General features: G+C 60.7%; 105 protein-coding genes and 1 tRNA gene (1 of these 106 running past the window's edge). 73 read left to right on the forward strand and 33 right to left on the reverse strand.

What is annotated here, in order from left to right:
- The first annotated feature begins 7 nt into the window (after positions 1-7).
- From HH303_RS14125 to HH303_RS14140, 4 genes are all read left to right on the forward strand, one after another.
- A complete protein-coding gene (locus tag HH303_RS14125) occupies positions 8-805 on the forward strand; it encodes a HalD/BesD family halogenase (RefSeq protein ID WP_169626017.1) in 798 nt (265 codons plus the stop codon).
- An 87-nt stretch (positions 806-892) separates the two neighbouring features.
- A complete protein-coding gene (locus HH303_RS14130) occupies positions 893-1,747 on the forward strand; it encodes an ABC transporter permease (protein ID WP_169626018.1) in 855 nt (284 codons plus the stop codon).
- Positions 1,748-1,754: 7 nt separating this feature from the next.
- Positions 1,755-2,525 carry an ABC transporter permease gene (locus tag HH303_RS14135; protein WP_169626019.1) on the forward strand — a complete coding sequence of 257 codons (771 nt, stop codon included), beginning with the start codon at positions 1,755-1,757 and terminating at the stop codon, positions 2,523-2,525.
- 30 nt (positions 2,526-2,555) lie between these two features.
- Entirely contained in the window at positions 2,556-3,638 is a 1,083-nt protein-coding gene (locus HH303_RS14140) for an ABC transporter ATP-binding protein (RefSeq protein WP_169626020.1), read from the forward strand.
- Between the two features lie 48 nt (positions 3,639-3,686).
- Here HH303_RS14140 and HH303_RS14145 read toward each other — a convergent pair whose 3' ends face one another.
- Positions 3,687-4,283 (reverse strand): helix-turn-helix domain-containing protein, encoded by a 597-nt coding sequence (locus HH303_RS14145; protein WP_169626021.1) that lies wholly within the window; start codon positions 4,281-4,283, stop codon positions 3,687-3,689.
- Positions 4,284-4,494: 211 nt separating this feature from the next.
- On the opposite strand from HH303_RS14145, the gene HH303_RS14150 reads away from it, so the two are divergent.
- A complete protein-coding gene (locus HH303_RS14150; RefSeq protein WP_169626022.1) occupies positions 4,495-6,945 on the forward strand; it encodes a GcvT family protein in 2,451 nt (816 codons plus the stop codon).
- Positions 6,946-6,955: 10 nt separating this feature from the next.
- On the opposite strand, the gene HH303_RS14155 is transcribed toward HH303_RS14150, so the two are convergent.
- Positions 6,956-7,858 (reverse strand): LysR family transcriptional regulator, encoded by a 903-nt coding sequence (locus HH303_RS14155; protein ID WP_169626023.1) that lies wholly within the window; start codon positions 7,856-7,858, stop codon positions 6,956-6,958.
- Positions 7,859-7,961: 103 nt separating this feature from the next.
- On the opposite strand from HH303_RS14155, the gene HH303_RS14160 reads away from it, so the two are divergent.
- Positions 7,962-8,978, forward strand: a complete 1,017-nt coding sequence (locus tag HH303_RS14160) for a YeiH family protein (RefSeq protein ID WP_169626024.1) — start codon at positions 7,962-7,964, stop codon at positions 8,976-8,978.
- 2 nt (positions 8,979-8,980) lie between these two features.
- Here HH303_RS14160 and HH303_RS14165 read toward each other — a convergent pair whose 3' ends face one another.
- Entirely contained in the window at positions 8,981-10,525 is a 1,545-nt protein-coding gene (locus tag HH303_RS14165; protein ID WP_169626025.1) for an indolepyruvate oxidoreductase subunit beta family protein, read from the reverse strand.
- A 24-nt stretch (positions 10,526-10,549) separates the two neighbouring features.
- The gene (locus tag HH303_RS14170) at positions 10,550-12,700 is read right to left on the reverse strand and encodes a thiamine pyrophosphate-dependent enzyme (RefSeq protein ID WP_169626026.1); all 2,151 of its coding nucleotides are present in this window, start codon (positions 12,698-12,700) and stop codon (positions 10,550-10,552) included.
- Between the two features lie 234 nt (positions 12,701-12,934).
- Here HH303_RS14170 and HH303_RS14175 point away from each other — a divergent pair, with 234 nt between their 5' ends.
- Positions 12,935-14,752 carry a potassium/proton antiporter gene (locus HH303_RS14175; RefSeq protein ID WP_169626027.1) on the forward strand — a complete coding sequence of 606 codons (1,818 nt, stop codon included), beginning with the start codon at positions 12,935-12,937 and terminating at the stop codon, positions 14,750-14,752.
- On the opposite strand, the gene HH303_RS14180 is transcribed toward HH303_RS14175, so the two are convergent.
- Positions 14,727-16,556, reverse strand: coding sequence for an ABC transporter transmembrane domain-containing protein (locus HH303_RS14180; RefSeq protein ID WP_319637419.1), 1,830 nt, complete (start codon positions 16,554-16,556; stop codon positions 14,727-14,729). The two genes, HH303_RS14175 and HH303_RS14180, sit on opposite strands and share 26 nt — an antisense overlap.
- Positions 16,557-16,667: 111 nt before the next feature.
- Here HH303_RS14180 and HH303_RS14185 point away from each other — a divergent pair, with 111 nt between their 5' ends.
- The 6 genes from HH303_RS14185 (at position 16,668) to HH303_RS14210 (ending at position 22,947) form a co-directional block, all read left to right on the forward strand.
- A complete protein-coding gene (locus HH303_RS14185) occupies positions 16,668-17,726 on the forward strand; it encodes a cupin (RefSeq protein ID WP_169626029.1) in 1,059 nt (352 codons plus the stop codon).
- A gap of 274 nt (positions 17,727-18,000) precedes the next feature.
- Positions 18,001-18,555, forward strand: a complete 555-nt coding sequence (locus HH303_RS14190; protein ID WP_169626030.1) for a F0F1 ATP synthase subunit delta — start codon at positions 18,001-18,003, stop codon at positions 18,553-18,555.
- A 3-nt stretch (positions 18,556-18,558) separates the two neighbouring features.
- On the forward strand, positions 18,559-20,088 hold the full coding sequence (atpA, locus tag HH303_RS14195) for a F0F1 ATP synthase subunit alpha (RefSeq protein ID WP_169626031.1): 1,530 nt from the start codon (positions 18,559-18,561) through the stop codon (positions 20,086-20,088).
- A gap of 55 nt (positions 20,089-20,143) precedes the next feature.
- The gene (locus tag HH303_RS14200) at positions 20,144-21,037 is read left to right on the forward strand and encodes a F0F1 ATP synthase subunit gamma (RefSeq protein WP_169626032.1); all 894 of its coding nucleotides are present in this window, start codon (positions 20,144-20,146) and stop codon (positions 21,035-21,037) included.
- Between the two features lie 31 nt (positions 21,038-21,068).
- Complete coding sequence (atpD, locus tag HH303_RS14205) at positions 21,069-22,487, forward strand: F0F1 ATP synthase subunit beta (RefSeq protein WP_169626033.1); 1,419 nt, start codon at positions 21,069-21,071, stop codon at positions 22,485-22,487.
- A gap of 43 nt (positions 22,488-22,530) precedes the next feature.
- A complete protein-coding gene (locus HH303_RS14210; protein ID WP_169626034.1) occupies positions 22,531-22,947 on the forward strand; it encodes a F0F1 ATP synthase subunit epsilon in 417 nt (138 codons plus the stop codon).
- 75 nt (positions 22,948-23,022) lie between these two features.
- Here the strand turns inward: HH303_RS14210 and HH303_RS14215 are convergent, their stop codons facing one another.
- The gene (locus HH303_RS14215; RefSeq protein ID WP_169626035.1) at positions 23,023-23,781 is read right to left on the reverse strand and encodes an SDR family NAD(P)-dependent oxidoreductase; all 759 of its coding nucleotides are present in this window, start codon (positions 23,779-23,781) and stop codon (positions 23,023-23,025) included.
- 173 nt (positions 23,782-23,954) lie between these two features.
- Here HH303_RS14215 and HH303_RS14220 point away from each other — a divergent pair, with 173 nt between their 5' ends.
- Positions 23,955-24,851 carry an AraC family transcriptional regulator gene (locus HH303_RS14220; RefSeq protein ID WP_169626036.1) on the forward strand — a complete coding sequence of 299 codons (897 nt, stop codon included), beginning with the start codon at positions 23,955-23,957 and terminating at the stop codon, positions 24,849-24,851.
- Positions 24,852-24,929: 78 nt separating this feature from the next.
- Here the strand turns inward: HH303_RS14220 and HH303_RS14225 are convergent, their stop codons facing one another.
- Entirely contained in the window at positions 24,930-25,529 is a 600-nt protein-coding gene (locus HH303_RS14225) for a short chain dehydrogenase (RefSeq protein ID WP_169626037.1), read from the reverse strand.
- Positions 25,530-25,635: 106 nt separating this feature from the next.
- Here HH303_RS14225 and HH303_RS14230 point away from each other — a divergent pair, with 106 nt between their 5' ends.
- The gene (locus HH303_RS14230; RefSeq protein WP_169626038.1) at positions 25,636-26,556 is read left to right on the forward strand and encodes a LysR family transcriptional regulator; all 921 of its coding nucleotides are present in this window, start codon (positions 25,636-25,638) and stop codon (positions 26,554-26,556) included.
- Here the strand turns inward: HH303_RS14230 and doeA are convergent.
- Entirely contained in the window at positions 26,553-27,737 is a 1,185-nt protein-coding gene (gene doeA, locus HH303_RS14235) for an ectoine hydrolase DoeA (RefSeq protein WP_169626039.1), read from the reverse strand. The genes HH303_RS14230 and doeA overlap by 4 nt on opposite strands.
- 88 nt (positions 27,738-27,825) lie before the next feature.
- Here doeA and HH303_RS14240 point away from each other — a divergent pair, with 88 nt between their 5' ends.
- The 12 genes from HH303_RS14240 (at position 27,826) to HH303_RS14295 (ending at position 39,964) form a co-directional block, all read left to right on the forward strand.
- Positions 27,826-28,311: an Lrp/AsnC family transcriptional regulator gene (locus tag HH303_RS14240; protein ID WP_169626040.1), complete on the forward strand. Its 486-nt coding sequence runs from the start codon at positions 27,826-27,828 to the stop codon at positions 28,309-28,311.
- Between the two features lie 124 nt (positions 28,312-28,435).
- Positions 28,436-29,929, forward strand: coding sequence for an NAD-dependent succinate-semialdehyde dehydrogenase (locus tag HH303_RS14245; protein ID WP_169626041.1), 1,494 nt, complete (start codon positions 28,436-28,438; stop codon positions 29,927-29,929).
- A 4-nt stretch (positions 29,930-29,933) separates the two neighbouring features.
- On the forward strand, positions 29,934-31,304 hold the full coding sequence (locus HH303_RS14250; protein ID WP_169626042.1) for an aspartate aminotransferase family protein: 1,371 nt from the start codon (positions 29,934-29,936) through the stop codon (positions 31,302-31,304).
- Positions 31,305-31,381: 77 nt separating this feature from the next.
- Entirely contained in the window at positions 31,382-32,371 is a 990-nt protein-coding gene (gene doeB, locus HH303_RS14255) for a N(2)-acetyl-L-2,4-diaminobutanoate deacetylase DoeB (RefSeq protein WP_169626043.1), read from the forward strand.
- A 23-nt stretch (positions 32,372-32,394) separates the two neighbouring features.
- Positions 32,395-32,823 carry a VOC family protein gene (locus HH303_RS14260; protein WP_169626044.1) on the forward strand — a complete coding sequence of 143 codons (429 nt, stop codon included), beginning with the start codon at positions 32,395-32,397 and terminating at the stop codon, positions 32,821-32,823.
- A 78-nt stretch (positions 32,824-32,901) separates the two neighbouring features.
- Positions 32,902-33,369 (forward strand): preQ(1) synthase, encoded by a 468-nt coding sequence (queF, locus tag HH303_RS14265; protein ID WP_169626045.1) that lies wholly within the window; start codon positions 32,902-32,904, stop codon positions 33,367-33,369.
- Between the two features lie 82 nt (positions 33,370-33,451).
- Positions 33,452-34,126: a CerR family C-terminal domain-containing protein gene (locus HH303_RS14270; RefSeq protein WP_169626046.1), complete on the forward strand. Its 675-nt coding sequence runs from the start codon at positions 33,452-33,454 to the stop codon at positions 34,124-34,126.
- A complete protein-coding gene (hlyD, locus tag HH303_RS14275) occupies positions 34,123-35,160 on the forward strand; it encodes a secretion protein HlyD (RefSeq protein WP_169626047.1) in 1,038 nt (345 codons plus the stop codon). Before HH303_RS14270 ends, hlyD begins: the two co-directional genes overlap by 4 nt.
- 3 nt (positions 35,161-35,163) lie before the next feature.
- Positions 35,164-36,924 (forward strand): ATP-binding cassette domain-containing protein, encoded by a 1,761-nt coding sequence (locus tag HH303_RS14280; RefSeq protein WP_169626048.1) that lies wholly within the window; start codon positions 35,164-35,166, stop codon positions 36,922-36,924.
- Positions 36,917-38,050 carry an ABC transporter permease gene (locus HH303_RS14285; RefSeq protein WP_169626049.1) on the forward strand — a complete coding sequence of 378 codons (1,134 nt, stop codon included), beginning with the start codon at positions 36,917-36,919 and terminating at the stop codon, positions 38,048-38,050. Before HH303_RS14280 ends, HH303_RS14285 begins: the two co-directional genes overlap by 8 nt.
- A 2-nt stretch (positions 38,051-38,052) precedes the next feature.
- Positions 38,053-39,165: an ABC transporter permease gene (locus HH303_RS14290; RefSeq protein ID WP_169626050.1), complete on the forward strand. Its 1,113-nt coding sequence runs from the start codon at positions 38,053-38,055 to the stop codon at positions 39,163-39,165.
- A 70-nt stretch (positions 39,166-39,235) separates the two neighbouring features.
- Entirely contained in the window at positions 39,236-39,964 is a 729-nt protein-coding gene (locus HH303_RS14295) for an MBL fold metallo-hydrolase (RefSeq protein ID WP_169626051.1), read from the forward strand.
- A gap of 3 nt (positions 39,965-39,967) precedes the next feature.
- Here the strand turns inward: HH303_RS14295 and HH303_RS14300 are convergent, their stop codons facing one another.
- The 4 genes from HH303_RS14300 to HH303_RS14315 are packed head-to-tail and all read right to left on the reverse strand — an operon-like array spanning position 39,968 to position 43,818.
- Positions 39,968-41,014 (reverse strand): ABC transporter ATP-binding protein, encoded by a 1,047-nt coding sequence (locus HH303_RS14300; RefSeq protein WP_169626052.1) that lies wholly within the window; start codon positions 41,012-41,014, stop codon positions 39,968-39,970.
- Entirely contained in the window at positions 41,011-41,814 is an 804-nt protein-coding gene (locus tag HH303_RS14305) for an ABC transporter permease (RefSeq protein WP_169626053.1), read from the reverse strand. Before HH303_RS14305 ends, HH303_RS14300 begins: the two co-directional genes overlap by 4 nt.
- A 3-nt stretch (positions 41,815-41,817) precedes the next feature.
- Entirely contained in the window at positions 41,818-42,669 is an 852-nt protein-coding gene (locus HH303_RS14310; protein WP_169626054.1) for an ABC transporter permease, read from the reverse strand.
- 57 nt (positions 42,670-42,726) lie between these two features.
- The gene (locus tag HH303_RS14315; RefSeq protein WP_169626055.1) at positions 42,727-43,818 is read right to left on the reverse strand and encodes an ABC transporter substrate-binding protein; all 1,092 of its coding nucleotides are present in this window, start codon (positions 43,816-43,818) and stop codon (positions 42,727-42,729) included.
- 147 nt (positions 43,819-43,965) lie between these two features.
- Between HH303_RS14315 and HH303_RS14320 the strand changes: the two genes are divergently transcribed.
- Together HH303_RS14320 and HH303_RS14325 are read left to right on the forward strand one after the other, a co-directional pair.
- A complete protein-coding gene (locus HH303_RS14320; RefSeq protein WP_169626056.1) occupies positions 43,966-44,577 on the forward strand; it encodes a TetR/AcrR family transcriptional regulator in 612 nt (203 codons plus the stop codon).
- Positions 44,578-44,706: 129 nt separating this feature from the next.
- Positions 44,707-45,363 (forward strand): peroxiredoxin, encoded by a 657-nt coding sequence (locus tag HH303_RS14325; protein ID WP_169626057.1) that lies wholly within the window; start codon positions 44,707-44,709, stop codon positions 45,361-45,363.
- A 60-nt stretch (positions 45,364-45,423) separates the two neighbouring features.
- Here HH303_RS14325 and phnF read toward each other — a convergent pair whose 3' ends face one another.
- Positions 45,424-46,158: a phosphonate metabolism transcriptional regulator PhnF gene (phnF, locus tag HH303_RS14330; protein ID WP_169626058.1), complete on the reverse strand. Its 735-nt coding sequence runs from the start codon at positions 46,156-46,158 to the stop codon at positions 45,424-45,426.
- A gap of 4 nt (positions 46,159-46,162) precedes the next feature.
- Positions 46,163-46,849, reverse strand: coding sequence for a class I SAM-dependent methyltransferase (locus HH303_RS14335; protein ID WP_169626059.1), 687 nt, complete (start codon positions 46,847-46,849; stop codon positions 46,163-46,165).
- Positions 46,850-47,075: 226 nt separating this feature from the next.
- Between HH303_RS14335 and HH303_RS14340 the strand changes: the two genes are divergently transcribed.
- Positions 47,076-47,612: a MarR family winged helix-turn-helix transcriptional regulator gene (locus HH303_RS14340; protein ID WP_169626060.1), complete on the forward strand. Its 537-nt coding sequence runs from the start codon at positions 47,076-47,078 to the stop codon at positions 47,610-47,612.
- Positions 47,613-47,614: 2 nt separating this feature from the next.
- Here HH303_RS14340 and HH303_RS14345 read toward each other — a convergent pair whose 3' ends face one another.
- Positions 47,615-48,889 carry a Rieske 2Fe-2S domain-containing protein gene (locus HH303_RS14345; RefSeq protein ID WP_169626061.1) on the reverse strand — a complete coding sequence of 425 codons (1,275 nt, stop codon included), beginning with the start codon at positions 48,887-48,889 and terminating at the stop codon, positions 47,615-47,617.
- A gap of 100 nt (positions 48,890-48,989) precedes the next feature.
- On the opposite strand from HH303_RS14345, the gene HH303_RS14350 reads away from it, so the two are divergent.
- From HH303_RS14350 to HH303_RS14390, 9 genes are all read left to right on the forward strand, one after another.
- The gene (locus HH303_RS14350) at positions 48,990-49,928 is read left to right on the forward strand and encodes a PDR/VanB family oxidoreductase (protein WP_169626062.1); all 939 of its coding nucleotides are present in this window, start codon (positions 48,990-48,992) and stop codon (positions 49,926-49,928) included.
- Positions 49,918-51,120, forward strand: coding sequence for a Gfo/Idh/MocA family protein (locus HH303_RS14355; RefSeq protein ID WP_227421832.1), 1,203 nt, complete (start codon positions 49,918-49,920; stop codon positions 51,118-51,120). Before HH303_RS14350 ends, HH303_RS14355 begins: the two co-directional genes overlap by 11 nt.
- Positions 51,121-51,128: 8 nt before the next feature.
- The gene (locus HH303_RS14360; protein WP_169626063.1) at positions 51,129-52,121 is read left to right on the forward strand and encodes an ABC transporter substrate-binding protein; all 993 of its coding nucleotides are present in this window, start codon (positions 51,129-51,131) and stop codon (positions 52,119-52,121) included.
- 177 nt (positions 52,122-52,298) lie between these two features.
- Positions 52,299-53,291 carry a TAXI family TRAP transporter solute-binding subunit gene (locus tag HH303_RS14365; protein WP_169626064.1) on the forward strand — a complete coding sequence of 331 codons (993 nt, stop codon included), beginning with the start codon at positions 52,299-52,301 and terminating at the stop codon, positions 53,289-53,291.
- Between the two features lie 87 nt (positions 53,292-53,378).
- Entirely contained in the window at positions 53,379-55,220 is a 1,842-nt protein-coding gene (locus tag HH303_RS14370) for a TRAP transporter permease (RefSeq protein ID WP_169626065.1), read from the forward strand.
- Positions 55,220-55,933, forward strand: coding sequence for a class II aldolase/adducin family protein (locus HH303_RS14375; RefSeq protein ID WP_169626066.1), 714 nt, complete (start codon positions 55,220-55,222; stop codon positions 55,931-55,933). Before HH303_RS14370 ends, HH303_RS14375 begins: the two co-directional genes overlap by 1 nt.
- Positions 55,934-56,085: 152 nt before the next feature.
- Complete coding sequence (locus tag HH303_RS14380) at positions 56,086-57,498, forward strand: sigma-54-dependent transcriptional regulator (RefSeq protein WP_169626067.1); 1,413 nt, start codon at positions 56,086-56,088, stop codon at positions 57,496-57,498.
- The gene (locus HH303_RS14385) at positions 57,477-59,537 is read left to right on the forward strand and encodes a sensor histidine kinase (RefSeq protein WP_169626068.1); all 2,061 of its coding nucleotides are present in this window, start codon (positions 57,477-57,479) and stop codon (positions 59,535-59,537) included. Before HH303_RS14380 ends, HH303_RS14385 begins: the two co-directional genes overlap by 22 nt.
- A gap of 340 nt (positions 59,538-59,877) precedes the next feature.
- A complete protein-coding gene (locus HH303_RS14390) occupies positions 59,878-61,560 on the forward strand; it encodes an OFA family MFS transporter (RefSeq protein WP_169626069.1) in 1,683 nt (560 codons plus the stop codon).
- Positions 61,561-61,658: 98 nt separating this feature from the next.
- Here HH303_RS14390 and gcvA read toward each other — a convergent pair whose 3' ends face one another.
- Positions 61,659-62,564, reverse strand: coding sequence for a transcriptional regulator GcvA (gene gcvA / locus HH303_RS14395; RefSeq protein ID WP_169626070.1), 906 nt, complete (start codon positions 62,562-62,564; stop codon positions 61,659-61,661).
- 244 nt (positions 62,565-62,808) lie between these two features.
- Between gcvA and HH303_RS14400 the strand changes: the two genes are divergently transcribed.
- On the forward strand, positions 62,809-64,500 hold the full coding sequence (locus HH303_RS14400; RefSeq protein ID WP_169626071.1) for a serine hydrolase domain-containing protein: 1,692 nt from the start codon (positions 62,809-62,811) through the stop codon (positions 64,498-64,500).
- A 115-nt stretch (positions 64,501-64,615) separates the two neighbouring features.
- Here the strand turns inward: HH303_RS14400 and HH303_RS14405 are convergent, their stop codons facing one another.
- Positions 64,616-65,281: a GntR family transcriptional regulator gene (locus HH303_RS14405; RefSeq protein ID WP_169626072.1), complete on the reverse strand. Its 666-nt coding sequence runs from the start codon at positions 65,279-65,281 to the stop codon at positions 64,616-64,618.
- Positions 65,282-65,445: 164 nt separating this feature from the next.
- On the opposite strand from HH303_RS14405, the gene dctP reads away from it, so the two are divergent.
- The 5 genes from dctP (at position 65,446) to HH303_RS14430 (ending at position 71,207) form a co-directional block, all read left to right on the forward strand.
- On the forward strand, positions 65,446-66,435 hold the full coding sequence (gene dctP, locus HH303_RS14410; RefSeq protein ID WP_169626073.1) for a TRAP transporter substrate-binding protein DctP: 990 nt from the start codon (positions 65,446-65,448) through the stop codon (positions 66,433-66,435).
- Between the two features lie 72 nt (positions 66,436-66,507).
- The gene (locus HH303_RS14415) at positions 66,508-67,056 is read left to right on the forward strand and encodes a TRAP transporter small permease subunit (RefSeq protein WP_169626074.1); all 549 of its coding nucleotides are present in this window, start codon (positions 66,508-66,510) and stop codon (positions 67,054-67,056) included.
- 3 nt (positions 67,057-67,059) lie between these two features.
- Complete coding sequence (locus HH303_RS14420) at positions 67,060-68,376, forward strand: TRAP transporter large permease (protein WP_169626075.1); 1,317 nt, start codon at positions 67,060-67,062, stop codon at positions 68,374-68,376.
- Entirely contained in the window at positions 68,373-69,665 is a 1,293-nt protein-coding gene (locus tag HH303_RS14425) for a malonyl-CoA decarboxylase (protein WP_227421833.1), read from the forward strand. The genes HH303_RS14420 and HH303_RS14425 overlap by 4 nt, the downstream gene beginning before the upstream one ends.
- A gap of 27 nt (positions 69,666-69,692) precedes the next feature.
- A complete protein-coding gene (locus HH303_RS14430; RefSeq protein ID WP_169626076.1) occupies positions 69,693-71,207 on the forward strand; it encodes a malonate--CoA ligase in 1,515 nt (504 codons plus the stop codon).
- Positions 71,208-71,256: 49 nt separating this feature from the next.
- On the opposite strand, the gene HH303_RS14435 is transcribed toward HH303_RS14430, so the two are convergent.
- Positions 71,257-72,006, reverse strand: coding sequence for an SDR family NAD(P)-dependent oxidoreductase (locus tag HH303_RS14435; protein ID WP_169626077.1), 750 nt, complete (start codon positions 72,004-72,006; stop codon positions 71,257-71,259).
- 104 nt (positions 72,007-72,110) lie between these two features.
- Here HH303_RS14435 and HH303_RS14440 point away from each other — a divergent pair, with 104 nt between their 5' ends.
- Positions 72,111-72,467 carry a winged helix-turn-helix transcriptional regulator gene (locus HH303_RS14440; RefSeq protein ID WP_169626078.1) on the forward strand — a complete coding sequence of 119 codons (357 nt, stop codon included), beginning with the start codon at positions 72,111-72,113 and terminating at the stop codon, positions 72,465-72,467.
- 9 nt (positions 72,468-72,476) lie between these two features.
- Here the strand turns inward: HH303_RS14440 and HH303_RS14445 are convergent, their stop codons facing one another.
- The 9 genes from HH303_RS14445 to HH303_RS14485 form a co-directional block, all read right to left on the reverse strand.
- Positions 72,477-73,319 carry a phytanoyl-CoA dioxygenase family protein gene (locus HH303_RS14445; RefSeq protein ID WP_227421834.1) on the reverse strand — a complete coding sequence of 281 codons (843 nt, stop codon included), beginning with the start codon at positions 73,317-73,319 and terminating at the stop codon, positions 72,477-72,479.
- A 163-nt stretch (positions 73,320-73,482) separates the two neighbouring features.
- On the reverse strand, positions 73,483-74,172 hold the full coding sequence (locus tag HH303_RS14450) for an HAD-IA family hydrolase (RefSeq protein WP_169626080.1): 690 nt from the start codon (positions 74,170-74,172) through the stop codon (positions 73,483-73,485).
- Positions 74,173-74,182: 10 nt separating this feature from the next.
- Complete coding sequence (locus HH303_RS14455; protein ID WP_169626081.1) at positions 74,183-75,058, reverse strand: class II fructose-bisphosphate aldolase; 876 nt, start codon at positions 75,056-75,058, stop codon at positions 74,183-74,185.
- Between the two features lie 26 nt (positions 75,059-75,084).
- A complete protein-coding gene (lpdA, locus tag HH303_RS14460; RefSeq protein ID WP_169626082.1) occupies positions 75,085-76,482 on the reverse strand; it encodes a dihydrolipoyl dehydrogenase in 1,398 nt (465 codons plus the stop codon).
- Positions 76,463-78,484, reverse strand: a complete 2,022-nt coding sequence (gene tkt, locus HH303_RS14465; protein ID WP_169626083.1) for a transketolase — start codon at positions 78,482-78,484, stop codon at positions 76,463-76,465. Before tkt ends, lpdA begins: the two co-directional genes overlap by 20 nt.
- On the reverse strand, positions 78,481-79,752 hold the full coding sequence (locus HH303_RS14470) for a dihydrolipoamide acetyltransferase family protein (RefSeq protein ID WP_169626084.1): 1,272 nt from the start codon (positions 79,750-79,752) through the stop codon (positions 78,481-78,483). The genes tkt and HH303_RS14470 overlap by 4 nt, the downstream gene beginning before the upstream one ends.
- 13 nt (positions 79,753-79,765) lie before the next feature.
- Positions 79,766-80,983 carry a transaldolase family protein gene (locus HH303_RS14475; protein ID WP_169626085.1) on the reverse strand — a complete coding sequence of 406 codons (1,218 nt, stop codon included), beginning with the start codon at positions 80,981-80,983 and terminating at the stop codon, positions 79,766-79,768.
- Positions 80,984-80,998: 15 nt separating this feature from the next.
- The gene (locus HH303_RS14480) at positions 80,999-81,994 is read right to left on the reverse strand and encodes an alpha-ketoacid dehydrogenase subunit beta (protein WP_169626086.1); all 996 of its coding nucleotides are present in this window, start codon (positions 81,992-81,994) and stop codon (positions 80,999-81,001) included.
- Between the two features lie 52 nt (positions 81,995-82,046).
- On the reverse strand, positions 82,047-83,042 hold the full coding sequence (locus HH303_RS14485; RefSeq protein ID WP_319637420.1) for a thiamine pyrophosphate-dependent dehydrogenase E1 component subunit alpha: 996 nt from the start codon (positions 83,040-83,042) through the stop codon (positions 82,047-82,049).
- A 631-nt stretch (positions 83,043-83,673) separates the two neighbouring features.
- Between HH303_RS14485 and HH303_RS14490 the strand changes: the two genes are divergently transcribed.
- The 10 genes from HH303_RS14490 to gph all read left to right on the forward strand — a co-directional run bounded on the left by HH303_RS14490 (position 83,674) and on the right by gph (position 94,961).
- The gene (locus tag HH303_RS14490; protein ID WP_227421861.1) at positions 83,674-84,531 is read left to right on the forward strand and encodes a MurR/RpiR family transcriptional regulator; all 858 of its coding nucleotides are present in this window, start codon (positions 83,674-83,676) and stop codon (positions 84,529-84,531) included.
- Between the two features lie 398 nt (positions 84,532-84,929).
- The gene (locus HH303_RS14495) at positions 84,930-86,456 is read left to right on the forward strand and encodes an extracellular solute-binding protein (protein ID WP_169626089.1); all 1,527 of its coding nucleotides are present in this window, start codon (positions 84,930-84,932) and stop codon (positions 86,454-86,456) included.
- Between the two features lie 88 nt (positions 86,457-86,544).
- Positions 86,545-87,525: a carbohydrate ABC transporter permease gene (locus HH303_RS14500; protein ID WP_169626090.1), complete on the forward strand. Its 981-nt coding sequence runs from the start codon at positions 86,545-86,547 to the stop codon at positions 87,523-87,525.
- Positions 87,526-87,539: 14 nt separating this feature from the next.
- Complete coding sequence (locus HH303_RS14505) at positions 87,540-88,418, forward strand: carbohydrate ABC transporter permease (RefSeq protein WP_169626091.1); 879 nt, start codon at positions 87,540-87,542, stop codon at positions 88,416-88,418.
- 52 nt (positions 88,419-88,470) lie between these two features.
- Complete coding sequence (locus tag HH303_RS14510) at positions 88,471-89,559, forward strand: ABC transporter ATP-binding protein (RefSeq protein ID WP_169626092.1); 1,089 nt, start codon at positions 88,471-88,473, stop codon at positions 89,557-89,559.
- Positions 89,560-89,608: 49 nt separating this feature from the next.
- A complete protein-coding gene (locus tag HH303_RS14515) occupies positions 89,609-90,184 on the forward strand; it encodes a hypothetical protein (protein WP_169626093.1) in 576 nt (191 codons plus the stop codon).
- Positions 90,185-90,263: 79 nt separating this feature from the next.
- A complete protein-coding gene (locus tag HH303_RS14520; RefSeq protein WP_169626094.1) occupies positions 90,264-91,814 on the forward strand; it encodes an FGGY-family carbohydrate kinase in 1,551 nt (516 codons plus the stop codon).
- A 32-nt stretch (positions 91,815-91,846) separates the two neighbouring features.
- Complete coding sequence (locus tag HH303_RS14525) at positions 91,847-92,401, forward strand: VOC family protein (RefSeq protein ID WP_227421835.1); 555 nt, start codon at positions 91,847-91,849, stop codon at positions 92,399-92,401.
- Positions 92,402-92,480: 79 nt separating this feature from the next.
- Positions 92,481-94,280 carry an NAD(P)/FAD-dependent oxidoreductase gene (locus HH303_RS14530; protein ID WP_169626095.1) on the forward strand — a complete coding sequence of 600 codons (1,800 nt, stop codon included), beginning with the start codon at positions 92,481-92,483 and terminating at the stop codon, positions 94,278-94,280.
- A gap of 33 nt (positions 94,281-94,313) precedes the next feature.
- Entirely contained in the window at positions 94,314-94,961 is a 648-nt protein-coding gene (gene gph, locus HH303_RS14535; protein ID WP_169626096.1) for a phosphoglycolate phosphatase, read from the forward strand.
- Between the two features lie 10 nt (positions 94,962-94,971).
- On the opposite strand, the gene HH303_RS14540 is transcribed toward gph, so the two are convergent.
- On the reverse strand, positions 94,972-96,345 hold the full coding sequence (locus HH303_RS14540) for an aminotransferase-like domain-containing protein (protein ID WP_169626097.1): 1,374 nt from the start codon (positions 96,343-96,345) through the stop codon (positions 94,972-94,974).
- Between the two features lie 311 nt (positions 96,346-96,656).
- Between HH303_RS14540 and HH303_RS14545 the strand changes: the two genes are divergently transcribed.
- The 6 genes from HH303_RS14545 to HH303_RS14570 are packed head-to-tail and all read left to right on the forward strand — an operon-like array spanning position 96,657 to position 104,797.
- Positions 96,657-97,976 carry a hydroxymethylglutaryl-CoA reductase, degradative gene (locus tag HH303_RS14545; RefSeq protein ID WP_319637421.1) on the forward strand — a complete coding sequence of 440 codons (1,320 nt, stop codon included), beginning with the start codon at positions 96,657-96,659 and terminating at the stop codon, positions 97,974-97,976.
- Positions 97,977-98,006: 30 nt separating this feature from the next.
- Complete coding sequence (locus HH303_RS14550; RefSeq protein ID WP_169626098.1) at positions 98,007-98,999, forward strand: ABC transporter permease; 993 nt, start codon at positions 98,007-98,009, stop codon at positions 98,997-98,999.
- 48 nt (positions 99,000-99,047) lie between these two features.
- Positions 99,048-100,061 (forward strand): sugar ABC transporter substrate-binding protein, encoded by a 1,014-nt coding sequence (locus tag HH303_RS14555; RefSeq protein WP_169626099.1) that lies wholly within the window; start codon positions 99,048-99,050, stop codon positions 100,059-100,061.
- 19 nt (positions 100,062-100,080) lie between these two features.
- Positions 100,081-102,198, forward strand: a complete 2,118-nt coding sequence (locus HH303_RS14560; protein ID WP_169626100.1) for an ABC transporter permease — start codon at positions 100,081-100,083, stop codon at positions 102,196-102,198.
- Entirely contained in the window at positions 102,195-103,301 is a 1,107-nt protein-coding gene (locus HH303_RS14565) for an SMP-30/gluconolactonase/LRE family protein (protein ID WP_169626101.1), read from the forward strand. Before HH303_RS14560 ends, HH303_RS14565 begins: the two co-directional genes overlap by 4 nt.
- Positions 103,298-104,797, forward strand: a complete 1,500-nt coding sequence (locus HH303_RS14570) for a sugar ABC transporter ATP-binding protein (RefSeq protein ID WP_169626102.1) — start codon at positions 103,298-103,300, stop codon at positions 104,795-104,797. Before HH303_RS14565 ends, HH303_RS14570 begins: the two co-directional genes overlap by 4 nt.
- Positions 104,798-104,957: 160 nt before the next feature.
- Here the strand turns inward: HH303_RS14570 and HH303_RS14575 are convergent.
- A tRNA-Ser gene (locus tag HH303_RS14575) sits at positions 104,958-105,047 on the reverse strand.
- A gap of 369 nt (positions 105,048-105,416) precedes the next feature.
- On the opposite strand from HH303_RS14575, the gene rplU reads away from it, so the two are divergent.
- From rplU to HH303_RS14620, 9 genes are all read left to right on the forward strand, one after another.
- Positions 105,417-105,911: a 50S ribosomal protein L21 gene (gene rplU / locus HH303_RS20315; RefSeq protein ID WP_169626103.1), complete on the forward strand. Its 495-nt coding sequence runs from the start codon at positions 105,417-105,419 to the stop codon at positions 105,909-105,911.
- Between the two features lie 29 nt (positions 105,912-105,940).
- On the forward strand, positions 105,941-106,207 hold the full coding sequence (rpmA, locus tag HH303_RS14585; protein ID WP_169626104.1) for a 50S ribosomal protein L27: 267 nt from the start codon (positions 105,941-105,943) through the stop codon (positions 106,205-106,207).
- A gap of 94 nt (positions 106,208-106,301) precedes the next feature.
- A complete protein-coding gene (gene obgE, locus HH303_RS14590; protein ID WP_169626105.1) occupies positions 106,302-107,381 on the forward strand; it encodes a GTPase ObgE in 1,080 nt (359 codons plus the stop codon).
- A 54-nt stretch (positions 107,382-107,435) separates the two neighbouring features.
- On the forward strand, positions 107,436-108,584 hold the full coding sequence (gene proB, locus HH303_RS14595) for a glutamate 5-kinase (RefSeq protein ID WP_169626106.1): 1,149 nt from the start codon (positions 107,436-107,438) through the stop codon (positions 108,582-108,584).
- 12 nt (positions 108,585-108,596) lie between these two features.
- Positions 108,597-109,877 carry a glutamate-5-semialdehyde dehydrogenase gene (locus tag HH303_RS14600; protein WP_169626107.1) on the forward strand — a complete coding sequence of 427 codons (1,281 nt, stop codon included), beginning with the start codon at positions 108,597-108,599 and terminating at the stop codon, positions 109,875-109,877.
- Between the two features lie 32 nt (positions 109,878-109,909).
- Positions 109,910-110,563 (forward strand): nicotinate-nucleotide adenylyltransferase, encoded by a 654-nt coding sequence (locus HH303_RS14605; protein WP_227421836.1) that lies wholly within the window; start codon positions 109,910-109,912, stop codon positions 110,561-110,563.
- Between the two features lie 89 nt (positions 110,564-110,652).
- Positions 110,653-111,009, forward strand: a complete 357-nt coding sequence (gene rsfS, locus HH303_RS14610) for a ribosome silencing factor (protein WP_169626109.1) — start codon at positions 110,653-110,655, stop codon at positions 111,007-111,009.
- Positions 111,010-111,039: 30 nt separating this feature from the next.
- On the forward strand, positions 111,040-111,498 hold the full coding sequence (locus HH303_RS14615) for a 23S rRNA (pseudouridine(1915)-N(3))-methyltransferase RlmH (RefSeq protein WP_169626110.1): 459 nt from the start codon (positions 111,040-111,042) through the stop codon (positions 111,496-111,498).
- Between the two features lie 5 nt (positions 111,499-111,503).
- On the forward strand, positions 111,504-111,815 hold the full coding sequence (locus HH303_RS14620) for a cupin (protein WP_169626111.1): 312 nt from the start codon (positions 111,504-111,506) through the stop codon (positions 111,813-111,815).
- A gap of 4 nt (positions 111,816-111,819) precedes the next feature.
- Here HH303_RS14620 and HH303_RS14625 read toward each other — a convergent pair whose 3' ends face one another.
- The 3 genes from HH303_RS14625 to HH303_RS14635 all read right to left on the reverse strand — a co-directional run bounded on the left by HH303_RS14625 (position 111,820) and on the right by HH303_RS14635 (position 113,292).
- A complete protein-coding gene (locus HH303_RS14625; RefSeq protein WP_169626112.1) occupies positions 111,820-112,215 on the reverse strand; it encodes a hypothetical protein in 396 nt (131 codons plus the stop codon).
- Complete coding sequence (locus HH303_RS14630) at positions 112,205-112,462, reverse strand: hypothetical protein (protein WP_169626113.1); 258 nt, start codon at positions 112,460-112,462, stop codon at positions 112,205-112,207. Before HH303_RS14630 ends, HH303_RS14625 begins: the two co-directional genes overlap by 11 nt.
- Before the next feature lie 128 nt (positions 112,463-112,590).
- The gene (locus tag HH303_RS14635) at positions 112,591-113,292 is read right to left on the reverse strand and encodes a putative metalloprotease CJM1_0395 family protein (RefSeq protein ID WP_169626114.1); all 702 of its coding nucleotides are present in this window, start codon (positions 113,290-113,292) and stop codon (positions 112,591-112,593) included.
- Positions 113,293-113,496: 204 nt separating this feature from the next.
- On the opposite strand from HH303_RS14635, the gene HH303_RS14640 reads away from it, so the two are divergent.
- Positions 113,497-114,210, forward strand: a complete 714-nt coding sequence (locus HH303_RS14640; RefSeq protein ID WP_169626115.1) for a phosphoadenylyl-sulfate reductase — start codon at positions 113,497-113,499, stop codon at positions 114,208-114,210.
- 30 nt (positions 114,211-114,240) lie between these two features.
- Here HH303_RS14640 and HH303_RS14645 read toward each other — a convergent pair whose 3' ends face one another.
- Positions 114,241-114,747 carry a hypothetical protein gene (locus HH303_RS14645; protein WP_169626116.1) on the reverse strand — a complete coding sequence of 169 codons (507 nt, stop codon included), beginning with the start codon at positions 114,745-114,747 and terminating at the stop codon, positions 114,241-114,243.
- 246 nt (positions 114,748-114,993) lie between these two features.
- Here HH303_RS14645 and gpmI point away from each other — a divergent pair, with 246 nt between their 5' ends.
- Positions 114,994-115,343, forward strand: the 5' end (the start) of a protein-coding gene (gpmI, locus tag HH303_RS14650; RefSeq protein WP_169626117.1) for a 2,3-bisphosphoglycerate-independent phosphoglycerate mutase. Its footprint extends 1,225 nt past the window's final position; the window shows 350 of its 1,575 coding nt (coding positions 1-350); the start codon lies at positions 114,994-114,996; the stop codon falls past the right edge of the window.

A 115,343-nucleotide genomic window follows, 5' to 3' on the forward strand; every position in this document is an offset into this window, starting at 1 on the left:
GACCATCATGCGGCCCGAAGAAGTCGTTAACCTGGACGCCTATCCGATCCTGGATCGGTCGTCGCCGAAGCGTGCGGAGCTGGTTGCCCGATTGAAGCGGGAACTCGATCAAAATCTATATGTCTCCTTGCCTGATTTCATTCGGCCGGCGGCGCGGGATCGGGCGGTCGCGGATGCGATGGCGGCCCATCCGAAGGCGTTCCACAACAAGTCCCGGCGCAATTGCTACCTGCAGCGCAAGGGGGATGAGACTCTGCCGGGCGATCACCCACGCAATATCCTGATGGATGCCAGCACGCGGATGATTGCCTATGACCTGATCCCCGGCGATTGCCCGGTGAAGACGCTCTATCATTGGCAGCCGGTTCGCGATTTCGTCGCAGCAATCGTCGGCAGCGAAACGCTTTACGATAACGAAGACCCGCTGCAACCGGTCAATCTGCTGTGTTATGAACCCGGCGACCGGTCGGCATGGCACTTCGATTCCGTCAATGCCTTCACCATGACATTGATGCTCCAGGCACCGGAAAAGGGCGGCGATTTCCAACTCGTGCCGAATACGCGCTCCGATTCCGATCAGAACTACGATTATGTCGGGGCGATCGTGCGCGGCGAACGCCCGCAGGATGCGGTGTCCGTCGCGCGGGAAGCCGGGGCCTTGTGCATTTTCCGTGGGTGCAATTCCTTGCATCGCGTATCCCCGGTCGAAGGCGACAGGATGCGGATCATGGGGGTGTTCGTGTATGAATCGGAACCCGGCGTGACCGGCGACCCGGAAGTGAATGCCACGGTCTACGGCCGATAAGGCGGCATGGGACGGCGGGCGGATTACCGTCCCGCCGTCCAGGTCCGCGACAGGCCCTGACGAGACAACGCGTGAGACGGAGACCGCATGATACGCCCGGCGAATATTCCCAGACTGCTGCTTACGCCCGCGATTTTGACGACGGTCGTCACCTTGGGCGTTTGTCTGGTCGTGCTGTTGGTTCTGTCCTTCGGGCGTCAGAACTACCTGGATATCGAATTGGGATTGTCGGCGCATAACTTCGAACTGGCGCTGACCAAACCGCTGATCCTGAAGCTGATGGGGAAATCGGCCCTGATCGCGACCGGCGTGACGGCGCTGTCCCTGATCCTCGCCTATCCGATCGCCTATCTGATCGCCTTCGATATTCACAAGAACAAGCTGCTGTGGCTGATCTTATTCACGCTGCCTTGCTGGATCAGCTATTTACTTCGGATTCTGTCTTGGAAGCTGATCTTGGGGTATCAGGGTGTCGTCAATTCGTCGCTGATGGGGTTGGGCCTCGTCGATCAGCCGATCGACGCGCTGCTCTATAATTCGAATTCGGTCGTCATCGCCCTGACCCATGCCTGGGCGCCCTTCGCGATCCTGCCCATCTATGTCAGCCTGGAGAAAATCGATAGGGCCTTGATGAAAGCGTCCGGCGATCTGGGCGATCCGCCGTACCGGACATTCCTGCGTGTCGTCCTGCCACTGTCCCTGCCGGGGGTCAGCGCGGCTTTCGTGCTGATCTTCATTCCGACATTCGGCGACTATGTGACGCCGCATTTGTTGGGCGGCCCCACGGGATTCATGGTCGGCAACTTCATCGCCATGCAATTCGGGGCTTCCAACAACTGGCCGCTGGGGGCGGCGGTCGCCCTGGTTTCCATGCTGACGGCGACCTTGCTGGTCTGCCTTTTTATCGCCGGTTCCAAACGGGCCGTGCGGGCGATCGGGTAGGGACACCATGCGCACCGTCAGAAAACTCTACGCCGCCGTATACTTCTTCGTCCTGTATCTGCCGATCCTGCTGCTGATCGTCTTTTCCTTCAACGATTCCGTCTACATCGCCTTTCCGCTGAAATCCTTCACGCTGAAATGGTACGAGGCGGCGATACAGAATGCGCAATTGCTGTCGGCGTTCTCCAACAGCCTGATTATCGCGACCGTGACGTCGGTGACCGCGACATCGGTCGGTCTTCTGGGTGCGATGGCGACCACGCGTTATCATTTTCGGGGCAAGACGCTGGCGTCCGGGGCGTTGTTCGCGCCCTTGGCCCTGCCGACCGTCGTGACCGGTGTGGCGCTGCTGTCCATTTTCATGATGACGGGGATCGGTTTGTCGATCGGCACGGTCATCCTGGGGCATGTCATGATCTGCACCCCCTTTGCCTATGGCGTAATGGTGTCCCGGTTCGACGGGTTGAGCCCGGATTACGAAAGGGCATCGATGGATTTGGGCGAGCCGCCGATCCGCACTTTCCTGCGGGTCACCCTGCCGCTGGCGATGCCCGGCGTCGTGTCCAGCCTGCTGCTGACCTTCACGATTTCCTTCGACGAATTCATTCTGGCGTTCTTCCTGTCCAGCAATTCGCCGACGCTGCCGGTCTTCATGTGGAGTCAAATGCGCTTTCCCGACCGCCTGCCGCTCGTCCTCGCTCTGGCGACCGTCGTGATCGTCGTGTCCAGCGTTCTGATTATCGTTTCACAACTGCTGCGCCGTCGGCGCGACAGATAGATGTAAGTAGACAGGTTCGAGAGGCCGCCGATGACTGACGATTTCATTTCCCTGCAATCGGTCCGTAAGACCTACGGTTCCGTCGTCGCCGTCGACAGTGTCGATCTGGATATCGCGAAGGGATCGTTCTTCTCGCTCCTTGGCCCGTCGGGGTGTGGCAAGACGACTCTCTTAAGCATGATGGGCGGTTTGGATTTTCCGACGTCGGGAAAGATCTTCATCGACGGCGCGGATGTGACGAAAACGCCGTCCTATCGCCGTCCGGCCAATATGGTGTTCCAAAGCTACGCGATCTTCCCGCATCTGAATGTCGCGGAAAATGTCGGCTACGGCTTGCAGCGCAGTGGCCTGTCGAAGGCGGACCTGAATCGGCAGGTGGAGGAGATGCTGGACCTCGTCCATCTGGGTGGCTACGGGAACCGCAAGACGGATCAGTTGTCCGGCGGTCAGATGCAGCGCGTTGCCCTGGCGCGCGCCCTTGTCGTCAAACCGAAGGTGCTGTTGCTGGACGAACCGCTTTCCGCCCTGGACAAGCGCCTGCGCCAGAATATGCAGATCGAGTTGCGCGCCATTCAGCGGGAGGTCGGCATCACCTTCGTTTTCGTTACGCACGATCAGGAAGAAGCGCTGACGCTATCCGACAAGATCGCCGTGATGGCACGCGGGCAGGTCTTGCAATGCAGCTCGCCCGCGACGCTTTATGACCGGCCGCTGTCCCGGGAGGTGGCGGAATTCGTGGGGGAGATGAACCTGATTCCCGGCACGGTGAGGGACGTAACGACGACGGGTGTCAGCGTCGATATGCCGTGTTTCGGGACGCGGCGTTTGCAGGCGGGAACGCGCCGCTTCCTGGTCGGCGATTCCGTCTGCGTCGCGGTGCGGCCGGAAAACTTCCATCTGTCCGAGGCGCCGGAAGCCGCATCGATGCGGGTGACGAACCGCGCCTATTTCGGGTCGCATATTCATCTCATTCTGACGACGGACGGGGTGGCGCCGATCTGTGCCGACGTGCCCGCCGCGACGGCGCGCCGACTCCGCGACATCGACGGCGAAGGCGTCGTTTCGGTGGATTTCGACGAGGATACGGCGGTGTTGCTTCCCGGCAAGGAATGACCGCCGCCCCTAATAACTGTTCCCAATAACTGGCCCTAATAACTGGCCCTAATAACTGGGAGGCGTGACGGCCCAGATGACGATGGTTTCCTCCTTCGACGGATTGTCGTAGCGGTGCGGTTTGTCGCTTTCGAAGGCGAAACTGTCCCCAGCCCGCAGCAATACTTCGTCTTCGTCGATCCAAAGGCGCAGCACGCCTGAAATTACGATCCCGGCCTCTTCCCCCTGATGGAAATAGCTATCGTCGCCGCTGGCGGATCCCGGCGGAAAGACGCATCGCAGCAGTTCTATCTGCCGCCTTAGATTTGGCGATAGCAACTCGTCGGTAATGCCGCTTTTGAAGGTCAGCGTCCGGCGGTTCCGTTTCCGAACTACGACGTCGCGCAGATGTTCCTCCTCCTCCGCCGCTGGAGAGAAAAACCAACTGATCGTGACGCCCAGGGAACGGCTGATGGCGTGGAGGGCCTTTACGGACGGGCTGGAAACGCCGCGTTCGATTTGGCTTAGGTAACCGACCGACAATCCGGTCGCGCCGCTGACATCGGTCAGCGTCATTCCCTTTGCTTTTCTGAGATCGCGGATTTCGAACCCCACCCGTTCGTCCGCCCCCAGAAGTTCCTCTACATCAACTGTCTGCCCCGTCATATCCGCTAACCCTTCCCGATTGGATTGACGCCTGAGTCGGGGAAGGTCTGTGGGTGACTTCATATGTAAAATCCTCCTTCGCGCGGATTTTACCAACCATCGGTATGATCGCGTTAATCAATTCAACAAATTGAAGGTATTTTTCTGTTGTGAAAAAATCGATTATAAATTTCATTTCCGGATAACAAGCTCTTAACCCAAGGAAAACCGCATGACCCTGCCGTCTGAAACCGATGTTGTGATTATTGGGGGTGGCGTGGCGGGCTGCTCCATCGCTTATCACCTCACCAAGCTGGGGATCACGGATGTCGTTCTGTGCGAACGCAAGCAGCTGACCTGCGGCACGACCTGGCATGCGGCGGGGTTGGTGACGCAGTTGCGCGCGACCCGGAACATGACGGAACTGGCCAAATATACCGGGGAACTGTTTACGGGGCTGGAGGCCGAGACGGGCCAAGCGACCGGATACAAGAAGAACGGGTCGCTCCGTATCGCGAAAACGCCGGCACGGCTGGAAGAACTGAAACGCGGCGCGTCCATGGCGCGGAATTTCGGTCTGGAAGCCCAGGTCGTGACGCCGGGGCAGGTCGCGGAACGCTGGCCGCTCGCTAAGGTCGACGATATCGAAGGGGCGATCTGGATGCCCAATGACGGGCAAGTGAATCCGGCGGACGTTACCCAGGCGATGGCGAAGGGCGCGCGCATGGGCGGCGCGAAAATCTTTGAACAGACGAAGGTGGAACGAATCCTGATCGAAAACGGACGCGCCTGCGGCGTGGTCACGGACAAGGGTGAGATTCGCGCGAAAAATGTCGTTATCTGCGGCGGCATGTGGTCGCGCGATTTCGCGGCGGCGCATGGCGTGTCCCTGCCGCTGCATGCGGCGGAACATTTCTATATCGTGACCGAACCCATGCCGACTCTACAGGCCAATTTACCTGTCATGTTCGTCGCTGACGAATGTTCCTACTATAAGGAAGACGCCGGGAAGTTGTTGTTGGGATGTTTCGAACCGAACGCGAAACCTTGGGGCCATCGCGGCATTCCGGATGATTTTTGCTTCGATTCCCTGCCGGAAGATTTCGATCACTTCGAACCGATTCTGGAAATGGCGGTGGAACGGGTTCCGGCCCTCGCGGAAACCGGCATTCAACTGTTCTTCAACGGGCCGGAAAGCTTCACGCCCGACGACCGCTATCTGTTGGGCGAAACGCCGGAGGTCGCGGGTCTGTTTTGCGCCTGCGGGTTCAATTCCGTGGGGATTCTGTCGTCCGGCGGCGTCGGGAAGGCCCTGGCCTCCTGGATTCGCGACGGGCACGCACCGATGGAACTGGCGGATGTCGATATACGCCGCATGCATCCGTTCCAGTCGAACAAGCGCTATCTGCATGATCGCACGACCGAAACGTTGGGCGCGCTGTTCGACATGCATTGGCCCTATATGCAGTTCGAAACGGCGCGCGGCGTGCGGCGCAGCCCGTTCCACGACCGCCTGATCGATGCCGGTGCCTGCATGACGGAAGCGGTCGGCTATGAACGGCCCGGTTTCTTCGCCCGCGGCGATATTCCGGCGAAGATCGAATATTCCTACGGGCCGCAAAACTGGTTCGACGCTTGTGCCGCCGAATGCCTGAACACCCATCAAAAGGTCAGTATCTTCGACCAAAGCTGCTTCACCAAGTTCCGGGTCGAAGGCCGCGACGCCTGCGCTGTTCTGAACCGGATTTGCGCCGGGAATGTCGATGTTGCGGTGGGACGTCTTGTCTATACCCAGATGCTGAATGCACGCGGCGGGATAGAGGCGGACGTAACGGTCACCCGCCTGTCGGAAACGGAATTCATGGTCGTGTCCACCCTGGGGTCCCAGACACGGGATCTGTCCTGGTTGCGGCGGAACCTCCCGGAAGACGCCCATGCTATCGTCACCGACATTACCGCGGGCATGCCGATGCTGGCGATTATGGGACCGGGTTCCCGCGCTTTGCTGGAAGCGGTCAGCGGAGAAGACTTCTCCAACGCCGCCTTCCCGTTTGGGACCAGCCGCGACATTCCCGTCGGTTATGCCCAGGCGCGGGCCAGTCGCGTCACCTATGTCGGTGAATTGGGGTGGGAGCTTTATTGCTCCGCCGATATGGCCCAGCATGTCTTCGATACGCTGCTCCAGGCCGGGGCGGACCGCGGATTGGCGCATGGGGGCTATTTCGCGATCAATTCCCTGCGTATGGAAAAAGGCTACCGTCACTGGGGCCATGATATCGGGGAGGAGGATACTCCGATCGAGGCCGGGCTGGGCTTCGCCGTCGCCTATGACAAGCCGGGCGGCTTCATCGGGCAGGATGTCCTGCTGCGCCAGCGGGAGGCGGGGACACCGACCAAACGCCTGGTTCAGGTGCGATTGGATACGGAGGGCGTCGGGCCGCTGCTCTACCATAACGAACCGATCTGGCTGGACGGGCAAATCGCCGGATCTGTGACTTCCGGAGCCTACGGCCATCGGATCAAGGCGTCCTTGGGAATGGGCTATCTGACCCATCCGGACGGTGTGGATAAAGCTTTGCTGGCGGGCGGGAAATTTGAAGTCGAAGTGGCCTGCGAACGGTATCCCGCGACGGTCCAACTGGCGCCCTTCTTCGATCCGAAGAGCGAGCGGGTGAAGGCCTGACGCCTGAATCTTACGCCCGGTCCGGGTCGGTTTCGCGCAGCAGGTCCATCAGGACCTGCACGGCGCGGGTTCGATGCCGGTCCGGGTGTGTCAGGACGGCGAAGGGGCGGATCGGGCGGTCGGCCCAGGTGACGCGCCTTGCCGTCAGCCCCTGTCCCTGCGCGGCGCTGGTCGTTCGATAGGACATCATGGTGACGCATCGGCTGGCGGCGACGGCGGCCAGCAAGGCCTCGTTCGACGGCAATTCCATTGCGATGTCGATATCGCCCGGCGACAGACCCATTCCGGCGAAATGCTGTTCGGCGGCGGACCGGGTACCCGACCCCGGTTCGCGCAAGAGCCATCGGAATCCGCGATAGTCCTTCTGGCTAAAGTTGACCATATCCGCCGCGGGATGATCGCGCGGCATGACCAGGACCAGTTCGTCATAGGCGACGACCCGGCGTTTCAGGTCGCTGGGCGGTAGGTCGCCTTCGATGAAACCCATATCCGCCGCGCCGTCGCTGACGGCCTTTGATGCCTCCGCCGTATTGCCGATGCGCAGGGACACGTCGATTCCGGGATAGCGTTCCTTCAGCGCGATGAGTTTTGGCGGCAACCAATAGCTCGCGACGGTCTGGCTGGCCTGAATGCGCAGATGCCCGCGCGGCGCCTTCGATAGGTCGTCCAGGATCAATACGGCGTTTTCCGCTCGTGCCAGAAGCGCCCGCGCTTCCTCCAGGAAGATCGCCCCTTCGTCCGTCAGGTCGATCCCGCGGCCAACCCGGTCGAAAAGCCTTACATCGTGTTGCGTTTCCAGGGCGGCAATCGCGGCGGATACGGCGGACTGGCTCAGGTTCAGCGCGTCCGCTGCCCTTGTCACATGCCGACGTTCCGCCACGGCAACGAAGATGCGCAATTGATCGAGTGTCATGCCATATAATCAGAAAAATCGATTGGTTATACAATAATATTCAATTGGATCGAATGAATGTTAGCAGGCAGGGTCCCCGCATACATTAGCGATGGGTGATGTCATGTCCAATACCGATGCCGTCGGAAGCCGTGCGGTTCCTCAGTTTACAATCCGAAACCTTTTGCCGGGATTGGCGGCGGCGGGACTGCTCGCAGGTGTAGGAATTGCGGTTCGGGATTGGTGCGGTTCGCCGATGGTCAGTCCGATGGTCGTTGCCATGGTCCTGGGCATTGCGGTTCGCAACAGTATCGGCGTGCCGACGGCGCTGAAGCCCGGTCTCGCAATTTCCCTGCGCCCGATCCTGCGATTGGGAATCGTCCTGCTCGGCTTTCGTCTGACCCTGGATCAGATCGGTGCTGTCGGACTGGCCGGGGGCGGTGTGATCGTGGCGACGCTTTGTGCGACCTTCCTGTTCACCAAGGCCTTAGGACGGGTGCTGGGCGTCGATGCGCGTCTGGCGGAACTGATCGCGGCAGGAACGTCGGTCTGCGGTGCATCGGCGGTTCTGGCGACCAACACGGTGACGCGCGGTAGCGACGAAGATGTCGCCTATGCCATCGCCTGCGTGACGGTTTTCGGGTCCGTGTCGATGTTGTTGTTTCCGTTTCTAGCGGGACCGTTGGGCCTGTCAGCCCATGACTTCGGCCTATGGGCCGGGGCCAGTATTCATGAGGTGGCGCAGGTCGTCGGTGCGGGATTTGCCCAGGGCGACACAGCGGGCGAATTCGCGACGATCGCGAAGTTAAGCCGTGTCGTCCTGCTCGCGCCGCTTGTCCTATCGCTCGGCTTCGTGGCCCGGCGGCGGGGTGGGAATGCTGGGACGGCGCCGCCGAAGCCGTGGTTTGTCTTCGGTTTCGTTCTGGTCGTTGCCCTGAATTCTGCGATGGCAATCCCGACGGAAGCCCTGTCCGTGCTGAACGGGGTGTCGGGCCTCATGCTGACCATGGCGTTGGGGGCGATGGGCTTGGAAACGGATATCGGTAAGCTTAGGCAGGAAGGGCTGCGCCCCCTTATCCTGGGGGCGGTCGCCTGGGTCTTCGTATCCGGGACCGCGCTGGTGATGATCCGGTCAATATAGAGTTACAGTGTCGCGATGGTCTTCAGCGCCCCGCCCAGGGCGTCGCCCTTTTCGTCCGACAGGGCAGCATCGCGTAACCGGCGCAGCCAATCCGCCGCGTCGCCCCGCCCGCGCAGGACGGGCAGGCCGGACAGGACACGCTGGAACTTGGAATGTCCCCGATCATAGGTATCGGAATAGCCCTTGATCAGACGGCGGCATTTCAGGATTTCGACACCCAAAGCGTAATCCTGCTTCGCCTCCGCCAGGGCAAGGGTGAACCAGTCATCCAGGTGGGCGGTTTCCACTTCATGCCGCCGCATGCCGCGTCGCCAGCGGCGCAATCCGGCGACGATCCAAAGCATGCAGAATCCGGTCAACCGGTCCGTGCGGATGCGGCGTCCCTTGTTCACGCGCCGATCGAACCAGCCGAAGACGGCGGGATGATTTTCCATCCAGCGGCCCAGTCGGGCCGGCAGCAGGCCGCAGATTTCTTCCATTCGGGGATGGAAATATTCCGTGACCTGGACGATGCCGGTATCCGGAACGCCCTGTTCCCTGCGCAGGCGGGTCTCGCGGGTGCTGCGGGTCTTCAGGTCCGCGACCCGGACGATATCGTCATAGACCATGGCATTCGCGATATACTTCGCCGCCTCTATGGAAAAGGCGAAACCGTGATCCGCCGAATCCATTGCGACAGCCTTGTCCAAACGATCCAGATAGGCCGCGCCATAGGCGATGTCCTGGAAGTCCACAACCTTGCGCAGGCCCAATTCAGCCATGGCCCGCACGGGGGGCGGCAGGGTGGCGATCCGATCTTCCAAGGTCCGCCATTGGATCATCAGTTTGGACGACCCCGAAACGTTGCCTTTGCTTTCCGTTTTCGCGTCGACAGCGGCCGGGATATCGCCTTGAACAGCACGATCGTAGGCGGCGGAAAAGGCGCGCAGGCTGGCTTCCACCCCACGACCGCTTGCCTTGACCGTGTCTTCGAAAGAGGTACGGTCGAAAGGCAGGGCACCGGATCCCGCGAGGGCGCCGAACAGGCTGGCGGAAATCACGCTGCCGTTTTCTATCGCCAGCTTTTCCATATCGAAACAGACCAGCTTATGCGATGCGTCTCGCGCCGCCTGCCAAACCCGATCCGTATCCGCACGGCCGTCGCCGGGCACGATTTTTTCCGATACCGCCAACACGCGATGGGACGATGCGATCAGGACCGTCCGGTCGGGTGTACAGAATCCCCGCTGGATCGATCGGCCCGCCTCCATCATCTCAGCCGCAATCATGATATCGACATCCCCGGCGGAGGGGCTAAGCGCGAAGACCGGTGCGCGGCCTGTATCCGGGGCCATCTCGACATAATAAATCGTGGCGCCGGTGCGTTGCGCGACCCCGGCGACGGAGGTCGACTGCGCACAATAGCCGTTGCGTTCGGCCACGGCGGTGATCCAGTCGGTCAGCACGCCGCCGCCTTGACCGCCGACCGCCAGAATCGCCAGTTTGATGATGGATGCGGTCGCGTCGTCGCTGCGTTCCGGCAGGCCGGGCAGGGTTTCAATCGTCATCTTATTATTCCCCGAAACACATTATTATTCCCCGAAACACAGGCGCGACGTTTCCCGACGCCGTTGCAGCCATCGCGTCACCGTTCGACGCAGGCGCTCCGCCCAGCGGTCCTTGGCGGTCGGGTTATGCACCACCTCTGCCTGATAGAAGGACGGACACAGGACGGCAGCGTCCGCGACTTCCCCACAATTGCCGCAACCGACGCAGCTTTGGTCGATGCTGGCGACCGGGTCGTCGCGCAAGGGATCGTCCAGGGTCTTCACCGACAAGGACGGACATCCCGACAGGCGCATGCAGGCATGATCGCCGGTACAGATATCCTCATCCACGCCGAAGCGGGGTTTCAGGACGCGGCGGCCTTCCTTGATCGCCTTGTTCATCGCCGGGCGTTCGCGCCGTTGGCGGTTCAACATGCATTCGGACGATGCGACGATGACCTTCGGTCCCTGCGCCGTCGTCGTCAGCGCTTCCTTCAGCGTGTCGCGCAGTTTTCCGACATCGTAGGTCCGGTCGATCTGGCGCACCCATTCGACACCGATTCCCTTCACGGCCTTCGCGATCGGGTGCTTGGTCGATTTCGATTTATTGTCTGCACGAGACGACAAGACGTCCTGTCCGCCTGTTGCGGCGGAGTAATAATTGTCGACGACGACGATGACATTGTCGTTCTTGTTGAACACCGCATTTCCGAAGGACGAGGTCAGCCCGTTGTGCCAAAACCCGCCGTCGCCGAGGAAGGAGATCGTGCGCCGTTTCGACTTCTTGTCGTTGAATGCGGCGGCGGAGGCAGGTCCGAGACCGAAGCCCATCGTCGTGCCGCCGATTTCGAACGGCTGATTGATGGAAAACAGGTGGCAGCCGATATCCGACGCGATGTGATGCGGACCCAGTTCCTGTTCGACCAGTTTCGTCGCGGCGAAGACCGGACGTTCCGGGCAGCCGGTACAGAATCCCGGCGGACGGATCGGCACGACCGTCGACAGGTCCTGGGCGATTTGCGATGGCGGCGGGGCGTTCGGCGCGCGCCCTTGGGACGGCAGCCATTCCGGCGCATGCGCCTCGAAAAACGCGCGGATACCGTCCATCATCACCGCGCCGGTATATTCCCCGGCCATGGGGAAAGGCCCCTTGCCGACCAGCTTCGTCTTGGCCCCGGCCTTGTGCAGCATCGCGCCGAAGGCCTGTTCGATATGATCGGGCTGGCCTTCCTCGACCACTAGAACGGCGTTCTTACCCTCACAGAATTCCAGAAACTCCGCATCGATCAGGGGATAGGTCACGTTCAGGACATAAAGCGGAACCTTGGTGTCGCCGTAGATATCGGCGAGGCCCAGGCGCTGTAGGCTGCGGACGACGGAATTATACATGCCGCCCTGCAGGACGATCCCGACCGTCGCATCGGTATCGCCGAAAAATTCGTTCAGCTTGTTCTTACGGATATAGTCGATCGCGGCGGGCAGGCGCTTGTCGATCTTTTCCTTCTCATGGACATAGGAATAGGGCGGCAAGACGATGCGTTCGGAATCGCGGCTGGGGTTTTCCATCGCGTCGCGCACGCTGAACGGCGGGCGGACATTGTCCTTGGCCGTGAAGCTGCCATAGACGTGACAGCCCCGGATGCGCAACATCATCATGACCGGGGTGTTGGAAGCTTCCGACAATTCGAAGCCTTGGCCGACCGCCGTGGTGATGGACGGCAGGTTCGGGCGCGGATCCAACACCCATAGCTGACTTTTCATCGCGAAGGCGTGGCTCCGTTCCTGCATGATGGAGGAACCTTCGCCGTAATCCTCCCCGACGATGACCAGCGCGCCGCCGGTGACCCCGCCGGATGACAGGTTGGCCAGCGCGTCCGACGCGACATTGACCCCGACCGGCCCCTTGAAGGTCACCGCACCCCGGATCGGATAATGAACGGAGGCCGCCAGCGTCGCCGCGGCGGCGGCTTCGGACGCGTTGGCTTCGAAATGGACGCCCAGTTCTTCAAGGATCTCCTGACCGTCGGCCAGCACATCCATCAGATGGCTGATCGGCGCGCCCTGATACCCGCCGACATAGCCGACACCGTTTTCCAGCAATGCTTTGGTAATGGCGAGGATGCCTTCGCCGCGAAACGTCTCCCCGGCGCCGAGTCGGAGTTTCTGCACTTCCTTGGCAAACGATCTTTCGGCCATGCGGGCAGCCCTCCTCTCCCAGGGGTTTTTAGAATTATATGCGTTTGCAAGTTATTTGTGATCCTGAACGCAGTCAAGCATGCTGCGCGTCAGTCGGGCTCGGGCATGCTTCCAGATTATCGCGAATTTTTGTTGAAATCCGCATATTTAACCTAATTTCCAGCGCGGCGCTGTTGTATGATCGCCGGGGTATCCGGATGTGCCTTTGCCTCTCGCCTGTTGGAAACACGATTCATGGACGTCACGAATTCCCTTATCCTTTTCGGCGCGTTGCTGGTTTTCGTCAGCATCCTGGCCGGAATGGCGTCCGCGCGGTTCGGCGCGCCGTTGCTGTTGGTCTTTCTGACCCTGGGCATGCTGGCAGGGCAGGACGGGCCGGGCGGGATCGAATTCAACGATTACGGTGCGACCTATCTGGTCGGTAGTGTTGCCCTGGCAATTATCCTGTTCGACGGCGGCTTGCGCACGCGTTGGCCGGATTTCAAATCGGTCGCCCTGCCGGCGGGATTGCTGGCGACGGTCGGTGTTCTGGTAACGGCAGGACTGACTGGCACGGCGGCCTTTTTCGTCTTCGATATCGGCCCCATCGAGGCCTTGCTGGTCGGGGCCATCGTCGCCTCGACGGATGCGGCGGCGGTGTTCCTGATCCTGTCGGGACGCGGCATGCGCCTGCGCGACCGGGTGCGCAGCCTGCTGGAGGCCGAAGCCGGGCTGAACGATCCGATGGCGGTGCTGCTGACGATCACATGCGTCACCCTGTTGGCGAATGGTGCCCCCGAAGATGTCGGAAACACAGCACTGGCGGTCTTTCGGCAGTTCTCCGTGCAGATGCTGGGCGGGTTTGTGGTCGGGGCGATCGGCGGTGCCTTGCTGCTGGTTGCGATCAACAGGCTGACCATTTCGTCGGGTCTTTATCCGGTCTTGGCGGCATCGGGTGCGGTCTTGTTGTTCGCCGCCGCGCAGCATGTCGGGGCCAGCGGCTTCCTGGCCGTCTATGTGGCGGGCATGATTCTGGGCAACAACCGGCACAAGGCGACCTTCCTTATCAGCCGCTTCCACGACGGGCTGGCCTGGCTGTGCCAAATCGTCATGTTTCTGGTTCTGGGGCTTCTGGTCACGCCCAGTACGTTGATCGACTTGCTTCTACCCGCCGGGGTTATCGCGCTGGTCCTGATCCTGATCGCACGACCGGTCGCGGTGGCGCTCTGTGCCCCGTTCAACGGTCTGTCGCGCAAGGAATCGGGCTTCGTCGCCTGGGTCGGTCTGCGCGGCGCGGTGCCGATTTTTCTGGCGACGATTCCGGTCCTGTCGGGCCTCGATCAGGGCGAACGTTATTTCGGTGTCGCCTATATCGTGGTGCTGGTCTCCCTGGTCGTTCAGGGCTGGAGCGCCGGACGCGTCGGCCGTTGGCTCGGCGTTTTGCTGCCGCCGCGTCCGGCCCTGCCCAGTCGGGTTGAAATCGACCTGCCGTCGGAAACCGGCCGGAACCTTGCCGCCTTTTCGGTGCAGTTAAAAAGCATGGCGACACGACGACCCTTTGCGCGGCTGCCCCTGCCAGGGGAGGCGATGGTGATATCCGTCATTCGCGACGGTAAAATCTACCCGCCGGGAACCCTGGAGACCCTGGCGGTGGGCGATGATGTCCTGGTGATGACGCACAGTGACTCGATCCCGACCCTGGATCGGATTTTCGGCGCGCGTCAGGGCGGTCGGGAAGACGTGCCGCTCGTCTTCCATTTTCCCGGATCGACCTATTTCGGGCCGGTGGCGGAAATGTACGATCTGCCCGTCCCGGCAGGGTGGGAGACACTGACGGTCGCCCAGGTTCTACGTGATACGATCCCCGGAAAGCTGAAAGTGGGACAGACAATCCGCTTCCCCAGCGCCGATCTGTCGGTAAAGGCGCTGGACGATACAGGTGTATCGGACGTCGCCTTGAATCTGGAACCGGATAATCCGGGGCCGATGCGCCGCTTTGCCTTGACGGGCTTGATCCTTCGCCGTGCCGTGTTGACGCGGTTGCGGTCTATTCGTTCACGGTCCGGGCGCTGACGGACGCCATTCCAGGTTGGGAAAATTGCAGTTCGGCCAGACGTGCGTAAAGCGGGCTCGAGTCGATCAGTTCCGCATGGGTGCCGGTCGCAACGATACGGCCCTGATCCATCACGGCAATCCGGTCCGCATTCACCACCGTGGCCAACCGGTGGGCAATGATCAGCGTTGTACGACCCGTCATCAGGCGTTCCAGGCCGATCTGCACCAGCCGTTCGTTTTCGGAATCCAGCGCGCTGGTCGCTTCGTCCAGCAGCAGGATCGACGGATCGCGCAGAACGGCCCGCGCAATGGACAGGCGCTGACGCTGGCCGCCGGACAGGCGCGTCCCCTTTTCCCCCAGGAAGGTTTCGTATCCCTGGGGCAGGGATTCCAGGAAATCGTGGGCGACGGCATCCTTGGCCGCGGCGACGACGGCGGCATCGTCGGCATCGGGACGGCCATAGCGGATGTTTTCCGACCCGCTGGCGCCAAAGATCACCGGGTCTTGCGGGACAAGGGCGAAACGACGGCGCAGGGCCTCCGGTTCCGCTTCCGCGATATCGACGCCATCGACCAGGATGCGGCCCGACTGCGGGTCGTAAAACCGTAGAAGCAACTGAAAAACTGTACTCTTCCCGGCGCCCGACGGGCCGACGAGAGCGACCGTTTCCCCCGGTTCGACCGAAAGGGTGAAGTCGTTCAAGGCGGGTAAGTCCGGGCGCGACGGATACCGGAAAGTGACCGATTCCATGGTCAACCGACCCTGTGCCGGTTCCGGCAAAGCCACGGGACGAACGGGCGGTTTGATCGCCGGTTCCGCCTCCAGCAATTCGATCAGGCGTTCGGTCGCCCCGGCGGCGCGCAACAGCTCGCCATAAACTTCAGATATAATACCGACGGAAAAGGCCACGGTCGTGGCATAAAAGACGAAGGCCGCCAATTGCCCGCCGGTAATCGTGCCGCTCAACACATCATTGCCGCCGACCCACAGGATCACGCCAATCGATGCAAAGACCAGCAGGATCACGATGGCAGACAAGGCGCCGCGCAGCCGGGTGCGTCGGATCGCCGTGTCGAAGGCGTTGCCGACCTCCCCTCCGAACCGGCGGCGGTCCTCCGCTTCATGGGTGAAGGCCTGGACGGTACGGATTGCATTCAGGTTCTCTTCGGCATAGGCGCCGATATCGGCAACCCGATCCTGGCTGTCCCGCGACAATGTCCGCACTCGGCGTCCGATCAGCAGGATCGGCACGACGACGACCGGTACGACCAGCAGAACAAGGCCGGTCAGCTTCAGATTGGTCACGGCCATCATCGCCAGCCCGCCGACCAGGATCAGCGCATTGCGCAATGCCATGGAGGCGCTGGACCCGATGACGGATTGCAGCAGCGTCGTATCCGTGGTCAGGCGAGACAGGATTTCGCCCGTCTTGGTGACCTCGAAAAAGCCGGGATCCATGCGCAGAACCCGGTCGAAAACGGCGTTGCGCAAGTCGGCGACGACGCGTTCGCCCAGCCAGGTGACCAGATAGAATCGGCAATAAGTCCCGATCGCCATGACGAGGGACAGGCCCAGCAGCAATTCCAAGGCCCGGTCCAGGGCCGCCGGATCGCCGGACCCGAAGCCCCCGTCGACCAAGCCGCGCAGACCTTGCCCCAGCCCCAGAACGGCACTGGCCGTGATCGTCAGGGCCAACAGGGCCAGCACGACCCGTCCGGTATAGGGACGCAGGAAGGCCATGGCCTTGCGCAGCGCCTTTATATCGCGACCTTTCGGTCGGTCCGCCCCGGGACGGACAAATCCACCTGAACCACGCGCCACGCCGCTTCCTTTCGATCTTTCCATTCAAGTATGGCGTAAGACGCGCAATTGAAAGGGGGCTTGCCGCTATTGCATAGTGTCGGCTCGTCTCGACACAACAAAGTTCCATCGATGCTCAATCCGCATACCGCCGAAATAGACCTGCCCTGTTCCGAGATTCCGGAAACGTTGGCCTTCTTTCAGGACGACCTCGGTTTCAGCCTGCACACAATCTATCCGGCGGACGACCCGGCGGTGGCGATACTATCGGGGCATGGTTTGCGCTTGCGTTTGGTGCGCGGTCTGGCGGGGCAGGCGGGACGGATACGTCTGCTGTCGCCCGATGCCGAACCGCGGGAGGTCCGTGCGCCGAATGGAACGGTGATCGAATTCGCTCCGTTAAACCCCTGGCCGGAGATTCCGGCGAATCGACCGAGCTTTGTTTATTGCGCGGCGCCAACCGAAAGGGAATGGGGAACGGGCCGTGCGGGCATGCAGTATCGCGATCTTATTCCCGACCGTTGGGGCGGGCGGTTCATCGCGTCCCATATCCGAATCCCGCAGGGTGGGCCGGTCCCGGATTATGTGCATTTCCACAAGGTCCGCTTCCAGATGATTTTCTGTTATCGGGGCTGGGTCCGGCTGGTTTACGAGGATCAGGGCGAGCCCTTTATATTACGGGCGGGCGATTGTGTGTTGCAGCCGCCGGAAATCCGCCATCGGGTATTGGAGGCTTCCGACAGGTTGGAAGTCGTGGAAATCGGCTGTCCCGCCGACCATCCCACCCATGTCGATCATATCCTGCCGCTTCCGACCTGCGCGATGCGGCCGGACCGCGATTTCCACGGTCAGCGCTTCGTGCGGCACGGTGCCGCAGACGCTCTCTGGGAAGACTGGGCATTACCCGCATTTCGTCAGCGCGACCTGGGTATCGCAGCGGCGACCGATGGCTTGGCGCATGTCCGGGTCGTGGAACGTCTGTCGGATCGCCCCTTGCCGGTAGGCCAAGTGGTCGTGGCGGCGGAAGAGTTTCATTTCCTGTTCTGCACCGGCGGTTCCGCGCGGCTTACGGCGGAACCGGGCGGTGCCGCGACATTGGAAGCGGGGGCGTCCGTGGCACTGCCTCCGGGGACGCTTTGGTCTTTCTCCGAAACCTCTCCCGACCTGTCCTTTCTGGAGGTTTGTCTATAGCGTGCAGCCCTCGGAAAACCGGGCTTCCAGACTTAATCGGGAGGGATTGCAACGGAAGGGGTCGAGTCTTGTTGCACCCCTCGAACCCTTATGCTAAACCCCGCGCGTCCTTGGGGGGCACGTTTACACAAGAATTCGTCGTTCAGGCGAAAACGAACGTGTCTTTAGGGACCCTCGTCGGGGGGCGGGCCGTGCGTGTCAGACGGCAATCACCAAATTCCGACGACGGTAGTCAGACGCGACGGCAACGATCAAATCGAGGGGTCTCCCAACCGTGGCAGCCAAAGGTGGCGTGAACGAAATCGCCGGTCGATACGCGAAAGCGCTGTTCGATCTGGCCGATGAAGGCAAGAAGCTGGATGACGTGGCTGCGGACCTCCGCACGCTCGGCACCATTCTAGATGAATCAGACGATCTTCAGCGCGTCGTGCGCAGTCCGGTGATCAGCCGTGCCGATCAAGGCAAGGCGATGGCCGCTGTGCTGGACAAGTTGGACGTGAGCGACCTGACGAAGCGTTTCGTCGGTTATGTCGCCGCGAACCGCCGCTTGTTCGCGCTGAAAGCGATCACCAAGGCGTATCTCGCCACCTTGGCCGCGCGCCGGGGCGAGGTTACCGCCGAGGTCGCCTCCGCCAAGGCACTGAGCGAAGCTCAGATCGCCGCGGTCGAAGAGGCCCTGAAGAAAGCCGTGGGCGGCAAGGTTGCCGTCTCGCACAAAGTGGACCCGTCGTTGATCGGCGGTCTTATCGTCAAAGTCGGCAGCCGGATGATCGATAGCTCGGTCTCCACCCAGCTGCAGCGCCTAAAGCTTGCGATGAAGGGAGCTTAAGAGATGGAACTCCGGGCCGCGGAAATTTCCGCTATTCTGAAGGATCAGATCGCGAATTTCGGTACCGAAGCCGATGTCGCGGAAGTCGGTCAGGTGATCTCCGTCGGTGACGGCGTCGCCCGCGTCTACGGTTTGGACAATGTCCAGGCCGGTGAAATGGTCGAATTCCCCGGCGGCATTAAAGGCATGGCGCTGAACCTGGAAACCGACAATGTCGGCGTCGTTATCTTTGGTGACGACCGGTCGATCAAAGAAGGCGATACGGTCAAGCGGACGGGCGACATCGTCGACGTGCCGGTCGGCATGGGGCTTCTGGGCCGCGTTGTCGACGGCCTCGGCAACCCGATCGACGGCAAGGGCCCGATCGAATCCACCGAACGCGCGCTGGCGGAAGTCAAGGCGCCGGGGATTATCCCGCGTAAATCCGTGCACGAACCGGTGCAGACCGGCCTGAAGGCGCTCGACGCGCTGGTGCCGATCGGTCGCGGTCAGCGCGAACTGGTCATCGGCGACCGTCAGACGGGTAAGACGGCGGTTATCGTCGATACCATCCTGAACCAGAAGCCGGTGAACGCGGGCAAGGACGACTCCAAGAAGCTGTTCTGCATCTACGTCGCCATCGGTCAGAAACGCTCCACCGTTGCGCAGGTCGTGAAGACCCTGACGGATATGGGCGCGATGGACTACACCATCGTCGTCGCCGCCACGGCGTCCGATCCGGCCCCGCTGCAGTTCCTGGCGCCCTATGTCGGCTGCGCCATGGGCGAATACTTCCGTGACAACGGCAAGCACGCGGTCATTTTCTATGACGATCTGTCGAAACAGGCGACCGCCTATCGTCAGATGTCGCTGCTGCTGCGCCGCCCGCCGGGCCGCGAAGCCTATCCGGGCGACGTGTTCTACATCCACTCGCGCCTGCTGGAACGCGCGGCGAAGATGGGCGACGATCACGGCAATGGCTCGCTGACGGCTCTGCCGGTCATCGAAACCCAGGCGAACGACGTGTCGGCCTATATTCCGACCAACGTGATTTCGATCACCGACGGTCAGATCTTCCTGGAAACCAGCCTGTTCTATAAGGGTATCCGCCCGGCCATTAACGTCGGCCTGTCGGTCAGCCGCGTCGGGTCCGCCGCGCAGACCAAGGCGATGAAGAAGGTCGCCGGCTCGATCAAGCTGGAACTGGCCCAGTATCGTGAGATGGAAGCCTTCGCGCAGTTCGCGTCGGACCTCGACGCCTCCACGCGTCAACTTCTGGCCCGCGGTGCCCGCCTGACGGAACTCCTGAAGCAGCCGCAGTATCAGCCGCTGAAGGTGTCCGAACAGGTTCTGTCGATCTTCGCCGGTAACAAAGGCTACCTGGACAAGATTCCGGTCAACGAAGTGAACCGCTACGAAGCGAAGCTCCTGGAGCATGCCCGCGCGGAACACAAGGCGGTTCTGGACAAGATCGACGATACCGGCGTGCTGGACGAAGAGAGCGAAAAGGCCCTCGTCGCCCTGCTGGACGGTTTCGCGAAGGTCTATGCCTGATCGGGACGGACGAACCACCGTATCGGAAACGTAAACGCTTCTATCGGGATAGGACATGGCGTCTCTTAAGGATCTAAAGACCCGCATTTCCAGCGTGCAGTCGACCCGCCGCATCACTTCAGCGATGAAGATGGTGGCCGCGGCGAAACTGAAGCGCGCGCAGGAAGCGGCGGAAGCCGCCCGGCCCTTTGCCGAGCGGATGGAACGGATGCTCGGCTCGCTGGCGGCCGGCGTGACCGGTGACGGTGCGCCCAAGCTGCTGGCCGGTACCGGCGACGACCAGACGCATCTGCTTGTCGTGGTGACGTCGGACCGCGGTCTGTGCGGTGGCTTCAACGGCTCCATCACCCGTGCGGTGAAGCGCCGGATCGAAGCGCTGACCAGCCAGGGCAAGACGGTGAAGGTGATCGCGATCGGCCGTAAGGGCGTCGCGGTGATGCGCCGCGAATACCGGGACAAGCTCGTCGCTTCCTATGAGGAACTGATGAAGCCGGCCCCGGCCTTCGAACAGGCCGATGAAGTCGTCGCGAAGATCGTTTCGATGTTCGAAGCGGGCGAATTCGACGTCTGCACGCTGTACTACAACAAGTTCATTTCCGCGCTGACGCAGGAAGTGACACCGTTGCAGCTCATCCCGTTCTCCAATGTCGGCAGCGACGACAAAGGGGACGAGGGCGAAGTCAGCGAAAGCGGCGCGGCCTATGAGTTCGAACCGAACGAAGAAGAAATCCTGGAAGCCCTGCTGCCGAAGAACCTGTCCGTTCAGGTGTTCCGCAGCATGCTGGAAAGCTTCGCGTCGGAACAGGGCGCGCGGATGACCGCGATGGACAATGCGACGCGGAATGCGGGCGATATGATCAACTCGCTCAGCATTACCTACAACCGCGCGCGTCAGGCCCAGATCACCAAAGAACTGATTGAAATCATCTCGGGCGCCGAGGCGCTCTAACAGACTTAAGTCCGAGACAGGAGCTATTGTCATGAGCAACACTACCGGCAAGATCACGCAGGTCCTCGGCGCCGTCGTCGACGTTTCCTTCGACGGCGAACTGCCCGCGATCCTGAACGCCCTGCACACGAAGATCGGCGAACGCACGCTGGTTCTGGAAGTGGCGCAGCACCTCGGCGAGAACATGGTCCGTACCATCGCCATGGATACGACCGAAGGTCTCGTCCGCGGTCAGGCCGTGTCCGACACGGGCGACGCGATCCAGGTTCCGGTCGGTCCGGAAACGCTGGGCCGCATCATGAACGTCATCGGCGAGCCGATCGACGAACGCGGCCCGATCGGCAGCAAGATCTCGTCACCGATCCACCGTCCGGCGCCGGCCTATGTCGATCAAGCGACGGAAGCGGAACAGCTCGTCACCGGCATTAAGGTTATCGACCTTCTGACCCCGTATCCGAAGGGCGGTAAGATCGGCCTGTTCGGCGGCGCGGGCGTCGGCAAGACGGTTACCATTCAGGAATTGATCAACAACATCGCGAAGGGCCACGGCGGTGTGTCCGTGTTCGCGGGCGTGGGGGAGCGTACCCGTGAAGGGAACGATCTGTACCATGAAATGATCGAATCCGGGGTTATCAACCTGGAAGGCGAATCCAAGGTCGCGCTGGTCTATGGCCAGATGAACGAACCGCCGGGTGCCCGTGCGCGTGTCGCCCTGACCGGTCTGTCGGTCGCGGAATACTTCCGTGACGAAGAAGGCCAGGACGTTCTGTTCTTCGTCGATAACATCTTCCGCTTCACGCAGGCTGGTTCGGAAGTGTCCGCCCTGCTGGGCCGTATCCCGTCCGCGGTGGGCTATCAGCCGACGCTGGGCACGGATATGGGCGCGATGCAGGAACGTATTACGTCGACCAAGAAGGGCTCGATCACTTCGGTGCAGGCCGTGTACGTGCCTGCGGATGACTTGACCGACCCGGCGCCGGCCACGACCTTCTCGCACCTCGATGCCACGACCGTTCTGTCGCGCTCCATCGCGGAACAGGCCATTTTCCCGGCCGTGGATCCGCTGGACTCGACCTCGCGCATTCTCGATGCCGCGATCGTGGGTGAGCAGCATTACCGTGTTGCGCGTCGTGTTCAGGAAACGCTGCAGCAATACAAGAACCTGCAGGAAATCATCGCGATCCTGGGCATGGACGAACTGTCCGAGGAAGACAAACTGGTCGTCGACCGCGCCCGTAAGATTCAACGCTTCCTGTCGCAGCCGTTCCATGTTGCCGAAGTCTTCACCGGTACGCCGGGTAAGTTCGTGCAGCTGGAAGACACGATCAAAGGCTTCGAAGCCATCGTGAACGGTGATTACGACGATCTGCCGGAAGCGGCCTTCTACATGGTCGGTACGATCGAGGAAGCCGTCGAAAAGGCGAAGAAACTGGCGGCGGCCGCGGCCTGATCGGGCCAAGGTTCATCCGGTTTCATCACGCAGGAGTTAGGACATGGCGGATAAGGTTGCCTTCGAACTCGTCTCCCCGGAGAAGCTTCTCTTCTCCGGCGAGGTCGACATGGTGGTCCTGCCGGCCAGCGAAGGGGATATGGGCGTCATGCCCGGTCACGCGCCGGTCATCGCGACCATTCGCCCGGGCACGATCTGCATCTTCAACGGCAACAGCGTCGAAAAGCGCCTGTTCGTCGCCGGTGGCTTCGTGGAAGTGACGGAAGAGCGCTGCACGGTGCTCGCCGACACCGCGACCCCGGTTGAAGATATCGATCTGGGCGCGGCGCAGACCTTGGTCAAGGATTTGGGCGAGGATGTAAGCCACGCCAAGACAGAAGAAGAAAAGGCAAAGGCCGAGGCGAATCTCGTCGTGGCCCAGGCGAAACTGCAGGCGGTCGAAACCCCGGCATATCGCTAAGCCCTTTCCGGTTACCGAATACGAGGACGGCCCGCCAAAAGGCGGGCCGTTTTCTTTAGGGACAGTGCGTGCCGCTCAGAGGTTCTGGCCGCCCGACACTTCAATCCGTTGCGCGGTCATCCATTGGCTCATGCCGGTGAGGATACCGGCGACCGCTTCCCCGATATCGTCGGGCAGTCCGGCCCGTCCCATCGCGATGGACGATGCGACGGCCTTGTTGATATCCGGGATATCCCGGACGACGCCGCCCCCGAAATCCGTTTCGATGGCGCCGGGTGCGATGACATTGACGGCGATTCCACGCGGGGCCAGTTCGGCGGCCATGTAGCGGGTAATGACCTCAATCGCGCCTTTCATCCCGCCATAGGCGGAATAACCGGCATAGGCGAACCGCGCGAGACCGGACGATACGTTCAGGATACGCCCGCCATCCGCGATCATCGGCAACAGCCGTTGCGTCAGCAGATACGGCCCCTTCACATGTTCCGAATACATCCGGTCGAGATCGCCTTCCGTTGTATCCGGAAAAGGTTTCAGAATGCCGCTGCCGGCATTGTTGACCAGAAAGTCGATATCGCTGCGTCCCCAGGTATCGTCCAAAACCGAGGCAAGGGTGCTGGCGAAACGACTGAAGGCGGACGTGTCCGTGGTGTCGAGCTGTAAGGCGACGGCCTTCCCGCCACGGGCCTCGATCTCCGCGACCGTCGCGTCCGCTGCGTCCTTTGCATTCCGATACGTCAGGACGATATCGACGCCTTTGTCGGCGAGGTGAAGGGCCGCATTCTGGCCAAGGCCCCGGCTTCCGCCGGTAATGAGTGCGATTTTCTTGGACATGATCGGTTCCTGTTTTGGTTCGGGATTGGAATTCCCGAACCGTAACCGCACCTTCTTGCCGGTGCCTGCCGGTTAATCCGAAAGAGTTGCCTATTCCTCCAATACGATGCGGCAATCTCTTATGTGTTGCCTCGTTTGTTGTACTATTCATCCGACAAAAGGTGAGGTGTTGAATGGTGGAGACGGATTTAAAGGACCGCATCTGGCGGCACGCAGACAGGGTTGAGGTTGGCGAAATCCCGTTCGGAACGGAAATCCCGGGCTTCACCTTGGTTCGGTGCCGGGAGGAAACGCGGATTGAACCGACGCTCTATAAGCCTTTGGCCTGTGTCGTGTTACAGGGGGCGAAGGAATCCTTCCTGGGCGAGGCGCCGGTGCGCTTTTCCGCCGGGCAGACACTGATCGTCAGTCTGGATATTCCGACAGTGTCGCGTATCGTGGGGGCCAGCCCGGATGCGCCTTATATCGCCATGGCGCTGGAACTGGATCTGTCCATGATGCGCAGCCTTGCGGCGGAACTGTCGGATACCGGGCCGGGCAGTGAACATCTGCTTCAGGAGCAATCGGTCGCCATTGCGGCGGGCGATACCGATCCTAATCTGCTCGACGCGATGGAAAGGCTGTTCAACCTGATCGGGCGACCGTCGGATCAACGGGTGCTGTTGCCGTTGATCCTGCGTGAGATTCATTTCCGGCTGCTGTCTGCCGGGCATGGCGCGATGTTGCGGCGGCTGATGCTGCGCGACAGCCATGTCAGCCGAATCGCGCGCGCGGTTTCGAAAATCCGCAGCGACATTGCCGCGCCGATCCGGATCGCGGAACTGTCGCAACTGGCGGGGATGAGCCCGTCCAGCTTTCACGAACATTTCAAATCGGTCACGGCGAAAACGCCGCTGCAATTCCAAAAGGATATCCGCTTGCAGGAAGCGCGCAGCCGCCTGATCGGCGGCGCCGGATCGGTGACGGAGATCGCCTTCACCGTCGGGTACGAAAGCCCGACCCAATTCAGCCGCGAATACGCCCGCAAGTTCGGTGTATCGCCACGCGCGGATCGACAGGGCGCATCGTGAGATGGAAACAAACGACCCGTCGATTGACGGGCCGCTGTTGCGCCGAATGGCCGACATTGTTGTGTTGGGTCCGCCGGATCAGAAGATTTCGAAAACCTGACCGGTTTGAAGGCCATCGACGCTTTTCGTGAAACCCAAGGCCGCCTTCGCGGCGGGAACGGGATCGTGGCCGGGAAAATACGGCCCGTAGTTAGGAACGGATTCAACCAACATTCCGGGACTGACGGCGTTGATGCGCTGCCCTCGGCCGATTTCGATGGCGGCTGCCTTCACGAAGGATTCCAGCGCGCCATTTACCATGGATGCCGAACTGCCGTAACGGATCGGGTCGTGTGTCAGGATGCCGGTGGTCAGCGTGAAGGACCCACCGTCCGGCACGAATTCACGCCCGATCAGGACGAGATTGACCTGTCCCATCAGCTTGTTGTCCAGGCCGACCCGGTAATCGGCGTCCTGCATCTCCGCGAAATCCGCGAATTTTACGGTGCCCGCCGTGCTGACGACGGCATCGACTTGCCCCAACCTTTCGAAGGCCTGGCGGATGCTGGTCGTGTCGGCGATGTCCAACGCGATATCCGCGCCCGATCGCGCGGCCCGGATAACGTCGTGACGTTGCCCCAATTCAGCGGTGACCGCCTTTCCCAAGGTACCGGTCGCGCCGACGATCAAGACTTTCATTGCCGTGTTCCTTTCCTACGCGTTGTTGCGTTGGACGGATATAGGCATGAGATATTTGTTTTGATAATTAGGTAAATAATGAACATAGCGTTTGGAAAATCGAACAATGAGCAAATTCCTAATGGAAGTGTGCAGCTTCGCCACGGTTGTAGACCATGGTGGCTTCTCGGCTGCGGCGCGGGCGACGGGACAATCGAAAGCGAGCCTGAGCCAACAGGTCAGTCGGTTGGAACAGCGCCTGGACACGCAGCTATTATACCGGTCCACACGCCGCGTCAGTCTGACGAAGTCGGGCGAGGTTCTTATCGACTATGCGCACAGGATACTGAACGCCGAAGGTGAAGCCGTCGAAGCATTGAACGCCTTGGGAACGGAACCGTCGGGGACTGTGTCGGTCACGATGCCGGTGTCGTTCGGAGAGATTTTCATGACCGAGGTCGCGACATCGTTCCGAGAGGCCTTTCCCGCCATCCGATTGCGGATCGAACTGGAAAACGACTACCGGGATTTGAAGGAAACCGGGGCGGATGTCGCCATAAGAAAGGGCCTGATGGATGACCCGGATCAGGTCGCGATCCCGCTTGGACGATATTCGGAAATCGTCTGCGCCGCGCCGTCTTACCTGGCGGCCCACGGTGTGCCCGAAACCCCGGACACCCTGAAGGGCCATCCTTGTCTGGTAAACGAACATACGGCGCGCGACAGCCGCTGGACCTTTTACGACAGCGCGGAAGCGATGTCCGTGGCCGTGACGGGGCCTCTGTTGGTCAATCATTTCCCGCTGATCCGCGCCGCCGCCGTCAAAGGATACGGAATAGCCAGGCTGCCCCGATATCTGGCAATGCCCGACGTGAAGGCTGGGGTTCTCGTCCCAATCCTCACGCGCTATGCCTCGCCGGTCGATCCGATCTATTTGGTCTATATCCGGGAAGCACGGCTGCCCCGCCGAACGCGCCTGTTCGTGGATCACGTCCGCGATTGGTTCCGTGCCCGCCCTGAATTGTTGAGCGACGGCGCCGTGCCTTAGTCCTTCACCAGCATCGGTCGCGGATAGTCGGTCAGGCATTCGGCCGGGCCGCTGTCCTTGATCAGGATGCTTTCGGTGATTTCCAGGCCCCAGTCCTTCATCCACAGGCCGGGCATGAAATGGAAGGTCATGCCGGGTTTCAGTTCGGACTGGTCGATTTCGCGGAAGCTGATCGTGCGTTCGCCCCAATCCGGCGGATAGGAAATCCCGATCGGATAGCCGCAGCGGGCGGACCGTTCGATCCCGGCCTTCGCCAATTCCCCGGCCAGGGCGTTGGCGACGTCGCAGGCGCGGTTTCCGGCACGGGCGGCGTCCAGACCGGCCTCCAGCCCATCCAGCAGCGCCTTTTCCGCATCGACCAGGAATTGCGGCGGCTTGCCAAGGAAGATCGTGCGGCTGAGCGGTGTGTGATAACGCCGATAGCATCCGGCGATTTCGAAGAATGTGCCCGCCCCGGACTGCATCGGCTTGTCGTCCCAGGTCAGGTGGGGCGCGGCAGCGTCCGTGCCGGTGGGCAGTAGCGGCACGATGGCCGGATAATCGCCGCCGAAGTCTTCCGTGCCTGCGATCCCCGTCTTGAAGATATCGGCGACCAGATCGCATTTGCGCAGGCCCGGTTCCATCCGATCCGCGATCATCCCATGCATGCGGCCGACGATGGTCGCGGCCTTGCGCATGAAGGACAGCTCCGTTTCCGACTTGATGCCGCGCTGCCAGTTCACCAACCCGGTCGCATCCACCAGGGTTGCGTTGGGCAGGTTCTTTTGCAGCGACAGGAAGGCGGCGGCGGAGAAATAGTAGTTGTCGAGTTCGACCCCGATGCGCAACCCACCCCAGCCGCGATCCGTCAGGATGCCCGATAGCTGATCCATCGGATGACGTTCGGTCGATTGAACGTAATGGTCGGGATAGGACAGGACGTTTTCGTCCGGCATATAGACCGTGCGGACCGCGCCGTTGCTGTCCTGGTTCCGGCCCCACCAGATCGGCATTCCGTCGCCGGGAACGATCACCCCCTGATGGACATAGAAGGACCAACCGTCATAGCCGGTCAGCCAGGACATGTTCGACGGATCGGTGACCCAGAGGAGGTCGATCCCTTTCGCCTCCATGGCCTTGCGCGTCTTGGCGAGGCGGTCGGCATATTCCTGACGAGAGAACGGAAGATCGGTACCCGGCATGGCAATCCCTCCACATTGAAAGCGGCGTCAGATTGCATGGGCGGCATTCTCGTGACAAGAGTGTGACGGAACCGTCGAAGGAGCGTCCATGATCGCGCTGGATAACCGCGATGTGAAGATTTTGACTGTGCTTCAGGCAGAAGGACGCATCACCAAGGCGGCCCTGGCGGAGCGGGTGAACCTATCGCCCGCCGCTTGTTGGGACCGGTTGAAGCGGTTGGAACATGCGGGCCTGATCGTCGGATTTGAAGGACGCCTCAACCCACAATTGCTGGGTAGCACGGCGGAAGTCCTGCTGTCCGTCGAATTGGACAGCCATAAAACCGAAGATTTCCGGCGTTTTGAAACCGGCATTCAGGATATTCCCGAAATCGTCGATTGTTGGGCCGTCGGCGGCGGGATCGACTATATGGTGCGGACGGTGACGCAGGATATCAAGGCGTACCAGACGCTGGTCGACGATTTGCTGAATGCCGGGCTGGGCATCAAACGCTATTACACCTACGTCGTCACCAAATCGGTGAAGCATTCGCCGATCCCGCTGGATCGCGTGTTGCCGAAGAATCCTCGATGACCGCCCCTAACTTTCGGCGAAACGTCGGGCACGGGGCCGCGCTTGCGTGGGTTCTTCGCCGCAAGTCGCCGTAGAGTGCCGACACTTCTTCGAGACCACCTACAAATCTGGCGAGGATTCTGCGATGACGGAGACCCATTCTCCCCGCGATCGGCTGTCCGATCCGACCCTCTTCAAGACAGAGTCTTTCATCGGCGGCATATGGCGGGACTCCGACTCCGGTAATCGTCGCGCGGTCACCGATCCCGGTAACGGCAATCGGATCGGCGATATTCCCGAAATGACCTCGGCGGAAAGCCGTGCCGCCGTCGATGCGGCGCAGGCGGCCTTTCCGGCCTGGGCGGCGATGCTGCCGCAGGATCGCGCAGCCATTCTGCGTGCCTGGTTCGATGAGGTGCGAGCCGCGCGCGAGGACCTGGCGACGGTCATGGTTTTGGAACAGGGCAAGCCGTTGTCCGAGGCCCGTGGTGAAATCGATTATGCCGCCGCCTTCATGGAATTTTATGCAGAGGAAACGAAACGCCCGAATATCGAGGGCGTGACCTCGCATCTGCCGGATGCGGAGGTGGAACTGTGGCGGGAGCCGGTCGGCGTCGCCGCGCTGATCACGCCGTGGAATTTCCCCTGCGCCATGATTACCCGCAAGGCCGCGGCGGCCATGGCGGCGGGCTGCACCGTCGTCGTGCACCCGTCCTCCGAAACGCCGTTTTCGGCGCTGGCGCTGGCGGAAACGGCGCGCCGGGCGGGGGTGCCCGATGGCGTCTTCAATGTCGTGACCGGCGATCCCGAAACCATCGTGAAACCCTGGACCGACGATGTTCGCGTTCGCGCCCTGTCTTTCACCGGTTCGACGGATATCGGACGGCTGCTCTATGCCCGCAGCGCGGCGACGGTGAAACGGCTGGTGTTGGAACTGGGCGGTCACGCGCCCTTCATCGTGTTCGACGATGCGGATATCGACCGTGCGGTAGACAGCGCGATCGCGGCGAAATTCGCGACCTCCGGTCAGGATTGCCTGGGCGCCAACCGACTCTTCGTGCAACGCGGTGTCTATGATGCGTTCTGTAAACGCTTCGCCGAGCGCACGGCCGCGCTGACCGTCGGCTATGGCATGGACGACCCGGATATCGGGCCCCTGATGAACGACGGCGCCGTGAAGAAACAGAAGGAACAGGTCGCCGACGCTCTATCGAAAGGCGCACATTGCCTGACGGGCGGAGAGGCGATGCCGGATCACGGGCCGCTGTTCTTCCGCCCGACGGTGCTGACCGACGTGCCCCGCGACGCGCTGATTTTCCGGGAAGAGACCTTCGGTCCCGTCGCTGCGATTGCCCCCTTCGATACGGAAGGCGAGGTCCTGAAATGGGCGAACGACACCGAATACGGGTTGGTCGCCTATCTGCATACGATGGAGCCGCGCCGGATTTTCCGGATGAGCCGCGGGCTGCAATACGGCATGGTGGCGGTGAACCGGACCAAGGTCACCGGCGCCCCGATCCCCTTCGGCGGGATGAAACAGTCGGGCCTGGGCCGCGAAGGCGCGCGCCTGGGCATGGAAGCCTTTACCGATGTGAAATATGTCTGCCGGGACTACGGCGACCTAACCCTAGTGGAGTAAAGAGATGCTGAGAAACGAACCGCTTGAAGCCTGGGACCGGGACCATTTCTTCCACCCGTCGACCGCGATGGGCGCGCATGCGCGCGGCGAAACCCCGCATCGGATCATCGAAACCGGCAGCGGCGTCTACATCAAAGACGCGGACGGTAAGGAAAGCCTCGACGGATTCGCGGGCCTCTATTGCGTCAATGTCGGCTATGGCCGGACGGAGATCGCCGAGGCCATCGCGGAGCAGGCGCATAAGCTTGCCTATTACCATGCCTATGTCGGGCATGCGTCGGAACCCGCGATCCGCCTGTCCCATATGATTGCGGAGCGTGCACCGGAAGGCCTGAACCACGTTTACTACGGCCTGTCCGGGTCGGACGCGAACGAAACGAATATCAAATTGGTCTGGTACGTGAACAACGTGCTGGGCCGCCCGGAAAAGAAGAAAATCATTTCCCGGTGGCGCGGCTATCACGGGTCGGGCGTTATGACCGGGTCGCTGACCGGGCTGGCGCTGTTCCACAACAAGTTCGACCTGCCGCGCGCGCCCATCGTCCATACCGAAGCGCCCTATTACTTCCGCCGCGAAAACCCGGATCAGACGCCGGAGCAGTTTGCCCAGCATTGCGCCGACAAGCTGGAGGAACTGATCCTGGCCGAGGGCCCGGACACGGTCGCCGCCTTCATCGGGGAACCCGTTCTGGGCACCGGCGGGATCGTGCCGCCGCCGGCGGGCTATTGGGAGAAGATCCAGGCAGTCCTGAAGAAATACGACGTCATGCTGATCGCGGACGAGGTCGTGACCGGCTTCGGGCGTTTGGGATCCATGTTCGGGTCGGCCCATTACGGCATGGATCCGGATTTGGTGACGATCGCGAAGGGCCTGACCTCCGCTTACGCGCCGCTGTCGGGGACCATCGTTCATGATCGGGTGTGGAAGGTCCTGGAGAAAGGGTCCGACGAATTGGGACCCATCGGCCACGGCTGGACCTATTCCGCGCATCCGATTTGCGCCGCCGCCGGGGTGGCCAATCTGGAACTGATCGACCGACTGGGTCTCGTCGACAATGCGGGCAAGGTCGGGGCCTATTTCAACAAGGCGATGCAAGATGCGCTGGCCGATCATCCGAATGTGGGTGAGGTGCGCGGCGAGGGCCTGATGGCCGCCGTCGAATTCGTCGAGGACAAGGCCGACCGCAAATTCTTCGATCCCTCGAAGAAGATCGGGCCGACCCTGTCAGCGGCCGCGCTGGAACGCGGTCTGATCACGCGGGCCATGCCGCAGGGCGATATTCTGGGCTTCGCGCCGCCGCTGTGCCTGACCGAAGCCGAAGCGGACAAGATCGTCGGTATCGTGAAAGACGCCGTCGTCTCCGTGCTTGGCTAAGGTTTTGCGAATGCACTAGTCTGGACCGTTCCCTCCCGGCCGGATGAGGGAGGGAACGGTTCGTAGAGGGAGCGTATATGGCCACAAACCCGATCTCGCCGACCGTCGATTTCGACCAGGACGGCGTTCAGCACGGATTTCTGAAACTACCGTACAGCCACGACGATTCCGCTTGGGGGTCGCTGATGATTCCCATCACCGTGGTCAAGAACGGGACCGGACCCACGGCCGTGCTGACGGGGGGCAACCATGGCGACGAATATGAAGGGCCGATCGCCCTGTTCGATCTGGCATCCCGCATCGATCCGCAGGATGTGTCCGGGCGCGTTATTATCGTTCCGGCCTTCAACTATCCGGCCTTTCAGGCGCGAAAGCGCACCTCCCCCATCGACGGCGGGAACCTGAACCGCACCTTTCCCGGTCGCCCGGACGGGACGGTGACGGAAAAGATCGCGGATTTCTTCCAAAACCAGATTCTGTCGCGGGCCGATTACGTATTGGATATCCATTCCGGCGGGCGGACGTTGGAATTCGTACCCTTCGCGGCCTGCCACGTTCTGCCCGACAAGGCGCAGGAAAAACGCTGCATCGAGGCGATGAAGGCCTTCAATGCGCCCTATTCCCTGATGCTGCTGGAAATCGACGCGGTCGGCATGTACGACACGGCGGCGGAAGAGCTGGGCCGTGTCTTCGTCTCGACGGAACTGGGCGGCGGCGGGTCCGCCAATGCCCGCACGACCGCGATCGCGAAGCGCGGGGTGGAAAACTTCCTGATCCATGCCGGTGTCCTCGCGGGGGAGATCGAGTATCGACCCACCCTGCAACTCGATATGCCGGATGGCCGTTGCTACGTGTCCTGCGACACGCCGGGGCTGATCGAATATACGGTGGAATTGGGCGATACGGTGGAAGAAGGCCAGGTCATCGCGGTGGTGCACGAAACCACCCGCAGTGGCAGACCGCCCGCCCTGTATCACGCCGGAATTTCCGGCGTCTTCACGGGCCGCCATTTCCCCGGGATCATTTCGATGGGCGACATCGTCGCGGTGATCGCCGTCCCAGTATAGGGACCTGCTTAGAGAGGATCAGCATGGAACAACGTATCAGCCTAGTCACCTTGGGCGTTACCGACCTGACCGCCAGCCGCGAATTCTATGAACGGTTGGGCTGGAAGCGATCCATGCCGGAACTGGACGGGGTCGTGTTCTTTCAGGCGGGCGGCATGATCTTCGGCCTGTTCCCGCATGCGGAACTGGCGAAGGATGCGACGGTTCCCGATACCGGCATGCCCGGCTTTCGCGGCGTATCCCTAGCCTACAATACGCGCAGCAAGGACGAGGTCGATACCGTGATGGCAGAGGCTGAAACGGCGGGGGCGACCATCGTCAAACCGGCGGAAGAAGTCTTCTGGGGCGGCTATAGCGGCTATTTCGCCGATCCGGACGGTCATCTGTGGGAAGTTGCCTGGAATCCCGGATTTCCGATCGCCGAGGACGGCAGCATCCGACTGCCGGACTGATCCATATCTTTTCACGGACCCTTTTCATCGGTCCTGATTGGCAGTATCCCCCGTCTCATACGGTGAAGGAGGCATGTCATGAGCCAGGACGATATCTATTCGGGTCTGAAACAGTTGGGGGCGGCGGCCGCCCTTCCGGCCTCCCCGGAGGAAGCGGAACTGGAAAAGGTCGCGAACCCCCAGGCGGGCACCCTGTATTGCGTCCGCTTCACGGCGCCGGAATTCACTTCCCTCTGCCCCATTACGGGACAGCCCGACTTCGCGCATCTGACCATCGATTACGTGCCCGACCAGTGGCTGGTAGAGAGCAAATCGCTGAAACTGTTCCTGGGGTCGTTTCGGAACCACGGTGCGTTTCATGAAGACTGCACGGTGTCCATCGCTAAGCGTCTGGTGGATTTGCTGATCCCGAATTGGCTGAGGATCGGGGGATATTGGTATCCGCGCGGCGGCATGCCGATCGACGTCTTCTATCAGACCGGAGTGGCGCCGGACGGCGTCTGGATTCCGGATCAAGGCGTGCCGCCCTATCGTGGGCGGGGTTGACCGGGTCGCTTCACATCGATTTTTAATCGATTGACTAATTTAATCGTTTGATTAATTTCATGCCGAGGCATGAGGTGATCGAATGACGACCCCAATACCAAATCCGGCGCAAAGGCCCCGCGCGGACGCGACCAAGGACGCCCTGATCCGGGCCGCCGTTGCGGTCTTTGGACGCGATGGGTTTCAGGCCGCCAGCACGCGCGCCATCGCCCAGGAAGCGGGCGTGAATCAGGCGCTGATCAAATACCATTTTGCGAATAAGCAAGGTCTGTACGACGCGGCGATCCAGTCCATTGCGGATCGGATGGGGACGGAGGTCTTACCGATCTTCCACGCGATCGAGGCGAACCGAGTAGAGGACGATCCCGCCGCCAGCCTATTCGCGTTGAAACGTATGTTGGGTGCCATGATCGGCTTGCTGGCCCGTGAGGACGCCGCCAATTGGGCGCAACTGATCGTGCGCGAACAGCAATCGCCCGGACCCGCCTTCTTGAAAATCTACGACGGTATCATGGCCCCGGCGCTGACGACGATGGCCCGGTTGGTGAACGTGTTGGACCCGGCAGGCCGTCTTGGCGATCCGAAGCTGTTGGTCATTACCCTGGTCGGGCAGGTGCTGGTCCTGCGCGTGGCGCATGCGACAATGATGCGCTTCGTCGGATGGGACCGGATCGGGGATAAGGAATTGGAAGAGATACGGGCGCGGATCGGCCGCAACCTGGATCGCCTTTTCGCGGAAACGGAGCATGCACCATGAGCATCAGCGGACCCAAAATCATCCGTGCCGTCGTCCTGATTACCGTTATCGGCGCGGCGGGTGTCCTGGCGCTGGTCCCGGAAGCGCGGCAGCGGGCGCTGTCCTGGATCGAGGGTAATGGCGAGGATGGAGCGGTAATCGTTCTGTACGGCAATGTGGATATCCGCGAACTCGAACTCGCCTTTCGACAGGCGGGCCGGGTCGATTCCATGGCGTTCGATGAAGGCGACACGGTGAAGGCGGGCAGCGTGATGGCGGAACTGGATGCCGCGACCTATCGGGATGCCCTGGCCGCTGCCGAAGCTGCCGTGCGGCAATCGCAGGCGGAGCTGGACAAGCTGGTCGCGGGCAACCGCCCGGAGGAGATCGCCCAGGCAGAGGCCCTGGTCCGGCAAACGGAAGCGACCCTGCGCAATGCCGACCGGGATTATGAGCGAAAGCTGCAATTGTTCGGGTCCAAGACGGTCAGCGAGGGGGCGGTCGATGCCGCCCAGGCGGCGCGGGACGAGGCACGGGCCTTGCTGGCGGCGCGCTGGGAATCCCTGGCGTTGTTGAACGATGGTGCGCGCAAGGAAGATATCGCGGCGGCGGAGGCTGCCCTGGCGGCGGCGGAGGCCCGTTTGGCCCAGGCGAAGACGGCCCTGTCCGACACGAAACTGTCGACCCCGTCGGATGCCGTCGTTCTATCGCGAATCCGCGAGCCGGGCAGCATGGTTGCGGCGGGCAGCGCCGTGTATTCCCTGTCGCTGCGCGATCCGGTCTATATTCGCGCCTATGCGGGGGAGAAAGAGTTGGGCCGATTGGCACCGGGAACGTCGGTCGAAATCCGCACCGACTCCTCGGACCATGTTTATGACGGTCAGATCGGTTTCGTATCGCCGCGCGCCGAATTCACGCCGAAATCGGTGGAAACCACGGACCTGCGCACCGATCTCGTTTATCGCCTGCGGATTGTCGTCCAGGGTGACGATACCGGGCTGTATCAAGGCATGCCCGTGACGGTACGGGTTCGCAGTTCGGCTGCCGGAAACTGATCCATGTCTGATGCGGCCATTGAGTCCCGCGCAAAGGAAGGGATCGCCGCAACCGGTGGCGTGATACTGGACGCTGTCGGCAAACGGTTTGGCACGGTTGACGTTCTGCGGGGCGTTTCCGCACGGATCGAACCCGGTCGTCTGACCGGGCTGGTCGGCCCGGACGGTGCGGGGAAGACGACGCTGATCCGCATGATGGCGGGGCTCATGGTGCCCACGGAAGGCCGCATCACGACTGCCGGATTCGACGTGGCGGCGGAAGACCCCGGCCTGTCGGACCATATCGGCTATATGCCGCAGCGTTTCGGCCTTTACGAAGACCTGACCGTTCAGGAAAACCTGGCGCTCTATGCCAGCTTGCGGAACATCCCGGCGGGGGATCGGCGGACATTGTTCGATCGGCTACTCGATTTCACCCGGCTGGGACCGTTCACCGGACGGCTGGCGGGTAATCTGTCCGGCGGTATGAAGCAAAAGCTTGGGCTCGCCTGTGCGCTTATGGGGACGCCGGACGTCCTGTTACTGGACGAGCCGGGCGTCGGCGTCGACCCGGTCAGCCGTCAGGACCTGTGGGCCATGGTCCAGGCGCTGACCGATGACGGCATGGCCGTTGTCTGGTCGACCGCCTATCTGGACGAGGCGGAACGCTGCGACACCGTTTTGTTGTTAAGCGAGGGCGAATTGATTTTCGACGGTCCGCCGGACGACCTGACGAATCGACTGTCGGGGCGGACCTATCATTTGCGCGGCGTGACGGAAAACCGACGCGGACTGCTGACCAGAGCGCTCGACCTGCCGACCGTTGCCGACGGGACGATCCAGGGGCATGCGGTGCGCCTGGTCGGGCGGGACGGCGTATCGGCGGATGCATTGGAGGATTTTGCGAGCGCGGAAGGCGCCGACCTCGCCGCCGTGCCGCCGCGTTTTGAAGACGCCTTTGTCGACTTGCTGGGCGGCGGGCCGGGCGGGCGATCCGTCTTGGCGGAAAGGATGGAACCGGTCGAGTCCGTCAGCGATGTGTCCGTGTCCTGCAACGATCTGACGAAACGGTTCGGGTCCTTCACGGCGACGGATACCGTGAGCTTCGACGTGCGCAGGGGGGAAGTTTTCGGTCTTCTGGGACCCAACGGAGCGGGGAAGTCGACCACGTTCAAGATGCTGTGCGGCTTGTTGAAACCGACATCGGGGCGGGCGACGGTCACCGGCCTGGATCTGCGTCGCGCGACGAGCGCGGCGAAAACGCAACTGGGCTATATGGCACAGAAATTTTCGCTCTACGGTCTTTTGAACGTTCGGCAGAATCTGGATTTCTTCGCCGGAATCTATGGCCTGCCCGGATCGGTTCGGCACGACCGGATCGAGGAGATGGTGGAGACCTTTCAACTGGGACCGTTTCTGGACGCGGCGCCGGGGGATTTGTCCCTGGGATACAAGCAGCGGCTGGCGCTGGCCTGTTCGCTGATGCACCGACCGCCGGTCCTGTTTCTGGATGAACCGACCTCCGGCGTCGATCCGATCACGCGGCGGGAATTCTGGACCCATATCAACGGGCTGGTGGGGAAGGGCGTCACGGTACTGGTGACGACCCATTTCATGGATGAGGCGGAGTATTGCGACCGGGTCGCCCTGATGTACAAGGCGCGGCTAATTGCGCTGGACACGCCGGATGCCCTGAAACGACAGGCTGCGACCGAGGAGAAACCCGACCCGACGATGGAAGAGGCGTTTATCCGCCTGATCGAGCAGGAGGACGCCAATGGCTAGGACGGCCTTGTCCCCGCGACGATTGGCGGCGCTGGTGCGAAAGGAAACCGTGCAGGTTCTGCGCGATCCGTCCGCCATGATGATCGCCTTCGTCCTGCCGGTCGTGCTGCTGTTCTTGTTCGCCTATGCGGTGTCGCTGGACATTCGGAATATTCCCGTCGGTGTGGTGTTGGAATCCGATGGGGCGGCAGCGCATGATTTGGCCGCGTCTTTTTCCGGCAGCCGCTATTTCACGGTCACGCCCGCCCGCGAAAGGGACAGCGTTTCCGCTGCGGTTGTGTCGGGGAAACTGCATGGCTTCATCGTTATCCCGCAGGATTTCGAACGGCGGTTGGAATTGGGCGAAACGCCGTTGGTACAGATCGTGACCGACGGGTCGCGCCCGAATACCGCGAATTTTGTGCAGCAATATGCGCAAGGAGTCGTGTTGACCTGGTTGCAAACCCGCCTCGCGGCGAAGGGTATTTCAGCGCCAAGCGCCGTTGAGCTGGTTCCGCGCTTTTGGTTCAACGCGGAATTGGAAACACGCCGCGCCCTTATTCCGGGGGCGATTGCCATCGTCATGACGATCATCGGGACCTTGCTGACGGCCCTGGTGATTGCCCGCGAATGGGAGCGCGGCACGATGGAGGCGATCCTGTCCACCCCGGTCGGGTCGGTCGAAATCCTGATCGGCAAGCTGCTGCCCTATTTCTTGTTGGGCCTCATTGCGACCGGGGTCTGCACGATTTTGGCGACGCAGTTGTTCGGGATACCGCTGCGGGGCAGTTGGGCCGCGCTGTTCGCGATGTCCGCCGCTTTTCTGGTGCCCGCGCTGGGGCAGGGGTTGTTGATATCCGCCTGGGCGCGCAACCAGTTTGTTGCCGCGCAACTGGCCTTGCTGTCGGCCTTCCTGCCGGCGCTGCTGCTGTCCGGGTTTTTATTCGAGATCGATTCCATGCCGGTGGCGATCCGACTGGTCAGCCATGTCGTTGCCGCGCGCTATTTCGTGCCGGTGCTGCAAACGGTCTTCCTGTCCGGCGATGTCTGGTCGATGTTCCTGCCCAATATGCTGGCGATGCTGGCCATCGGGACGGCTTTCTTCCTGCTGGCGCGCAGCCGGACCAAAAAGCGGTTGGATCTGTAACCATGCGTCAGATGCTGACCCGCCTCCGCGCCCAGATCGTGAAGGAATTGTTGAGTGTCCTGCGGGACCCACGCAGCCGTTTTATCCTGCTCGGCCCGCCCTTCATCCAACTGACGGTCTTCGCCTTCGCCATGACGCTGGAGGTCACGAATATCCGCATCGGCGTCTACGACATGGACAATGGACGCTGGTCCCACGAATTGGTCCAGCGGGTCGCTGCGGCGGACTTCGTCCGGGAGGCGGTCCCGGTCCACGGTAATGCCGAAATGACCGATATGGTCTCCCGTAAGGAAGTGCTGGTCGGGCTGGTCATCGCCGACGATTTTTCCAGCACTGTATCGGCAGGCGGAACCGGCACGGTACAGGTCATCGTCGACGGGCGTAGTGCCAATGCCGGGCAGATCGCCTATGGCTATCTGAACCGGATCGTCGCCGGGTTGAACGCGGATTTAAAGCCGACGGCCCTTCCTCCCTCGGACACGGTCGCCGTGCGGCATTGGTTCAATCCGAATCTGATTTATCGATGGTATGTCCTGCCGGGGCTGGCCGGGGTGCTGACCATGTTCATCACCTTGCTGATCACCGCCCTGTCGATATCGCGGGAACGGGAATTGGGAACCTTCGACCAATTGATGGTGTCCCCCGCGACGCCGCTGGAAATTATCGCGGCGAAGACGATTCCTTCGGTCCTGCTGGGATCGATCCTGGGTACAATGATGGTTCTGGCCGGGCGTTTCGTATTCGGGGTTCCCTTCACCGGGTCCTTCCCCTTGCTGATCGCGTGCCTGAGCCTGTTCACCCTGTCCGTGGTGGGAATCGGATTGGCCATATCCTCCCTCTGCGCCACGCAGCAGCAGGCGATTCTGGGGACCTTCGCCGTCGGGGTGCCGATGGTGCTGATGTCCGGTTTCGCGACGCCCGTCGAAAACATGCCGGATGTCCTGCAATGGATGGCGCAGGCGATTCCTCTGACCCATTTCATGACGATCGTGGAAGGCAGTTTTACAAAGGCGCTGCCCTTATCCGACGTCTTGGCGAGCGCCTGGCCCATGGCTGTGATTGCCTTGGTGACGTTGACCGGATCGATCGTCTTCGTGCGCGCCCGCCTAGAGTGACGGGTTAGGTTGACAGGCCTGCGTGAAGCCTCGATTTTCCCGTATCGCATTTTCCGTTGAAAGGGTCGTTATGCAGCGTATTGCCGCCGAAAAATGGTATCGCACCGAAAGCCGGGGCGACGATGTCACCCTGATCGAGGAACCCTTCATCAAGGCATTCTATCGCTGTAACATTTGGCACATTCGCGGTCGCGATCGGGACATGCTGGTCGATAGCGGCATGGGCGTGGTCAGCCTGCGTCGACACATCCCCCTGGTGACGGAAAAATCCCTGACCGCCGTGGCGAGTCATATCCATTTCGATCATATCGGCTGCCACCACGAATTCCCCGACCGCTGTGTGCACCGTGCCGAAGCGTCGATCCTGGCCAATCCGACGAACCATGACACATTGGCCGATCCCTATGTCACCGACGATATCTTCGACGCTTTGCCACCGGAACCGTATCGGTCCGAAACCTATGCGGTGGAACCCGCCCCGGCGACCCGTGTCCTGGAGGACGGCGACATGGTCGATCTGGGCGACCGGGTGTTTGAGGTCATTCACTGTCCCGGTCATTCGCCGGGCGGTATCATGCTGTTCGAACGCGGGACGGGCGTGCTGTTTTCCGGCGACACCGTTTATGACGGGCCGTTGATCGACGATGCGTTCCATTCCGACATCCCGGAATACATCGCGACGATGAAACGGATTCGCGACCTGCCCGTGCGCGTCGTGCATGGCGGGCATTTCGGCAGCTTCGACGGCAAGCGCTATCTCGATCTGATCGACGCCTTTCTGACGGAAAAAGGCGCGTAAGCCTTACGGCAGGACCGGCACCAGCAAGGTGGGATCGAGATAGAGAGACAGGCTGTCCCCGACTTTGGATTCCGCATGCTGCGACAGGCGCAGGCGCATCGGAATCCCCGCCGTCTCGTGACGGGCGAGCACCTGATGGAAGGGGCCGAAGAAGCTGACTTCCTCCACAATGACGGACCCCGCCGGAACCCGATTGTCGCCGGGGTCGGTGGCGATGTGTTCGGGACGCAGCGACAGGGCCGCCGCACCGGTGGTTTCGGTTCCGCCGGGCAGGGGGAATGTGCCGATCTTCGTTTCCGCGCCCGCCGTCGTGAATGTGGCGTCCAGCAAATTATTCTCGCCCATAAAGGCGGCGGAAAACTTGGTGCGCGGGGTCAGGTAAATGCGTTCCGGCGTGCCGCGGTCTTCGATTCGGCCGCCGTTCATCACGACGATTTCGTCGGCGATGGCCATGGCTTCTTCCTGGTCGTGCGTGACATGCACGAAGGTCGACCCGACACGGCGCTGGATCGTCTTCAGTTCTTCCTGCATTTGACGGCGCAGCTTCAGGTCCAGCGCCCCCAGCGGTTCGTCGAGCAGCAGAACCTTCGGTTCCACGACGAGGGAGCGCGCCAGCGCAACCCGCTGGCGCTGTCCGCCGGACAGTTCATGCGGTTTACGGGACCCGGCGTCGCCCAGGCCGACCATTTCAAGCGCGGCTTTCACTTTCGGTGCGCGGTCGGCGGCGGATACGCCGCGCATGCGCAGGCCGAACCCGACATTGGCCGCAATCGTCATATGCGGGAATAGCGCATAATCCTGGAATACCGTTGTCGTCGGACGCTTCGCCGGCGGCAGGCGGGTGATGTCTTCGCCCGCGATCAATACAGCCCCTTCACTCGGCGTCAGGAAACCGCCCAGCATGTTCAACAGCGTCGTCTTGCCGCCGCCCGACGGCCCCAGCAGGACGAGATATCGGCCCTCGTCCAGCGACAGGGAGACCTTGTCCACGGCGGTGACGGCGCCGAAGCGCATGGTGACGTCCCGAAATTCGACACCGGGTGCGGTCATTTGGCGGATTCTCCTTTAACACGGCGGCGGCCGAAGACGATGACGTCCAGCACGATCACGAAAACGAAGGATATCAGGAAGACGAAACTGCCGACGGCATTGGTCTGCGGGTTCAGCCCGCTGCGCAACATATTCCAAATTTCGACCGGCAGGGTCACGTCGAAGCGACTGACCAGCAGCGCGATGATGAATTCATCCCAACTGAAAGTGAAGGCCAGGAAGAAGGCCGCGAAACAGGCGGGCCACAGCATCGGCAGCGCGACCAGCAGGATGACCTGAACCTCCGACGCGCCCAGATCGCGGGCGGCGCGCTCGATATTGGCCTGATGATCGCCCATCTGACTGTACAGGATCGCGAAGCAGAGCGGCAGGTTGATCACGACATGGCCGATCCCGATGGTCAGCAGGGAGCGGGGAATGCCCAAATGGTTGAAGGTGATCAGAAGGCCCATCGCGATGATCAGGTAACTGACGGTCATCGGCGCGGTGAGGACCAGCCGGAGCGCGCCGGTCCCCGGCGGCTTGTGCCGCGCCAGCCCATAGGCGGCGAGGAAACCGAGTGTCAGCGATACCAGGGATGACAGGGTCGCGACCAGAAGCGAGTTGCCGAGGGCTTCCATCATCCGGCTGTCGGCGAACATCGCGGCGTACCAGCGCAGGCTGGGCCCATCGAAGGGCGGCACGGGAATCCGGCTTTCCTGAAAACTGAACAGGACGAGCACCACGACGGGCAGGAAGATGAACCCGTACAGGGCAGCGGCATAAAGGACGGACAGTATGTTGGCGGGGCGCAGCTTCATTTGTTACGCCCTTTCCAGCTTCAGCCAGCGCGAACATGCGGCGTAAGCCAGCGTGACGACCGCCATCAGTATCATGGCGATGGCCGATGCCATGGGGAAGTCGGCCCGGCGTTGGATTTGCAGCATCAGCGTTTGCGGTAGCAACAGTTCCTTGTTCCCGCCCAGGATTTGCGGCGTGATATAATCGCCGATGCACAGGACGAAGGTCAGAAACGCGCCGACCATGATACCGGGCAGGGTCAGCGGCAGGACGACATGGATAAAGGTGCGGATCGGTCCGGCCCCCAAATCCTGCGCCGCCTTGATATAGCTTTTGGGCAGTTGCACGAGATTGGCGTAGATCGTCAGGGTCAGCAGCATGACGAAGAAATGCACGAAACCGATAACCGTCGCGGTGCGGCTGTTGGCCAGGGAAATGCTTTCCTGCGTCAGGCCGGTTTGCATCAGGAAGTTCGAAATGACACCCCCGTCCGACAGAACCAATAGCCAGGAATAGCTGCGCACGACATAGGATGTCCAAAACGGCAGAACCGCTGCCAGCAAGGCGATCCGTTGCCATCGGGCGGGAACCTTTTCCGCCAGGATCCAGGCCAATGGATAGGCCAGAAGGATCGACAGGATGGTGACGGTGAATGTCACTTCCAGGGAATTCAGCAGCCCCTTCAGAAAGAAGCTCTTTTCCACGAAGGCGATATAGTTGGCGAGTGTCGGGACGGTTTTAAGCGACATACCGACGCGCTGCCAAATGCTGTACAACGCCATGATGGCCAGCGGCACTAGGAAGAAGGCAGCCGTCCAGAGAACGGCGGGGGCGGCGAAGCCATAGGCCTGCCGGATGCGGCTATTGGCGATCATGCTTTTTCTCGAACTTGAAACCCCGACGGCAGGCGGTGCCTACCGTCGGGAACCCGATTAGCGTTGCAGGAATTCGGTCCAAACGTCGAGCATCTGGCCGTCCAGTTCGGCATCCGGAATATAGTAGCGGTGGGATTTCGCCAGGAAGGCTTCCTGTTCGTCCCACAGCAAACGGGTCTTCTGGTCGTCGGTCATCACGTCGCCGGCCTTGGAATTGGCGGGCATGCCCCAGAAGCAGCTGGACGTCGCCAGACGCGCCTGACCTTCCGGACTCATGATGTATTGCACGAATTTCAGCGCCAGATCCTTCTTCTCGGACCCTTCGAAGACACCGATGGCCTGGCTCCACAGGATACCACCCTGGTCGGGAAGCACCCATTCCAGGTTCGGATTGTCGTCCTGCATGACGCCGACCGCCCATTCGCCGCCGCCCAGCAGAACGCTTGCCTCGCCGGTGGCGAGCGCGGTGGTGGAGGAAACGACCTCACCGACCATGGCGGCGTTGTCCTTCAACTGGAACAGCGCCTCTTTGATCTGCGGCAGGGTTTCGGTGGAAATATCCGACGGTTTCATGCCCAGATACAGCGCCGTCAGGTCCATCAGCGGGATGTAATAGTCATAGACCGCGATCTTGCCCTTGTACTTGTCGCCCCACAGGGTCGACAGGTCGCGCATATCCGCCGGATCGACCTTGGACTTGTCGTATCCGACGACGTTGTAGCCGAATTTTTCCATGATCGCGTACATCTTGCCGTCGACCATGGTGACGTCCTTCATCTGGACTTGGTCGAAGACATCGTCGATCGGCAGTTCCCCGGCAGGCAGTTCGGCCAGGATACCGGCCGCCACCACACGCGGAACATCGACGCCGTCGACGACGAAGACGTCCCAGTCGCCGGGCTGCGATTGTTCGACGATGGACAGCGCGGTGCCGGTGCCTTCGTATTCCTTCAGGTTCACCTTAACGCCGTATTTTTCCTCGAACGGCTGAATCAGGGCCGGGTCGGTGTGGTCACACCAGACCAGCGCATTCAATTCGTCGGCGGCAAGGCCCGGCGCGGATCCGAGGCCGATCGTGCCGACCAGGACAGCGGCGCTTAGGATGGAACGCGGCGCCGAAATCGCGCCGGTCGAAACTTTCTTGGACATGACGGTCTCCCTCCGTATGGCCTCCGCCGGTCGAGAACGATTGGCGATGAGGCTCCCCGATGAACATTGACGAAAAAAGTTAATCTGACTTAAAATTTGAAGTCAATTCAGTTTTTGAAATATAAATGCAATGGGAACGGAAAAATCATGGCTGGCCTGAGGGAAAGACAGAAAGCACTGCGCGAACGCAGGCTTGTCGACGCGGCGGCGAAGCGATTCCGGTCGGACGGCTATGAGAAGACGAAAATTGAAGAGATCGCGGCGGAGGCTGAAGTATCCGCCGGTACCGTCTATAACTACTACCGCCATAAGGGGGAGCTTCTGATCGCCGTTGTCGCGATGGAGGTGCACGAGGTCCTCGCCGAAGGGGAAAGCATCGTCGCCTCCCCACCCGACATGGCGCTGGAGGCGGTCAATCGCCTGATCACAATTTATCTGGATCATTCTCTTACCTATCTCAGCAAGGACAACTGGCGGCACGCCATGGCGGCATCGATCGCGCAGCCGGACGAGGTTTTCGCGCGGCGTTATACCGATCTGGACTCCCGGCTGGCGGATCAGGTCAGCCGCCTGTTGATGGCCTTGCAGCGCAAGGGGGCGATTCGGGGGGATATCGACCCGACCCTGTTCGGTCGCATGATCTTCAACAATACGAACAACCTGTTCATCGGCTTCGTGAAGGATGAAGCCATGGCGTTGGACGATCTGAAACGGGGTATTCGGGATCAGCACGAGACCCTGTGCGCCTTGCTCGCCTGAAATAGAGCAATTCTAAACTGCGGCGCCCTGTCGCAGTTTAGAATGTGACTAAGTCACAAATGAAATCGGCCTGCTGTGGAATGGTGATCGCGGTTCCAAGAAACCCAACCCTGAAACAGGAGTGATACCATGAGCGAGATTGAACAAACCGTCCCGGCCAGTCTGCCGCGACTGAATGAAGCCGCCCCGTATTTCGATGCGAAAACCACGCATGGCCAGCGCAAGCTGAGTGATTATAAAGGCAAATGGCTGGTGCTGTTTTCACACCCGGCGGATTTCACGCCCGTCTGCACGACGGAATTCATGGCCTTCGCCAAGGCGCATGACAAATTCCAGGCGCTGAATTGCGACCTGCTGGGTCTGTCGATCGATTCGAACTACGCCCACATCGCCTGGGCGCGCAGCATCGAACAGAATTTCGGCGTGAAGATTCCTTTCCCGATCATCGAAGACCTGTCCATGAAGGTGGCGAATGCCTATGGCATGATCCAGCCGGGCGCCAGCGATACCTCGGCGGTGCGGGCAACCTTCATCATCGATCCGGAAGGCAAGCTTCGGGCCATGGTCTATTATCCGATGAGCAACGGGCGCAGCATCGACGAATTCCTGCGTCTGGTGACGGCATTGCAAACGTCCGACACCCATGGCGTGGCGACACCGGAAGCCTGGCAGCCCGGCGACCTGTGCATCGTGCCGCCACCGGCGACGCAGGAAGCCGCCGAAAAGCGCAAGGACGAAGGATACGAATATGTCGACTGGTACTTCTCGAAAAAGAAGATCGACTGACCGACAGCCGTCTTTTGAATGCGAAAGGGCCGCCTTCGGGCGGCCCTTTCTCCTATCGACTTAGAAGGTGTTGGGGTCAATGGTGAAGCGGACGCGTTCCGACGCCCATATGCCGACGGAATGGATGATGGGAATCCCGTTGCCGTCGGCATCGACTTTCTCTACCACCATGACCGGCAGCGATTTAGGCTGCTTCAAAAATCGCGCTTCCTCCGCGGACGGTACGCGGGCGGTGACGGCAGTGAAAATCCGCCGGTAGTCCGAAATTCCATAATAGGCAAAGGCGTCGGATGTTTTCGGCAGCCGCTGTCGAACCGCCTGGAAATCCGGGAACCTATCCGCCGGATAGAAGGAGTCGCCGAGCTCGATCGGCGCGCCGTCCGCCGTCATCAAACCGCGTCGATGGATCACCGGCGTGCCTTGGCTCAAACCCAGACAATTGGCAACGGACTCGGATGCGGGGACGGTTTCATGCACCAGCAATGTGCCGCCCGGCTCTCTATGTTGGGTTATCAGATTGCTGGAGAACCGCGTGCGTCGGGATATGGCATAGTCCAGAACACCGCTATGGACGAATGTGCCGCGCCCCTGTTCCGCTCTGACCAAGCCGCGTGTTTCGAGATGGGCGACAGCTTGCCGGATGGTGTGGCGGCTGACGCCGAACCGCCGCATCAACTCCGGTTCCGTCGGCAATCGGGTGCCTGGGGCGTGATGGCCATCGGCTATCTCCGTCGTTAGGGCGTCACTGATTTGATGCCACAGCGTCGCCCCCGCTTTGCGTTCGATTTCCGCCATGAGATCAGGTTCGTTTCTCCAGTCGGAATAGAAGTTTGTGATCCGAGGGATAGTCGAGCGCATCCAGCAGGGACGGATAGTAGGTCCTGTCATTATCCGCAGGGATGAAGCCGGCATAGCCGAAGCGTTTGGCGGAAACCGAGAAACCGGCATCCAGGAAAGCCTTGGCGAAATCGTCCGGCGCACGATCCTGGACCGGTGCATTGCTGGTTTCCGCCAGCAGGGTTCGCCAGACGGACCAGAGCGGACTTCCAGTATGGCAGCCCGTCACCGCGTAATAGACGCCGCCGTCCCGCAGTGTGTTGTATAGGGCGTTCGCATGTTCGGAGAGATCTGGAAGGAGATAGATGACCTCGTAGCTGAACGCGATATCGATGCTGTTCGCCCATGGTGACAAGTCCGTGGTTGCCGCGAATGTCAGCGGCAGGGTGCCCTTGGTTGCCTCCGCCACCTGAATGGACGCGGTGGCGATATCGATGCCTACGCCGCGCCGGAACGGACGGAGCGCATGCAACAGGTGCAGAAAGCCACCCCGATTGCAGCCGAAATCCATCACTGTTCTGGTCGCGAAGTCTCGCTCCGGAATGCTATCGATGAAGTGCCGCCACATCGGCGCATGGGCATCGCCCATGGACGCTTCGCGCGCCGGATCGATATGCCACGTGTCGTAGAATGGGGATGCATCGGTCATAGAGGTCTCTCAGTTGCTATAGGGACGCGATCTCCCCACACAGTATCGATTCGAGATGACATACCTGTGAATTCATCCGGACGACCGGATAAATGTTCTAAAATGTCAGCAACTGGATATGCCCTGCCGTGTTTCGCGGAAGGCGTGGTCGGTCCGGGTGCTTGCCTTGCCACACCCTCAAAAGGCTGCAACAAAGACGAAACAGGTCGATTTTCAGGTAGGCAGGATGAGCAAATCGGAACAGGTCTCCGCGCCCATTAGAATGGTGCGCAGTGGCGAACATCTGGAAGAAGATCGGATCGCGCACCTGATCCGCTATGTCGCCCGGGGGGTGACGCGGTCCCTGCAATTGCGCCTCGCGGAACATGACGTTCAATTCGGGACCTGGATATTCCTGCGTATCCTGTGGGAACACGACGGTCTGTCCCAGCGCGAACTCGCGGATCGGGCCGGCCTGATGCAGTCCACGACGCATACGGCGCTCAGCAAGCTTGAATCCATGGGGTATATCACGCGTCCGCATCCCAAAGGTGATCGCAAGAAGCGGGTCGTTCAATTGACGGAGTTGGGGCGGGCCATGCAGGAAACGCTGGTGCCCCTGGCGGAAGAAGTGAACGGCATTTCCCTGTCCGATATCCCGGACGATCAGGTTGAAATGCTGCGCTCCACTTTGTTGCAAATGGCGGTGAACCTGGATCGCGATGAAGAACAAGCGTTCGAGGCCGGAAAGCGGGTTCCCCCCACCCGGCTCCCCGGCCTCTAACCTTATTCCGCCGCGGCGGCGTTCACCACATTGCGCCAATCGACGGTTTTCGGCAGAACTTCCTGATAGGATTGAATACCCGCCCGAACCGGCACGTCCGATCCGATGCCGATGGCCTTGCCTTCGTCCCGCATACGCTTTGCCGCATCCAACATCAGGCGGCGGAATTCGACGATCGCGAGGTCGGACGCGCCCAGGATATCGTTGCTGCGGTCTACGATGGGACCCATGCCGACCCACATGGCGATGTCCTGGTTCGGGATACCCCGAATGCCGGTCATGTTGCCGTCTTTCATCGCCTGACGGTCTTGCAGGAAATTGTTTTCCAGACAGCGGACCGGGCTCCAATCCGGGTTCAGATCAACCCCCGGTTCGGCGGCACAGAACTGACGCCATTCCGTCGTCTTGATGCATGTCGCCGGATCGCCCCAGGCAATGAAATGGAACCAGGATGTTTCGTCGTCCGCGGGAACGATGACGCTGGCCACCTTGTAAAGATTGTTCGGCGGAATCAGCGACACGAAGGGTGCGATGAATTCGGTCACCCGGATATAATCGTGGCTGGCCGCGTTCTTTATCGGACGGCGGATGGCCGCATAGTGAAAGCCATAGGGCGTTCGTTCGATCTGGAGCTTCGGTGATTTGTCCGTCGATGGGCGGTACCAGCTTTTATCGTCCGCTTCCGCCCCGGCGACCCGCGCCGGCTTCATGTCGGAATGGTGCAGGGACGAGGAATGCGCCGAATCGATCTGGCCTTCCTGAATTTGCGCCCAGTTACAGGGAATTTTGATGCGCAGAATGCTGACCTGTGCTGACGGATCCGCCGCGAAGGGCGGGGCGTCGAATTCCGGCATTTCCGCCGCCGGCCCCAGATAGGCCCAAACGAAGCCGCCCGCTTCCCGTGTCGGGTAGGCCTTGTGCTTTACCTTTTCCTTCAGCGTGCTTTCCGGCGGTTCGGACGCCAGCTCCATGGCGTTGCCATTCACGTCGAACTTCCAGCCATGATACAGGCAGCGCAGACCGCAATCCTCGTTCCGGCCCAGTGCCAGTAAGGCGCGGCGATGCGGACAGTACCCGTCCAGCAGGCCGAGTTTACCGTCAGTGTCGCGAAAGGCGACCAGTTCGTCGCCCAGGATACGAAGGCGGACAGGCGTGCCATCCGGTTCCGCCACTTCTTCGGAAAGACAGACCGGAATCCAGTGGCGGCGCATCAGCTGACCCATCGGGGCGTCGCCCTCGACACGGCACAAAAGGTCGTTTTCTTCGTGGGTGAGCATTTCCATCCCTCTTTTAGTTAGATATCTAATAAAAATACTAGCGTGCCTGATCGATGTCGTCTAGTCTCTTCCAAAGAACGAAGAAAACGAGAGTTTTGGGATGGAAACGCTGACGCTTATGGTCCGCCGGAAACGGCGGGTCGCCGATGGTATCTTCGAATTCGAACTCGCCCATGCTGACGGGGCGGCCCTGCCGCCCTTCACGGCGGGCGCGCATATTCCGGTCGAAACGCCGGGGGGCGCGATGCGACATTATTCCCTGTCCAACGATCCGTCCGACCGGAACCGATATGTCATCGCGGTAAAGCTAGAAACCGAAGGGCGGGGCGGGTCCCGGGGGATGGTTGAAGAGGTTGCGGAAGGCGATATCTTGACCGTGCAGCCGCCGGAAAACGATTTTCCTTTGGAAGAGGCGGGCGATTATCTGTTGATCGCGGGCGGTATCGGTGTCACGCCGATTCTGTCCATGGCGCGCGACCTGACGCGGCGCGGCAAGCCGTTTCGTCTGGTATACTGTACGCGTACGAAGGAACAGGCCGCCTATCTGGACGAACTGACCTCCGGCACTCTATCGGGTGAGGTTATCATACATCACGATGGCGGCGATCCCGATCGGGTCTACGATTTCTGGGACCTGCTGGAGGCGCCGAGCCGCACGCATATCTACTGTTGCGGCCCGAAACCCCTGATGGAGGAAATCCGCGGCATGACCGGCCATTGGCCGCCCGCCGCCGTCCATTTTGAGGATTTCAAGCCTGTCGACATATTCCGGGCGGAAGACGTGGCCTTCGATGTCACGCTATCCAAATCCGGCAAGACGGTGTCCGTTCCGGTCGGGCATACGATCCTGGATGCCTTGCGCGCGGCGGATGTGCATGTCGCCAGTTCCTGCGAGAGCGGGACCTGCGGCACCTGTAAGACGCGTTATCTTTCGGGCGATGTCGACCATCGTGACATGGTGCTGATGCCGGAAGAAAAAGACGGCTACATCATGCTGTGCGTGTCGCGTGCGACGGGGGAGTTGGTCCTTGACCTCTGACGCTGCCCTCTGTTCGGACCCGATCCGTCTGGGAGTGGCCGGGTTGGGCCGGGCGTTCGTGCTGACGCAACCCAGCATCGCGGCGGATGCCCGCATCATGTTGAGCGCTTGCGCCGCGCCGCGCCGGGAGTCTCGCGACCATTTTTCCGATCGGTTCGGCGGACGCGGATACGACACGGTGGAGGGGCTGTGTTCCGATCCGGATGTGGAGGCGATCTATATCGCCACGCCGCATCAGATGCATCGCGATCATGCGGTAACCGCGCTTCGTGCCGGGAAGCATGTCCTGATCGACAAACCGCTATGTGTCGACCTGGAAGACGCGCAGGCCATCGTCGACTGTGCCGAGGAGACGGGTCGGCATGTGATCGTCGGCCCCAGTCACAGTTTCGACCTGCAAATCCAGAAGACGCTGAACCTAATCGAAAGCGGGGAATTCGGTCCGGTTCGGATGATCCATGCCTTGAACTATACGGATTTCCTGTACCGTCCCCGGCGTCCCGAAGAACTGGTCACCGCAGAGGGCGGCGGTGTCGTCTTCAGCCAGGCGGTGCATCAGGTGGATATCGTCCGCCTTCTGGGCGGCGGTCTGGTGGACAGCCTTTGTGCCGCCACCGGCAGTTGGGACCCGGCGCGGCCAACGGAATGCGCCTATTCCGCCCATCTGACGTTCCGGTCCGGGGCCTTTGCCAGCCTGACCTATTCCGGTCATGCGCATTTTGACAGCAACGAATTCTGCGGTTGGGTCGGGGAATTGGGAAACGACGCGGACCCGGACTCCTATGGTAAGGCGCGGTCGGCCCTCACGGGCGTTGCGTCGGCGTCAGAAGAGGCGGCGCTGAAATCGATGCGGACCTTCGGCGGCGTGGGCGCGCTGCCCGACGCGACCCATAACGAACATTTCGGGCCGCTGATCGTCAGTTGCGATCATGCCGATCTTCGCCCGACCCCTGACGGTGTCTGGATCTATGCCGACGGGGAGAAGCGGTTCGTGCCGGTTCCAACGCACGGTGCGCCGCGCCGCGCCGTGTTCGACGCGCTATGGGCGGCGGTGCGGGAAGACCGTCCCGCGATTCAGGACGCCCGTTGGGGCTTGGCCAGCCTGGAAGTGTGCCACGCCATTCTGCGGTCCGCCGGAACGCGGACACCGGTAATGCTCAATCATCAAGTCCCGGTTAGAGGACGGAGTTAGGAGGGAATATGTCGAAGCTGCGCTTGTCCATTGCCATGGGGGATTACGACCGGACGCGGCCGATCTATGACGGTCGCGTCGGGATCGACGGGATCGATCCGGTCTGCATGCTTCAGGTGCCTGAGGAAATGTTCTTCCGCGCCTTCCGCCATCAGGCCTATGACGTGTCGGAGATTTCCTTTTCCTCCTATGTCGTCAGCCTGACGCGAGACGACCCGCCCTATATCGCGGTGCCGATCTTTCTCAGCCGCGCCTTCCGGCACACCTCGATATACGTCAACCGCGCGGCGGGGATCGAAAAGCCGGAGGACTTGAAGGGCAAGAAGATCGGAATCGCGGAATACCAATTGACCGCGAATGTCTGGGTCCGGGCGATCCTGGAAGACGATTACGGCGTGACCCCGGCGGATGTCCAATGGGTGCGCGGCGGCATGGACACGCCCGGCCGTCCGGAAAAGCTGAAGATCGATCTGCCGACGTCGGTGAAGATGGTGCAGGCGCCGGAAGGGGCGACCCTGAACGCGATGTTGGCGGATGGTGAAATCGACGCCTTTATCGGCCCGCGCGCCCCGCGTTGCTTCCAGGAAGGCGACCCGCGCGTCGGTCGACTGTTCCCGGATACGGTCGCAGTCGCGGAAGATTATTATCGCCGGACGAAGCGGTTCCCGATCATGCATCTGCTGGGCGTTCGTCGCGCCCTGGCGGAAGAACATCCCTGGATTCCGGGTGCCCTGTTCAAGGCCTTTTCGGCGTCGAAAAGCCTGTCGCAAGAGGCGCTGAACGACACGTCGGCGACCAAGGTCACGATGCCCTTTGTCGAGGATAACCTGGATCGCGCGCGTAAGCTGATCGGCCCGGATTTCTGGTCCTACGGTGTGCCCGCAAACCGCGACATTCTGGACTACTTCCTCGACAGTCATCATCGGCAGGGCCTGTCGCCCCGTCGGGTCGGGATCGAGGAACTGTTCCATCCGTCAACCTTGGAGTCGTTCAGTCTGTAGGGAAAGCATTTGGTTATGGAAGAGGTGCTAAGGCTCATTTGACAGCAATTCAAAACGGGCTTTAGTGTTCTTCTTAATTAGACATCTAAGAATAATCGTCGGCTGAAGGGTTCGGTACGGCGAGAACCGCGCTTCACGTACAAAATGTACGGTTTGCGCCATGTATGGGAGGAAGAAATGAAACACTCGTTGAAAAGCGTATTCGTTGCCGCGGCCCTGGCCGTATCCGTTTTGCCGCTACAATCCGCGCATGCCGAATATAACCTGACACTTTGCGGCGCCAGCCCGGGCGGGCTGTGGTCTCTGCTGGGTGCGGGAACCGACGCGGCGGTCAAGGAAGCCTTCCCCGGCTCCACCGTGACCTATCAAACGTCGGGCGGTGGCTTCGCCAATGTCGTGCTGCTGGACCAGGGCAAATGCGATCTGGCGATCATTCACGATGCTGAGGTGAAATCGGCCCGTGCCGGTGAACAGCCGTTCAGCGCGCCGGTCGACAGCATGCGGTCCCTGGCGGTCATGTATACCTGGGCCCCGATGCAAATGCTGGTCAGCAAGGATTACGCTGAAGAAAACGGCATCACGACGCTGGAAGATATCGCGGCGAAGAAACTGCCGATCAATATCCTGCTGAACAAAAAGGGCAACGTCGTGAGCGATGTCGGCGCGTCCATGCTGAAAGCCGTCGGCGCCTCGCCGGAACAGATCGAGGAATGGGGCGGCAGCGTGACCTATGCCGCGTCGAAGGAACAGGGCGAATTGATGCGCGACCGTCGCGCCGACGCGATCCTGAACTCCCTCTTCGTCAATCACAGCTCCATCCGGGAACTGGCTTCGGCCATCGACCTGTCGCTCATTCCGGTGACGCAGGGGACGGCGGACGCGGTCGTGAAGGAATGGAACATCGCCCCGTTCACGATCAAGGGCGGCACCTATGACTGGGCACCGAACGACACGCTGACGGTCACGGTATCGGCTCAGCTCTTCGTGCGCGAAGATGCCGACCCGGCCATGGTGAAGGACATCACCATGGCCCTGCTGGACCATTCGGACAAGATCAGCGGCGTGCACAAGGCCATGGCGGCCCTGGACACCAAGCTGATGGCCAGCGGTTCCGCAGCGCCGTATCACCAGGCGGCGGAAGAAGTCTACAAGGCACGGGGTCTGCGCTGATCCCGGTGTCGGCGGGCCGGTCTTAGAGAACCGGCCCGCCGCTTCCTTTTTATGAAAACCAGTCGCCTTTCTTAAGGGAGTTTCGCCTTGTCCCTGGTTTCGCTCGCTTTCGATACCGGTCTGCGGCGCAAGCCGTCCGGCATTATCGGTCACGCGGTCAAGATTTTCGCCGCCGGTACCGCCGTCTGGACGATCTATGCCGCCGGCTTTTCGAGGGCCGACGTCCTGTCCCTCACGATCACCTTCCTGTCCCTGATGCTGGTCCTGGCGTTCCTGCTGATCACGCCGACCGCGAAATCGCGAACGGATGTCGTGCCGTGGTTCGAATGGATCGGGGCGGGGGTCGCCCTGGTCACGGGGGCGTACTTCCTGACGCAAAGCGATGCGATCGCGGTGCGGATCACCTTGCTGTCGCCTTTGTCCATCTACGATGTGATCGCGGCGTCTTCCATTATCCTGCTGTCGGTCGAGGCGATGCGGCGGACGGTCGGGCTGGGGCTGACGACGATCGTCTTGCTGTTCATCGCCTATAACCTGTTCGGCGACGCCATTCCCGGCGCCATGGGCCATGGCGAAATTTCCTATCGTCATTTCCTGGACATTATGGTGTTCACCACTGACGGATTGTTCGGGGTTCCGATCCGGGTCGCCGCGACCTATGCCTTCCTGTTCGTACTGTTCGGCACGACGCTGGCGAAGACCGGCGGATCGGATTTCTTCTTCAATCTCGCGGCCAGCCTGACCGGCAGCACGCGGGGCGGGCCTGCGAAAATCGCGGTCATCTCCTCCGGCCTCTACGGCACGATTTCGGGCAGCCCGACATCGGACGTGGTTACGACCGGGTCGGTCACCATCCCGATGATGAAGCGTCTGGGCTACAAGCCCGAATTCGCGGGCGCGGTGGAAGTCGCCGCATCGACCGGGGGCAGCCTTGTCCCGCCGGTCATGGGAGCCGCCGCCTTCATCATGGCCGAATATACCGGCATTCCCTATCTGGATATCGCCTATGCCGCGATCATTCCGGCGCTTTTGTATTACCTGCCGATCTATCTTCAGGTTCACCTGCGGGCCTGTAAGATCGGGTTGAAAGGCCTGGATAAGGATCAGATTCCGCCAGTCAGCCGGACGTTGCGGACGGGCGGCATGTTCATGGCGCCGCTTTTCGTTATCACTTGGGCGCTGGTGGAAGGCTACACCCCGACCTATGCCGCCATATACGGGACATTGTCGGTGATTGTCGTCTCCTCTTTCCGCAAGGCAACGCGTCTGACGCCCTCCCTGGTTTTCGACATTCTGTCGGATACCTGCATGAAGACCGTGGCGGTTACCGGGGCTTGCGCGGCGGCGGGGCTGGTCATCGGCGGAATTACCATGACGGGATTGGCGTCGAAATTCGGGACGCTGGTTTTCCTGATCTCCGGTCAGGACGTCTTGATCTCGCTGTTGGTCGCGGCGGGCCTGACCATCCTGCTGGGACTCGGTATGCCAACGCCCAGCGCCTATGTGCTGGCGGCGGTCCTGATCGCGCCGGTGTTGAAGGGGCTGAATGTCGATCTGATGGCCGGACATCTGTTCCTGCTCTATTTCGCGGTGATGTCGGCACTGACGCCGCCTGTCGCGGTGGCAGCCTATGCCGCAAGCGCCTTAGCCGACGCGCCGCCGCTGAAGATCGCGGGCGCGGCGGTGAAAATTGCGATCGGCGCGTTCCTGGTTCCCTTCGCCTTCGTCTATGACCGGGCGCTGATCCTGGAAGGAAGCGTGTTTGAAATCGCCTCCGCCTTCGTTCTGGTCGCGATCGGCCTGTCCATGGTTGTGGCCGCGCAGGAAGGATATGTGAAAGGGCCGATCGGATGGCCGCTGCGGCTGGCCCTGCTCGCCGGGGGGCTGGTCGTTATTTTCTTACGCCCGATGCTGGCGGGAGGTTTGTGATGAGCACCGAATTGACACCGATTGAAGAGGCCCGGCGCGATGTCGTCCTGGGCAATCACATCCTGGCCATGGAAGGCGTTCTGGACGTATTCGGCCATGTCAGCGTGCGGCACCCGGAACGGCCCGACAGGTTCTTTCTGTCCCGGTCGACCAGCCCGGCGCAAGTCACGGACGAGACGCTGCTGGAATTCGATTTGGACGGCAAGATCGTCAGCGGCGACGGCCATCCCTATCTGGAACGGTTCATCCATTCCGAAATCTACCGGGCCCGCCCGGATGTCGGGTCGGTCATCCACCATCATGCCCCGGCGGTCCTGCCTTTCGCGGTGACGGGCGTTCCGCTGCGTCCCGTTTTCCATATGGGCGCGGTCGCGGGGGAAATTTCGCCGATCTGGGACAGTCAGGACGACTTCGGCGATACATCGATGCTGGTCTTCAACCAGCCGATGGGGGCGTCGCTCGCTAAATGTCTTGGGCCGCATCCGACGGCGCTGTTGAAGCGTCACGGCGCGATCTGCGTTGGGGAAAGTGTGCCGCGCGCCGTGCATGTCACGGTCTGCATGCGCGACAATGCTCAATTGCTGATGCAATCCCTGGCGATGGGGGAGGTCGACTACCTGTCCCCCGGCGAAGTCGAGAAATCCGCGAAGGTCAACGGCTACGGCAGGCCGCTTGAACGTGCCTGGTCGCATTGGGTCCGCCGCTGCGGGTGAGTTGCACTTTCTGTTTCCGGTTTGGCATTCCTCTCGCTTTGCGACAAGATAGAGAAATGTGATGACGTCATTGACGGGACCTATCGCGGAAAGACGATGGCCCGCCTGCCCGTTCAATCGGGGGCGTTTCGAAGGGAACGGGGAGGCTCCCTATGCCGCTATCGAGAGCGACGGCCGTGGAGGCGCCGGCCCAGGAAGGGTCGCGCGATCCGGAATTCGGGCCCTGGCTGGCCCAGGCGTCCATCCTTATCGTCGATGACGAACCCGGGATGCGGAACTTTCTTGTCCGCACGCTGGGGCCGCGCTGCAAGCGACTGGAAGAAGCGTCCGACGCGGCGGAGGCATCCCGCAAACTGGACGAAGCGCATTACGACGTCGTCATTCTGGACAATATCATGCCGGGCAAGACCGGGGTCGAATGGTTGGCCGAACAGCGCCAGATCGGGTTTTTCGCTGACGCGATCCTGATGACCGCCTTCGCCGATCTGGATACGGCGATCCAGGCGTTGCGGGCGGGCGCCGTTGACTTCGTCCTGAAACCCTTCCGGTCGAACCAGATTTTGAACGCGGTCGCGCGGTGTCTGGACCGCATGCGGCTGCAACGCGAAAACTACGTCCTGCGTCACGAGTTACGCGCCATGACGGACCATGTCATGTTGCGCGACAACCTGATCGGACGGTCGCCGCAGATCCAGGATGTCCGCGACATGATCGCCCGCGTCGCGCCGCTGCCGACATCAGTCCTGATCACCGGCGAATCCGGAACGGGGAAGGAAGTCGCCGCGCGGTCCATCCACACCCTGTCCGACCGGGCGGAAAAACCCTTCGTCCCGGTCAATTGCGCGGCCATCCCGACCGATATGATCGAAGCCGAGCTGTTCGGTCATCTGAAAGGGGCGTTCACCGGAGCGGATACGGCACGGGACGGATTGTTCATGCATGCCCAGGGCGGGACCCTGTTCCTGGACGAAATCGGCGAATTGCCGATGACGACGCAGACCAAGCTGTTGCGCGCGATCGAGGACCGCAAGGTCCGCCCCGTCGGGTCCGAACGCGAGGTGCCGGTCAATCTGCGTTTCGTCTTCGCCACCAATGCGGATCTTGAGGAGGAGGTGGACGCGGGCCGATTCCGGGCCGACCTGTTCTACCGCATCAATGTGATGCGGATTCCCATGCCGCCCCTGCGCGCGCGGGGGGAGGATATCGTCGACCTGGCGTCGCAATTCATGGATCGGCTGTCGCGGCAATTGGGCATGCCCGCCGTCCCCATCGACGCGGCGGTGGCGGAAGGTCTCGTCGCCTATGACTGGCCGGGCAATGTGCGCGAATTGCGCAACCTGATCGAACGGTCCCTGATCTTAGGCCGCTTCCCCGCCGAAGTTCGGGCGGAACGCGCCGACGAGGATGTCGAAGAATCGGACGGGCCGGATTCCTTGGCGGAGGTTGAACGGCGCCACATCATGGCGATCCTGCGGGAGACCGGTGGCAACAGGACGGAAGCGGCACGGCGGCTGGGCGTATCCCGCAAGACCATCGACCGGAAATGCGCGACCTGGAACCTGTGACCCCCGACAGCACCGACGCCTTGAAAGGGGGCGAAGCGCCGCCCGTCCGACCGACGCGGTCGGTGCGGTATCGGCTGCTGGCCATCGCGCTGCTGCCGACACTCGTTATTCTGCCGTTGCTGCTCGGCATCACCATGGCGCGCTGGAACGCGAAATTCGATTCCCTGCTGATTTCGAAGGTCAACGGCGATCTGACCATCGCCCACCAGTATTTCGAACGGCTGCTGGAGCATGCCGGGACGGAAGTGCAGGCGCTGGGCGATTCCGCGCGCTTCCGCGATGCAGTGTATGGGCAGGCCGGTCCTCTGTCGTCGCTGATGGAGCTGAACCGACAGTCCCTGGGGTTGGATTTCCTCTTTGTCCTGGACGAAAACGGCAGTGTCGTTTCCGCTTCCCCCGCCGTGAGCGAGGCCGACCTGCGGCGGCGTTGGCCCGTGATCGACGCGGCGCTGCAGGGGAGATCGCGGACGGCGGTCGACATCTTCAGCGGCCCGGAATTGGAAGCCCTGTCCCCCGATCTGGCAGCGCGGGCACGGTTCGGCCTGATCCCGACCCCCAACGCCGTGCCGACGGAACGCGACGTCGAGGATCGCGGCATGGTCGTCCATACCGCCAGTCCCATCGACTTGCCGGGCGGTGGGCGCGGGGCCTTGGTCGGTGGAATCCTGCTGAACCGAAACCTTGTGTTCATCGATACGATCAACGATCTCGTCTATCGGGAGGCCAGCTTGCCGGAAGGCAGTCAGGGCACGGCGACCCTGTTCCTGGACGATGTCCGCGTCAGCACCAATGTGCGCCTGTTCGAGAATCGACGGGCGCTGGGGACGCGGGTGTCGAGTATCGTGCGGTCCACCGTGTTGGACGAAGGCCGGGTCTGGCTGGACAGCGCCTTCGTGGTCAATGACTGGTATATCTCCGCCTATGAACCGATCCGCGACAGTTATGGCGAGCGGGTCGGCATGCTGTATGTCGGGTTTCTGGAAGCGCCGTTCCGGGAGGCCAAGACGGCGACGGTCCTGACGATCATCGCCGCTTTTCTGATCATCACGGCGGCCAGTGTGCCGATCTTCCTGCGCTGGGCGCGGGGTATCTTCAAGCCGCTGGAAAACATGACCCGGACCATCGGTCGGGTAGAAGCTGGGGATTTGAGCGCGCGGACCGGGGCGGTCGCGTCGCACGACGAAATCGGCCGAGTGGCCGGGCATCTGGACCTGTTGCTGGATCAGGTGCAGGAACGTGACAGCCAATTGCGGGCGTGGAACGAGGAATTGAACGCGCGGGTCGACGAACGTACCCGCGAGCTTCGCGATGCCAACCGCCAGTTGGAGGCGACGACCAAGCAGTTGATCATGTCCGAGAAACTGGCCGCGATCGGCGAAATCACGGCCGGGGTGGCCCATGAGATCAACAATCCGATCGCCGTGATCCAGGGCAATCTGGAGGTCGTGCGCGAACAACTGGGTGCGCAGGCCGATTCCGTGCGGACGGAAATCCAACTGATCGACGAACAGGTGCAGCGGATCAACCTGATTGTCCTGAAGCTGCTGCAATTCGCGAAGCCGGAGGAATATGCCGGTTATGTCGAACGCTACGAACCGGGCGGCGTCATCGCGGATTGCCTGCCCCTGGTGCAGCACCTGTTGAACAAGTCGGAAATCGAGGTCCGGCAGACACGCAGCGAAACCCGACTTGTTCTGATGAACCGGACGGAACTGCAGCAGGTTCTGGTCAACCTGATCGTGAATGCAATTCATGCCATGCCCGATGGCGGGACACTGACCTTGGTCAGTATGGACGCCGCGGGGCCAGGCGAGAGTCCGGGGGTGCGGATAGAAGTTGCGGACACCGGCACCGGCATGGCGCCCGATGTCGTGGCGAAAATCTTCGATCCGTTCTTCACCACCAAGCGGCGGGAAGGGACCGGATTGGGCCTGTCGATCAGCCGGACCCTGATCGATCGGCAAGGCGGTCGGATCTCCGTCGAAAGCGAGCCCGGCAAGGGGACGCGCTTCACGATCTGGCTGCCGGAAGCGGATTGATTTTCACCGATTCCGATTTGGACAAAATGTCGCACTTGGCTGGATTTCCGTGTCGGATATCGGGACAAAATGTCCCGATTTTTGCAATGCAACATATTGAAAATACGGCATTTTTGTTGGTTTTCCGCGACTGGCACAAGGCTTGAGTTGCTACCTCCATTCCGTCTCTTTCGCGGGGCGGAAATCCAAATGGGGGGACCTCCGATTCATCGATGGCCTTAGCGGCTGTTTTCTCAAGCCGCGCGCAGTTCAGGCGGGGACGGATCGGATGACGTTCAACCAATAAGCGGGATCGGCGCGGACAACGCCGCCGGTTCCATAAACGGGAGGAACGCTGAGTATGTTCGATAGCCTGAAAAAGGAACATATCGTTGCGGGGGAAGGGTTTAACCGGTGGAAGGTTCCGCCGGCGTCGATCGCCATTCACCTCTGCATCGGCTCCGTCTATGCATGGAGCATCTTCAACCCGCCGCTGACGAAGGAATTCGGTATCGTCGCGGCATCGTCCGGCGACTGGAGCCTGTCGTCGGTCGTCTGGATCTTCTCCGTCGCCATCGTCTTCCTGGGGCTGGCCGCGGCCTTTGCCGGGAAATGGCTGGAAGAAGTCGGCCCGCGCATGGTCGGCGTCGTCGCCGGTTTGCTCTGGGGCGGCGGTTTCATCATCGGCGGCATCGGGATCGCCACGCATCAGCTTTGGCTGCTGTATCTGGGATATGGCGTCTTCGGCGGCTGCGGTCTCGGCCTCGGCTACGTTTCGCCTGTTTCGACCTTGATCCGCTGGTTCCCGGACCGGCGCGGCATGGCGACCGGCATGGCGATCATGGGCTTCGGCGGCGGCGCGATGATCGCGGCGCCGATCAAGGAAGCCCTGCTGGCCATGTTCTACAAGGCCCCTGATTTCCTGGGTCCGGAAGGCGCCGTCCAAATGGTGACCGAAGGCGGCAAGCGCATGGCGGAAGTCGGCGGTCAGATGGTCGAGGTCGTGGTGGCGAGCGCGGCGCAGGTCGCGGCGGCCCCGGTTCCGCTGCAGGAAGGCGTCTATGTCGTCGGTACCGGCAACACGGGCGCGTCCGCGACGTTCTTCACGCTGGGCATCGCTTACTTCATCGTCATGATCGTCGCCGCCTTCTCCTACCGCGTTCCGGCGGCGGGTTGGAAGCCGGCCGGCTGGACCCCGCCGACGCAGGATCAGGCCGCGAAGCGCATGATCACGCATAAGGACGTGCATATCGACCAAGCCCTGAAGACGCCGCAGTTCTACCTGTTGTGGATCGTGCTGTGCTTCAACGTGACGGCCGGGATCGGGGTGATCGGCGTCGCTAAGACGATGATGGGGGAAATCTTCGGCTCCACGCTGCCGTTGATCGTCAACTCGGCTTTTGCCGCGACCTATGTGTTGATGATTTCGGTCTTCAACATGGTGGGCCGCTTCTTCTGGGCCTCCACGTCGGACTTCATCGGACGGAAGAACACCTATCATATCTTCTTCGTCCTGGGCATCATCCTGTATCTGTCGATCCCGTTCGCGGCCCAGCAGGTCAGCGCCAATCCGGCGGTGACGTGGCTGGTCATGTTCTATGCCGCGACCATGATCATCTTCACAATGTATGGCGGTGGTTTCGCGACGATCCCGGCCTATCTGGCCGATATCTTCGGGACCAAGTTCGTGGGCGGTATCCATGGTCGTCTGTTGACGGCGTGGAGCACGGCAGGCGTGCTGGGGCCGTTGGCCATCACGCAGTTGCGCGGCGCGTCCTTGACGTCGTCCATCCGCGATCTGGCCGATAAGGTCGACCCGGCGGCCTTCCAGGCGAAGTTCGGGGCGAGTATCGAACAGCTGGATACGCTGGTGGCGGCAAAGACCGTCACCGTCGCCCGGTTGATGGAGATCGCGCCCGCGGGCACGGTCGATCCGACGCCCAGCCTCTACAACACCACAATGTACGCCATGGCGGGCCTGCTGGTGATCGCGCTGTTCGCGAACATCTTGGTCAAGCCGGTGGACGATAAACACCATATGTGACGAAGGGTTCCTAAACCGGCCGTGGTTGCCCCACTTCCGCGGTCGGTTCTTTCGTTACTGGTCCTTGGCGCCCGCTTCCGTGCGAAGCGGGCGTTTTTTTAATCGGCATTTCGCGATGCGTCTCTTGCGGCATCGGCCTCCGCAAGAAGCCATTCCCGGAACGGACCTGCATCGGGATGCGACGCTCCCTTTTCCGGCTCGACGAGGTAAAAGCACTCCTCAATCTCGACGGAATGGTCGAACGGTCGGACCAAGCGGCCCGATGACAGTTCTTTCATCGCCATAGAGTGCCGACCCAAGGCCACGCCGCCACCGTTCGCCGCGACTTCAAAAGCCATCAACGACGTGTCGAAATGCAGCCCTGACCCCGCATTGACCCGGGTTGCGCCCGCCGCCGCCAACCAGGTCGCCCATCCGTCCTGATAGCCGAGAACGTGCAGAAGGTTTTCACCCGCCAAATCGTCGGGCGCGGTCAAACGTTCCGCAACGGAGGGGAGGCAGAGCGGCGTCAACTGTTCCCAAGTCAACCGGGACGCGGAAAAGCCGGACCAGTGTCCGAGGCCATACCGTATGTCGAGGTCATAGCCCTCCATTTCGTAATCGGAGGCCCAAATGGACGAAACGATCCGCACATTAATTGTCGGGTGGGTTTCGATGAAACGCGGCAATTTTGCCGCCAGCCAATTGACGGCGAATCCGATCGGTGCGCGGACCAACAAGGATTCTTCCGTCCGCGCGCCGAAAACTTCTTCGGTCCCGGCGGTCAGCCGGTCGAACGCGTCCTGCACCTTGGGCAGATAGGCCGCGCCGATCTTGGTCAGGACCAGGCTTCGCGGCAGCCTTTCGAACAACGGTTCCCGCAAGTGATGCTCAAGCAGTTTCACATGCTTTGAAACCGCCGCCTGGGTCAGGTTCAGTTCCGTTGCCGCATGCGTGAAATTCAGGTGGCGGGCGGCTGCTTCGAAAGCCCGCAACCAGACGAGCGGGGGGAGGCGTTGCGGCATGGCGGTTCTCGATCGAACGTTTCGGTGGAGAAGGGTATCCCCAACGCAACCATAACAAAAACAATATCTAAGGCCCGGAAATGGTTGTTTGTGACCCTGTCGCTCCGGACGCAAAGCTTTAGGGAAGGAAACAGAGGTATCCGCAGTTGCGTCGGAAATAGCGGAACACAAATTGGGGAGGATCAGAATGGGTATCTACGGCATCAGAATTGTCGCATCATTATCTCTTGTGGCTTGCATGTTTATGTCCGGACCGGTCTGGGCCGAGGCGCCGGATTGGACGGCGACGTCGAGTTATACCGCGCCCGAAACGGCGTCCGTGGGGGCGCCCTTCGCGGGACGCCTGCTGTTTGAAACCACCGCGATGACCGTCGACGCGACCCCGGCGGATCAATTTGTCCAGAAACCATGGGCCTGGTGGGGATTGTTCGATTTCCTTGCGGAAAAGGACCCTGCCGGCAGCGTTCCGCTTTTCGATCTGGATACCACTTTGTTTCCCGGTTTGGCGATGGACCTTGTCGTCAGCGCGGCGGGGGATGTGATTCCCGCGCAACGCGGCCTGATCCGGAAGCCGGTTGCCGAACGGACGGCGAGTTTCTGGGAAATGATCGTCGGGCCGGGGCGCGCCTGGGATATCGGTGACGGCTGGTCTCGCGCCAGTTTTCCGATCAGCCTCGTCCAATCCTATGAGGGAGAGGCCTGGGTTGGTTTGGCCCGCTTTGACTATAAGGGCGATGAGATTACGCCCTTGCGCGTTGAATTTTCCTCTGTGTCCGCCGGCGGCTTCATTTTCTGGGACGCCGATTTCGATGTGACTGCTTGGGGTGAAATTCCGGTGACGCGCGGTGATACCGCCGTCGATCCGACCGCACTGGCTTCGGCCCTCCAACAAGAGCGCGCCGGTCAGCCGGGGCGCGCGCCGCTGGCGGAACTCGGGGAGGGGTTCGCTGCGGCGCGCGCTTCGATGGACGCTGCGGGGACCCTGGGGCTTGTCGTGTTGAAAGACGACACGCTTTATATGGATCCGGTCGAGACGCCGTTCGGAACCTATCCGTATCCCTATGACATGCGGGTCGGCGTTTGGTCGGCGACCAAGTCGCTCATTCCCGGTATGGCGGCGTTGCGACTGGCACAGAAATACGGCACCGATTTCCTGGACATGTCGATCGTTGGGTTTTTCGAGGAAGGCAAGGAATTCGATTATATCGACGATGCCGCCCGCACGCGCTGGGCTGACGTAACCATTCGCGATGCATTGAACATGTCCACCGGAATGGGGGCGACCGGGTACGATCCGAACTGGGCGGCGGACAATCTGAATACCTATCAATGGTCCTATTCATACGATCCGGCCGATCAGATTCGGCACTACTTCAACGTGGGTCCCAATCCGGACGTATCCGGCCCCGGTGAGAAGATGGTCTATATCGATCAGGATATGTGGATCGCCACACTATCCATGCAGCGTTTTCTCCAATCCAAGGAAGGGGCGAGTGCGACCGTGTTGGGGATGCTGCAACATGAGGTTTACGACGTGATCGGCGCGGACCATTTTGCCGCCGGTACGGGCTATACCGATACCGGTGCGCCGGGCGTGCCGCTATCGGCGTGGGGCGCCCTGCCGACAGTGGATATCTTGACCAAGGCCGGGGCCTTGATCGCGCATGGCGGTAAGGCCCCGGACGGAAGCCAGATTCTCCATGAAGGCCTCGTTGCCGGACTGTCGGACGGCGCCGACTACGGCCTGACCTTCTGGCGGTATGATGCCGACGGCGTCGTCATTCCCTATATGGCAGGGTCCGGCGGCAATGATGTGCTGTGTCTGCCGAACAGCATGGTCGTTGTGACGCTGGGCCGCGACAGCTTCAACGTCGATGTCAGCGACGAAACGCATGCCGCCCTGATCGCCGCCGCGCGTGCCGTTCAACCGTTCTGATCGCCGATCCCGGTTGCTTCACGGCAACGGTCGGTTCTTTCGGTACGGGTTCTTGGCGCCCGCTTCCACGCGAAGCGGGCGTCTTGTTTTCCGCATGTCATTGGCAGAGGCGAGGTCAGCTTGCCTGACGCTGGGTGCGTTCGTAGGACGCCATCAGGTCGTTGAATTTTTCGCCCTGGATGGCGACATGGTTGTGCAGGGCGTCCGCCGCGCGGGCCTCATCGCCTGATTCCACGGCAGTCAGGACGTCGCGGTGTTCCTTCATCGATTGCCCCATGCGGCCGCGCACGCGCAATTGCATGCGGCGGAAGGGCTGGAGCCGCCGATGCAGACGGGCCGCTTCCTCTGCCAGGAAGCTGTTGCCGCTGGCGTCGTACAGCAGGTGATGGAAGACCTCGTTCTCGCGATAGTACTGATCGGTGTCGCCTTCCATCAGGGCACGGTCGCAATCGTCGGCGGCCTTTTTCAGGGCGGCGATTCCGTCCGCCGATATGCGGCGGGTGGCGAGACGACCGCACATGGCTTCCAATTCAGCCATGACTTCGAACATCTCGATCATCTGGACGACGCTAGGAAGGCGGACAAAGGCGCCGCGCCGGGGAATCAGTTCGACGAGTCCGGACGCGGACAGGACCTGAAACGCCTCCCGCAGCGGTGTTCGCGACACGCCGAATTTCGCGGCAAGACGCACTTCGTCCAGTCGCGCACCGTCGGCGATTTCACCGGTCACGATCATCTGTTCGATGGATTCCCGAAGGGTATCGGCAAGGCGTCTTTCCATACCACCAGGATATCACGCTGTCTGAAATGCGACAAACGTAATTTTGTATACAAGAATGTTGACTTTGAATGCATGATTGGCGACAACAGATGCATGCGGGTGTATGGCCGCTGTGAAAAAAAGCATCAAAAGCCAATACAAAATTGCGAACTGGGAGGTTCCTCATGAAATTCAGAACACTTGCCGCTGTGGCGGCGATAGCGGTTGCGGCGGGCGTTGCGGGTACGGCGTCGGCGAAGGAACTGCGGCTTTCCCACCAATGGTCGACGTCGGATGTGCGCCATAAGGTGGCCCAGATCGTCGCCGATGAAGTGGCGGCGGCGAATGTCGACCTGACGATCAAGATTTTCCCGTCCAAATCCCTGTTCAAACCGCGGGAGCAGTATAAGCCGTTGTCGCGCGGTCAGCTGGATATGACGGTGTTCCCACTGTCCTATGCCGGTGGTCAACGTCCGGAATTCAATCTGACCCTGATGCCGGGGCTGGTGAAGAACCACGATCACGCCGCGCGCCTGAATGAAAGCGCGTTTATGGGCGAGCTTGAAAAGCTGATGGCCGAAGACGACGTGATGGTCCTGGTTCACGGCTATCTGGCGGGCGGGTTCGCCGGTAAGGACAAATGCATCACCAAGCCGGAAGACGTCGCGGGCCTGCAGACCCGTGCTGCCGGTAAGGCCTTCGAACAGATGCTGGCCGGTGCCGGTGCCTCCATCGCGTCCATGGCGTCGTCCGAAATCTACAATGCCATGCAGACGGGCGTGCTTCAGGCAGCGAATACTTCGTCTTCGTCCTTCGTGTCCTATCGCATCTATGAGCAGGTGAAATGCTATACCCCGGCGGGCGATGTTGCGCTGTGGTTCATGTATCAGCCGTTGCTGATGAACCTGACGGCGTATAACGACCTGAACGATGCGCAGAAGGAAGCCCTGAATGCCGCCGCTATGAAGGCACAGGCTTACTATCTGGAAGAGGCCAAGAAAGAAGACGCCGATTCCGTCGCCGTCTTTGAAAAGGCCGGTGTTGAAATCGCGCATATGACGACGGACGAATTCGCCGCCTGGCGCGAAATCGCCAAGCAGACGTCCTACAAGAACTTCGTCGAGAACGTTCCGGACGGCCAGAAACTGCTGGATATGGCGCTCTCCGTCGAGTGATCCCGTTCAGACACCGGGAGGGGGCAGTCCCCTCCCGGTGCCCGTTCACCCAACGTCTTCCAGGGATCGAAAATGCCGGTACCAAACGAACACGCGGCGGCCCCGACGCGCAGTAACGCATTCATCCGGGGCGTATCGATGATTTCCACACTGTGCGGCTGGTTCGCGTCCTTCCTGATCGTTCTGTCGGTCGGGGTGACCTGCGAAATGATCTATGTCCGCGCCATATTGAACGAAAGCACGATCTGGCAGACGGAAGCCGTCGTTTACATGATGATTTCCGCGACCTTGCTGGGCCTGCCCTATGTTCAGCGTCTGCGCGGCCATGTGAATGTCGATCTGCTGCCGATGGCGCTGTCGCCGAAGGCGCGGCGCGTCCTGATCCTGGCGACCCTGGCCGCGACCATCGTCATCATCGCGCTGATGCTGTTCTACGGATTCCATCAATGGCATGAGGCTTGGTCACGAAACTGGCGATCCGATTCCGTGTGGGGCGTGCGCCTATGGATTCCCTATCTGGCGGTGCCGATCGGCTTCGGCCTCTATCTTCTTCAATTGATCGCCGATTTCTATGCGGTGGCCGCAGGCTATGACAGCCACTACGGCATTTCGGGGCATTGATCCATGGACCCGCTCATTCTCGGACTTCTCGTCGCCGTCATCACCATCCTGGTCCTATTTTCCGGCATTTCCGTCGCGAACGGTCTGTTGGTCGTGGCGGCCGGTTTCATCCTGGCCTTCGACGGATTGCGGTCGCTGGAACTGCTGCCCGAAATCTTCTTCGGTAAGCTGGACAATTTCGCGCTGCTGTCCATTCCCATGTTCATCATCATGGGGGCGTCGATCTCCTCTACCCGTGCCGGTGCCGATCTGTATGAAGCCCTCGACCGCTGGCTCACCCGCGTGCCGGGCGGGCTGGTGATTTCCAATCTGGGGGCCTGCGCCCTGTTCGCCGCCATGTCGGGGTCGTCGCCCGCAACCTGCGCCGCGATCGGCAAGATGGGTATCCCGGAAATGCGCAAGCGTGGCTATCCGGACGGGGTCGCTTCCGGCTCCATCGCCGCGGGCGGGACCTTGGGTATCCTGATCCCGCCGTCGGTCACCATGATCGTCTATGGCATCGCCACCGAAACTTCCATCGGCCGTCTGTTCCTGGCGGGGGTGGTGCCGGGGGTGCTGCTGGTCGTCCTGTTCATGGCGTGGTCCTTGTTCGACACGTGGCGGAACGGCAGTGCCGCCGTCCTGACCGCGCGGCGCTTCTCCCTGCGTGAAAAGCTGGAAATCCTGCCGCGTGTCATTCCCTTCCTGTTGATCATCCTGGGCGTTCTGGTCGCCATGTATGGCGGATATGCCACCCCGTCGGAAACGGCGGCGGTCGGCGCGCTGTTGTGCCTGGGCGTGGCGATCGTGATCTACCGGCTATGGAATTTGCGGGCGCTGTGGATCGTGCTGCGCGACAGCACGAAGGAAAGCGTGATGATCCTGTTCATCATCGCCGCCGCCGGTGTGTTTTCCTATATGCTGTCCAGCCTGTTCATCACCCAGTCCATCGCCGGTTGGATCGGGACCTTGGACGTCAATCCCTGGGTCCTGATGATCTGCATCAACGTCTTTCTGTTGGTGGCCGGTTTCTTCCTGCCGCCGGTCGCGGTGATCCTGATGTCGGCGCCGATCCTATTGCCCATCGTCACCACGGCGGGGTTCGACCCATACTGGTTTGCGGTGATCCTGACCATCAATATGGAAATCGGACTGATTTCCCCGCCGGTCGGGTTGAACCTCTATGTCATTAACGGCATTGCGCCGGATATTCCATTGAAGACGATCCTGATGGGGTCGCTGCCGTTCGTGGCCTGCATGATCCTGGCGATCGTCGTCCTGTGCCTCTTCCCCGGTCTGGCGACGGGCTTGCCGGAACTTATCCTGGGACCGGCCGTATGATGATGCGACGCTCCGGCTTTTTTCAGGATTTGCTGTCGACGCTGTTCGAACGGCGGCCCTGGCGGGGGACTCAAGCGCCCGACGCCCCCTTGGAAACCCTGTGCGAAGATTTGCTGGGGGGGCGGGGGGAAATTTCCGGCATGCGCATCGGGGCGGCGATTCTGGATGCCTATCGGGATTTGGATGCGGACGGCCGCCGTCGCTTCTTCGCTTATCTGACGGAAGATATGGACCTGGATGCCGACGCGGTCGAAGCGGCGGCCCAGGCCTATCGGATCGACAGGAACGCCAAAACGTTGCAGACCCTGGCCGATGCGGCGGAACCGCGCCGTCAGGAACTGCTGCGCCGTCTCAATCGATTGCCGGGGGCGACGGCGGCGCTGGTCCGCATGCGGGAAGACCTATTGGCGGAATTGCGAGCGGAACCGTCCTTCACCCGTACCGACCTGGATTTCGCCCATCTGTTTTCGTCCTGGTTCAACCGGGGATTCCTGGTGCTGCGCCGTATAGACTGGACCAGCCCGGCCCATATCCTGGAAAAGATCATCGCCTATGAAGCGGTGCATCAGATCAACGATTGGGACGACCTGCGGCGGCGCCTGCATCCGGCGGATCGCAGGTGCTTTGCGTTCTTCCACCCGGCCATGCCGGACGAACCGCTGGTCTTCGTGGAAGTGGCCCTGACGGATGCCATCCCGAATTCGATCCAGGCGGTCCTGTCCGAAGACCGGGAACCGATTGATGTCGGCAAGGCGACGACGGCGGTATTCTATTCGATTTCGAACTGCCAGACCGGATTGAAGGGAATTTCCTTCGGCAACTCCCTGATCAAGCAGGTGGTGCAGGACCTGTCCGCCGAGTTGCGAAATCTGTCGACCTTCGTCACGCTGTCGCCCGTGCCGGGCTTCACGAAGTGGCTGGGTGGGTTGGAGTCGCCGGAAGCAAAGGCGGTGGGCGAGGCCGTCACCGCCGCACTGGCAGGCGACACCGGCCAATTGGCGGAGGTTGACGATACGTTGCGGCGTCTGGCCGCCGACTATTTCCTGAAATCCAAGCGTGACGATGGCAGGCCGATTGATCCGGTGGCGCGGTTTCACCTCGGCAACGGGGCGATCCTGCACGCTATTCATGCCCGCGCCGATCTGTCGCCCGCCGGGTTGAAACGGGGGGCTGGACTCATGGTCAACTACCTCTATGACGGCGATAGAGTCGAACCGAACCATGAAAGTTTCGCAAAGGACGGCGCGGTCGTCGCATCGTCCCAGGTGGAAGCGCTGTTGCGCGGTTAGAACAGTATTCATTTCAAGGTAAGAAGCATGGCCAATATACTTTTCGACGCTCTTTTCCGTCCGCATCTCGGCAGCGACCGGGTGTTTCTCGATATTCCCGGCGCCACGGCGATCACCTATGGCGCATTTCTGGAAGAAGCCGCCCGCATCGCCAATGTCATCGCTGCCGAAGGGTTGGAACCGGGCGACCGACTGGCCGTGCAGATTCCGAAATCCGCAACGGCGCTGGCGGTTTATGCCGCCTGTGTCCAGACCGGCGTGATCTTCCTACCGCTGAACACGGCCTACACCCCGGACGAAATCGCCTATTTCGTCGGTGACGCGACGCCGAAAATCCTGCTGTGCGATCCGGCGGCGCAGCCCTCTCTCAAGCCGATTGCGGACAAGTTCGGGGCGACCTTGTTGACCCTGGATGCGGCGGGGATGGGGACGTTGACCGACCGTGCCGATACGCAACCGTCGACATTCGCACCGCGCGACCGGGCGGCGGATGATCTGGCCGCCTTTCTCTATACTTCCGGCACGACGGGGCGGTCCAAGGGCGCGATGCTGACGCAGGACAACCTGCTGTCCAATGCACAGTCTTTGGTGGAAGCCTGGCGCTTTACCGGCGACGACGTGTTGCTGCACGCGCTGCCCATCTTCCACACGCACGGCCTGTTCGTGGCGACCAACATTATTCTGTTGGCGGGGGGCAGCATGATTTTCCTGCCCGGTTTCAACACCGATGCGGTGATCGCTGCCCTGCCGAAGGCGACCAGTATGATGGGGGTGCCGACTTTCTATACCCGGCTGCTGGACGATCCGCGCCTGAACCGCGATCTTGTATCCCATATGCGGCTATTCGTTTCCGGCAGCGCGCCGTTGCTGGCGGAAACCCATACGCAGTTTGAGGAACGCACGGGTCACCGTATCCTGGAACGATACGGCATGACGGAAACGAATATGAACGTTTCCAACCCGTATGACGGGTTGCGAAAGCCCGGCACGGTCGGCTTTCCCCTGCCGAAGGTCGATCTTCGGATCGTCAATCCGGAAACCGGCGAGACGCTGGCGCAAGGGGAGATCGGCGAGATCGAGGTGCGCGGTCCCAATGTCTTCAAAGGCTATTGGCAGATGCCGGAAAAAACGGCGGAGGAATTCCGACCCGACGGCTTCTTCCGGACCGGCGACCTTGGACTGATCGACGGTGACGGCTATGTCCAGATCGTCGGACGCGGCAAGGATCTGATCATCTCCGGCGGGTACAATATCTATCCGAAGGAAATCGAATTGCTGCTGGATGAACAGGACGGGGTTTCCGAATCCGCCGTGATCGGCGTGCCCCATCCGGATTTCGGGGAAGGGGTCGTCGGCGTGCTGGTGCCGCAGGGCGGGGCCGCGCTCGACACCGACGCGATCGCCGCCGCCATCGCGCCCAAAATAGCCCGTTTCAAGCAGCCAAAAGCGTTCTTCGTGGTCGATGAATTGCCGCGTAATACGATGGGCAAGGTGCAGAAGAACATCCTGCGCGACCGCTATGGCGATACGTTCAAGGGCTAAGCTGTATCGGGAATGGGCGGAAACGCCGGTTCCCGCCCATTCCCGGCAATCAGACCTGGGCGTAACCGCCATCGACGAATACTTCGCTTCCGGTCATGAAGCTACTGTCGTCCGACGCCAGGAAGGCGGCGACGGCAGCGGTTTCCGCTGGGTCGCCGATCCGGCCCAGCGGCGTCTGGTTTTCGAAGCCGGCCTGAATATCCGCAGCCATTCCGGTGCTTTCGAAAATGTCCAAGAGGGTTTGCGTTTCCGTTGCCCCGGGGGACAAGACGTTGACGCGGATACCGGTCCCCTTCAGGTCCAGCGCCCAACTGCGCGCAAGGTTGCGGACCGCCGCCTTGGAGGCGCTGTAAACGCTCATCGCGGCCGTCCCCATCACGCCGACCGTCGATCCGGTCAGGATGATCGACCCGCCCGGCTTCACCAGCGGCAATGCCTTCTGGACGGTGAATAGCGTGCCTTTGACGTTGATGTCGAAGGTCCAGTCATAGTGTTCCGCCGTGATGTTGCCCAAGGGCGCGAATTCGCCGACCCCGGCATTGGCGAATAGAATGTCGATGCCGCCCTTTTCCGCGCGGACCGTTTCATAGAGGCGGTCGAGGTCTCCCGCTTCCGTGATGTCGCCGCGAACGCCACGGGCGCTTTCGCCCAGATCGGCCAGCGCCGCGTCCAGGGCCTCCTGCCGTCGTCCGAAAATATAAACATAGGCGCCTTCCGCGACGAAACGTTTTGCCGCCGCAAAACCGATTCCGCTGGCGCCGCCGGTGATGACGGCAATTTTACCATCCAACTTCCCCATGGCTCATCTCCTTTTCGCTCGGGTATGGCCAAAAGCTGGTAGGATGATTTCCATTTAACAAGTATGCACCTTTTGGTAAGTATGAAGAAAAGAGAGGAGAAGATATGAAACAGCCAACGTTTACCTGCGGTCTGGATGCGGCGCTTCGCTTGATCGCGGGGAAGTGGAAGCCGCTCATCCTCTTTTTCCTTCGGAATGGGCCGATGCGGTACGGCGCCTTGAAACGGTCCGTTCGGGGGGTCAGCGACAAGATGTTGATTCAGCAATTGAAGGAGCTTGAAGCGCAGGGCGTCGTGTCCCGTACCGACTACAAGGAGATACCGCCGCGTGTGGATTATGCACTGACCCCGCTGGGCACGAGCTTGGTCGAAACCTTCGTGCCCCTATGCGAATGGGGCGAACGGCACGCGGATGCAATCGCGACCGTATTGGTTAAACAGGACGCCGTCTCCGACGGCTGAGCCGACGTCTCAGGCGGCCGTGCCCGGCCAGACCAGCGGGAATTCCGGCGCGTCCATCGGATCGCCGTCTTTCAGCGTCAAATTCGGGAAGGGCGGGGACGTCTTGCCGTTCCGGTGCAGATAGGTGACGTCGTCCCCCATCCAGCGAAAAGCGATGGCGGCGCGCCGGTCCATCGAATTGTTGGCGGGCGCGCCGTGCACGGTTTGGAAGGAAAAGGCGATGGCGTCGCCCGGTTCCGTCGCCCAGCTCAGGATTTCGTAATCCTCGCGGTGTGCGTCGATATCCGGCAGCGTTTCCCAGGGCGTATCCTCATTGACCGATTTGCCGGAGAAATACTGCGGTTCGTAGAGTTTGCCCCAACGATGCGACCCGGCGAGATACTCGACCGCCCGTTCCTTGGGCACATGGTCGAGCGCCACCCACAGCGAGCAGGTCTTGCTGCCGTCCAGACAGTAATAGGGGAGGTCGTGATGCCAGGGTGTCGGGATCGGGGTTGCCGATTCCTTCAACACCACATGTTCATGGAACATCCGGATGCTGTCAGACCCGGTCAACTCGGCCGCGATTTGTGCGGCGGGCGATTCGAAGACGAAGGACCGATATTCCGGGATGCGCGCCCAGTTGCAGTAGTCTGCGAAGAACGCCCCGCCGCCTTTATTGCTACCCTTTTCGGCATTTTTTTCCGCCTCGTCGCCTTCGCCACGATAGAACCGGGCATTCGGTGCGGGGTCTTTCAGGTTCCGGTCCAGTCCGGCTTCCAACACATCGACCCAGTCCGCGAACGCGCCTTTCAGCAATACCGCGCCGTCGGCCCGGAAATTGTCGATGGTCGTTTGCGATAGGATGGTCATGGCGTCCTCCATATCCCGAAAAAGCAGGAATAGGATATGTCTGCTTTTCGGGGAGTGGTATAACGAAAACCGTCAGAAGCCCATCGCTTCTGATCAAGTTCATGATTTTTGGTAAGAAGAATAGTCGGCCCGTTATCGGTCTTGCTGTGCGACAGCGACCGGATCAGCAAACCGCCCGGCATTCCGCCCAAGTGATTTCGCCGAGGTCGTTGAGAGTCTTTTTCGCGCCGGTGAAATCTTCGGATGCGGTATAGGTGGACTTGGTCACGATGCAGCGCATCCCGGCCGCTAGGGCAGCGCGAAGGCCGATCTCGCTGTCCTCAACGACAAGACAACGGTTCGGGGAGAGGTCGAGTTTTTCCTTCGCCAGCAGATAGACCGCCGGATCCGGCTTTTTTGCGGCAACCATGTCGCCGGCGAAGACCGGCATGTGGCGCGCGCGCTCCGGTCCCAACAGAATATCGACCACGGCCTGAACCGCGCGTTCGTTGGACGTTGAGCAAACCGCCAGTTTGCAGCCGTCTCCGATTGCGGCATCGACCTTCTCGGCCACGCCGGGGCGGAGCGGCAGGGCGCCGGAGTCGATCAATTCCATGAAGATCGCCGTCTTCAGCTTGTGCAGTTCCAGAATGAAATCGTTGCGTTTGGCCTCGGCAACGGGCCAGCCGACCTCGTCGAAATGGACGCGCATGCGTTCTTTGCCGCCTGCCGTGCCCAGCAACACGCCATAGCGTTCTTCGGACCATTCCGTATCCAGCCCCATTCGGGCGAAGGCCCGGTTGAAGGAGACTCGGTGTCCGTCGCGTTCCGTATCGACCAGAACTCCGTCGCAATCGAAAATCAGCGCCTGCATGCCGGTCCCTTTATCGCGCGGCGGTGACGGACGCCTTACCGTCCGACCCGAACAGGCCGATCATCTGTTTTACCCCGGATTTCATCGCATCGTACTGTGCCGCGATATAGGGGATCGGTTCGTTGTTTGTCGGTTCCTTCCGGCGCAAATCCGCGAACCCGTCGATGAACTGCTGCTTGTGCATGGTGGAGATGTTCACTTTCGCACAGCCAGATTGGATGCAGCGTTCGAACTGCTGTTCGGTCAATCCCGTGCCGCCGTGCAACGCGATCGGGATATCGACCTTGGCGGTGATCCGTTCCAGCCGGTCGTAAGCGATTTTCGGTTCGCCTTTGTAAAACCCATGTGCCGTGCCGAAGGCGGGCGCGAAGGTCGCCAGTTTCGGCATGGCGGCGCAAAACGCGATGCATTCGTCCACATCGGCGAGAATGGCCTCGTCCTCGGCGACGAATTTATCGTCCTCCGTTCCGCCGATAGCCCCCAGTTCAGCCTCCAGTCCGACACCGGCCGCTTGCGCGATTTCGTAGGCTTCCAGACTGCGGGCGACGTTTTCGTCGAACGGCAGGGCCGATCCGTCGAACATCACCGATGTCCATCCCGCATCGATGCAGCCCCGGATAACGTCCAAATCCTTGCAATGATCCAAATGCAGCGCGACCGGGACATCCGCATCGGCGGCGAAGGCGTGCACCCAACTTGCGATCGGCTTGAATCCCCAAAGGCGGATCGTTTTGACCGACAATTGTATGATGATCGGCGCGTTCATTTCCTGGGCACCGTCGATGACGGCGCGGGCGCTGTTGTAGTCGATGATATTGAAAGCGGCGATGGCGTATTTGCCGGCCTGCGCCGACTTCAGCATCGCACTCAGATATCCCAATGCCATGGTTCCGCTTCCTCCGAAGATCGTGGTCAGATGTGTATTGCCCGGCCATAGGCGTCTAGCACGCTTTCGTGCAGCATTTCGCTCAGTGTCGGGTGCGGGAAGACTGTATGCATCAGTTCTTCCTCGGTCGTTTCCAAGCTGCGCCCGATGACATAACCCTGAATCAGTTCGGTAACCTCCGCCCCGATCATATGGGCGCCCAGAAGTTCCCCCGTCTTGGCGTCGAAGATCGTTTTGATCAGCCCTTCCGGCTCCCCAAGCGCGATAGCCTTGCCATTGCCGACGAAGGGGAAGCGACCGATCAGGATGTCGCGGTTTGCCGCTTTCGCCTGGGCCTCGGTCAGGCCCACACTGGCAATCTGCGGCCAGCAATAGGTGCAACCGGCGATGCTGTCGGGGTCGACCGGTTCGGGCGACAGACCGGCGGCCAGTTCGGCGACCATGACGCCTTCATGGCTGGCCTTATGCGCCAGCCACGGGCCGCCCGCGACATCGCCGATCGCATATAGCCCATCGACCCCGGTGCGGCAGTGACGGTCGGTAACGACATGGCTGCGATCGATTTTGACGCCGAGCGCTTCGAGGCCAAGGTCTTCCGTATTGCCGACAATGCCGACGGCGGAAATGACCGTGTCGAATTGATGCTGTTCGATCTTGCCGTCGGCTGTTTCGATATGAGCGGTCACCGAGCCTTTCGCGCGGTCCAACTGCTTGACGGCAGCCTTCTCCAGGATGGTCATGCCTTGCTTCTTGAACGCCTTTTTGGCCAGGGCGCTGATTTCGGCGTCTTCGACCGGCAGGATGCGGTCCATGACCTCGACCACGGTCGTTTCCGCGCCGAGCGTGTTGTAGAAGCTGGCGAATTCGATGCCGATCGCGCCGGAACCGATGATCAACAGCTTTTTCGGCATGCGCGGCGGTGCCAGAGCATGCTTGTATGTCCAGACCAGATCGCCGTCGGCTTCCAAGCCGGGCAGTTCCCGGGCGCGGGCTCCGGTGGCGAGGACGATGGATGTCGTCGTCAGGTCTTGTTTCCCGTCCTTCGATTCGACCTGGACTTTGCCCTTCGCGGGGATCGTTGCGCTGCCCATGAAGACGGTAATACCGTTCTTCTTCATCAGGTGGCCGACACCGCCGTTCAGTTTCTTCGCCACGCCCCGTGATCGTTCCACCACCGCCTTGAGGTCGACGCCGACCTTGTCGATGGTCAATCCAAAATCCGCCGCGTGCTGCATTTGATGAAACAGTTCGGACGACCGCAGCAATGCCTTTGTCGGGATGCAGCCCCAGTTCAGACAAATCCCGCCCATATGTTCGCGTTCGACAATGGCGACGGTGAGGCCGAGTTGCGCCCCCCGGATGGCCGCGACATAACCGCCGGGGCCCGCGCCGATGACGACGAGGTCAAACTTGCTCGTGCTCATGCTGGGTCTGTCCCTGCGTTTTCGGGTGGCTGACGACGGCGTCCACGATTGCGTCCGCGGTGATGCCGAAGTGACGATAAAGCTCTTCGGCGGGGCCGGACGCGCCGAAGCCTTGCATGCCGATGAAGATACCGTCCTCGCCCAGATATTTGTGCCAACCGAGCGACCCGGCCGCTTCGATTCCGACGCGCAATCCGGTGCCGAGTACGCGGCGCCGGTAGTCGTCGTTCTGGGCATCGAACAGTTCCCAACTGGGCAGGGAGACGACGGCGGTGCCGATCCCGCGCGGTTCTAAGGCGTCGCGCGCCGCTACGGCGATCGACGTTTCCGATCCCGTTGCGATCAGCGTAACGGTGCGGGGCGCACAGGCCGCTTCCCGCAGGATATAGCCGCCGTCGGCGGCACTACCGTCCCCGGTGCTTTTCGTGCGCAGGCAGGGCAGGTTCTGCCGGGACAGAACGATTGCCGTCGGACCGTCTTTTCGCTTCAGCGCGATGGCCCAGGCTTCTGACGTTTCGACCGTGTCGGCCGGTCGGATGACCGTCAGGTTCGGCGTCGCGCGCAACATTGCCAGCGTCTCGACCGGCTGGTGGGTTGGGCCGTCCTCTCCCAAGCCGATGGAATCGTGGGTCAAGATATAGATCACCTGCAACCCCATCAGGGCGGACAGGCGCATGGCCGGATGCATATAGCCAGCGAATACCAGGAACGTCCCGCCATAGGGAATGGTCCCGCCATGGAGCGCCAATCCGTTCATGATCGCCGCCATGGCGTGTTCCCGGATTCCATAATGGATGTACCGGTTTTCCATGATGCCGGATTGCATTGTCTCGGTGGCATTCGTCCGGGTATTGACCGAGCCGGTCAGGTCAGCGGACCCGCCGACAAGTGCGGGCAGAAGCGGTGTCAGGACCTCCAAGGCATCGCCCGACGCCTTCCGGGTCGCTTTTGACGGCGCGGTTCGCGATTCCTGGGCGATATGGGCGGTGAGCGCCGCTTTCCAGCCCGCGCTTAGATCGCGGTCGTAATAGGCGGTGAAGTCGGCCCTTGCCTGGGACGGGGCGGCGTTGAACCGGTCGATCCAGGCGGCGCGCTCCGATTTGCCGCGACTGCCTGCCGCGCGCCACGCATTTAGAATAGTGTCCGGGACGGTGAAGGGGGCGTGCGGCCACACCAGGGCAGCCCGCGCGGCCTCGATCTCTTCCGGGCCCAGCGGTGCGCCATGGACTTTTGCGGTTCCGGCCTTGCTGGGCGCGCCATAGCCGATGATGGTGCGGCAGGCGATCATCGACGGCCTGTCGCTGTCCCGGGCGGCGCCAATCGCGGCGGCCACCGCTTCCGGGTCATGGCCGTCCACGGATTGGCAATGCCAGCCGCAGGCCTTGAAGCGGGCCGCCTGATCGTCGCTGCAGGTCAGCGCCGTATCCCCGTCGATGGACACATGATTGTCGTCGAACAGGACAATCAGCCGGGACAGGCGATGGTGCCCGGCGAAGGAGATCGCCTCATGGCTGATCCCTTCCATCAGGCAGCCGTCGCCGGTAACAACATAGGTGTAATGGTCGACCAGATCGGACCCGAAGCGGGCGCGGTCTCGTTCCTCGCCCAATGCCATGCCGACCGCCGCGGCAAGACCTTGTCCCAACGGTCCCGTGGTCGTTTCGATGCCCGCGCCGTGTCCGTATTCAGGATGCCCCGCGGCAGGGGAGCCAAGCTGCCGGAAGGACCGTAGCACATCCATATCCCAGCCCGGATAACCGCAAAGGTGCAGCAGCGAATAGAGCAGCATCGATCCGTGTCCGGCGGACAGGACGAAGCGATCCCGGTCGTGCCATTCCGGCGCGGATGCATCGAATTTCAGGAAACGCGTGAACAGGACGGTCGCCACATCGGCCATGCCCATCGGCATGCCCGGATGGCCGGACTGTGCGGCCTCGACCGCATCCATGCTCAGCGCGCGGATGGCGTTGGCCATTTCTACATGGGGTATGGGTCGGGTCATTCCGCTGCGACGCTCGCTTGATCCGAAAACATGTTGTAGGTGCTGACCGTCTCGCTCAGGCTGCGCAGGAACTGGGCGCCATAGGCGCCGTCGACGGCGCGGTGGTCGGCGGACAGGGCGACGGACATGATGTCGTGTATCTGAATGCCGCCGCGATGTTCCCGCACGGATTTCACGATTGGGCCGACGCCGAGAATACCGGCTTCCGGCGGGTTTATGATCGGCAGAACCTCGACCCCATACATGCCCAGATTGGAGATCGAGAACGTTCCCGCCGTCGTGGACTTCGTCAGGCCCCGCCGCGCGGCGGCGGCGTGATTCCGGACGGCATCGGAAATTTCGACGACGCTTTTGAACGGGGTGTTTTCGATCACCGGGACCATCAGGCCGTTTTCGACCGACACGGCGACCCCGACATTGACTTGCCCCTTGAGGACAACGCGGTCGGCGGCGACATGGGCGTTCAGGCGCGGATATTCCAACAGGGTCAGCGCGACCGAATGAACGATGACGTCATTGACCGATACTTTCTGACCGCCTTGATCGATATGCGCCTGCCGCCGGATCAGCAAATCCGTGACGTCGATTTCGGCCCGCAGATAGAAATGCGGGATCGTCTGTTTCGACAGCAGCAGCCGGTCGGCGATGACCTGGCGCATCCGGTTGAACGGTTCTTCCCGGTCTTCCATGCTGCGCGGCGGCAATTGCGCCGGTGCCGCGATGACCGGAGACGCGGCCGCGGAAGCCGTAGGCGCGGGAGCAGCCGGAGCTGTCGTATCGCCGCGTCCGGCGGCGGATGCCGCCGCCGCTTCCACGTCGCGTTTGATCACCGCGCCTTTCGGGCCGGTTCCCTTGATCTGGCCGATGTCCAGTCCACCCTGCTGTGCCAGACGGCGTGCCAAGGGAGACGAGGCCCGACCCGACGGCGCGGCGCCCGCTGCATCCCCGGCAGAGGGTACCGGAGCAGCAGTCGCCTGCGCCGTCGTTTCGGATTTCGGTTCGGCAGCGGCGGGTTTCGTCACCGTTTCGCCTTCCGAACCCAGCATAAGAAGCGGTTCCAGAACGGTTGCCATCTCGCCGGTGTCGTACAGGAGTTCCAGGACCGTGCCCTCGTCGAAGGCTTCGACCTCGAAGCTCGCCTTTTCGGACTCCACCAGGGCGACGATATCGCCTTTCTTCACCGGATCGCCGACTTTGACATACCATTCGACGAGAAGACCTTCGGTCAGATCCTGTCCGACCTGCGGCATCAATACGGGTTTTGCCATCTCTTGTTTCTCCTCAGCCGGCGATCTTCATGTCTTCCGCCATGACCCGCGCGACGAAATCGATCGTCTTGCGCGTGGCCTGGGCGAATTCAGAGGCGGTCGCCACGAAAGCGCCGAACTGGCTGAACTCTTCGGGCGCCATGCCGTCGAATTCATAGGCTTGGCGGAAATAGGGAATACGCAGCAGCTTGCTTAACGTTTCTTCGGAAATGTCTTCGTCGATCGCCTTGGCGTCGAACGGGGACAATTGGTCTTCCACCGCCATCAATTCGGCGATGTATCCCGGCGGGCAGGTGTAAACGAAGTCGCCGCCGGCAAGTTTTTCGATATGCCAACTGGATGCCGTGCCGGTCGCGTCGTCGCGGCTGACGCGCATGGAACACATCAACATTTTCGACGGGTGGCCGGTTTCCTGAATATGACGGTAGGCGCGCTTGATCACGGCGATCTCGCCCAATTGAATTTCTTCCTTGGTCAGGTCGATGCCGCGCGTTTGTGCCTGCCACCCCAAATCCCCGATATTGCCCAGCCGCGCCGACATATGGGTGATGACGGACCGCCATGCCGACAGGTCGACGCCGTTGCGCTTCGCCGTTTCAAGCCCGCGCGAAACCGCGTTCATGCAGGCGATATATTGCGGAACGGTGAAGGAGGTCGTGTTGTTGGTGGCGATGCCGTTGGCGGTCAGTTCCTCGATAAGCTCGTATCCTTCCTTCGACCCCGGCAGCTTGACCATGATGTTCGGGCCGAGGGCGGCGATCTGGAAGGCCTGTTCGCGCATCCGCGCCTTGTCGGTGACGAATCGCGGATCGACCTGACCGGATAGATAGCCGTATTTACCGCCGCTCTTTTCGAACATGGGTTGGACCATCTGCGCGCCCATGCGGACGCATTCCAGATAGGTTTTCCAGTAGACTTCCTCGACAGTATCCCGTGGGTTGTCGGCGACGATCTGGCGAATTCGATCGGTCCAATAGGCGGGATCGTTTTGGATCGCCTGCAGGCTCAACGGCGGATTGGTGGTAACGCCCCGGACGGCGGACGTGCCGTCGGCGACATGCGCGGCGCCGAACAGACGATCCAACTGACCGCGCCATGCTTCCGCTTTTCCGTCAGGCGCTTCCGCAAGGACTTTGTCCGCCCAGCTTTCATAGACCAGAGGGGAACTGTCCCACCAGACCTCGCATTCCGGATTCGTGGCCGCCAGTTTTTCAAGTACGTGCAACGACATCACATGGCCCCTTGCTCAAGCGACGAGATCGGCGTGCAGGACGCGTTTCACGACCTCGACGATGTTCTCTTTTTGAGGAACAGACGCCTGTTCCAGCGCCAGATTGAAGGGGATCGGCGTGTTCATGCCGCCCAACACCGTGACCGGGGCATCCAGGTCGTAGAACGCCTCTTCCTGAATGATGGAGGCGATGTCCGACCCGACCCCGCCGCGCCGGACGGCTTCCTGCACGATGACGCAGCGATTGGTCTTCGCGACAGATTTCAAGACCGCCTCGCGGTCCAGCGGGACCAGGGTACGGGGATCCAAGACCTCGGCGGATATCCCTTCGGCGGCCAGGGCCTCGGCGGCTTCCAGCGTGCGCGGGATCATGTTCGACCAGGCGATCAGCGTGACGTCGGTGCCTTCCCGCTTGATGTCGGCCTTGCCGAATTCGACGATTATTTCGCCGTCCGGCACATGGCCCTTGGTCATATAGAGATGCTTGTGTTCCAGGAACATCACCGGGTCCGGCTGACGCAGCGCATATTTCAGCAGACCCTTGGCATCGTAAGGCGTGGAGGGCATGACGACGCGCAGGCCCGGAATATGGTAGAATAACGCTTCCAAGCTTTGCGAGTGCTGCGCCGCGACGCCGCCGCCGGTACCGCCCTGGGTGCGCAACACGAAGGGCACGCGTCCCTCGCCGCCGGTCATCAGGCGAAACTTGGCGGCCTGGTTGACGATCTGGTCCATGCCCAGCATGGCGAAGTCGATATAGAGAATCTCCACAACCGGTCGGGCCCCCGCGATCGCCGCGCCGACCCCGACGCCGATCATGCTGGCTTCGGAAATCGGGGTATCGCGAACCCGTTTCGCACCGAATTCGGCAAGCAGGCCTTCGGTAACCTTATAGGATCCGCCGCGTTCGGCGATGCCTTCACCAATGACGAAGACCTCGGGGTTGCGCGTCATCTCTTCGTGCAGAGCCTCACGCAGCGCATCCCGGTACATGATTTCCCGGTCAGACATCGTTTCCTCCTGGATTTTTCCGTGCTTCTTTTGGGCGCTCGGCCCGGCCGGATCAGTATTCGCTGACGAATTCGCGGAATTCCTCGACCGTGATCTCGCCGGCGTTCTTGGCGGCTTCCACGGCGTCGGCGAATTCCTTCTCGATCGCTTCCTCGATTTTTCTGACCTCTTCGGCGGACATGCCGCCCATGGTGATCAGGTTTTCGCGGGCACGGTCGACGGGATCGCGGGCCTTGTAATAGGCGAGACGCTCCTCCGGCATGTATTTGCCGGGGTCGTTTACATGGTGACCGCTGTGGCGGAACGTCTTCGCCTCGATCAGCACGGGCCCTTTACCGGCACGGCATTTTTCCACGGCGTCGCTCACGGTTTGATACACCAGCAGCGAATCGTTGCCGTCGATCTGGACGCTGTCCACGCCGATCGCCAAACCGCGTTTGTACAAATCCGGCTCGCGCGTCGACTCCTCGATCGTCGTCGACACCGCATATTGGTTGTTCTCGATGATGAGGATGAAGTTCAAATCCCAGATCGCCGCGAGGTTCAGGGCCTCCAGGAAGGTGCCGTTATTGGTCGCGCCGTCCGTGGTGAACGTAATCGTCACCGCGTCCGATCCGCGGACCTGATTGGCCAGCGCGGCGCCGACACCCAAGGGCGTACCGGCCCCCACGATGCCGTTGGCGCCCAGATTGTTCTGGGTGATGTCGGCGATGTGCATCGACCCGCCGTACCCTTTACAATAGCCGGTACGTTTCTGCAGCAGTTCGGCGACCATTCCGTCGATCGACGCGCCGCGAGCGATACAATGGCCGTGGCCCCGGTGGGTCGACGCGATGTAGTCGCGATCTTCCAACGCGGCACAGGCGCCGGTCGCGATGCCTTCTTCGCCGAGATAGGGGTGGAAATACCCACGGATCAGACCCTGACGGTATAGCTTGATCCCTTCGGATTCGAAGTTTCGGATCTTATAGGCCGTCGTGAAAAGATCTTGCAGGAGTTCTTTGGGCGGGACGTTCTGCTTCCGTCTCGCGACCGCTTTTTTTGTCACTGGAGCGTTCTCCCTACACACTCGATTGTTCTGTGTCGGTTTTCCCGACGTTGCGCAGAGTTTAATCACGGTGATTTCGGCAAGTAAAGAAATTTTCACCATTTTTGGAGAAATGGCGATTTGACCCCAAAAATGAGGAAGAAATTTCCGAAATACGGGATTGATAGGTCGGCGAAATGGCTGTGCGGGAAGTGGTTGGAATAGGGAAAAAATTATAACATTTTGTTTTTTAACGAGAAACTACAATAGAGAAGATTCTGATCACGGTAGGGCAAGGGTGCGAGAAGTTCGGGCGTTCCAAGAAAGACATTTTCAGGACGCAGTATCCGCTAGATGAAATTGCAAGTACGCCTTGTGTTGTGAAAAAAATTCCAGCCGTGTTGCTGGGGAAGCCGCGTCGTTTCCGGATATCCGTGAGGGAAGCCTCTAAGGAGGGAGGGGATGGCGGGGAATAGAAAAATTCCTAAAAATCAATCTGATAGGCGGGCACATCCAGCGACGGACGACGGTATGTCCTTGATTATGGTGAAAAAATTTTACTCTATTTGTTTGATCTTATGACAGAATTTCGGGATTATACTCGTCTGCGGCGTATGCGTCGGGAGTTTCAGGAGGCAATATGATTGACGGGATGGGCATTGTCGCCCGTATTCAACAACGGTATCCCGACCTACGAAAATCCGAGAAGACCGTCGCAGATTATCTCTGTGCCCATTCGGATAGCCGGCTCGAAATGTCCATTACCGAGCTTGCCAATACGCTTGGCGTCAGTGAGGCGACGGTCAGCCGTTTCACCCGTGCGCTTGGCTATCGCGGGTATTCCGAAATGAAGCTTGCGCTGGCCTCGGAAAGCAGCGCCGGTCGACAATTCGTGAACATTCCGACGACCATGCACGAAACCGATTCGCTGATCGAAATCAGTCAGAAGCTCTATGGCGCACTGAGTTCGAGTATCGGCGAAAGCCAAAAACACTTGGATTTCGAAGCGGTACAGAGCGCGGTGACCCAGGTGCTGAAGGCGGAGCATGTGTTGTTCCTGGGGGTTGGCGGCGCCGCGTCCGTCTGTGAGGAAGCCGCGCATTTGCTGCTGAAATCCGGCATTCAGACAACGGTTCATCGCGACGGCTATACGCAACTGGTCGCCACGACGACGGTGGATGAAACTTTTACCGTGTTCGGCATCTCCCATACCGGAACGACGGATACCGTCGCGCGATCTCTGGCCTTAGCCCGGGAACGAGGATCGAAAACCTTCGCCATTACCAGCGATCGCGACTCGGCCGTCGCCACGGCCGCGGAACATGCCCTCATCACGTGGCATCACGGCCCGCCGCAAGTACCTCTATATGGGGACTTCCTCGAAGGTCGGATTTGCCAGATGTATATTATTTATCTGATTTATCTGGGTGTCCTGTTCCAGTCCGGCGGTTCGGCAAAGCAGTGCCTGAACGATACGGCGGAAAATCTGAAACAACATTTCATGCGTTAAAGCCGCTGTCCGGCCGGTAAAAGGGGCGCTTCCGCGCCCAGTGGGGTTCTGGGAAATATCCAAAGCCACCCAGAATTCCGGCGGGAATAGCGCCCGCCGGTGAATAGGCTGAAAAATTCCATCTTTTTCGACTGGTTTCAGGGCCTTGCGGCGGCGGTCGTGAAAGATTTTTCCTTATATCCGTGTGTGAACAAGCGGCAAAACACCTTCGATTTTCCCGACTTTATAACCCAAAAGCCTTGGGATTCGGGCGTTTCGTAGAGAGAAAAATATTCCACCATTTCTTTCTATTGACACCGTGAAAGCAACATGGTGAAAATTTTCCACAGATCAATCGGCACCAGACGGAAAGATCAGCGGGCTGCTTTGGTCATAAAAAATATAAATGGGAGGAATGAATGTTTTATGCACCGAAGAATGCGCTGCACCGTAAGGTGTCGCGCCGGAAATTCCTCGAACTCGGCGGCGGCGCGGCGGGCGCTCTCGGCGTCGGCTCGATGGCTGTCGGTTTGGGGACCACGATCACCCGCCGACCTGTTTACGCGGCTTCGTCGGAAGAGGCCAAGTGGCGGCAGTATGAAGGCACGAAGCTTGTCTTCATGTCGGAAAACACACCCCCGTCCTTTGCGATCCGCGATAATATCAAGGCCTTCTACGATAAAACCGGTATCGAAGTTGAAATCATCACCGACGGTCTGCCGGTGGTGCAGCAGAAGATCGGCATCGATCTGCGCAGCGGTAACTCCGATTTCGCCTTGAACTATGTTCAGGACAAGCCGATCGGGGCGCCCTTCGCGGACTTCTTCGCCGACCTGACGCCGTTGATCGGCGACGATACCCTGCCGCAGGATCCGGAAGGTGTGGACCGCGATGCGTGGTTCCCGAACTTCCGCGACGCGTGCGGTTTGTACTACGACAGTGATCGCTTGATCGCTCTGCCATATGACTCCGCCGTGGCCTGCACCTTCTATCGTCAGGACCTGTTCGAAAAATACTCGAAGCTCTTCGAACAGGAATACGGCTATCGGATGGAATACACCGCCGATACGACGTGGCAGAACGTTCTGGATTTCGCGACCTTCTTCAAGGCGCTGAAGGAATCCGGGGAAGACGTTCCTTACGGGTATGCCCAGCACAACGGTTCGTTCGCCTGGACGACCCAGTTGGACATCCAGCGGCTGCAATTCGCTAACGGCCGGTGGACGGATTTCGATGTCGACGACAAGTTGGGGTCTCGGGAACCGGGGCCGACGAACTGGGGCGACGAACAGTCCATCCTGATCATGGAAAAGCAGAAAGCCCTGGGCGACGTCAGTCACCCGGACAATCTGGCCAACGGGACACTGGAACTGAATACCGTTTACCAGTCCGGCCAGATTGCCATGCAGGTCCAGTATCACGAATTCGCGGCATCGGTGGAAAACCCCGAAACCTCCGTGGCGGCCGGTGGGCGTACCGGATACGGTCCATGCCCGAAAGGCGTTCCGGAATGGATCGTCAACGGCGGCCCGGCGGTTAACGGCACCAACTGCGGTATCGGCGGTATCGGCATTAACGGCAATGCCTCCGACGATGTGAAGCGCGCGGCGTATATCTTCTCGATCTGGGCGACGTCCCGCGACACCCAGTTCAACGTTCTGAAAGGTGTCGGCGGCACGCCCACCCGGAAGTCCGTCATGGATATCCCGGAAGTTCAAAAGGCGCGTCAGCGCCCGACGGACATGCCGAACGCGCTGACCTTCGATGCTGTCTACGATTATGGCATCAAGGACCCGCATTTCGTGCTGGGACCGAAATTCCCGGAAGCCAACGAATACCACAATATCGTTGCCGCCGAGATGCAGTCCTGCCTTGCCGGTCGGACCACGGCCGAAGAGACCTGCAATCGGATCAAGGAGCAGATCGACAATCTGAACGGCGTCTAACCTCGCGAACTGACCTGCCGTACGGCGTTGCGCCGTACGGCAGGGATTTTCTCGATATACGACGTTTTTACCGGACAGGTCTGCGATCATGCTGATTGAAGCGAAGACATCGTTCGTGACCGTGGATGAAGACCACGATTACGCGGCGCGTACGATCGATTATGAACCCGAAAACCGGAACACGGCGCCGCGCCGCCGATTCCATCTGTATCTGATGCTGCCGGCGATCATCACCCTGGCGGCGATTACGATCTATCCGTTCTTCTGGCTTATTTACATGAGTCTCCACAAGATCGTGATCGGCGGCGCGGACCGTTGGGTCGGCCTGAAAAACTACGCGGGGCTGCTGACCGACGAAAAGAATATTCAAGGCTGGCTGATGCTCGCCAAATATTCCGGTCTCTGCCTCAGTTTCGAAATTCTTGTCGGGGTCCTGCTTGCCGTCATCCTGAACAACAGCCGCTTCGAAAAGGTATTGGTGACGCTTGTCCTGATGCCCATGATGATGTCGCCGGTCGTTGCCGGTCTGCTATGGTACTATCTCTACAACGGCACATTCGGCTGGTATCACTGGCTGTTCCAGAGCCTGGGCCTGCTAGGGGAAACGTCGATCCTGGCGGATTACGGCAGCGCCTTGTGGGGTGTCGTCATCGTCGATATCTGGCAATGGACTCCGCTGATCACACTGATCGCGCTGGCCGGTCTGAAACGCGTGCCGCGCGATCAGGTCGAGGCGCATATGGTCGACGGGGCCGGTCCGATCCGGAACTTCTTCGCCATTTCTCTGCCGAACATCTATCCGTTCCTGCTGATCGGCATCCTGCTGCGGTTCATGGATAACTTCCGCTTCATCGATCACATCCTGGCGATGACCGGCGGGGGACCCGGCAACTCCACACGAATTCTACCAGTCTATCTCTTCGATGTGTCGTTCCAGTTCTTCAAACTGGGCCGCGGCGCGGCAATCGCCTTCACGCTGCTGGCCGTGACAATCATCCTCGGCATGATTCTTGTGCGGGTCTTTGAAAACCCCGCGCAGAAGAAGGCCCTGGCGAACCAAAAAGACTGACGAGGAGATAAGGCATGGCTTCCCGCGATATCGTTCAATACGACACCGGCCTTTCCCGTCTTCTGTCGGTTTTGGCTAAAGTTTTCCTGGCCGCATATGTGGTTTGGACGATCCTGCCGTTCGTGATCATGATCGGCTCGTCGATGAAGGACCTGTTGCAGGCCTTCACCCTACCGGAGGTTGGGGATTGGGCCGGCACGTCCGCGCTGGTCCATTTCACACCGACCTTCAAGCACTATGTCGCTCTGTTTACCGAGGAATCCTTCGGAACCTATTTGAGCAACAGTCTGCTTGCCTCCGTCGGCTCCGCTTTGTTGGCGGTCATCCTTGGCACGTCCTGTGCCTATTCCATGTCGCGCTACGAATTCCGCGGCAAGAAGGATTTGCTGTTTTGGATCATTTCCACCCGAATGGCGCCGGTCGTTGCGGTGATCGTGCCGCTCTACGCCATCTTCCGAAATTTCGGGTTGGTCGGGACGATTCCCGGTCTGATCCTGGCCTATACGACATTCAATCTGCCCTTCGCGATTTGGATGCTTAAGGGCTTCTTCGACAACGTTCCCTATGCGGTGGAAGAAGCGGCGCAGTGCGATGGGGCCACCCGATTCCAGGCGACATTGATGATCCTGCCGCTGGTGGCGCCGGGCATCGGCGCGTTCCTGGTGTTGTGCATCCTGTTCGCGTGGAACGACTTCCTGTTCGCGACAATCATCGGAAGCGGCGCGGCCAAAACCCTGCCTGCGGCCACAAAGGAATTGGTCCAGCCCCAGAATGTGCAGTGGGGCAAGATCATGGCGGCCGGCGTGGTGACGACGGCCCCGATGATGCTGCTCGGGCTCCTGATCCGCCGATATCTGGTCGCGGGTCTGACAATGGGCGCCGTGAAGGAATGACACGCTGCCCGCTTCGTCCGGGCGCAAGCGAAATTAAGAAGGTAATGAGCTAATGGTCGCGCTGAAAATTGAGAATGTATGGAAGTATTACGGGGACACCGTCGCCGTGCGGGATTTGAACCTGGAATGCGACGATGGAGAGTTCGTTTGCATGCTGGGCCCGTCCGGGTGCGGAAAGTCGTCGACCATGCGGATGTTGGCGGGGTTGGAGCATATCTCGTCGGGCGACATCCTGTTGGGGGATCGTCGGATCAACGATCTGGCGCCGAAGGATCGCGATATCGCGATGGTGTTCGAAAACTACGCCCTCTATCCGCATAAAACCGTCGCGGAAAATATCGGCAATCCGCTGCGCCTTGCGAAGGTCGCGAAGCACGAAATTCGAAAGCGCGTTCAGGAAGCCGCGGATTTGTTGGAGATCGGGCATCTTCTGGACCGGAAGCCGATGGAGCTCAGCGGCGGTCAGAAGCAACGTGTCGCCATCGGTCGCGTGATCGTTCGTCAGCCGCAGATCTATCTGTTCGACGAACCGATTGCGCATTTGGATGCCAAGCTGCGTGCGCGCATGCGGTCCGAATTAAAGCACCTGCAACAGCATCTCGGCGTGACGACGGTCTATGTGACGCACGATCAGCTGGAAGCCCTGTCGATGGCGGATCGGATCGCGGTCATGCATGAAGGCGTGTTGCAGCAATTCGGCACACCGGCGGAAATCTACTCGAATCCGGTGAATGCCTGGGTTGCCGGTTTCGTCGGCGAACCGGCGATGAACCTGATCGCCTGTTCCTGCGCGCAGGAAGGCAATGCGGTGAATCTGATGCATGACGGGTTCAAGATCACGCTCGACGACCGATTGGCGAAAGCCGCGCTGTCGAGCGGCGAACGCGACCTTCGGCTCGGCGTCAGGCCTGAGAATGTGCGCCTGACCGCCGATCCGGATGACGGCATGATCGCGGGTACGGTTTTCTCCCGCCAATTGCTGGGCAGCGACATGTTGGTCGATGTCCTCAGCGGGGGCGATCATATTCGTGTCAGGACGGATCCAAAATCTCCCTTCGAAGCCGACGAAAAGTGCTACGTTTCGTTCGACTTCGATCATGCACATCTATTCTCGGCGGAAACCGGGATTTCCATCGTCTGACGGGGAGTGCGGACGGCATGATCGGATTGGCGACGCGATGATTGGGAAAATGGCGGATAAACGGAGTGACATCCGACCGGCGGTGGACCTGTTCCACGAAGTTCGGCGCTATCGCTATCTGTCGGATGGCGTGCGCGATCCGCTGACCATTGCCGATCGCCGCGCCGGGTCCTGCACCGGCAAGCATCTTCTGCTGAGAGACCGGCTGCGTCAGGCGGGCTTCAAGGCGGATGTCGAAACGGTCAGGGGCGACTTCGCCGCCGGGATCCCCGTACATCCCGGCATGTCGGCCGAATTACGCGAGATGGTGCAAGAGGCGGGGGTCGACGACTTCCACAACTATGTCGTCCTGCGGATGGAGGACGGTCGGACCCTCCGTCTCGATGCAACCTGGAATGATGCGCTTCGTCCCTTTGGCTTTCCGGTCAACGATCGGTGGCACGGTGAAGGAGACACCGCGATTGCGCTGGAGCCGCAGGCGTCCTTGGGCGTCCGCGAGGATGTCGTCGCTTTCAAGAAAGACTGCCTGGACCAATTGCCCCGCGCAAATTTGGCGCGTCGGGCACGGTTCCTGGAATTGTTGAGCGAATGGATTTCGGAGGTCGATGAAATGACGACCGGATAAGCCGCCGAAGAACGGCATCCGGGACGTATCAAAACAAACCGCACAATGCGGATAACAAACGTCCTGAAGGGGAGGATAAATGGAAAGAGCGTTTATTGGGATCGATGCCGGGACGACCGGTTGCACGGTCATGGTATTCGATCCGAAAGGCAAATGCCTCGGTCACGGATACAAGGAATATCCCACGATTTCGCCGCGTTCGGGATGGAACGAGCAAAACCTCGACGCCGTCTGGGACGGTATTTGCGAGGCCAGCAAAGCGGCGATCGCGCAAGCGAATTTACCGGCGGAAGCCTACAAATCGGTCGGCGTTTCAAGCCAGCGCGGCACCGTTTGTTTGCTGGACAAGGACAAGAAGCCGCTCGCCGACAGTATCGTGTGGAACGATGCGCGCGCGGTGGAACAAGCGGACCGCATCGGCGAAAGCCTGCCGCCTGAAGAACACCACGATCATACCGGCATGCAGCTCAGCCCGCTATGGACGGCCTCCAAAATCGCCTGGCTGCGCGACAAGAAGCCGGATCTGTTCGAGAAGATCGCGTGGTTCGCCAATGGTCAGGAATATTTCCTGCACCGCCTCGGTGCCGAAAAATGGGAAACCGATCCGGCGTCGCTCACGCTCAACGGCATGATGGATATTGCGAAGCTGGATTGGTCCGACCGTATCCTGGAATTATGCGGCATCGACCGCAGCCGACTGCCGCCGGTCGGGATTCCGACCGGTTTCGTCGGGACGGTATCCAAACAGGCATCCGTGGAAACGGGTATCCCGGTCGGTGTGAAACTGTGCCGCGGTGCCGGGGATCAGCAATGCGCGGCGATCGGGGCGGGCGTGATCCGTCAGGGGCTGGCGGAATTCACGGTCGGTACCGCCGCAGTGATGGTGGCCCATCTGGATTCGCTGGACCTGATCAAGGGGCGGAACCTGTGGTGGGGCGGTCATGGTGTGCCGAACCATTGGAACATCGAAGGGGCGGCGTTCAGCCTTGGCGCCTGCCTGAAATGGTGGCGCGACAACCTCGGCAACGACGACATCCAGAAAGCCCATAAGGAAGGGAAAAGCCCGTTCGCCGTGATGGTGGACGAGGCGGGCGAGGCCAAGCCCGGCGCGTCCGGTTTGTTGTTCCATTCCTTCCTGTCCAGCCAGGTGACGCCGTATTACGACGCCTTCGCCCGGGGCGGCTATCTGGGGCTCGGTTTGCATCACAATCGTCAGGATCTGATCCGGGCGATGCTCGAAGGATGCGCCAACGAGATGAAGATGGTGGTCGATGCCTTCGACAGCGATATCGAGGGCGGCGTCACCGAATTGCGGCTGACCGGCGGTGGGACCAAGAGCCCTGGCTTCGTTCAGATCATGTCGGATGTGTTCGGACGTCCGGTTCATGTGACCTCGGAACGCGAATGCACCGTTCTCGGTGCCGCGATCTTGGGGGCGGTCGGTGCCGGTGAATTCACCGACGTGTCTGAAGGGGTGGGCGAGATGGTGCACCTCGAAAGCTCGTTCGAACCCAATCGCGATCTGGCCGTGCTTTATACCGAACAGCACGGAATCTATCGCGATTTCTATGAGGCGATGGCCAAGGGCTCGTATGAGAAGCTCAACGCCTTTGCCAACAAGTACTGCTGACGCAGACACCTATAAAACAGGAGGAAACGATTATGGCTATGCCAGGAATGCGCGGAATGGAACATATCGGCTTCACGGTTCCGGATATCAATGAAGCCTGCACGTTCTTTGAAGAAATCCTCGGGGCGGAAACCCTTTACACGGCCGCCACGGATTTCCGTGTCGATGACAGCGATTGGATGACCGAACACCTGAACGTCCACCCCCGTTCGGTGATCACCGAATTCCGCTATCTGCGTTGCGGGAATGGCACCAACTTGGAGGTATTCGAGTATCGGGCGCCAGACCAGGACAAGACGCCACCGAAAAACAGCGATGTCGGCGGTCATCACCTCGCGTTCTATGTCGATGACATGGATGAGGCGATCGCCTTCTTGAAGTCGAAAGGCGTGAAGGTCCTGGGCGACCCGACATCCTATACCGAAGGGCCGAATCTCGGGCTCACCTGGTGCTACTTCATGGCACCCTGGGGGCAACAGCTGGAAATCGTGTCCGCCCCGAAGGGAACCGTCTACGACAACGACGCCAAGAAATCGGGCAAGACGCGCCTATTCAATCCGGCGAATGTTGCGGAAACCACGCTTTAAAGACGTGCAGGCGATGCCGCGGCTCTATTGAGGGCGGCGGCATCGCGCCCGTGCGGGATACATACAATGGGAGGGCGTTATGCCTGATACGATTATCGACAGCCCGGCCGCGACCATCGTCGCGGATTTGGGGAAAGCGCTGGAAAGCGGCGATATCGACCGTGTCATCGACCTATTCCAGGACGATTGCTACTGGCGGGACCTCGTCAGCTTCACCTGGAACATCAGCACGATGGAAGGCAAGGATGCGATCAGCGATATGTTGACCGCGCAGCTTGCCGGTATCAAACCGGCAGCGTTCCAACTGGATCCGAAAGAATCGGTGGATGAAGCCGATGGGGTGGTAACGGCCTGCATCACCTTTGAAACCGATCTGTGCCGGGGCTATGGCATGGTGCGCGTCAAGGACGGCAAGATCTGGACGCTGCTGACCGGCATGGCCGAATTGAAAGGGTTCGAGGAAACGCTCGGTTTCAACCGCCCATTCGGTGTGAAGCATGGTTCCGACCGAAGCCGCACGACGTGGGTGGAAGAACGCGAAGAAGAGCAGCGAACGCTGGGATACAGCAAGCAGCCCTATGTGGTGATCGTCGGCGGCGGTCAGGGCGGTATCGCCTTGGGCGCCCGATTGCGGCAACTCGGCGTGCCGACCTTGATCGTGGACAAGAACGACCGTCCCGGAGACGCCTGGCGCAACCGCTATAAATCCCTCTGCCTGCACGATCCGGTTTGGTACGATCACCTGCCGTATATGCCGTTTCCGCCGACATGGCCGATCTTCACGCCGAAGGACAAGATCGGCGATTGGCTGGAAATGTATACGAAGGTCATGGAATTGAATTACTGGACCCGCACGTCTTGCAAGAGCGCGTCCTATAATGAGGCCAAGGGCGAATGGACGCTGACGGTCGATCGCGATGGCGAAGAAGTCGTCCTGAAACCAAAGCAATTGGTGCTGGCGACCGGCATGTCGGGCAAGCCGCGCATGCCCGACTTCCCCGGCATGGATCGCTTTAAGGGCGATCAGCATCATTCGTCCAAACATCCGGGGCCGGACGCCTATAAGGGCAAGAAAGCCGTTATCGTCGGGTCCAACAATTCGGCGCATGATATCGCCGCCGCCCTGTGGGAAGCCGGGGCGGATGTCACGATGGTCCAACGCTCCTCCACCCATATTGTCCGATCGGACTCTTTGATGGAACTGGGCATGGGGCCGCTTTATTCGGAGCAAGCGACGGCCAACGGCATGACCACGCAGAAGGCGGATATGATCTTCGCCTCCGTGCCGTATGCGATCATGCATACGTTCCAGAAGCCCGTTTACGACAATATCCGGAAGCGCGACGCCGGCTTTTATTCGGCCCTGGAAAAAGCAGGATTCGAACTTGATTTCGGCGACGACGAATCCGGCCTGTTCATGAAATATCTACGCCGTGGGTCCGGATACTATATCGATGTCGGCGCCTGCCAGTTGGTCATCGACGGCGAAATCAAGATTGCCCATGGCCAAGTGTCGGAAGTGGTCGATGACGGAGTCGTGCTGGACGGTGGCGAGAAACTTGAGGCGGATTTGATCGTCTACGCCACCGGCTATGGCTCGATGAACGGCTGGGCGGCCGATCTTATCGGTCGCGACGTGGCCGACAAGGTCGGGAAGTGCTGGGGCTTGGGCTCCGGAACGACCAAGGATCCCGGACCCTGGGAAGGGGAGTTGCGTAATATGTGGAAGCCGACCCAGCAAAAGGCGTTGTGGTTCCATGGCGGCAACCTGCATCAGTCCCGGTTCTATTCCCATTATCTGGCGCATCAATTGAAGGCGCGGATGGAGGGGCTGCCGACTCCCGTATATGGTATGCGCGAAGTTCATCATTTGAGTTGAGGAAGCGGCGGTTTCCCGTCGTTGCTGGGGCCTATGGACGTTTCGATCGTTTTCGACCTGGACGGCACGCTGATCGACAGTGCGCCGGACATTCAAGGCATCGCCAATGGGCTGTTGGCGCGCGAAGGGGCGGAACCGATCAGTCTGGCGGAGACGCGGGCGTTCATCGGCGATGGGGCGGCGGTTTTCGTTGCCCGCATGCGGGCCGCGCGGGGGATTGACGAAGCATCTCAAGACCGGTTGCTGGCGGATTTCACCGGGACCTACGAAACCGCCGTAACGCTGACCCATCCGTATCCCGGTGTTCCGCAGGCTCTAGCCGACCTTCGGAATGCCGGGGCACGGCTTGGGGTTTGCACCAACAAGCCACTTAGACCGACGCGCGCTGTGTTGGCGCATCTGGGACTGTCCGATTTCTTCGAAATCGTTCTGGGCGGCGACAGCTTGCCGGTCCGGAAACCCGACCCCGCCCCGCTGTTCGCAGCGTTTGACGCGTTGGGCGGCGGACGGCGGGTCTATGTCGGGGACAGTGACGTCGACGCCGAAACAGCATCGCGGGCGGCAGTCACCTTTTTCCTGTTCACCGAAGGCTACCGAAAAAGCGCCGTCGAAGACCTGCCGCATACGGCGAAATTCGATGCCTTCGCCGACCTGCCGAATTTGATCCGGTCGATGAAATAGTCGGCTAATGCTACAGTAGTTTCTGGAGTTCGCGGCACAGGAAGTCGTAGAAACGCGGCGATTCCGCCCAGGCGATATTGACCCGCATACCGGACCGGTTCGGTTTCCTGTCGACGCAGAAAAGGCTGCCCGGCGCCGTGAAGATGCCTTCGCCCATGGCTTGACGGGCCAGGTGCATATCGTCGATCCCGGATGGGAAACGCAGGTAGACATAATATCCCCCGGTCGGTGTCGACAGGGTTGAAAGGCCCGTCCGCTCCAAATTCTGCGTTACCACGTCCGTGGCCCGTCGAACGCGCTGAGCAAGACGCTTTAAGTGGCGATGATAGTGACCGTCGATCATGAGCCCGTGGACGAGACGCTCGACATAACTGGAACTGTTGACGCTGGTCAGCATCTTCAATTCGGCCAGGGAGGCGATGATGTCGGGCCTAGCGGCGACATATCCGCAGCGTAGACTGGCGGACAGTGTCTTGGAAAAGGTGCCGATGTGGATCACGTTCTGCAATTGATCGAGTTGCGCCATGAATGGCCCGTCCACAGTCGGTAGGTCCAGGAACGGTTCGTCTTCCACCACGACAAAACCATGCTGTTCTGCCAGCGTAAGGACTGCATGAGCGGTTGGCAGCGTTATCGATCCGCCGGTGGGGTTATGTGCAAGCGATTGGGTGAAAAAGATTTTTGGGCGTTCTCGCTCCGCCTTTTCTCGCAAATCGTCAATGTCCGGACCAGACGCCAGCCGACTCACGCCGACCATGCGGATCTGCGAGAGCTTCAGCTTCGCGAACAGGGGATAGTATCCCGGATCATCCACCAGAACTGTATCCCCGGGCAGAAGCAGACGGCGGATTATCAAGTCGAGCGCGTGATTGGCACCAAAGGTTAAAAGTATCCCGTCGGTCCCGACTTCAACGCCCCGGTCCATATAGTTCATCGCCAACCTGTCCCGAAGACCGGGGTAGCCCATCGCCGAACCGTATCCGTCCTCCCGGGATGCGGCAGGAAGCTTGAAGCGACCAAGATGACGCTGAAGCTCTGATTCTTCTGTCCAGGAGGCGGGGGGGCGGCCGTCGCCGACCCGGATTGAGAAGTTCTGTTCAAGTTGTGCACTCAACAGCGACGCGATGTCGACGGCCTCTGCTACATGTTGGGAGTGATCGGATGCCAGTTGAGTGTACCTATTGGCGACCGTAAACCCATACCCGGTCCGTGATGAAATCAGACCCGCTGAAACCAACCGGTCATAGGCTTCCACGACAGTGTTTTTCGAAACTTCATATTCCTCTGCGGCTCGCCGAATGGATAGAAGACGGCTTCCCGGCTCCAAGAGGCCGCTCTCGATTCGTTTGGTGATCTTATCAACGATGGTTTCGGTTAGTGTCATATATATCACGTAATATCAGAATGTTAGATCGGTTTGCGGTCTTGCCTTACGGGCCCTTTCATAAAGAATGCGCTGCATGATCCATATTTCCCCGTGCCCGAAAGTTCGAAAACGCAGACCTATTAATATATCGGATTATCCGTCGTTGCGCCCCCTTCTGGCAAGGAATGTTATGGTGCGATGCGGTATTCTGTAATGGATACGGTAAGGATACATTTATTTAAACTGTACCTTGCAGTAGAAGGTGAGGTCGGTGTCAGATCGATGTCAACGTCGCCGGAACCAATCCGGTGCAGGGTAGGGAGGACAACGTGATCGTTGGCACCGATGCGGAAAAACCGCGCCGGGCGGTAAATTCGCGGATCGCTGGGTTTCGCGATCTCGAACCGTCGGAACGACTTCAAAAACTAGCTGAAATCGCCGGTCTGAGCCAATCGGATACCCATGCGCTACGGGGCGGTGGCGCTCTGCCGCTCGCTCTGGCGAATGGAATGATCGAAAACGTCGTCGGGACGTTCGACCTACCAATCGGCGTGGCGACAAATTTCACGATCAACGGTCGCGATTACCTGATTCCCATGGCGGTGGAGGAACCGTCGGTGGTCGCTGCGGCGTCCTACATGGCGAAAATCGCCCGAGACAATGGCGGATTCCGTACCTCCAGCACCGATCCGGTTATGATCGCCCAGGTTCAGGTCTTGGGTACGAACGATCCGAATGGCGCTCGCCAACGGATTTTGGAGCGCCGAGACGAAATTGTCGCGACCGCGAATGAGAAAGACAAGGTCCTAGTCGGACTGGGTGGCGGTTGCCGGGATATCGAGGTGAATGTCTTCGAGACGACGCCTGTCGGCCCGATGGTGATCGTGCATCTGCTGGTCGATGTTCGCGACGCGATGGGCGCAAACACCGTCAATACCATGGCGGAAGGCGTCGCGCCGATGGTCGAGGAACTCGCCGGCGGACCGGTTCGGCTTCGCATTCTGTCGAATCTCGCGGACCGGCGGTTGGCCCGGGCCCGGATGGAACTATCCATCGACTCGCTGGCGACCGGGGAATATTCGGGCGATCGCATTGCCCAAGGCATCGTTGAGGCTTGCGCCATGGCCATCGTCGACCCGTACCGCGCCGCGACTCACAACAAGGGGATCATGAACGGTATCGATCCTGTCGTCGTCGCGACAGGAAACGATTGGCGAGCGATTGAAGCCGGGGCTCATGCCTGGGCCGCTCGTGCCGGCCGCTATACCTCCCTAACGCGCTGGGAGATTTCCGGTGTCGGTACGCTGGTGGGCTGCATCGAAATGCCAATGGCTCTGGGTCTTGTGGGCGGGGCAACCCGCACCCATCCGGCAGCTCAGGCATCGCTGGCGCTGTTGGACGTTCGATCGGCTCAAGAATTGTCGGAAATCGCCGTCGCGGTCGGACTCGCACAGAATATGGCGGCGCTGCGTGCGCTGGCCAGCGAGGGGATTCAGCGCGGCCACATGACACTGCATGCGCGGAACATCGCCATCGTCGCCGGAGCCACCGGCAATCAGATCGAAATTGTGGCTGGCGAACTGGCTGAAAGTCAAGATGTGCGCGTCGACCGAGCGAAGGAAATCCTTCGCCGTCTGACGGGCGAGTAGAATCAGGACGGGATAGGGAAGGCACGTCCCATGCGATCCTTGGCACCCGGTCCGGCGTCTCTCGTGAAGAGTCAGGAAGGCATCGTCTTCTTGCTGGCGCTGCTTGCCTTCCTCGCTTTCGCGTTGTTCCTTCCGGCGTTCTTCAGTGCGGGGAACCTTCTAACGCTGGTGCGTAGCGTGTCGATCCTCGGCATCCTGGCCCTCGGCATGGCTTTGGTTGTGGTCGGACGCGGGATTGATGTGTCGATGGTCGCGACCATGGTCGTCTCCGTTTCCTGGGCATTCGCTCTGTCCCGATCTGGATATCCTTTAGAAGTCGCGCTGTTGATCGGCGCCGGGTTCGCGTTGCTGACCGGCATCATCATCGGCTTCGCCGTAGCAGTGGGCGAGGTGCCGCCGATCTTTGCCACCCTAGCCGCTGGGTCGATCATTTATGGCCTGGGACGTACGTTCTTTTTCACCCTGGAGATGCAGAACGTCCCGCCGGGCGAGGATTGGTTCGCGCTCATCGGTCAGGGGCGAATACTCGGTATTCCGGTCACGGTCGTCGCCTTCGCGATGCTATGCTTCGTTGCCCACATTCTGTTGAGCCGCACCCGCTTCGGCTGGCAGCTCTATGCGATGGGCAACAATCCGGAGGCGGCTAAGATCACCGGCGTGCCCTTTCGCCCGATGGTGGTCGCGCAATACGCGATCAGCGCCTTTGTTGCCTTCGGGGCGGGGCTGATCCTGGCGTCCTCGGCCTCGGCGATCAATGCGCGGCTCTACAATTCGACCTTCATCTACGACATCTTGCTGGTCGTTGTCCTGGGTGGCATCGGTTTGAACGGCGGGCACGGGAAAATCCGCAACGTCATCCTTGGGACCATGTTCGTCGGCATCCTTTTGAACGGCATGACGATCATGAACATCCCCTTCACGGTCCAGAACCTGGTGAAGGGCGTGGTGCTGCTGTTCGCTATCATCATCGATTCACTGGTCAACCCGCGCGACGAACAGACGTCGCAGCAAGGGGACCTGTGACAAACACACACATCAAAAACGGTTAACGAAAAAAGAGGGAGGAACGTTATGAGTAAGTCGCTACTGATTAAACTGATGGCCGTTGCCTGGGTCGTCTTTGTTCCATTCGCCGCACAGGCCCAGAACAAAGGGCTCGAAAATCCACGCAGCACAGCCTTCCACGGAGAGTTGGAAGGAAAGAACGTGGTGTTCCTGCCGCTGTCCATGGGCTTCGATCTGACCGAAGGCTGGGCCGCAAAGATGCGTCAGCAGGCGGAACGTTTGAACTACAACTTCGAAATTCGGGATCCTGCGTGGAGTACAGACGCCGGAACGCGCGCGTTGCAATCCTTGATCGGAGAAAAACCCGACCTGATCGTTGCCCACAATCCGGATATTCAGTCCTATGCCCGCCTTTTGGCTCGAGCCCAGGCGGAGGGGATCAAAGTCATCCAAATCAACCTGGAATCAAATACCCAGACGGACTCGTATGTCGGGGCCGACTGGACGGAAATTGGGCAGCAGGCGGCGTTGGCCGTCGTCGATCGCTGCGCCGAAGGTAAAGGCGTTTCCAGTAAGGTCGCGATCGACACCGGCGTTCCGACGGCCGCGTCGGATGTTTTCCAGTTGGACGGAATCTACCGCGTGCTGGATCAGCATCCTGAAATCGAAGTCGTTTCGCAGCAGGCGACGGAATACAATCCGGAAAAGGCGCGAGCCATCATGGAAACCGTGCTTCAGCAGCACCCGGATCTGTGCGGGGCGATCGGTATATGGGACAACCAGGACACCGGAACGGCCTCCGCCATTCAACAGGCAGGAAAGGGCGATCAGGTCTTCCTGGTGACCAGCGGTGGCGGCAACATGGTCGGTTGCGAGAATGTCTCAAAGGGGTTGTTCAGCCTCTACATCAGTTACAACGTGCCGCTTCAGGGCGACATTCTGAATGCGGAAATCGCACGATTGCTGCGATCCGATGCGGATGCCGGGGAAATGAAGGCGATGTACTTCAACCCGTTGACGCTGATCACCAAGGACGATGTCAACCAGCGTAATTGCTGGACTCTCGAAGACCTGCAGTAAGCACGGGCACGTAAGGATCATGGCCGTCAGCGATATGCTTCTCCGGCTTCGGTACCGGATTGTCCCGGACCGGCTGTTCGGCGAACTCCTGACCAAGAGCTGGATCGACAACGTCATTCCGGTGCTTGTGCTGGCGGTCACTGTTTTGGTGATGACCGTCCTGATCCCCGGCTATCTCTCGACCGGGAACATGGCGGATTTGGGCCGGCAGGTTGCCGAGTTCGGGCTGATCGCGATCGCGCTGACGATCGTGATCCTGTCCGGCGGGATCGACCTGTCGGTCGGGTCCGTGTTCGCGCTGACCGTCTTGACCGCGTTGGTCTGCATGAACGTGTTGGGCGTGCCCATCGGTGTCGCTTTGGCCGCGACCCTGGGCGTCGGACTGGTGTGCGGTCTGTTGAACGGGGTGCTGGTCGGGTACCTGCGGCTACGCGCCTTTATCACGACCTTGGTTACGTTGGTTATCTTCCGGGCGATCTACGACATCGTCTTCCCGAAGCTGGCCAGCGCCATTGTCGCCAGCATGCCGTCGTCGTTCCTGTGGGATTACATTGGTTTCGGTAACGTCGTCGGTATTCCGATATCGTTCCTGATCTTCGTCGCGATCGCGCTGGTCGTACATATCGTGTTGTCAAGGATGCGGCCCGGTTGGCGATTGCGGGCCGTCGGTGGGGCGCGACGGTCCGCCTTCAATGCTGGCATCAATGTGAAGCTGACGGTTTGCATGGCCTATGCGGCGTCGGGTGTTCTCACCGCGATGGCGGCATTCCTGTTTTCCGCCCGATTGGGTAGTACCGGCGCCGATACTGGAATCGGGTTGGAAATCGTGATCCTGACCGCGGTCGTGCTGGGTGGGGTTTCCCTGGGCGGCGGCCGCGGGTCCGTCGGCGGCGCGATTATCGGGACAGTGCTGGTGCTGATTCTAAGCAACAGCCTGATCCGGATGGCGGTACCCGGCTCGCTCAACCAGTTGATCCTGGGCGTGGTTTTAGTCGCGGCGGTTCTGTTCGATGTGAAATGGGTCAAGAACCGCGGCAAGATCTTGAGCAAGGTCTACGTCTCGCCCACCTATCTGGCGCTCAAGGAGCGCCCACGGGTCGCGGAAGATCCGGTGCTGGCCGTGAACGACCGACTGGGCGATGCTCAGCAGATCGGTGTCGGTGCGGTCGAGGGGCCCGAAGACGTCATTCTAGATCGGGATGGAAATCTCTATACCGGGACGCGTCACGGCAATATCGTGCGCTTCTTCGCACCGGACTACAACACGCACGAAATCTTTGCGCGGGTCGGCGGGCACCCGCTTGGGCTGGCCTTTACGCGGGATGGAGATCTTGTCACGTGCGTCGGGGGCATGGGGGTTTATCGGGTGACCCCGGATGGAACCGTCCACAAGGTGACGGACGAAACCAACCGCAGCGCCCTGTCGATCATCGACGATTCCCGATTGCGCCTGCCGGATGATCTCGATATCGCGCCGGACGGCCGGATTTTCTTCAGTGAGGCCACAATTCGCTACGAGATGTCGGAATGGGCGGTGGACGCGCTGGAAGGCCGCGGCAATGGTCGTTTGCTGTGCTTCGATCCGAAGACCGGGACGACGCGGACTCTGCTGCGTGGCCTCGTCTTCCCGAACGGGATCACGGTCTGCCGCGACGGCCAGTCGCTTCTGTTCGCCGAAACCTGGGCCTGCCGCATTATGCGCTATTGGTTTGACGGACCGAACAAGGGCAAGCGGGAAACCTTCGTCGACAACCTTCCCGGCTATCCCGACAACGTCAACCGCGCGTCCAATGGCGGCTATTGGGTGGCACTCTTGGGCATGCGTACGAAAACATTCGATCTGGCCATGAGAAAACCCGGTTTCCGGCGTCGCATGGCGAAGCGCATCGCGGCGGATGAATGGCTGTTTCCCAACATTAACCGGGGGTGCGTCATTCGGATGACGGCGGACGGGACGATTACGGATTCCTATTGGGACGCGGACGGGGAGAAACACCCCTCGATCACCTCCATGCGGGAGCATAAGGGCTATCTTTTCCTTGGTGGGGTGTCGAACAACCGGATCGGGCGTGTGCGCATCGCCGACGCGGATCCGGATTGGACAGCACCGGACGATTATTGGGGGGATGCGGAATGAGCGGCCTGATCACATCCCTCATGCGGAACCTGCTGGGGTACAGCGATACGGGCATCAGCATTCCGCCGATGGATAATATGTTCAAACCGAACAATCGGTTGGAAGCGGCAAAGATCGTCACCCGGATTGACGGGCTGGACGATATCGCCCCGACGACGGACGGTTTTTTGTGCAGTGCCCGTGACGCTCTCCTTCGCGTGTCGCTCGGCCCGGATGGTGCGCGGGTGGAAAAACTCGACCGGCTCGACGGGGCGATTACTTTCCTGGCCGCGCGTGCGGATGGGGAACTTGCCTTGGCAACGGAAAAGCGCGGGTTGCGCATCGGCCGCCCCGGCGCGTGGCGCTCGGTGGAACTGCCGGAGGATCAGGCACGTTGCCTGACCGCCGGTTGTTTCCTACCGGATGGTAGTTTGACGCTCTGCGTCGGATCTGTGCGAAACCCGGCATCCGCCTGGAAGAGGGATTTGATGCAGCATGGTGCGTCGGGCTGTGTCTTTTCCATCGCGCCGGACTGCGGTTCCGTCCGGATGTTGGCGGATGGACTGGGGTTCCCCTATGGGATCGTGTCGTTGGAAGATGGGGCGCTGGCGGTTAGCGAAAGCTGGCGGCATCGGGTGCTGAGAGTAGAAACCGAAGCGAAGAGCGTGCGTCCCGCGCCGATGCTGTCGAATTTACCCGCCTATCCGGCGCGGATCGCTCCGTCGGCGGAGGGCGGATATCTATTGGCTCTGTTCGCCCCTCGCCGGCAGCTCTTTGAAATGATTCTGATCGAGGACGAATACCGGATGGAGATGATGGAAACGATCGATCCGTCCGAATGGGTCGGTCCGGACCTGCGCCAAACGGACGATCCGGATCAGCCGTTGCAACAGGGTTCCGTCCGCCAAATGGGCATTCTGAAACCGTGGGCCCCGTCGCGGTCCTATGGGCTAGTGGTGCGGTGCGATGCGTCGATGACGCCGGTGGAAAGTTGGCATAGCCGCGCGGACGGCACGCGCCACGGCATCACCGCGACCTGTGAAAGAGGTGGTGTTGTCTTTGCGGCATCCAAAGGGGCGGGGGAGCTGTTGCATCTGTCGGACGAAAGGGAGGGCGCGCAATGACCGATGTTGTTGCCTTTCGCAACGCGACCAAATCCTTTCGCGGCAACCCCGCCGTCAAGAACGTGGATTTCACCCTGCGCAGGGGTGAGGTCCACGCCCTGCTTGGCGAAAATGGGGCAGGGAAGTCGACCTTGACCAAGGTTCTGGCCGGGCTTTATCCCCTGACATCTGGCGAAATGCTGATGGACGGCAAGGCCGTGTCCTTTGCCTCGCCCGCCGAGGCAATGGAAAACGGCGTCGCGATGGTGTTCCAGGAGACAAACCTGGTCCCCTCTATGACCGTCGCGCAGAATATCTTCCTAGGGGACGAAAAATTCTTCAACCGCATTCGCGGGATCAACATTCAGGCGCAACAGCATCTTCAACGAATGAGCTTTCATGTTGAGCCGACGGCCCTCGTCTCCGGTTTGGGCGCGGCGAAGAAGCAGATGGTGGAAATCGCGCGCGCCGTCCATCACAAGGCGCGAATCTTTATCTTCGATGAGCCGACGGCGACCCTGACGCCGGAAGAAAAACAGCATTTTTTCGACCTGATGGACCGGCTAAAGGGAGAAGGGGCGTCGATCATCTTCATCTCTCATGCGCTGGAGGAGGCGTTAAGTGTCGCCGACAGGATCAGTATCCTCCGTGACGGGGAATTGGTTGTGACGGACGATGCCGGGGCCTTCAGCCGGGAGTCCATCATTCAGGCCATGGTCGGGCGTCAGTTGACCGGCGAGCTTTATGGGGAGGGGGGACGCCAGCGCGTTGCCCGCAAGCCGGGGGAACGGGTGTTGGCAATCGAAAACCTGTCCATGGGGAAGGTCGTGCGCAATGCGACTTTGTCGGTCTTTGCCGGTCAGGTCACGGGGCTCTTCGGTCTGGTCGGAGCCGGCCGGACGGAGATGATGAAGATCGCCGCCGGGGTTCTGAGACGCGATTTTTTTCATGGTGGGGTGGTCCGCCTGAATGGCGTGCCGGTCCGTTTTCGCGTGCCGCGTCAGGCGGTCAGCCGAGGCATCGCCTACGTGACGGAAGACCGGAAGTACGACGGTCTGTTCACCACCATGGGGGTGATGCAAAACGTCTATCAGGGAAAGCTTGCCCGCGGTTCCAACCCCGTTGAGTTCGTGCGGATGGAGGATGTTCAGCACCAGGCCCAGGAATGGATAGAGCGCCTGAATGTGCGGGCCATCGGCGGCGACGCCAAAGTGGTTGAACTGTCCGGCGGAAACCAACAAAAGGTGGTGATCGCTAAATCCCTGATCCAGGAACCGTCGGTCGTCATTTTTGACGAGCCGACCCGCGGCGTCGATGTCGGCGCGATTGCGGAAATTCATCAAACGATCGAGCGTCTGGCCGATGCCGGTGCGGCGATCGTCGTCATATCGTCCTATTTACCGGAAATCCTCAATCTGTCAGATCGCATCCTTGTCGCGCGCCAGGGCCGTATCGTCGAGGAAATGATGATCGAGGAAGCGACCGAAGAGAAGATTATGTACGCGGCTGTGCATTAGTGTCGGTGGGGTGCCGTGTATCTGAATAGCCCGTAAAGGGTCAGCAAGCGGACGCCCCCTTGATGGTGTTTGACGAGGACGAGGTCGACCAATCTAGAGATGCGTGATCACGATGGCACTCAGGCTATTCATTTTGGACATAAGAGCCTTAGAGGCCCGATGGCGGAGAGGGTGGGATTCGAACCCACGGTACCCGTGAAGGCACAACGGTTTTCGAGACCGCCCCGTTCGACCACTCCGGCACCTCTCCGCGGATGGGGCGGGTCGCGGTTGCGAGGCCCCGGTCAGAACGGGCGCCTGTCTACACGATGGGGGGATGCCTGCCAAGCCTGAATTGGCGGCGGTCGGAACGGATTTTCGCGGCATCGGCGGAACGAGGCGGAAGTCTGTGACAAATATGAGAATGTCGTTGACTATGGGAGGGTGATCCGTATATTCCGCGCGTCTCGGCGGCCCCGACCTGATGGAAGGGGTCCCGATATATATGCGTGACTGCGCAGTCCGAGGTTCGGTCGGGATCATGGTTCCGGGCCGCCGTTGTAGGAAAGATCGTCCGCCGAAGGCATGACGCCGGGGACGACACCACAGGGCGCGTGAAGCGAAGACAAGGAAGAGACCGATGTTCGCGGTAGTGAAAACGGGCGGCAAGCAATACCGTGTCGCCAAAGACGATGTAATCCGCGTCGAAAAGCTCGACGCCGAGGCCGGTGCGACCGTCCTCCTGGATCAGGTTCTGATGATCTCCGACGAGAATGGCGCCAAGACCGGTGCGCCGCTTCTGGACGGTGCCGTCGTTGAGGCGGAAGTTCTGGAGCAGGCTCGGAACAAGAAGGTCATCATCTACAAGAAGAAGCGGCGCCAGAACTATCGCCGCAAGAAGGGCCATCGCCAGCATGTCACCGTCCTGAAGGTCGTGGACATCGCGCTGGACGGCTCCAAGAAGGTTGCGAAGGCCCCGGCCAAGACCGCAGCCAAATCCGAAGCGTCGGCCGATGCGCCGGCTGCCAAGGACGCGCCGGTGAAGAAGGCCGCCGCGAAGAAAACCACGGCCAAAAAGGCCGCTAAGAAGACCGCCGCCAAGAAGGCAGCGGCCAAGAAACCCGACGCCGAATAAGGCCGGACGTAAGCAAAGGAGCTTGAACCATGGCACATAAGAAAGCTGGCGGTAGTTCCCGGAACGGCCGCGATACTATCGGCAAACGCCTCGGCGTGAAGAAGTTCGGCGGCGAAGCCGTTCGCGCCGGCAACATCCTGGTCCGTCAGCGCGGCACCAAGTGGCATGCCGGTGACAATGTCGGTATCGGCAAGGACTACACGCTGTTCTCGCTGGTCGACGGCAATGTCGAATTCAAAAAGACTCGCGAGCGCACCTATGTCGGTGTGCGACCGCTGCCGGAGGCCGCCGAGTAAGGCCGGTCCCGAACCCGCAGCGACATCTCGGGTTTATGAAAAGGGGAACGGCCGGACCGTTCCCCTTTTTCTTTGTCCAATTGGAAATACGCGCATGAAGTTTCTAGACGAAGCCAAGGTTTTCATCCGCTCCGGTAACGGCGGGGCGGGCTGCGTCTCGTTTCGGCGCGAAAAATACGTCGAATTCGGCGGTCCGGACGGCGGCGACGGCGGCAAGGGCGGCGATGTGATCGTGGAAGCCGTCGAAGGCCTGAACACGCTGATCGACTATCGCTATCAGCAGCATTTCAAGGCGAAGACCGGCCAGCATGGCATGGGCTCTGACCGGACGGGAAAGAGCGCGCCGCCGATCGTCATGAAACTGCCCGTCGGCACGCAGATCCTGGCGGAAGACAAGGAGACCGTGCTGGTCGACCTGACCGAGGTCGGACAGACGGCGGTCCTGGCCCGTGGTGGGTTGGGCGGCCGCGGCAACACGACCTATAAAAGCTCCACCAACCAGGCGCCGCGCCGCGCCGATCCGGGCGAGCCGGGCGAAGAACGCTGGGTCTGGCTGCGTCTGAAACTGATCGCCGATGCCGGTCTGGTCGGCCTGCCCAATGCCGGGAAATCGACTTTCCTGAACGCGGTGAGCCGCGCCCGGCCGAAGATCGGCGACTATCCGTTCACGACCCTGCACCCGCAACTGGGTGTCGTCTTCGTCGACGGTAAGGAATTCGTCATTGCGGATATTCCCGGTCTGATCGAAGGCGCCAGCGAGGGCGCCGGGCTGGGCGACCGCTTCCTGGGGCATATTGAACGTTGCCGGGTGCTGCTGCACCTGATCGACGGCGTGGCGGATACGGTCGTCGAGTCCTACCGTACCATCCGTCATGAGTTGGAAGCCTATGGCGGCGGTCTGGCAAACAAGCCGGAAATCATCGCGATCAACAAATCCGATGCTTCCATCCCCGAATTGATGGATGAGCAGATTGCGGAACTGCGCAAGGAAACGGACGCGCCGATCCTGACCATGTCGGGAGCGGCGGGGAAGAACGTGACGGACGTGTTGCGCGCCCTATGGAAAGAGATCGAGCCCTATCGACGGGCGGAGGCTGAAAAGCGGGCCGCGGCCCTCCGGGAAGCGGAAGAAGCCGAACAGGCCGCGCGCCCCGACGGTTGGTCCCCCATCTGACGAACGGCCCTAAATCAAAGGCCACAGACCGAGAGGCGAAGGCGGAAGAAGACGATGACGGTGCGCGTATCGAAACGCCTGGTGATCAAGATCGGTTCCGCGCTGTTGGTCGAAAAGAACGGCGAGATCCGCCGCGCCTGGTTGGAGGCGCTGGCCGACGACATTGCGGTGTGCAAGGCGCGTGGACAGGAAGTCCTGATCGTGTCCTCCGGGTCCATCGCGGTCGGGCGTCGTCAGCTCGGTCTGGGTGACGGCACGCTGAAACTGGAAGAAAAGCAGGCCGCCGCCGCGATCGGTCAAATCGAATTGGCGCATGCCTATAAGGAAGCGCTGGGGCGGCACGGAATCAAGGTCGCGCAGCTTTTGCTGACGCCGTCGGATACGGAAGAACGCCGCCGTCACCTGAACGCCCGCGCCACGGTGATGCAGCTTCTCAAGCTGGGTGTGGTGCCGGTCATCAACGAAAACGATACGGTCGCGACCAGCGAAATCCGCTATGGCGACAATGACCGACTCGCCGCCCGCGTGGCGACGATGGCGAGCGCCGATCTGCTGGTCCTGTTGTCGGATATAGACGGGCTGTACACTGCTGATCCGCGCAAGCACCCGGACGCGCGTCACATTCCGGAAATCGCGGCGATTACGCCGGACGTCGAGGCTATGGCGGGCGATGCCGTCCCCGGCGTATCGACCGGTGGCATGATCACCAAGCTGGATGCGGCGAAGATCGCGGTTGCCGGGGGCTGCCGGATGGCGATTGCGTTGGGCAAGGAAAATCACGCCTTGAAAGCCTTGGCCGATGGCGCGCGGGCCAGTTGGTTCCTGCCGTCGGATCAGCCGCTGACAGCCCGGAAGCGCTGGATATCCGGTACCTTGAAGCCGGTCGGGGAGGTCGTGGTCGATGCTGGCGCCCTGGCGGCGCTGGGGCGGGGCAAGAGCCTGCTGCCCGCAGGGGTGAAGGCTGTGCATGGCAGGTTCGACCGCGGCGACGCGGTCCTGATCAAGGGGCCGGACGGGCGGGTCGTCGGCAAGGGCTTGTCGGCCTATTCGTCGGAGGATGCGGAGCGGATTGCCGGACGCCGCACCGCGGATATCCAAAAAATCTTGGGCTTCGATGGGCGCGCGGAATTGATCCACCGGGACGACATGTCCATTGAGACTGTTGCCGACACCGCCGAAACGGCCCTAGGGTCGACGGTCTAAGGGAGAGGATAAATGAACGAGACCCTCGCCACGGCGGAAAACGCCGAAGAACAATTGATCGAGATGGCGCATCGGGCCCGCAAGGCATGCCGTGCCTTGGGCCTTGCCACACCGGCGCAACGCACGGACGGTCTGCGCAAGGCGGCGGCAGCGGTGCGCACCCGCGCGGCGGAGATCGAGGCCGCGAACGCCAAGGATATGGCCTTCGCCAAGGAAAAGGGCCTGAGCCCGGCCATGCTGGACCGCCTGCTGTTGAACGCGGATCGGATCGAGGCCATGGCGTCGGGATTGGAGTCGGTCGCGGAACTGCCCGATCCGGTCGGTCAGGTGATCGCCGAATGGGATCGTCCGAACGGTCTGCATATCGAACGTGTCCGAACGCCGCTGGGCGTGATCGGCGTGATTTATGAAAGCCGTCCGAATGTGACGGCGGATGCGGGGGCGCTTTGCGTCAAGGCGGGCAACGCGGCAATTTTACGCGGCGGGTCGGAAAGCCTGCATTCGTCGGGTCTGATCGCGGATTGCCTGCGCCAGGGCCTGGCGGAAGCGGGATTGCCGGAAGACGCGGTGCAGATCGCGCGGACCCGCGATCGAGATTTCGTCGGCGCGATGCTGGGCGCGTCGGGGTTGATCGACGTGATCGTACCGCGCGGCGGCCGCAACCTGATCGAACGGGTGCTCAGCGACGCACGAGTACCGGTCTTTGCGCATCTGGAAGGTCTGGTGCATCTCTACATCCACGAAGCCGCCGACCCGGAGAAGGCCGTGGTGCTGGCCGTGAACAGCAAGATGCGGCGCACCGGAATCTGCGGGGCGGCGGAAACGCTGTTGATCGATCGGTCGGTCGCGGCAGCGCTGCTGCCGAAGATCGCATCGGCCTTGATCGAGGTCGGCTGCGTATTGCGCGGCGACGCGGCGGCACGGGCGGTGATGCCGATCATGGAACCGGCGAGCGATGAGGACTGGCGTACGGAATATCTGGATTCCATCCTGTCCGTACGGGTCGTCGATGGGATCGATCAGGCGATGACCCATATCGCGGATCATGGGTCCGACCACACCGATTGCATCGTGACGGAAGACCAAGCGGTCGCGGATCGTTTCCTGAACGAGGTCGATTCCGCCATCGTCATGCACAATGCATCGACCCAGTTCGCGGATGGCGGCGAATTCGGTATGGGGGCGGAAATCGGCATTTCGACGGGCCGCATGCATGCCCGTGGTCCGGTTGGCGCGGAACAGCTCACCAGCTTCAAGTATCGAGTGCGGGGAAATGGCCAGACCCGGCCGTGATGAGGGCGCTCGTATCGGGGTATGATGGTGTGATGTCCGGACGGCGACAGACGATCGGATTGCTGGGGGGGTCGTTCAACCCCGCGCATGAGGGCCACCTGCATATCTCGCGGGAGGCCTTGAAGCGCCTGGGCCTGGATCAGGTTTGGTGGATGGTGTCGCCGCAGAACCCGCTGAAAACCACTGACGACATGGCTGGGTTCGATCAGCGTCTGGCCTCGGCGAGGGCCATGGCGCGCGATCCGCGTATTCGCGTTACAAGCATCGAACGACGGTTGGGGACCACTCAGACGGCGCTGACCCTGCGAAAGCTGAAACGGCGATTTCCGAACGCTCGTTTCGTATGGTTGATGGGCGCGGACAACCTGTTGCAAATACATCGCTGGTATCGATGGAAAGACATCTTCACGCTGGTTCCCCTTGCCGTTTTCGCCCGTCCTACCTATGATTCAAAGGCGTTGTCCGGGTTGGCGGCGACCCGGTTCGCCAGGGTTTTCGTGCCGGAGCGTTTTGCATCCACCCTGGCATTTAGGAAGCCGCCGGCCTGGGTATTTTTGGCGATACGCCGTCACGAAGCGTCGGCCACCGCCATTCGGGCGTCGGGTGCGTTCCCGGTAACCCGGGACGATACCGGATCGACTGACCGGGATCCCGCTCCGGATCCAGGCAGTCACGGTTCCGAATGAACGGACCGGTTCGGGTGTTCACAGGCGGCATTGATTAGGAGAAACCGACAATCTCTAGCCTCTCTTTGCAGGCGACTGACCCTGACGCGATGTTGGGGTTGATCGAAACCTCTCTCGATGACGACAAGGCGCAGGCCGTGACCGTGATCGAGCTCCGCGGGAAGTCGTCCATCGCCGATCACATGGTGATCGCATCCGGCACGTCGACCCGGCAGGTCGTTTCCATGGCCAACCACCTCATCGAAAGATTGAAGAAAGCGGGCGTCGAAGGGACGACCGTCGAAGGCATGAATCAGGGCGACTGGGTTCTGATCGATACCGGCGACGTTATCGTTCACCTGTTCCGCCCGGAAGTGCGCAGCTTCTACAATCTTGAGAAGATGTGGGGCGTCGCCATGCCGGAAACGGCGCAGGACGCGATCGGCGCGGTCGGCGGACACGCCTGATCGGAACGCGACTTCGGTCGAGAGGGTTCGGTGAAGATACGTATTGTCGCTGTCGGCCGCGCGCGGCGCGGGCCGGAGCAGGAACTTTTCGATTTTTACAAGTCTCGGATATCCTGGCCCCTGGACCTGATAGAGGTTGAGGAAAAACGCCCGCTGCCGGTCGATCAACGTATCCAGCGCGAAGATGAACTGATCCGCGCGAAAATTCCGCCGGGGGCCGTGATCGTCGGCATGGATGAAACGGGCGAGGACCCGACCAGCCGCAAACTGGCTGACCATTTCAGAAAATGGGAGGATGCCGGGACCGCCGATCTGGTTTTTCTGATCGGCGGCGCGGACGGATTGTCCGACGGGCTGAAGCGCGATGCCCGCCTGTTGATCCGTTTCGGCCGGGTCACCTGGCCGCATATGCTGGTCCGGCCGATGCTTGCGGAACAGATTTATCGGTGCCGTCAGATATTGGACGGCCACCCCTATCACCGGGACTGACGTCAATGAACGTGATCAAACCGCAGGACTTCACCGGCAACCGTGCTTGGGAGGCGTTGGATATCGAGCGGATCGACGATGCGACGGTGCGCCTGCATTGGACCGATCAGCCCTATAAATGGCACGTGAACGATGGGCCGGAAGTATTCGTCGTGCTGACCGGATCCGTCGACATGCATATCCGTCAGAATGGCGTGGAGGCGGTTCATCGCCTGGGGCCCGGCGACATCTTCCACGCGCAGGACGGGGACGAACATGTCGCCCATCCGATCGGCGCGGCGCGCGTCCTGGTGGTCGAACGCGCGGGCAGCGTTTAGCCCATTAGGACGCGTATCGATCCGGCATGACGAAGCCGGACCGCGCGTCGGCATCGTTCAGGCGGTCGGCGCTATACCAAACCCCCATCAGTTTTGGAACAGACCCGAACAGGTCGGTATTGCCGGCGCGAAACGTCTCCCAGTCTTCGGTCTCCGGTGCTCTCGCAATGCGTTCGCGGATCATGGACAGGAAGGCGAAGGTAATGGTTTCGTGATACTTCGCCGGTTGGCCGATATGGGCGGCGAATGCTTTCAACCCGTCCCGGTATCGCTGCATGGCTTCCGGCAGGGGTTGGTCTTTGAGATACAGCCACGCCAGACGGACATGCGCCGCGTGGTCGAAACTTGCGGGTGGTAGAGACAAGGTCTCGAAAGCGGTTTGAAACTCTTCATCGGTCATCCGGGTTCTCCTTGAGCATATGGCTGTCCGACGCGGTCAGATCCAATTGATAGACCGCGCGCAGTTTGTCGATCTGGGCCAAGGTCGCGGGCCCGAACGGGGCTTTTCCTTCGAAGGCATGCAGCATCACCCCCTCGATCAGGTCGCCGAGGGAAAGGTCGTGCAGTTCCGCGACGGCCTTCATGACCTTGATCAGGCGCTTTTCGATCCGCACGCCGGTTTGGACGCGCTCAATTGCTTTGGTCATTTTCATCTCCATATTGGTACAAATGTACCAATATAACAAAAAAGAGTCAAGGCAGCGGTCGCCGGGCCGCGCGAATCGATCGAATGCGAGGCTGATTTCGGTTGTTCGAGTGGACTCTTGAAGGGGGGTTACCGTGCCGTCGTTTGCTGGAAAGCACGGGCGGCGGCCAGGCTGCGGGAGGCGCTGTCGTCCGGCGCGGTCCGCTCCGGTTCGACGGATGCGGCGGGTGACCCTTCGTCGGACTCTGCTTGCGCCAGTTCCGCCCTCGCTTCGACGAGGGCCTGTTGGGCTTCCGTCGCGACGCGGCGATCCTGGGCGGACGGTTGCGCCGGGGCCAGGGCCGCGCGGCGGACTTGCTGCATCTTCGCGATGGTTGCTTCCGGGTCGCCGGGGATGGCGCTGGTATCGATGCTGACCTCTCCGCCGACGGCATAGAATTGGCCGTCGGGGCCGCGTTCATATTCGTAGGACGGCGCACCGGCATATTGCCCGCCCACGGCGGCATGCGCCTGTTCATGGCGGCGGACTTCGGCATCCCGCTGTTGCAGGTCGTCCACGATTGCTTCTTCTTCAGGCGTCAGACCGTCTGATCCGGTCTCGTCCTGGTCGGACGGCGGTTTCCCGTCGGTCCTATTTTGTCCCTGAACGGCCGTGATCGTATCGGCGCTGAGCGGCGATTGCGTATAGCCGACGGCAGGCGGAACAGGAGGGGCGGCCCCTTCGGGACGCGCTGCCGGATCACCCTTTTTCGGGGAAGGCGTTGCCGTCGCCGTCGCCGTGCGGCTTGCCTGCACTGCCGTTATGGCCAAATCGGCCGACCCGATGCGCATCGTCTGTCCGTTCAAGGCGTGAAGGTCGGTTTCTTCCGTCTTCCGCGGTCCTCGTTCGGACCCGGCGGCATTCTGCCGTCCGGGATCGCGGCACTATAGCAACGGGGCGTAAGAGAGGCCACACGCAAAAAAATTCAAAAACAGTGTGGAATATTTTGATTCACACAATAGATATGTTTATAACTGATCCGCATGGAGACCATGATGACCGAAGCAGCAATCACAGAACACCGCTTTGACGCCGCGTTGCAGGCGTTGTCGGGCTATGACGACGTCGAATTGTTGAGTAAGGCGATGGGCGAAATATTTCCCGACCGCATCAGCGTGGTGTCGGCCTTCGGCGCGGAATCCGCGGTGGTTCTGGACATGGTCGCGCGGATCGATCGCAAAATTCCGATCCTCTTTGTGGATACCGGAAAGCATTTCAAGGAAACGTTGGAATACCGCGATATGCTGATCGACCGGCTGCGCCTGGAAGACGTGCGCAGTATCGGCCCGGCGCAGGACAAGATCGCCGGCGACCAAACCGGATTGCTGCATCAGACGAATACGGATGCGTGCTGTGAAATCCGCAAGGTGATCCCGCTGGAAGAGGCTCTGTCGGAATTCGATTGCTGGATCACCGGACGCAAACGCTTTCAGGGCGGATCGCGCTCAACCCTCGCGACGGCCGAAGCCGACGGGCCGACCCGATTGAAGCTCAATCCACTGGCGAATTGGTCGCCCGCCCGCATCGACGCCTATTTCGACAATTACGGCCTGCCGCGCCATCCCCTGTGGTTCAAGGGATATGCCTCCATCGGCTGCGGCCCGTGCACCGGGTTGCCGACGGAAGCGGGCGACTCCCGGTCCGGACGCTGGTCCGGTCTCGGCAAAACCGAATGCGGCATTCACCGCTACGGCAGTCAGGCCGCCTGACCGGTATCCCGATCAACCGAAGTGGGTCTATTAGAGATAGGCGAAGGACTTGTCCTTCGTCATCTCCTTGGCCAGCTTCTTCGCCACGCGGGCGATCAGTTTCGTCCCCGCCTTGGAAATCGCCAGTTGGTCGGGGAAAGGCGGTCCCTTGCTGATCCGGTCGACCAAGCCGTATTGCGACAGCAGGATCAACAGCCGCCGGATCGTTTCGCGGGATACGCCGATTTTTCCGAAAATCTCGAACAGCGCGGATTGGCTGAGATTAGGGAAAATTTTCAGGTTGCCGGGTGTTGCCACCCCATGCCGGTCGAGAAGGGTTTCGAACTGCTTCTCATTCAGGTCCGACGACGCGAAATCCGCAAGGAACATCAGAATCGTATAGCTGTGAATGCTGCACAGCTGGGAGGAATCCTGCCGGGCCAGCGGCGTTTCCGACGCATCCAGGATTTTCATGATTTCCCGTTCGAAAGCCCTGAGAGCAAGCGCGGGCGATCTGAGTGTTGCGTCGAAAGCCGGTGCCTCCTTGGCTTTAGCCATACTGTCCCCCTGCGGATTGCTGGATGAGAGTGGTTGCCGTCGCGCCCATGGCTCAATGGCCTTTATATGGTCCTTGGCCTTTAAATGGCCCGGCGATTGCGATATTACCCATAACGAAGGCGGTGCCCTGTATTTTGTATGTGCCCGGCGGCTTGTATGCGTCCTGTGGCGATCGCATGTGCACCGTACTATAGTGTGTATAGGCGGGAATTGCATTACTCGCTGTATGAAAATCCGAGAGACGGCATGACACGACCCGAAAAATCTTCGCGCCCAGACGCGCCGCGCCCCGTGGTTCTCTGCATCCTGGACGGTTGGGGCGAACGGGCGGAAACCGACAATAACGCGATCGCCGCGGCCCGGACGCCGGTCTTCGACCGGTTGAAGGCAACCGGCCCCTTCGCGGTGTTGGATGCGTCGGAAGGCTTCGTCGGACTGCCGTCCGGACAGATGGGGAATTCCGAGGTCGGCCACATGAATCTGGGCGCGGGCCGCGTCGTCATGCAGGAATTGCCGAAGATCGACGCGGCGATTGAGGACGGCTCACTCGCCGCCCATTCGCGCCTTGCGGCCTTCGCGGCCGCACTGAAGAAGAC

It is taken from the genome of Pacificispira spongiicola, assembly GCF_012926505.1.
Classification (GTDB): Bacteria; Pseudomonadota; Alphaproteobacteria; order UBA8366; family Aestuariispiraceae; genus Pacificispira; species Pacificispira spongiicola.

Coding starts and splice junctions, on each gene's coding strand:
- HH303_RS14125 (WP_169626017.1), top strand. CDS start 8: ATGCGGCCCGAAGAAGTCGTTAACCTGGACGCCTATCCGATCCTGGAT.
- HH303_RS14130 (WP_169626018.1), top strand. CDS start 893: ATGATACGCCCGGCGAATATTCCCAGACTGCTGCTTACGCCCGCGATT.
- HH303_RS14135 (WP_169626019.1), top strand. CDS start 1,755: ATGCGCACCGTCAGAAAACTCTACGCCGCCGTATACTTCTTCGTCCTG.
- HH303_RS14140 (WP_169626020.1), top strand. CDS start 2,556: ATGACTGACGATTTCATTTCCCTGCAATCGGTCCGTAAGACCTACGGT.
- HH303_RS14145 (WP_169626021.1), bottom strand. CDS start 4,283: ATGACGGGGCAGACAGTTGATGTAGAGGAACTTCTGGGGGCGGACGAA.
- HH303_RS14150 (WP_169626022.1), top strand. CDS start 4,495: ATGACCCTGCCGTCTGAAACCGATGTTGTGATTATTGGGGGTGGCGTG.
- HH303_RS14155 (WP_169626023.1), bottom strand. CDS start 7,858: ATGACACTCGATCAATTGCGCATCTTCGTTGCCGTGGCGGAACGTCGG.
- HH303_RS14160 (WP_169626024.1), top strand. CDS start 7,962: ATGTCCAATACCGATGCCGTCGGAAGCCGTGCGGTTCCTCAGTTTACA.
- HH303_RS14165 (WP_169626025.1), bottom strand. CDS start 10,525: ATGACGATTGAAACCCTGCCCGGCCTGCCGGAACGCAGCGACGACGCG.
- HH303_RS14170 (WP_169626026.1), bottom strand. CDS start 12,700: ATGGCCGAAAGATCGTTTGCCAAGGAAGTGCAGAAACTCCGACTCGGC.
- HH303_RS14175 (WP_169626027.1), top strand. CDS start 12,935: ATGGACGTCACGAATTCCCTTATCCTTTTCGGCGCGTTGCTGGTTTTC.
- HH303_RS14185 (WP_169626029.1), top strand. CDS start 16,668: ATGCTCAATCCGCATACCGCCGAAATAGACCTGCCCTGTTCCGAGATT.
- atpA (WP_169626031.1), top strand. CDS start 18,559: ATGGAACTCCGGGCCGCGGAAATTTCCGCTATTCTGAAGGATCAGATC.
- HH303_RS14200 (WP_169626032.1), top strand. CDS start 20,144: ATGGCGTCTCTTAAGGATCTAAAGACCCGCATTTCCAGCGTGCAGTCG.
- atpD (WP_169626033.1), top strand. CDS start 21,069: ATGAGCAACACTACCGGCAAGATCACGCAGGTCCTCGGCGCCGTCGTC.
- HH303_RS14210 (WP_169626034.1), top strand. CDS start 22,531: ATGGCGGATAAGGTTGCCTTCGAACTCGTCTCCCCGGAGAAGCTTCTC.
- HH303_RS14215 (WP_169626035.1), bottom strand. CDS start 23,781: ATGTCCAAGAAAATCGCACTCATTACCGGCGGAAGCCGGGGCCTTGGC.
- HH303_RS14220 (WP_169626036.1), top strand. CDS start 23,955: ATGGTGGAGACGGATTTAAAGGACCGCATCTGGCGGCACGCAGACAGG.
- HH303_RS14225 (WP_169626037.1), bottom strand. CDS start 25,529: ATGAAAGTCTTGATCGTCGGCGCGACCGGTACCTTGGGAAAGGCGGTC.
- HH303_RS14230 (WP_169626038.1), top strand. CDS start 25,636: ATGAGCAAATTCCTAATGGAAGTGTGCAGCTTCGCCACGGTTGTAGAC.
- doeA (WP_169626039.1), bottom strand. CDS start 27,737: ATGCCGGGTACCGATCTTCCGTTCTCTCGTCAGGAATATGCCGACCGC.
- HH303_RS14240 (WP_169626040.1), top strand. CDS start 27,826: ATGATCGCGCTGGATAACCGCGATGTGAAGATTTTGACTGTGCTTCAG.
- HH303_RS14245 (WP_169626041.1), top strand. CDS start 28,436: ATGACGGAGACCCATTCTCCCCGCGATCGGCTGTCCGATCCGACCCTC.
- HH303_RS14250 (WP_169626042.1), top strand. CDS start 29,934: ATGCTGAGAAACGAACCGCTTGAAGCCTGGGACCGGGACCATTTCTTC.
- doeB (WP_169626043.1), top strand. CDS start 31,382: ATGGCCACAAACCCGATCTCGCCGACCGTCGATTTCGACCAGGACGGC.
- HH303_RS14260 (WP_169626044.1), top strand. CDS start 32,395: ATGGAACAACGTATCAGCCTAGTCACCTTGGGCGTTACCGACCTGACC.
- queF (WP_169626045.1), top strand. CDS start 32,902: ATGAGCCAGGACGATATCTATTCGGGTCTGAAACAGTTGGGGGCGGCG.
- HH303_RS14270 (WP_169626046.1), top strand. CDS start 33,452: ATGACGACCCCAATACCAAATCCGGCGCAAAGGCCCCGCGCGGACGCG.
- hlyD (WP_169626047.1), top strand. CDS start 34,123: ATGAGCATCAGCGGACCCAAAATCATCCGTGCCGTCGTCCTGATTACC.
- HH303_RS14280 (WP_169626048.1), top strand. CDS start 35,164: ATGTCTGATGCGGCCATTGAGTCCCGCGCAAAGGAAGGGATCGCCGCA.
- HH303_RS14285 (WP_169626049.1), top strand. CDS start 36,917: ATGGCTAGGACGGCCTTGTCCCCGCGACGATTGGCGGCGCTGGTGCGA.
- HH303_RS14290 (WP_169626050.1), top strand. CDS start 38,053: ATGCGTCAGATGCTGACCCGCCTCCGCGCCCAGATCGTGAAGGAATTG.
- HH303_RS14295 (WP_169626051.1), top strand. CDS start 39,236: ATGCAGCGTATTGCCGCCGAAAAATGGTATCGCACCGAAAGCCGGGGC.
- HH303_RS14300 (WP_169626052.1), bottom strand. CDS start 41,014: ATGACCGCACCCGGTGTCGAATTTCGGGACGTCACCATGCGCTTCGGC.
- HH303_RS14305 (WP_169626053.1), bottom strand. CDS start 41,814: ATGAAGCTGCGCCCCGCCAACATACTGTCCGTCCTTTATGCCGCTGCC.
- HH303_RS14310 (WP_169626054.1), bottom strand. CDS start 42,669: ATGATCGCCAATAGCCGCATCCGGCAGGCCTATGGCTTCGCCGCCCCC.
- HH303_RS14315 (WP_169626055.1), bottom strand. CDS start 43,818: ATGTCCAAGAAAGTTTCGACCGGCGCGATTTCGGCGCCGCGTTCCATC.
- HH303_RS14320 (WP_169626056.1), top strand. CDS start 43,966: ATGGCTGGCCTGAGGGAAAGACAGAAAGCACTGCGCGAACGCAGGCTT.
- HH303_RS14325 (WP_169626057.1), top strand. CDS start 44,707: ATGAGCGAGATTGAACAAACCGTCCCGGCCAGTCTGCCGCGACTGAAT.
- phnF (WP_169626058.1), bottom strand. CDS start 46,158: ATGGCGGAAATCGAACGCAAAGCGGGGGCGACGCTGTGGCATCAAATC.
- HH303_RS14335 (WP_169626059.1), bottom strand. CDS start 46,849: ATGACCGATGCATCCCCATTCTACGACACGTGGCATATCGATCCGGCG.
- HH303_RS14340 (WP_169626060.1), top strand. CDS start 47,076: ATGAGCAAATCGGAACAGGTCTCCGCGCCCATTAGAATGGTGCGCAGT.
- HH303_RS14345 (WP_169626061.1), bottom strand. CDS start 48,889: ATGCTCACCCACGAAGAAAACGACCTTTTGTGCCGTGTCGAGGGCGAC.
- HH303_RS14350 (WP_169626062.1), top strand. CDS start 48,990: ATGGAAACGCTGACGCTTATGGTCCGCCGGAAACGGCGGGTCGCCGAT.
- HH303_RS14360 (WP_169626063.1), top strand. CDS start 51,129: ATGTCGAAGCTGCGCTTGTCCATTGCCATGGGGGATTACGACCGGACG.
- HH303_RS14365 (WP_169626064.1), top strand. CDS start 52,299: ATGAAACACTCGTTGAAAAGCGTATTCGTTGCCGCGGCCCTGGCCGTA.
- HH303_RS14375 (WP_169626066.1), top strand. CDS start 55,220: ATGAGCACCGAATTGACACCGATTGAAGAGGCCCGGCGCGATGTCGTC.
- HH303_RS14380 (WP_169626067.1), top strand. CDS start 56,086: ATGCCGCTATCGAGAGCGACGGCCGTGGAGGCGCCGGCCCAGGAAGGG.
- HH303_RS14385 (WP_169626068.1), top strand. CDS start 57,477: ATGCGCGACCTGGAACCTGTGACCCCCGACAGCACCGACGCCTTGAAA.
- HH303_RS14390 (WP_169626069.1), top strand. CDS start 59,878: ATGTTCGATAGCCTGAAAAAGGAACATATCGTTGCGGGGGAAGGGTTT.
- gcvA (WP_169626070.1), bottom strand. CDS start 62,564: ATGCCGCAACGCCTCCCCCCGCTCGTCTGGTTGCGGGCTTTCGAAGCA.
- HH303_RS14400 (WP_169626071.1), top strand. CDS start 62,809: ATGTCCGGACCGGTCTGGGCCGAGGCGCCGGATTGGACGGCGACGTCG.
- HH303_RS14405 (WP_169626072.1), bottom strand. CDS start 65,281: ATGGAAAGACGCCTTGCCGATACCCTTCGGGAATCCATCGAACAGATG.
- dctP (WP_169626073.1), top strand. CDS start 65,446: ATGAAATTCAGAACACTTGCCGCTGTGGCGGCGATAGCGGTTGCGGCG.
- HH303_RS14415 (WP_169626074.1), top strand. CDS start 66,508: ATGCCGGTACCAAACGAACACGCGGCGGCCCCGACGCGCAGTAACGCA.
- HH303_RS14420 (WP_169626075.1), top strand. CDS start 67,060: ATGGACCCGCTCATTCTCGGACTTCTCGTCGCCGTCATCACCATCCTG.
- HH303_RS14425 (WP_227421833.1), top strand. CDS start 68,373: ATGATGATGCGACGCTCCGGCTTTTTTCAGGATTTGCTGTCGACGCTG.
- HH303_RS14430 (WP_169626076.1), top strand. CDS start 69,693: ATGGCCAATATACTTTTCGACGCTCTTTTCCGTCCGCATCTCGGCAGC.
- HH303_RS14435 (WP_169626077.1), bottom strand. CDS start 72,006: ATGGGGAAGTTGGATGGTAAAATTGCCGTCATCACCGGCGGCGCCAGC.
- HH303_RS14440 (WP_169626078.1), top strand. CDS start 72,111: ATGAAACAGCCAACGTTTACCTGCGGTCTGGATGCGGCGCTTCGCTTG.
- HH303_RS14445 (WP_227421834.1), bottom strand. CDS start 73,319: ATGACCATCCTATCGCAAACGACCATCGACAATTTCCGGGCCGACGGC.
- HH303_RS14450 (WP_169626080.1), bottom strand. CDS start 74,172: ATGCAGGCGCTGATTTTCGATTGCGACGGAGTTCTGGTCGATACGGAA.
- HH303_RS14455 (WP_169626081.1), bottom strand. CDS start 75,058: ATGGCATTGGGATATCTGAGTGCGATGCTGAAGTCGGCGCAGGCCGGC.
- lpdA (WP_169626082.1), bottom strand. CDS start 76,482: ATGAGCACGAGCAAGTTTGACCTCGTCGTCATCGGCGCGGGCCCCGGC.
- tkt (WP_169626083.1), bottom strand. CDS start 78,484: ATGACCCGACCCATACCCCATGTAGAAATGGCCAACGCCATCCGCGCG.
- HH303_RS14470 (WP_169626084.1), bottom strand. CDS start 79,752: ATGGCAAAACCCGTATTGATGCCGCAGGTCGGACAGGATCTGACCGAA.
- HH303_RS14475 (WP_169626085.1), bottom strand. CDS start 80,983: ATGTCGTTGCACGTACTTGAAAAACTGGCGGCCACGAATCCGGAATGC.
- HH303_RS14480 (WP_169626086.1), bottom strand. CDS start 81,994: ATGTCTGACCGGGAAATCATGTACCGGGATGCGCTGCGTGAGGCTCTG.
- HH303_RS14490 (WP_227421861.1), top strand. CDS start 83,674: ATGGGCATTGTCGCCCGTATTCAACAACGGTATCCCGACCTACGAAAA.
- HH303_RS14495 (WP_169626089.1), top strand. CDS start 84,930: ATGTTTTATGCACCGAAGAATGCGCTGCACCGTAAGGTGTCGCGCCGG.
- HH303_RS14500 (WP_169626090.1), top strand. CDS start 86,545: ATGCTGATTGAAGCGAAGACATCGTTCGTGACCGTGGATGAAGACCAC.
- HH303_RS14505 (WP_169626091.1), top strand. CDS start 87,540: ATGGCTTCCCGCGATATCGTTCAATACGACACCGGCCTTTCCCGTCTT.
- HH303_RS14510 (WP_169626092.1), top strand. CDS start 88,471: ATGGTCGCGCTGAAAATTGAGAATGTATGGAAGTATTACGGGGACACC.
- HH303_RS14515 (WP_169626093.1), top strand. CDS start 89,609: ATGGCGGATAAACGGAGTGACATCCGACCGGCGGTGGACCTGTTCCAC.
- HH303_RS14520 (WP_169626094.1), top strand. CDS start 90,264: ATGGAAAGAGCGTTTATTGGGATCGATGCCGGGACGACCGGTTGCACG.
- HH303_RS14525 (WP_227421835.1), top strand. CDS start 91,847: ATGGCTATGCCAGGAATGCGCGGAATGGAACATATCGGCTTCACGGTT.
- HH303_RS14530 (WP_169626095.1), top strand. CDS start 92,481: ATGCCTGATACGATTATCGACAGCCCGGCCGCGACCATCGTCGCGGAT.
- gph (WP_169626096.1), top strand. CDS start 94,314: ATGGACGTTTCGATCGTTTTCGACCTGGACGGCACGCTGATCGACAGT.
- HH303_RS14540 (WP_169626097.1), bottom strand. CDS start 96,345: ATGACACTAACCGAAACCATCGTTGATAAGATCACCAAACGAATCGAG.
- HH303_RS14550 (WP_169626098.1), top strand. CDS start 98,007: ATGCGATCCTTGGCACCCGGTCCGGCGTCTCTCGTGAAGAGTCAGGAA.
- HH303_RS14555 (WP_169626099.1), top strand. CDS start 99,048: ATGAGTAAGTCGCTACTGATTAAACTGATGGCCGTTGCCTGGGTCGTC.
- HH303_RS14560 (WP_169626100.1), top strand. CDS start 100,081: ATGGCCGTCAGCGATATGCTTCTCCGGCTTCGGTACCGGATTGTCCCG.
- HH303_RS14565 (WP_169626101.1), top strand. CDS start 102,195: ATGAGCGGCCTGATCACATCCCTCATGCGGAACCTGCTGGGGTACAGC.
- HH303_RS14570 (WP_169626102.1), top strand. CDS start 103,298: ATGACCGATGTTGTTGCCTTTCGCAACGCGACCAAATCCTTTCGCGGC.
- rplU (WP_169626103.1), top strand. CDS start 105,417: ATGTTCGCGGTAGTGAAAACGGGCGGCAAGCAATACCGTGTCGCCAAA.
- rpmA (WP_169626104.1), top strand. CDS start 105,941: ATGGCACATAAGAAAGCTGGCGGTAGTTCCCGGAACGGCCGCGATACT.
- obgE (WP_169626105.1), top strand. CDS start 106,302: ATGAAGTTTCTAGACGAAGCCAAGGTTTTCATCCGCTCCGGTAACGGC.
- proB (WP_169626106.1), top strand. CDS start 107,436: ATGACGGTGCGCGTATCGAAACGCCTGGTGATCAAGATCGGTTCCGCG.
- HH303_RS14600 (WP_169626107.1), top strand. CDS start 108,597: ATGAACGAGACCCTCGCCACGGCGGAAAACGCCGAAGAACAATTGATC.
- HH303_RS14605 (WP_227421836.1), top strand. CDS start 109,910: ATGTCCGGACGGCGACAGACGATCGGATTGCTGGGGGGGTCGTTCAAC.
- rsfS (WP_169626109.1), top strand. CDS start 110,653: ATGTTGGGGTTGATCGAAACCTCTCTCGATGACGACAAGGCGCAGGCC.
- HH303_RS14620 (WP_169626111.1), top strand. CDS start 111,504: ATGAACGTGATCAAACCGCAGGACTTCACCGGCAACCGTGCTTGGGAG.
- HH303_RS14625 (WP_169626112.1), bottom strand. CDS start 112,215: ATGACCGATGAAGAGTTTCAAACCGCTTTCGAGACCTTGTCTCTACCA.
- HH303_RS14630 (WP_169626113.1), bottom strand. CDS start 112,462: ATGACCAAAGCAATTGAGCGCGTCCAAACCGGCGTGCGGATCGAAAAG.
- HH303_RS14635 (WP_169626114.1), bottom strand. CDS start 113,292: ATGCGCATCGGGTCGGCCGATTTGGCCATAACGGCAGTGCAGGCAAGC.
- HH303_RS14640 (WP_169626115.1), top strand. CDS start 113,497: ATGACCGAAGCAGCAATCACAGAACACCGCTTTGACGCCGCGTTGCAG.
- HH303_RS14645 (WP_169626116.1), bottom strand. CDS start 114,747: ATGGCTAAAGCCAAGGAGGCACCGGCTTTCGACGCAACACTCAGATCG.